Origin of the sequence: Cytobacillus stercorigallinarum (genome assembly GCF_014836495.1) — a bacterium.
Taxonomy (GTDB): Bacteria; Bacillota; Bacilli; order Bacillales; family Cytobacillaceae; genus Cytobacillus; species Cytobacillus stercorigallinarum.
The window spans coordinates 1-95,203 of sequence record NZ_JACSQT010000012.1 but is presented as its reverse complement, the minus strand read 5'-3'; the positions used below and the strand labels follow the sequence as shown (position 1 = coordinate 95,203).

General features: G+C 37.1%; 93 protein-coding genes, 1 tRNA gene and 1 other annotated feature. Of the genes, 61 read left to right on the top strand and 33 right to left on the bottom strand.

Features of this window, described 5'->3' with window-relative positions; genetic code table 11:
- The first annotated feature begins 868 nt into the window (after positions 1 to 868).
- Positions 869 to 1,567 (top strand): 3D domain-containing protein, encoded by a 699-nt coding sequence (locus H9655_RS19115; RefSeq protein WP_191816844.1) that lies wholly within the window; start codon positions 869 to 871, stop codon positions 1,565 to 1,567.
- 33 nt (positions 1,568 to 1,600) lie between these two features.
- On the opposite strand, the gene H9655_RS19110 is transcribed toward H9655_RS19115, so the two are convergent.
- Positions 1,601 to 2,395: a cobalamin-binding protein gene (locus tag H9655_RS19110; RefSeq protein WP_191816843.1), complete on the bottom strand. Its 795-nt coding sequence runs from the start codon at positions 2,393 to 2,395 to the stop codon at positions 1,601 to 1,603.
- Between the two features lie 20 nt (positions 2,396 to 2,415).
- Entirely contained in the window at positions 2,416 to 2,892 is a 477-nt protein-coding gene (locus H9655_RS19105) for a divergent PAP2 family protein (RefSeq protein WP_191816842.1), read from the bottom strand.
- A 180-nt stretch (positions 2,893 to 3,072) separates the two neighbouring features.
- Here H9655_RS19105 and H9655_RS19100 point away from each other — a divergent pair, with 180 nt between their 5' ends.
- Positions 3,073 to 4,575 carry a leucyl aminopeptidase gene (locus tag H9655_RS19100; protein WP_191816841.1) on the top strand — a complete coding sequence of 501 codons (1,503 nt, stop codon included), beginning with the start codon at positions 3,073 to 3,075 and terminating at the stop codon, positions 4,573 to 4,575.
- Positions 4,576 to 5,148: 573 nt separating this feature from the next.
- Entirely contained in the window at positions 5,149 to 6,462 is a 1,314-nt protein-coding gene (locus H9655_RS19095) for a Na+/H+ antiporter family protein (protein ID WP_191816840.1), read from the top strand.
- Positions 6,463 to 6,755: 293 nt separating this feature from the next.
- Here H9655_RS19095 and H9655_RS19090 read toward each other — a convergent pair whose 3' ends face one another.
- A complete protein-coding gene (locus H9655_RS19090; RefSeq protein ID WP_191816839.1) occupies positions 6,756 to 7,271 on the bottom strand; it encodes a MerR family transcriptional regulator in 516 nt (171 codons plus the stop codon).
- Between the two features lie 177 nt (positions 7,272 to 7,448).
- Between H9655_RS19090 and H9655_RS19085 the strand changes: the two genes are divergently transcribed.
- A complete protein-coding gene (locus H9655_RS19085; RefSeq protein ID WP_191816838.1) occupies positions 7,449 to 7,682 on the top strand; it encodes a hypothetical protein in 234 nt (77 codons plus the stop codon).
- A gap of 77 nt (positions 7,683 to 7,759) precedes the next feature.
- Here the strand turns inward: H9655_RS19085 and H9655_RS19080 are convergent, their stop codons facing one another.
- A complete protein-coding gene (locus H9655_RS19080; protein WP_191816852.1) occupies positions 7,760 to 9,145 on the bottom strand; it encodes an alanine/glycine:cation symporter family protein in 1,386 nt (461 codons plus the stop codon).
- Positions 9,146 to 9,446: 301 nt separating this feature from the next.
- On the opposite strand from H9655_RS19080, the gene H9655_RS19075 reads away from it, so the two are divergent.
- The 6 genes from H9655_RS19075 (at position 9,447) to H9655_RS19050 (ending at position 15,679) form a co-directional block, all read left to right on the top strand.
- The gene (locus H9655_RS19075; RefSeq protein ID WP_191816837.1) at positions 9,447 to 10,706 is read left to right on the top strand and encodes a PucR family transcriptional regulator; all 1,260 of its coding nucleotides are present in this window, start codon (positions 9,447 to 9,449) and stop codon (positions 10,704 to 10,706) included.
- A 175-nt stretch (positions 10,707 to 10,881) separates the two neighbouring features.
- Positions 10,882 to 12,012: an alanine dehydrogenase gene (gene ald, locus H9655_RS19070; protein ID WP_191816836.1), complete on the top strand. Its 1,131-nt coding sequence runs from the start codon at positions 10,882 to 10,884 to the stop codon at positions 12,010 to 12,012.
- A gap of 261 nt (positions 12,013 to 12,273) precedes the next feature.
- Positions 12,274 to 12,486 (top strand) — a binding site (T-box leader).
- A 55-nt stretch (positions 12,487 to 12,541) separates the two neighbouring features.
- Positions 12,542 to 13,972, top strand: coding sequence for a proline--tRNA ligase (proS, locus tag H9655_RS19065; RefSeq protein WP_191816835.1), 1,431 nt, complete (start codon positions 12,542 to 12,544; stop codon positions 13,970 to 13,972).
- Between the two features lie 80 nt (positions 13,973 to 14,052).
- The gene (locus tag H9655_RS19060) at positions 14,053 to 14,691 is read left to right on the top strand and encodes a sigma-70 family RNA polymerase sigma factor (RefSeq protein WP_191816834.1); all 639 of its coding nucleotides are present in this window, start codon (positions 14,053 to 14,055) and stop codon (positions 14,689 to 14,691) included.
- Positions 14,692 to 14,716: 25 nt separating this feature from the next.
- Positions 14,717 to 15,301, top strand: coding sequence for an ATP-dependent Clp protease proteolytic subunit (locus tag H9655_RS19055; RefSeq protein ID WP_191816833.1), 585 nt, complete (start codon positions 14,717 to 14,719; stop codon positions 15,299 to 15,301).
- Positions 15,302 to 15,394: 93 nt separating this feature from the next.
- Positions 15,395 to 15,679 (top strand): hypothetical protein, encoded by a 285-nt coding sequence (locus tag H9655_RS19050; protein ID WP_191816853.1) that lies wholly within the window; start codon positions 15,395 to 15,397, stop codon positions 15,677 to 15,679.
- Positions 15,680 to 15,826: 147 nt separating this feature from the next.
- Here H9655_RS19050 and H9655_RS19045 read toward each other — a convergent pair whose 3' ends face one another.
- A complete protein-coding gene (locus H9655_RS19045) occupies positions 15,827 to 16,222 on the bottom strand; it encodes a hypothetical protein (protein WP_191816832.1) in 396 nt (131 codons plus the stop codon).
- 125 nt (positions 16,223 to 16,347) lie between these two features.
- Between H9655_RS19045 and H9655_RS19040 the strand changes: the two genes are divergently transcribed.
- A complete protein-coding gene (locus H9655_RS19040; RefSeq protein WP_191816831.1) occupies positions 16,348 to 16,734 on the top strand; it encodes a hotdog fold thioesterase in 387 nt (128 codons plus the stop codon).
- Positions 16,735 to 17,058: 324 nt separating this feature from the next.
- Here the strand turns inward: H9655_RS19040 and mnhG are convergent, their stop codons facing one another.
- From mnhG to H9655_RS19005, 7 genes are read right to left on the bottom strand one after another with little or no spacing between them, the layout of a single operon-like run.
- Positions 17,059 to 17,460: a monovalent cation/H(+) antiporter subunit G gene (mnhG, locus tag H9655_RS19035; protein WP_191816830.1), complete on the bottom strand. Its 402-nt coding sequence runs from the start codon at positions 17,458 to 17,460 to the stop codon at positions 17,059 to 17,061.
- Positions 17,444 to 17,728 (bottom strand): Na(+)/H(+) antiporter subunit F1, encoded by a 285-nt coding sequence (locus H9655_RS19030; protein ID WP_095372062.1) that lies wholly within the window; start codon positions 17,726 to 17,728, stop codon positions 17,444 to 17,446. The genes mnhG and H9655_RS19030 overlap by 17 nt, the downstream gene beginning before the upstream one ends.
- Positions 17,725 to 18,204, bottom strand: coding sequence for a Na+/H+ antiporter subunit E (locus H9655_RS19025; protein WP_191816829.1), 480 nt, complete (start codon positions 18,202 to 18,204; stop codon positions 17,725 to 17,727). Before H9655_RS19025 ends, H9655_RS19030 begins: the two co-directional genes overlap by 4 nt.
- Positions 18,205 to 18,209: 5 nt before the next feature.
- Positions 18,210 to 19,700, bottom strand: a complete 1,491-nt coding sequence (locus H9655_RS19020) for a Na+/H+ antiporter subunit D (protein ID WP_191816828.1) — start codon at positions 19,698 to 19,700, stop codon at positions 18,210 to 18,212.
- Positions 19,693 to 20,034: a Na(+)/H(+) antiporter subunit C gene (locus H9655_RS19015; RefSeq protein ID WP_095372064.1), complete on the bottom strand. Its 342-nt coding sequence runs from the start codon at positions 20,032 to 20,034 to the stop codon at positions 19,693 to 19,695. Before H9655_RS19015 ends, H9655_RS19020 begins: the two co-directional genes overlap by 8 nt.
- The gene (locus H9655_RS19010) at positions 20,034 to 20,474 is read right to left on the bottom strand and encodes a Na(+)/H(+) antiporter subunit B (protein ID WP_191816827.1); all 441 of its coding nucleotides are present in this window, start codon (positions 20,472 to 20,474) and stop codon (positions 20,034 to 20,036) included. The genes H9655_RS19015 and H9655_RS19010 overlap by 1 nt, the downstream gene beginning before the upstream one ends.
- The gene (locus H9655_RS19005) at positions 20,446 to 22,821 is read right to left on the bottom strand and encodes a Na+/H+ antiporter subunit A (protein WP_191816826.1); all 2,376 of its coding nucleotides are present in this window, start codon (positions 22,819 to 22,821) and stop codon (positions 20,446 to 20,448) included. Before H9655_RS19005 ends, H9655_RS19010 begins: the two co-directional genes overlap by 29 nt.
- A gap of 256 nt (positions 22,822 to 23,077) precedes the next feature.
- Between H9655_RS19005 and H9655_RS19000 the strand changes: the two genes are divergently transcribed.
- The gene (locus tag H9655_RS19000; protein ID WP_191816825.1) at positions 23,078 to 23,281 is read left to right on the top strand and encodes a hypothetical protein; all 204 of its coding nucleotides are present in this window, start codon (positions 23,078 to 23,080) and stop codon (positions 23,279 to 23,281) included.
- Between the two features lie 174 nt (positions 23,282 to 23,455).
- On the opposite strand, the gene H9655_RS18995 is transcribed toward H9655_RS19000, so the two are convergent.
- Positions 23,456 to 24,796 (bottom strand): amino acid permease, encoded by a 1,341-nt coding sequence (locus tag H9655_RS18995; protein WP_191816824.1) that lies wholly within the window; start codon positions 24,794 to 24,796, stop codon positions 23,456 to 23,458.
- A 499-nt stretch (positions 24,797 to 25,295) separates the two neighbouring features.
- Between H9655_RS18995 and kapD the strand changes: the two genes are divergently transcribed.
- Positions 25,296 to 25,910, top strand: coding sequence for a 3'-5' exonuclease KapD (gene kapD / locus H9655_RS18990; RefSeq protein ID WP_191816823.1), 615 nt, complete (start codon positions 25,296 to 25,298; stop codon positions 25,908 to 25,910).
- Between the two features lie 239 nt (positions 25,911 to 26,149).
- Here kapD and H9655_RS18985 read toward each other — a convergent pair whose 3' ends face one another.
- Positions 26,150 to 26,530: a kinase-associated lipoprotein B gene (locus H9655_RS18985; protein WP_191816822.1), complete on the bottom strand. Its 381-nt coding sequence runs from the start codon at positions 26,528 to 26,530 to the stop codon at positions 26,150 to 26,152.
- Between the two features lie 147 nt (positions 26,531 to 26,677).
- Between H9655_RS18985 and H9655_RS18980 the strand changes: the two genes are divergently transcribed.
- The 4 genes from H9655_RS18980 to H9655_RS18965 all read left to right on the top strand — a co-directional run bounded on the left by H9655_RS18980 (position 26,678) and on the right by H9655_RS18965 (position 29,196).
- Positions 26,678 to 27,418, top strand: a complete 741-nt coding sequence (locus tag H9655_RS18980; RefSeq protein ID WP_191816821.1) for a peptidylprolyl isomerase — start codon at positions 26,678 to 26,680, stop codon at positions 27,416 to 27,418.
- A gap of 68 nt (positions 27,419 to 27,486) precedes the next feature.
- Positions 27,487 to 27,696 carry a hypothetical protein gene (locus tag H9655_RS18975; RefSeq protein ID WP_191816820.1) on the top strand — a complete coding sequence of 70 codons (210 nt, stop codon included), beginning with the start codon at positions 27,487 to 27,489 and terminating at the stop codon, positions 27,694 to 27,696.
- Between the two features lie 110 nt (positions 27,697 to 27,806).
- A complete protein-coding gene (locus H9655_RS18970) occupies positions 27,807 to 28,367 on the top strand; it encodes a superoxide dismutase family protein (protein ID WP_191816819.1) in 561 nt (186 codons plus the stop codon).
- Positions 28,368 to 28,626: 259 nt separating this feature from the next.
- Positions 28,627 to 29,196, top strand: coding sequence for a GNAT family N-acetyltransferase (locus tag H9655_RS18965; protein ID WP_191816818.1), 570 nt, complete (start codon positions 28,627 to 28,629; stop codon positions 29,194 to 29,196).
- Between the two features lie 38 nt (positions 29,197 to 29,234).
- Here the strand turns inward: H9655_RS18965 and H9655_RS18960 are convergent, their stop codons facing one another.
- Positions 29,235 to 30,404: a MalY/PatB family protein gene (locus tag H9655_RS18960; protein ID WP_191816817.1), complete on the bottom strand. Its 1,170-nt coding sequence runs from the start codon at positions 30,402 to 30,404 to the stop codon at positions 29,235 to 29,237.
- Between the two features lie 88 nt (positions 30,405 to 30,492).
- Here H9655_RS18960 and H9655_RS18955 point away from each other — a divergent pair, with 88 nt between their 5' ends.
- The gene (locus tag H9655_RS18955; RefSeq protein ID WP_191816816.1) at positions 30,493 to 30,756 is read left to right on the top strand and encodes a DUF1871 family protein; all 264 of its coding nucleotides are present in this window, start codon (positions 30,493 to 30,495) and stop codon (positions 30,754 to 30,756) included.
- A 25-nt stretch (positions 30,757 to 30,781) separates the two neighbouring features.
- Here the strand turns inward: H9655_RS18955 and H9655_RS18950 are convergent, their stop codons facing one another.
- Together H9655_RS18950 and H9655_RS18945 are read right to left on the bottom strand one after the other, a co-directional pair.
- Positions 30,782 to 31,606, bottom strand: a complete 825-nt coding sequence (locus H9655_RS18950; RefSeq protein ID WP_318245521.1) for an alpha/beta fold hydrolase — start codon at positions 31,604 to 31,606, stop codon at positions 30,782 to 30,784.
- Positions 31,607 to 31,799: 193 nt separating this feature from the next.
- Entirely contained in the window at positions 31,800 to 32,084 is a 285-nt protein-coding gene (locus H9655_RS18945; protein WP_191816815.1) for a helix-turn-helix domain-containing protein, read from the bottom strand.
- Between the two features lie 191 nt (positions 32,085 to 32,275).
- Here H9655_RS18945 and yugI point away from each other — a divergent pair, with 191 nt between their 5' ends.
- From yugI to H9655_RS18930, 3 genes are all read left to right on the top strand, one after another.
- The gene (yugI, locus tag H9655_RS18940; RefSeq protein ID WP_095372077.1) at positions 32,276 to 32,680 is read left to right on the top strand and encodes a S1 domain-containing post-transcriptional regulator GSP13; all 405 of its coding nucleotides are present in this window, start codon (positions 32,276 to 32,278) and stop codon (positions 32,678 to 32,680) included.
- Between the two features lie 194 nt (positions 32,681 to 32,874).
- Complete coding sequence (locus H9655_RS18935; RefSeq protein ID WP_191816814.1) at positions 32,875 to 34,038, top strand: iron-containing alcohol dehydrogenase; 1,164 nt, start codon at positions 32,875 to 32,877, stop codon at positions 34,036 to 34,038.
- A gap of 243 nt (positions 34,039 to 34,281) precedes the next feature.
- The gene (locus H9655_RS18930) at positions 34,282 to 35,631 is read left to right on the top strand and encodes a glucose-6-phosphate isomerase (RefSeq protein WP_191816813.1); all 1,350 of its coding nucleotides are present in this window, start codon (positions 34,282 to 34,284) and stop codon (positions 35,629 to 35,631) included.
- A 182-nt stretch (positions 35,632 to 35,813) separates the two neighbouring features.
- Here H9655_RS18930 and H9655_RS18925 read toward each other — a convergent pair whose 3' ends face one another.
- Positions 35,814 to 38,162, bottom strand: a complete 2,349-nt coding sequence (locus H9655_RS18925; RefSeq protein ID WP_191816812.1) for a peptidase G2 autoproteolytic cleavage domain-containing protein — start codon at positions 38,160 to 38,162, stop codon at positions 35,814 to 35,816.
- Positions 38,163 to 38,453: 291 nt separating this feature from the next.
- Between H9655_RS18925 and H9655_RS18920 the strand changes: the two genes are divergently transcribed.
- Positions 38,454 to 38,861 (top strand): YugN-like family protein, encoded by a 408-nt coding sequence (locus H9655_RS18920; protein WP_191816850.1) that lies wholly within the window; start codon positions 38,454 to 38,456, stop codon positions 38,859 to 38,861.
- Here the strand turns inward: H9655_RS18920 and H9655_RS18915 are convergent.
- Positions 38,858 to 39,877 (bottom strand): potassium channel family protein, encoded by a 1,020-nt coding sequence (locus tag H9655_RS18915; protein WP_341069826.1) that lies wholly within the window; start codon positions 39,875 to 39,877, stop codon positions 38,858 to 38,860. The genes H9655_RS18920 and H9655_RS18915 overlap by 4 nt on opposite strands.
- Positions 39,878 to 39,953: 76 nt before the next feature.
- Between H9655_RS18915 and H9655_RS18910 the strand changes: the two genes are divergently transcribed.
- The 30 genes from H9655_RS18910 to H9655_RS18765 all read left to right on the top strand — a co-directional run bounded on the left by H9655_RS18910 (position 39,954) and on the right by H9655_RS18765 (position 69,990).
- Positions 39,954 to 40,595, top strand: coding sequence for an SDR family oxidoreductase (locus H9655_RS18910; protein WP_191816810.1), 642 nt, complete (start codon positions 39,954 to 39,956; stop codon positions 40,593 to 40,595).
- A gap of 268 nt (positions 40,596 to 40,863) precedes the next feature.
- Positions 40,864 to 41,673, top strand: coding sequence for an endonuclease I family protein (locus H9655_RS18905; protein WP_191816809.1), 810 nt, complete (start codon positions 40,864 to 40,866; stop codon positions 41,671 to 41,673).
- 234 nt (positions 41,674 to 41,907) lie between these two features.
- A complete protein-coding gene (locus H9655_RS18900) occupies positions 41,908 to 43,872 on the top strand; it encodes an asparagine synthase-related protein (protein ID WP_191816808.1) in 1,965 nt (654 codons plus the stop codon).
- On the top strand, positions 43,832 to 43,957 hold the full coding sequence (locus tag H9655_RS18895) for a paeninodin family lasso peptide (protein WP_191816807.1): 126 nt from the start codon (positions 43,832 to 43,834) through the stop codon (positions 43,955 to 43,957). Before H9655_RS18900 ends, H9655_RS18895 begins: the two co-directional genes overlap by 41 nt.
- Before the next feature lie 206 nt (positions 43,958 to 44,163).
- Positions 44,164 to 45,117: an aldolase gene (locus tag H9655_RS18890; RefSeq protein WP_191816806.1), complete on the top strand. Its 954-nt coding sequence runs from the start codon at positions 44,164 to 44,166 to the stop codon at positions 45,115 to 45,117.
- Complete coding sequence (locus H9655_RS18885; RefSeq protein WP_191816805.1) at positions 45,086 to 45,385, top strand: lasso peptide biosynthesis PqqD family chaperone; 300 nt, start codon at positions 45,086 to 45,088, stop codon at positions 45,383 to 45,385. The genes H9655_RS18890 and H9655_RS18885 overlap by 32 nt, the downstream gene beginning before the upstream one ends.
- Complete coding sequence (locus H9655_RS18880; RefSeq protein ID WP_191816804.1) at positions 45,378 to 45,854, top strand: lasso peptide biosynthesis B2 protein; 477 nt, start codon at positions 45,378 to 45,380, stop codon at positions 45,852 to 45,854. The genes H9655_RS18885 and H9655_RS18880 overlap by 8 nt, the downstream gene beginning before the upstream one ends.
- On the top strand, positions 45,848 to 47,038 hold the full coding sequence (locus tag H9655_RS18875) for a nucleotidyltransferase domain-containing protein (protein ID WP_191816803.1): 1,191 nt from the start codon (positions 45,848 to 45,850) through the stop codon (positions 47,036 to 47,038). Before H9655_RS18880 ends, H9655_RS18875 begins: the two co-directional genes overlap by 7 nt.
- Before the next feature lie 100 nt (positions 47,039 to 47,138).
- Positions 47,139 to 47,888: a YveK family protein gene (locus H9655_RS18870; protein WP_191816802.1), complete on the top strand. Its 750-nt coding sequence runs from the start codon at positions 47,139 to 47,141 to the stop codon at positions 47,886 to 47,888.
- Complete coding sequence (locus H9655_RS18865) at positions 47,848 to 48,513, top strand: CpsD/CapB family tyrosine-protein kinase (RefSeq protein ID WP_225230758.1); 666 nt, start codon at positions 47,848 to 47,850, stop codon at positions 48,511 to 48,513. The genes H9655_RS18870 and H9655_RS18865 overlap by 41 nt, the downstream gene beginning before the upstream one ends.
- 226 nt (positions 48,514 to 48,739) lie before the next feature.
- A complete protein-coding gene (locus H9655_RS18860; RefSeq protein WP_318245520.1) occupies positions 48,740 to 50,566 on the top strand; it encodes a polysaccharide biosynthesis protein in 1,827 nt (608 codons plus the stop codon).
- Between the two features lie 20 nt (positions 50,567 to 50,586).
- On the top strand, positions 50,587 to 51,468 hold the full coding sequence (gene galU / locus H9655_RS18855) for a UTP--glucose-1-phosphate uridylyltransferase GalU (RefSeq protein WP_191816801.1): 882 nt from the start codon (positions 50,587 to 50,589) through the stop codon (positions 51,466 to 51,468).
- Positions 51,468 to 52,628, top strand: a complete 1,161-nt coding sequence (locus H9655_RS18850; RefSeq protein WP_191816847.1) for a glycosyltransferase family 4 protein — start codon at positions 51,468 to 51,470, stop codon at positions 52,626 to 52,628. The genes galU and H9655_RS18850 overlap by 1 nt, the downstream gene beginning before the upstream one ends.
- Positions 52,591 to 53,670, top strand: a complete 1,080-nt coding sequence (locus H9655_RS18845) for a glycosyltransferase family 2 protein (protein ID WP_191816800.1) — start codon at positions 52,591 to 52,593, stop codon at positions 53,668 to 53,670. The genes H9655_RS18850 and H9655_RS18845 overlap by 38 nt, the downstream gene beginning before the upstream one ends.
- Positions 53,667 to 54,800 (top strand): glycosyltransferase family 1 protein, encoded by a 1,134-nt coding sequence (locus tag H9655_RS18840; RefSeq protein ID WP_191816799.1) that lies wholly within the window; start codon positions 53,667 to 53,669, stop codon positions 54,798 to 54,800. Before H9655_RS18845 ends, H9655_RS18840 begins: the two co-directional genes overlap by 4 nt.
- Positions 54,797 to 55,705 carry a glycosyltransferase family 2 protein gene (locus tag H9655_RS18835; protein ID WP_191816798.1) on the top strand — a complete coding sequence of 303 codons (909 nt, stop codon included), beginning with the start codon at positions 54,797 to 54,799 and terminating at the stop codon, positions 55,703 to 55,705. The genes H9655_RS18840 and H9655_RS18835 overlap by 4 nt, the downstream gene beginning before the upstream one ends.
- Positions 55,706 to 55,707: 2 nt before the next feature.
- Positions 55,708 to 56,778, top strand: coding sequence for an EpsG family protein (locus H9655_RS18830; RefSeq protein ID WP_191816797.1), 1,071 nt, complete (start codon positions 55,708 to 55,710; stop codon positions 56,776 to 56,778).
- A 21-nt stretch (positions 56,779 to 56,799) separates the two neighbouring features.
- Positions 56,800 to 57,858 (top strand): UDP-glucose 4-epimerase GalE, encoded by a 1,059-nt coding sequence (galE, locus tag H9655_RS18825; RefSeq protein WP_191816796.1) that lies wholly within the window; start codon positions 56,800 to 56,802, stop codon positions 57,856 to 57,858.
- 35 nt (positions 57,859 to 57,893) lie between these two features.
- Entirely contained in the window at positions 57,894 to 58,496 is a 603-nt protein-coding gene (locus H9655_RS18820; RefSeq protein WP_191816795.1) for a sugar transferase, read from the top strand.
- A 5-nt stretch (positions 58,497 to 58,501) separates the two neighbouring features.
- On the top strand, positions 58,502 to 59,149 hold the full coding sequence (locus H9655_RS18815) for an acetyltransferase (RefSeq protein ID WP_191816794.1): 648 nt from the start codon (positions 58,502 to 58,504) through the stop codon (positions 59,147 to 59,149).
- Positions 59,136 to 60,317, top strand: coding sequence for a DegT/DnrJ/EryC1/StrS family aminotransferase (locus tag H9655_RS18810; protein WP_318245519.1), 1,182 nt, complete (start codon positions 59,136 to 59,138; stop codon positions 60,315 to 60,317). The genes H9655_RS18815 and H9655_RS18810 overlap by 14 nt, the downstream gene beginning before the upstream one ends.
- 10 nt (positions 60,318 to 60,327) lie before the next feature.
- On the top strand, positions 60,328 to 60,678 hold the full coding sequence (locus tag H9655_RS18805; RefSeq protein ID WP_191816792.1) for a helix-turn-helix domain-containing protein: 351 nt from the start codon (positions 60,328 to 60,330) through the stop codon (positions 60,676 to 60,678).
- Positions 60,675 to 61,415 (top strand): glycosyltransferase family 32 protein, encoded by a 741-nt coding sequence (locus H9655_RS18800; protein ID WP_191816791.1) that lies wholly within the window; start codon positions 60,675 to 60,677, stop codon positions 61,413 to 61,415. Before H9655_RS18805 ends, H9655_RS18800 begins: the two co-directional genes overlap by 4 nt.
- The gene (locus tag H9655_RS18795; protein WP_191816790.1) at positions 61,412 to 62,605 is read left to right on the top strand and encodes a glycosyltransferase; all 1,194 of its coding nucleotides are present in this window, start codon (positions 61,412 to 61,414) and stop codon (positions 62,603 to 62,605) included. The genes H9655_RS18800 and H9655_RS18795 overlap by 4 nt, the downstream gene beginning before the upstream one ends.
- 18 nt (positions 62,606 to 62,623) lie before the next feature.
- Entirely contained in the window at positions 62,624 to 63,673 is a 1,050-nt protein-coding gene (locus H9655_RS18790; RefSeq protein ID WP_191816789.1) for a glycosyltransferase family 2 protein, read from the top strand.
- Complete coding sequence (locus tag H9655_RS18785; protein WP_191816788.1) at positions 63,670 to 64,830, top strand: polysaccharide pyruvyl transferase family protein; 1,161 nt, start codon at positions 63,670 to 63,672, stop codon at positions 64,828 to 64,830. Before H9655_RS18790 ends, H9655_RS18785 begins: the two co-directional genes overlap by 4 nt.
- Positions 64,830 to 66,008 carry a glycosyltransferase gene (locus H9655_RS18780; protein WP_191816787.1) on the top strand — a complete coding sequence of 393 codons (1,179 nt, stop codon included), beginning with the start codon at positions 64,830 to 64,832 and terminating at the stop codon, positions 66,006 to 66,008. Before H9655_RS18785 ends, H9655_RS18780 begins: the two co-directional genes overlap by 1 nt.
- A 12-nt stretch (positions 66,009 to 66,020) precedes the next feature.
- Entirely contained in the window at positions 66,021 to 67,208 is a 1,188-nt protein-coding gene (locus H9655_RS18775) for a glycosyltransferase (protein WP_191816786.1), read from the top strand.
- Positions 67,209 to 67,219: 11 nt separating this feature from the next.
- Positions 67,220 to 68,407 carry a glycoside hydrolase family 88 protein gene (locus H9655_RS18770; protein WP_191816785.1) on the top strand — a complete coding sequence of 396 codons (1,188 nt, stop codon included), beginning with the start codon at positions 67,220 to 67,222 and terminating at the stop codon, positions 68,405 to 68,407.
- Positions 68,408 to 68,442: 35 nt separating this feature from the next.
- Positions 68,443 to 69,990 (top strand): lipopolysaccharide biosynthesis protein, encoded by a 1,548-nt coding sequence (locus H9655_RS18765; RefSeq protein ID WP_191816784.1) that lies wholly within the window; start codon positions 68,443 to 68,445, stop codon positions 69,988 to 69,990.
- 49 nt (positions 69,991 to 70,039) lie between these two features.
- Here H9655_RS18765 and H9655_RS18760 read toward each other — a convergent pair whose 3' ends face one another.
- Positions 70,040 to 73,432, bottom strand: a complete 3,393-nt coding sequence (locus H9655_RS18760) for a chitobiase/beta-hexosaminidase C-terminal domain-containing protein (RefSeq protein ID WP_191816783.1) — start codon at positions 73,430 to 73,432, stop codon at positions 70,040 to 70,042.
- Positions 73,433 to 73,667: 235 nt separating this feature from the next.
- Between H9655_RS18760 and H9655_RS18755 the strand changes: the two genes are divergently transcribed.
- The 5 genes from H9655_RS18755 (at position 73,668) to H9655_RS22790 (ending at position 81,858) form a co-directional block, all read left to right on the top strand.
- Entirely contained in the window at positions 73,668 to 75,443 is a 1,776-nt protein-coding gene (locus H9655_RS18755; protein ID WP_191816782.1) for an ABC transporter ATP-binding protein, read from the top strand.
- A 45-nt stretch (positions 75,444 to 75,488) separates the two neighbouring features.
- Entirely contained in the window at positions 75,489 to 75,623 is a 135-nt protein-coding gene (locus H9655_RS18750) for a paeninodin family lasso peptide (RefSeq protein ID WP_191816781.1), read from the top strand.
- Between the two features lie 103 nt (positions 75,624 to 75,726).
- Positions 75,727 to 76,347 (top strand): hypothetical protein, encoded by a 621-nt coding sequence (locus tag H9655_RS18745; protein ID WP_191816780.1) that lies wholly within the window; start codon positions 75,727 to 75,729, stop codon positions 76,345 to 76,347.
- 4 nt (positions 76,348 to 76,351) lie between these two features.
- Positions 76,352 to 76,765, top strand: a complete 414-nt coding sequence (locus H9655_RS18740) for a VanZ family protein (RefSeq protein WP_191816779.1) — start codon at positions 76,352 to 76,354, stop codon at positions 76,763 to 76,765.
- Positions 76,766 to 76,962: 197 nt separating this feature from the next.
- Positions 76,963 to 81,858, top strand: coding sequence for a beta strand repeat-containing protein (locus H9655_RS22790; protein ID WP_449757706.1), 4,896 nt, complete (start codon positions 76,963 to 76,965; stop codon positions 81,856 to 81,858).
- 32 nt (positions 81,859 to 81,890) lie between these two features.
- Here the strand turns inward: H9655_RS22790 and H9655_RS18730 are convergent, their stop codons facing one another.
- Together H9655_RS18730 and H9655_RS18725 are read right to left on the bottom strand one after the other, a co-directional pair.
- Positions 81,891 to 82,976 (bottom strand): tetratricopeptide repeat-containing glycosyltransferase family 2 protein, encoded by a 1,086-nt coding sequence (locus tag H9655_RS18730; protein ID WP_191816778.1) that lies wholly within the window; start codon positions 82,974 to 82,976, stop codon positions 81,891 to 81,893.
- A 65-nt stretch (positions 82,977 to 83,041) separates the two neighbouring features.
- Positions 83,042 to 83,332, bottom strand: coding sequence for a transposase (locus H9655_RS18725; protein ID WP_191816777.1), 291 nt, complete (start codon positions 83,330 to 83,332; stop codon positions 83,042 to 83,044).
- Positions 83,333 to 83,474: 142 nt separating this feature from the next.
- On the opposite strand from H9655_RS18725, the gene H9655_RS18720 reads away from it, so the two are divergent.
- The gene (locus H9655_RS18720; protein ID WP_191816776.1) at positions 83,475 to 83,618 is read left to right on the top strand and encodes a hypothetical protein; all 144 of its coding nucleotides are present in this window, start codon (positions 83,475 to 83,477) and stop codon (positions 83,616 to 83,618) included.
- 250 nt (positions 83,619 to 83,868) lie between these two features.
- On the opposite strand, the gene H9655_RS18715 is transcribed toward H9655_RS18720, so the two are convergent.
- Positions 83,869 to 84,444 carry a DUF6944 family repetitive protein gene (locus H9655_RS18715; RefSeq protein WP_191816845.1) on the bottom strand — a complete coding sequence of 192 codons (576 nt, stop codon included), beginning with the start codon at positions 84,442 to 84,444 and terminating at the stop codon, positions 83,869 to 83,871.
- Between the two features lie 220 nt (positions 84,445 to 84,664).
- Here H9655_RS18715 and H9655_RS18710 point away from each other — a divergent pair, with 220 nt between their 5' ends.
- The gene (locus H9655_RS18710) at positions 84,665 to 85,207 is read left to right on the top strand and encodes a PepSY domain-containing protein (protein WP_191816775.1); all 543 of its coding nucleotides are present in this window, start codon (positions 84,665 to 84,667) and stop codon (positions 85,205 to 85,207) included.
- A gap of 51 nt (positions 85,208 to 85,258) precedes the next feature.
- Here H9655_RS18710 and yidC read toward each other — a convergent pair whose 3' ends face one another.
- The 7 genes from yidC to H9655_RS18675 all read right to left on the bottom strand — a co-directional run bounded on the left by yidC (position 85,259) and on the right by H9655_RS18675 (position 90,683).
- A complete protein-coding gene (yidC, locus tag H9655_RS18705) occupies positions 85,259 to 86,020 on the bottom strand; it encodes a membrane protein insertase YidC (RefSeq protein ID WP_191816774.1) in 762 nt (253 codons plus the stop codon).
- A gap of 26 nt (positions 86,021 to 86,046) precedes the next feature.
- Positions 86,047 to 86,379: a hypothetical protein gene (locus H9655_RS18700; RefSeq protein WP_191816773.1), complete on the bottom strand. Its 333-nt coding sequence runs from the start codon at positions 86,377 to 86,379 to the stop codon at positions 86,047 to 86,049.
- 201 nt (positions 86,380 to 86,580) lie between these two features.
- Entirely contained in the window at positions 86,581 to 87,027 is a 447-nt protein-coding gene (locus H9655_RS18695) for a YrvL family regulatory protein (RefSeq protein WP_191816772.1), read from the bottom strand.
- A gap of 492 nt (positions 87,028 to 87,519) precedes the next feature.
- Positions 87,520 to 88,647 (bottom strand): Ger(x)C family spore germination protein, encoded by a 1,128-nt coding sequence (locus H9655_RS18690; protein WP_318245522.1) that lies wholly within the window; start codon positions 88,645 to 88,647, stop codon positions 87,520 to 87,522.
- A 266-nt stretch (positions 88,648 to 88,913) separates the two neighbouring features.
- On the bottom strand, positions 88,914 to 89,138 hold the full coding sequence (locus H9655_RS18685; RefSeq protein ID WP_191816770.1) for a hypothetical protein: 225 nt from the start codon (positions 89,136 to 89,138) through the stop codon (positions 88,914 to 88,916).
- Between the two features lie 178 nt (positions 89,139 to 89,316).
- Positions 89,317 to 89,841, bottom strand: a complete 525-nt coding sequence (locus H9655_RS18680) for a GNAT family N-acetyltransferase (protein WP_191816769.1) — start codon at positions 89,839 to 89,841, stop codon at positions 89,317 to 89,319.
- A gap of 308 nt (positions 89,842 to 90,149) precedes the next feature.
- On the bottom strand, positions 90,150 to 90,683 hold the full coding sequence (locus tag H9655_RS18675) for an RrF2 family transcriptional regulator (protein ID WP_191816768.1): 534 nt from the start codon (positions 90,681 to 90,683) through the stop codon (positions 90,150 to 90,152).
- Between the two features lie 193 nt (positions 90,684 to 90,876).
- On the opposite strand from H9655_RS18675, the gene H9655_RS18670 reads away from it, so the two are divergent.
- Complete coding sequence (locus H9655_RS18670) at positions 90,877 to 91,518, top strand: FMN-dependent NADH-azoreductase (RefSeq protein WP_191816767.1); 642 nt, start codon at positions 90,877 to 90,879, stop codon at positions 91,516 to 91,518.
- Positions 91,519 to 91,638: 120 nt separating this feature from the next.
- Here H9655_RS18670 and H9655_RS18665 read toward each other — a convergent pair whose 3' ends face one another.
- The 3 genes from H9655_RS18665 to H9655_RS18655 form a co-directional block, all read right to left on the bottom strand.
- A complete protein-coding gene (locus H9655_RS18665; RefSeq protein WP_191816766.1) occupies positions 91,639 to 92,139 on the bottom strand; it encodes an SRPBCC family protein in 501 nt (166 codons plus the stop codon).
- Positions 92,140 to 92,586: 447 nt separating this feature from the next.
- Positions 92,587 to 92,659 (bottom strand) — tRNA-Ala (locus H9655_RS18660).
- 62 nt (positions 92,660 to 92,721) lie between these two features.
- On the bottom strand, positions 92,722 to 93,417 hold the full coding sequence (locus H9655_RS18655) for an MgtC/SapB family protein (protein ID WP_191816765.1): 696 nt from the start codon (positions 93,415 to 93,417) through the stop codon (positions 92,722 to 92,724).
- A 126-nt stretch (positions 93,418 to 93,543) separates the two neighbouring features.
- Between H9655_RS18655 and H9655_RS18650 the strand changes: the two genes are divergently transcribed.
- Positions 93,544 to 94,419 (top strand): DMT family transporter, encoded by an 876-nt coding sequence (locus H9655_RS18650; protein WP_191816764.1) that lies wholly within the window; start codon positions 93,544 to 93,546, stop codon positions 94,417 to 94,419.
- Positions 94,420 to 95,203 lie beyond the last annotated feature (784 nt).

The following is a 95,203-nucleotide window of genomic DNA, read 5'->3' as shown; positions in this document are numbered from 1 at the left end:
TAAGGGGATAAATCATATCACTAGTTAATAGTTGAAAACAGTGGTTTAGAATTTTACACAATATTAAGGACTTGACTAAAGTTTGATTGGATTCGAGTGGAAACGAGTCAAAAAAGCATGCCCGAGGAAAAGTTTGATTGGATTCAAGCGGAAACGAGTCAAAAAAGCATGCCCGAGCAAAAATTTGATTAGATTCAAGTGGGAACAAGTCAAAAAAAGATGTCCGAGTAAAAAATTGATTGGGTTCAAGCAGAAACGAGTCAAAAAAGCATGCCCGAGTAAAAAATTGATTAGATTCAAGCAGAAACGAGTCAAAAAAGCGTGCCCGAGTAAAAATTTGATTAGATTCAAGCAGAAACGAGTCAAAAAAGCGTGTTTGAGCAAAAATTTGATTAGATTCAAGTGGGAACGAGTCAAAAAAGCGTGTCCGAGTAAAAGCTTGATTGGATTCAAGCGGAAACGAGTCAAAAAAGATGTCCGAGTAAAAATTTGATTGGATTCAAGCAGAAACGAGTCAAAAAAGCATGCCCGAGTAAAAATTTGATTGGATTCAAGCAGAAACGAGTCAAAAAAGCGTGCCCGAGTAAAAGTTTGATTGGATTCAAGCAGAAACGAGTCAAAAAAGTATGCCCCAAGCAAAAATTTAATTGAATTACTCTATATAAGAAAACAACAAATATAACCATTTGCAAGTGGTAAAACAAACGAATGTCAGCTAGAGAAGCAGAACGAATAAGAAGTTCCTCTGATCATTTCCAACTATCGTTTTTAGTAGGGGCTAAGACCGTACGTTCCTCTCTTTTCTCAAAAAAATGAATATTTCCTTGAATGAAGGGAAATGACTATTGTTGGGAGGAGTGATTAACTAATGAATGATATAAAAAAATGGGCGAAACGAATGGCCATGTCCCTTGCTTTTTCTGTCGCTTTATTATCCACATTCCAAACGATTTCAGGTGTAGAAGCAAAGCAAGTGATTGATTATATGAGTGAACAAGCGAATGAAGGAGAGGGAGCTGCTCTATCTTTCAAACATGCTTTAAAATCGATTGGACTGGCATTTAAAGATCTAAACAAGACATTGGAAGGGGAACACTTGAAATTATCAGCAAGCACAGTCGCTGAAGAACCGCCTTCTTTGAATGATTGGGATTGGTCACAATACGATACCAAAGAAGTAATCGCAACCGGATACACAGCTTATTATGAGTCGACAGGTAAAAATCCTGGACATCCTGAATTTGGTATTACATATTCTGGTGTAAAGGTGAAAAGGGATTTATATTCTACGATTGCTGCAGATTTAACTGTTTTCCCTATTGGTACGATACTGTGGATTCCTGATTATGGGTTTGGCGTAGTTGCTGACAAAGGTGGCGCTATTAAAGGAAATAAATTGGACTTATATTATGAAACAGTAGATGATGTATATAATTCTTGGGGGAAGAAAACGTTGGATGTCTATGTAATATCAATCGGTGATGGTACGTTAACTGAAGAAGATTTACAAGAGTTAAATGAAACGGAATCCCTACAAGTATTTAGACAGCAGTATACAAAAGAATAACTTAGCTAAAAAAGTAATGGGGATGAATACCCATTACTTTTTTATTGGAGAAGAAAATATATTCGGATGTAATAACTGTCCCAATTTGATTGCCCCTTCGATTAATCTTGGTGAAGGGCGACAAAACAATTCTTCTTCGAGGACATAAACAGTATTATTTTTCAATGCGTCCATATTTGACCAACCTGGACGTTTCTGTAAAATGGCTGGATTGATTTTCTCCTGCCTTACACCTACCCAGGCTAAACAGATTACATCGGGATTTTGCATAAGAATGGCGTCCCAATCTGTTTGGATATTTGCTTGTTCTTTAGATGCGAAAAGGTTTTCACCGCCAACAAGTTCACTAATTTCAGTGAGCCAGTTTGTACCACCTGGTGTAAAAACGGGCTTTGGCCACCATTCCCAATAGATAGAGAGAGGCGTGCTCACCTGTTTAGCTAGGTTCTTTAGGTTCATGACTTTTTCATGAAAGTTTGCTGCAGCTTGCATACCGACTTCTTTTTTACCTAAGGCTGTGGCTACGGTGATTAAGTCATTTTCAATATCTGTTAAGCTTTGTGGATTTAATGTTATGTAAGGAATGTTCCGTTCATCCAATGCCATAATATTCTTTTCCATTCCCGGTACACTTAATGATGCCAACACAAGGTCCGGTTTAGCTTTTTCTACAGCATTCATATCTATGGATAGGTCTGGACCGAGTTTTGGTAGAGTATTTACCGCTGCTGGCCAATCAGAGTAATCATCAACTGCAACAAGTTGATCGATTAATCCTAAGTAGGCGATAATTTCTGTATTGCTTGGGCAAAGAGAAGCGATTCGCATGATTGAAAACCTCCAATATCTTAAAATATTAATGCATATAAGAGTAATGTTAGTAAAATACCTGTTAACCCTCCGAAAAACACTTCTACTGGTTTATGGCCTAATAATTCTTTCAGTTCTTTACGTTTTACTTGGTCTGGTTTTTTGGGCCATGATTTTGCTTCATCGACAAAACGGTTAAAGTCATTGACAAGTTGATTAAGGACAATGGCTTGTTCCCCTGCTTGCCTTCGTACTCCGGTTGCATCAAACATAGTAATGATAGCAAACATGGCTGATATCGCGAAGGGAATGGAATCTAATCCAGCTTCGATGGCTACCCCTGTAGATAAAGCTGTAACGGCAGCAGAGTGTGAGCTTGGCATCCCCCCTGTACTTGTTAACAGTGACCAATCTAACTTTCTAGTAGCAAAAAAGGTAATGGGGACTTTTACAAATTGTGCAAAGAGAATGGCAGCTAATGCTGACCAAAGAGGAAAGTTCAAAAATATTTCCATTATTTAACCACCTTATCGATGTTTGTATTCTTTACTAAAAGGAAGGATTTTCTATTAGTAACAGATTAGCACAAAATATTTTGATTTGAAAATCAGATCCTCTTGAAGGTTAAAGTAAGCTAGTCGAAATAATATGAAAGATTAGATATAATGATTATATATCTTATGGAGGTGTTTAAAATGTTTACAGTCAAAAAAGAAAATCTTTATGACTCAGCCCATGAAGTTTTAATCATCGGTTTGTTCGATGAACCGAATATCATAAAAGATGGACTATCTTCTTTAGACGAAAAATTTGAAGGACAAATGACTGATTTTCTTAAGCAAGGTGATATATCAGGGAAGTTAAAATCAATAAGCAAAGTACATACATTCAATAAAATTGCTGCGAAGAGATTATTATTTGTGGGTCTAGGTAAGAAGAAGGCCTTACAATTCAATGAATTAAAAGAAGCGATAGGATTAGCCTTTAAAGAAATTCAAAAAAGTAAACTTTCGGAAGTAGCCGTTTATTTAGACACATTTACTGTTGCTGATCAGCTTGATGCGCTCGATGTTGGCCACGCCGTCAGTGAAGCATATACACTCGCTACCTATCGTTTTGAAGGATATAAACAAAAGTCAAATGAACCTGAAAAGAAGATTGATAAAATCACAGCTTATACGACTGAAAATAGAGAAGATGTACTATCTGCTTTAACAGTTGGTTATGCCTATGGTAAGGGGACAAACTCTGCAAGAACTTTAGTGAATATGCCTGGGAATATGTTAACAGCCACAACGATGGCAGAGTATGCCATGGAGCTAGCAAAGAAATATGATTTTGAAATAGAAATATTAGATAAGAAAGAAATGTTAGAGCTTGGAATGGGTGCCCTGTTAGCAGTAAACCAAGGTTCAACAGAGCCACCGAAAATGATTGTTCTAAAATATCAAGGGAAAGATCAGTGGGAAGATGTCATTAGTTTAGTCGGAAAAGGAATTACCTTCGATACTGGTGGTTACTCGATAAAGCCGAAATCAGGGATTGTTGGAATGAAAACAGATATGGGCGGAGCTGCAGCCGTTCTGGGGGCGATGGAAATCATCGGTGAGTTAAGACCAGAACAGAATGTATTAGCTGTTATTCCATCAACAGATAATATGATAAGTGGATCTGCTTTTAAACCAGATGATGTTATTACTTCGTTAAGTGGAAAAACAATAGAGATATTAAATACGGATGCAGAAGGCCGTCTCGTTTTAGCTGATGCCATTACGTACGCTAAACAGCATGGTGCTAATTATTTAGTCGATGTTGCTACTTTAACAGGAGGCGTCATTGTTGCCTTAGGAGAAGAAACAACAGGTGCGATTACTAATCATGAAACCTTCTTCGAACAAGTATTAGAAGCGTCATTCGAAGCAGGTGAAGCGATGTGGAGACTCCCATTATTTGAAAAAGATAAACAAAGAATTCGCAATAGCCCAGTGGCAGATTTAAACAATTCCCCTGGAAGAGAAGGCCATGCAATTATGGCAGGTGGTTTTATTGGAGAATTTGCTGAAGATACGCCATGGGTGCATTTAGATATAGCAGGTACATCTACAACAAATAAGCCTTATGAATTAGGTCCTGCTGGTGCCACAGGTGTAATGACGCGTACGTTAGCTCTACTTGTAGAAAGATTTGAAGTGAAATAATAAATCATTTATTAAAAGCATATTAAAAGTGATCTGACAAAAGGACCTGAGTTCGGTTTTCCACTGGGCTTAGGTCTTTTAATTTTCCCTTGTTTGAAAGATCTTATTTTACTTGCGCTTTGATTTGGTTGGTAATTTGTCTTTCATTTGAACTAAGAATTTAACTTTTTTAAGTAGGGATTCTCCATTTCCAGTTGCTTCATACATGCCTCCAATTCCTCTACAGACCCTTTTCAGTAGGCGTAGATTTCCTTGTATTCTTCGTCTCCTTATTCATAGATAATCACCCCTTTTTCCGAGAAACAAGCGCATCAAACTTCTTCAATAAAAGCAGAAGATGAAATGTTAAATATTTGCCTGTGTCAATAGAAGATGTACCCTGTTTCGTTCAAAGCTAAGTACATTCATTTTATATACTCAGGGAAATAATTTGCATAGGGTTTAATAAAAGTGTGAATTATCCCATTTTTCTCAAAAGTCCATTATTTGACGAACATGAATGAGTATGTTAATTTATTACTCTAACACTTTACTAAAATAAAGCGAAAATAAATAGAAAGAAAGGTTTTAATCATGAATGCTGTTTTACTTGCTGTATTAGTCATGTTGATACTAAGTTTATTACGTGTAAATGTCGTGTTATCCCTTATTATTGGTGCATTGGTGGGAGGTTTAACAGGTGGACTTGGTATAACAAACACAATTGAAGTCTTTACAAATGGATTAGGTGGCAGTGCAGAAGTAGCGCTTAGTTATGCTTTATTAGGAGGCTTTGCGATTGCTATCTCTCGTACAGGCCTACCGAATCTCCTTGTTGATAAAATTATTCAAAAGGTAGGGAAAGAGGGAGAGGAAAGGAAGAAAGGTTTATCTAAAACGTTAGTCATTTTATCATTATTAATGATGGCGTGTTTCTCACAAAACCTTATTCCTATTCATATTGCGTTTATTCCCATATTAGTTCCACCTTTATTAAAAGTATTGAATGAACTTAAAATAGATAGGAGATTAATTGCCTCCGTCCTTACATTTGGTTTAGTCACTCCTTATATGCTTATCCCTGCAGGATTTGGACAAATATTTCACCAAATCTTAGCAGATAATATGACAAGTAGCGGTTTAGATGTTGATATGCAACAAATACCAGTAGCTATGCTACTTCCTGCTTTAGGTATGGTTGTTGGCCTAATAATAGCCGTTTTCATATCTTATCGAAAACCGAGAGTTTATCAATCAACAGAAATCATCGAAACTGAAAGAGTATCTTATAGTAAGCGCGGTATCTTATTTGCCGTTTTAGCAATCATTATTGCGTTAGTTGTACAAATACAATTAGATTCAATGATTATGGGCGCAGTGGCCGGTATTATTACTGTCTATTTAAGTGGAACGATAAAGGGTACTGAAGCAGATAGCTTATTAACAGATGGAATGAAAATGATGGCATTTATCGGGTTTGTCATGCTCGCGGCATTTGGTTTCGGTGATGTGCTGAAAGAAACAGGGGATGTTGGAGTCCTTGTGTCGAATGTAGCTGAGATGATAGGGAATAATCAAGCCTTAGGTGCGTTATTAATGCTTTTAGTAGGTTTGTTAGTCACCATTGGTATTGGTTCATCGTTTTCAACTATTCCAATTATCACGACCATTTTTGTGCCATTATGTTTAGAACTAGGGTTTAGTCCAATGGCTACGATTGCGTTAATTGGTGCATCTGCTGCTTTAGGTGATGCTGGATCTCCTGCTTCAGACAGTACACTTGGACCGACATCAGGATTGAATGTGGATGGTCATCATAATCATATTTGGGATACATGTGTACCAACATTTATTCATTATAATATTCCTGTCATTATATTTGGCTGGATTGCTGCAATGGTATTATAAAAGAAATAAATTAGTATTATTTAAACCCAATCATATTTGATTGGGTTTATTTTTAGTGGGCTTGACCTTGGTGCAATGTATATAGGTACCGAAACACGAATAAGAATGACTATCAAAGAGCAGAATCGAGTAAAACAATAAAAATGACTAAAGTTAACATAAACATGATCTTTACCCTCAGTCACCCTCCTGTTAGTTTGTCTACGTGACCTTTAACAGGATTTTCGTTAAGTATAACCGCTATAAGTATAAAAAAATGGTTCCATCCAAATCTGAGGTGGAACCATTTTTGTTTAAAATTTAATGCCGAAAAGCATTGTAAGGATATTACGCTTTTTTATTCTTTTTTTGGGAAAGATACTAGCAGTAGAACTGTCAGAGGGAATAGGAGATACTTGCACGAAATTCTTTTTTTCTAGAATGTGTAAACGCTCATGTAAACGTTCAATTTCGGCGTGTAATTCTTCTAACTCTTGGCGGTGATGGAGCAATTGATAAGAAGTCACATCATCTGCTTTCGCATTTAAGCGTTGTTCTAACAGATCCATTCTTGCGCTTAGTTCATCATTAGATTTCTGTGGACTAGTTATAGTGGCGTGGCGAATTTTTTTGCTAGTAACTTTTACGTCTTGAAGAAGGACACCTTTATTTAATTGTTCATGAACTTTTTTTAATAATTGAATATCTTCTTCTGAATAAGCATAATGTCCTTGCTCATTTTTTGTCATATTTAAATTTAGCTGCTTTATCCATCGCTGAATCGTACTTTGGGATACACCGAGTAGTTTTGCTACAGCGCCTGTATTCAAAAGTAATCTCCTCCTTATCATTACTTTATTAAAAGCATTCGCTTAAGAAATACATTTCCCTTTACGTTTGACAAAACAAGTGTTGCTTCGTCAAAGATAGTGAATATTTTACAACTTGAGGAGTAATAAACGCTCTTAGTGGGGACAATGAAGAAAACAGATGGGGGTATAGGTGAAATGACAGAATACGAATTAGAAGACATCTTCCATAAGTCAGGGCATTACCACTTATATGAACGATTAAAGTACAAATTATGGATTGCCTATCAATGGCTAGAGGCAGATCGAAATATATTATCTGAGTTTCTAACTATATATGATTTTGACCACGATGAAGAATTATATTGTAAAGAATTCTTATTTCATTACAAAATCTTTAAAAACATAAAGAAGAAGAATGCTTTTTATTAAATGAACAAGTAAATGATAAAAAAAGCCCCCAAATTATCACATTTGTGAGGCTCCTATTTCTTATGTCATTGAGACAGTTATTTTGTTTTATAATGTTTAGTAAAGAATTCGTCTGTTTCTTGTACAACGACTTTCCTCAATAGAAGAAGACCAACTAAGTTCGGAATCATCATTAATGCGTTAGCCATATCTGCAAATGCCCAAACGGTAGCTAAGTTAACCATTGCACCAGCCGCACAAGCAATAATATAAATCGCACGGTAGCCAGCAATTCCTTTTGTACCAGCTATATATTCAAAGCATTTCTCGCCGTATACATACCAGCCGACAATTGTTGTAAATCCGAAAAAAATAACAGAGAAAGCGACGATATATTCTCCTGCTGTTCCTAATACTGAGGCAAATGCTGCACTCGTTAATGCCCCACCATCGAGATTAGGGTCATGGGTTACGCCAGAAAGTAATCCGCCTGTATAATCCCAAAAACCAGTAATGATTAATACAAGTCCAGTCATCGTACACACGATGATGGTAACAATGAAAGTCCCTTTCATGGCAACAAGTGCTTGCTTCACAGGATGGTCTGTTTTAGCATTACCTGCGATTAAAGCAGCAGTACCTAAACCAGCTTCATTAGAAAAGATACCCTTTGACACACCATTTTTAATTGCCTCTGATACGACAACCCCTACAAAACCACCGGTTGCTGCAATCGGATTAAAAGCATAATGGAAAATTAACTGAAATGACGGAATAATCATTTCATAATTGACCGCAATGATGATTAAAGCGCCACCAATATAAAGAAACGCCATAATGGGTACAAAGAAGCCAGCGACCGTACTAATTCTTTGAAGGCCTCCAAAAATAATAAGCGAAGCAAAGACAGCTAAAACGATGCCAGTAACAATACTGTTGATACCAAAAGATTCACTAGCTACTTGAGCAATCGTATTAGATTGCACACTATTTCCTATACCTAAAGCGGCAAAAGCACCAAAAATGGCAAAGGCAACGGCTAACCATTTATACTTAGATCCTAGACCTCTCTCAATATAGTACATGGGTCCACTGGAATATTCACCATTGGCATTCTTTACGCGATATTTCATTGCTAGTAAGGCTTCCGCGTATTTAGTAGCCATTCCGAAAAGCCCTACAACCCACATCCAAAAAATGGCGCCTGGTCCACCTAAGGTGATAGCTGTGGCGACACCAGCTATGTTTCCGTTACCTATCGTTGCGGCCAGTGCAGTCATTAATGCTTTGAAATTACTTACATCACCTTCATCATTTGTATTCTTAGCGTTCCCTTCCTTTGTAAATGCTAATTTAAAAGCATAAAAGAGTTTCGTAAATGTACGACCTTTAAGCATGATCGTTAGGAGTAGGCCCGTCCCAAATAGTAAGATTAAACTGGGTGTTCCCCACAAAAAGGAATTAATTTTTTCAAGTATGTTCATAATGTCCACAGATGAATCTTCCTCTCTTTAATTGTGTATCATGCTAAATATGTATCAAGAATTTTTTGGAATGTAATCGCTTTCCTAAATGGATAAACCAAAACTACTTTAATCTTGGTAAAATTCTTGAAGAGCACGGAAAATTGTAAGAATACTTATTATTGTAAAATTATACAAGGATAACTTCAATCAATTTTAAAAAAGTTTAACTATTTATAATAATTAGATAGTATAGATTGAGCTTTCGACAGCATGTAAAGGTTTAGATATAATAAAAAAAAGAGGCAGTTGGAGGTTTGAAATGGAGAGAGAAAAACAGTACGGTAAAGATCCATTTAAACGATCATTTGATAACTTAGAAACATTTGTGGATAAAATTAGAGATGTTCTTGAATGTCCTGTAACTATTGAAGATGCAAATCATCGGTTATTAGCATATAGTACGCATGATGATCAAACGGATCAGGCTAGGATTGCAACGATTATTAGCAGAAAAGTGCCCGAAAAGGTAATAAATAGTTTATGGAAGGCAGATGCTATTCCTCAATTATTAAGGAGCGCTGAACCATTAAAAATTCCAGAAATTAAAGAAATTGGGCTGGGTAATAGGGTAGCAATTTCTATCAGGCATCAAGAAGAAGTGCTTGGGTATATATGGGTGGTTGAACGAGATAAGTCCCTTACGGCCGAAGATATGTATTTATTAAAACTGGCTGCACAATCGGCAAGAATTGAATTGTTGAAGCTTTATCGTCAAAAAAAGAAAAGAGAAGAAAGCTATCAGGATTTTTTCTGGCAGTTATTAACTGGCAGATATCCCAAACATACAGAAGTAATAGAAAAGTTAGATGATTTTCATATCAAACCATCTCTCTATTCTGCTGTCATTATTTTTCGCTTTATAGACGATATAGACATGCAAACGGAACAAAGCATGATTTATCTCATTTCAACGAGCCAAAAAATCCATATGACGTTTTATGCAACGATGGGCAATGACTTTATCTTACTAGCATCTCCGCCATCTACACAGGCAAATGAAACAGATTTATCTGAGTTTATACAGTTTGTTATTAATCAAATGTATATAAGGTTTGATATTGATCATATCATCAGTGGTAGCAGCAGTTTGAAATTGACATATGACCATGTTGAAGATCGCTATTCAGAATGCTTAGAAGTACTTCGTTTAAAATCACAATATCCGCAAGAAATGCAAGAAATCTATACTTATCACCAATTGGGTGTTTTTAAATATTTGGATGCCATTCTTGAAATAAGAAGCCGTGATGCTTATGAACATCCTGTCATCCAACGTTTAATAGATTATGATCATGCTCATCGAACGGAGCTATTAATGTCTTTAGAAGCCTTTATTTTAAATGATAGCAATGTAAATGACGCTGCTAAAGTATTACATGTTCACGTTAATACATTAAATTATCGTTTGAAGAGAATTACAGAGCTCACTCATGTGAACTTTAAAAGTACACATGAGAAATTTTCCTTGTATTTAGAACTGCAAATCCGCAAATACATAGAAAAAAAGCGTCGTTTGTGAAATTGCACAAACGACGCTTTTTCATTTTTCAAATATAAACAAAGTCATTTCAACATTCTATTATTATACTGACAATAGGGAAACATAAAATTGTCATTTATTATTTGACAATTTATTCTATGCAATTTATTCATACTTAAAAATTAATATCATAAATGGAAGGGGCCAAAAGGATATGATTATCGGCGTACCTAAAGAAATTAAAAACAACGAGAACCGTGTTGCAATGACACCAGCGGGGGTAGATGCATTAGTAAAAGCTGGGCATGAAGTACTTATTGAAACGACTGCAGGACTCGGAAGTGGATTTCAAGACCAAGATTACGAGCTAACAGGTGCGAAAATCGTAGGCACGGCAAAAGAAGCATGGGCAGCGGAGATGGTAATGAAGGTAAAAGAACCGCTACCAACTGAATATGACTATTTCCGTAAAGGCCTAGTGTTGTTTACTTATTTGCATTTAGCAGCAGAACCAGAACTGGCAGATGCGCTAGTGAAAAGTGGAGTAACGGCTATTGCATATGAAACAGTTGAGGTGAACCGTACACTTCCATTACTAACACCAATGAGTGAAGTTGCTGGTAGAATGGCTACACAAGTTGGAGCGCAATTCTTACAAAAAACAAACGGCGGCCAAGGAATATTACTTGCAGGTGTGCCAGGCGTATCTCGAGGAAAAGTGACGATTATTGGTGGGGGCGTTGTGGGCATTAATGCAGCGAAAATGGCTATCGGTCTTGGTGCAGATGTAACAATCATTGATTTAAGTCCTGAAAGACTCCGTCAACTTGATGATATTTTTGGTAATAGCATTCAAACATTAATGTCTAATCCATTTAATATTGCTGAATCTGTTAAGGAAGCTGACCTTGTAATTGGTGCTGTCCTTATTCCGGGAGCAAAAGCGCCAAAATTAGTAACAGAAGAAATGATTCAAACAATGAAACCTGGCGCAGTCGTGATTGACGTTGCGGTTGACCAAGGTGGTATTCTAGAAACGGTTGATCATGTAACTACACATGATGATCCAACTTATATTAAACATGGTGTTGTTCATTATGCCGTGGCAAATATGCCAGGTGCTGTACCTAGAACATCAACAATTGCTTTAACAAATGTAACGATTCCTTATGCATTACAAATAGCAACAAAAGGGGCACATCTAGCTGTTGAGCAAAACCCAGCATTGAAATTAGGGGTAAACGTAGTAAATGGGCATGTAACGTATGAAGCAGTTGCAAGGGACCTAGGTTATGACTATGTTCAAGTCGATGCAGCATTCACAAATGAAGGCATAACAAACTAATGATACAATCTCCTACCTCATAATTGGGGTAGGTTTTTTTATTTTGATTCCTTATTTATATGGATTTCATTCAAATTAAAATGGTTCTTGTCTCATTCTGTTAATAATCATCTTATTTTTGCATCCTCATGTATACCTATTCGTCTTCTAATAAAAAATGTTCACTTAAGGTGGCTATAGAGAAGTAAAAAGCCATTAGACCAAGGATCTTTAACCAAAAGTTGACTTTTTCCATTAAACTCTATATAATCTTCAAAAAATAGTTAATCGTTGATGAGGAATAGTAAGTTTTTATCATTATTTTCAGAGAAGGTATCCGTTTGTGCTGTGAGATATCTATTAATGAAAAGCTGAACCTGCCCTCTGAGTACATATTCTCTAGAATATGCGGTTTACTTGTTGAACCGTTATCAATAAGAGTGCAAAGCCTTTGCTTTGAAATAGGGTGGTACCACCAGTCATTGGGTCCCTATTTGAAAGCAGGGCTTTTTTTGTGTCTTTGAATAAAAAAATAAAATGAGGTGTTAATATGGGTAAGCAATTTGTGAAAGAGATAACGTCAATGAATGAAGATTTTCCACAATGGTATACAGATGTTGTAAAGAAAGCTGATTTAGTGGATTATTCGAGTGTTAGAGGTTCTATGATTATTCGTCCATATGGTTATGCCCTTTGGGAGAACATTAAGTCAGCACTTGATCAAAAGATAAAAGAAACCGGGCATGAAAATGTTTATATGCCTCTATTTATTCCTGAGAGCCTTCTTCAAAAAGAGAAAGATCATATTGAAGGATTTGCCCCAGAAGTGGCTTGGGTAACTCATGGTGGGGAAGAGGAGCTTGCTGAGAGACTTTGCGTGCGTCCGACATCAGAAGTACTATTCGGTGAACATTATAAAAATATTATTCACTCTTATCGTGATTTACCAAAGCTTTATAATCAATGGTCCAATGTAGTTCGTTGGGAGAAAACAACAAGACCATTTTTACGAACGTTGGAGTTTTTATGGCAAGAAGGCCATACTTGTCATGCTACAGATGAAGAAGCGTTAGAAGAAACCGTAAAGATGCTTGATGTCTACGCAGATATATGTGAAAACTTTCTAGCTATTCCTGTTGTTAAAGGCAAAAAAACGGAGAAAGAAAAGTTTGCTGGTGCTAAATTAACTTATACAATTGAAAGCTTAATGCACGATGGTAAAGCATTACAATCAGGGACATCTCATCATTTAGGTGATGGCTTTGCGAGAGCATTTGGTATTCAGTTTACTGACAAAGATGGAAAAGAGCAGTATGTGCAGCAAACTTCCTGGGGCTTCACAACGAGAATTATCGGTGCGATGATTATGGTCCACGGTGATGACAGAGGATTAGTAATCCCGCCAAAGGCTGCCCCAAAGCAGGTGATGATTGTTCCTATTGCGCAACATAAGGAAGGCGTATTAGATTTCGCCTATGATTTAAAAGAAAAACTAAGTAAAGTGGCTCGCGTAGATATTGATGCAAGTGATAAAAAGCCAGGTTGGAAGTTTAATGAATATGAAATGAAGGGTGTACCAATTCGCTTAGAAGTAGGTCCTAAAGATATCGAAAAGGGTCAAGTCGTACTAGCTAGAAGAGATACAGGAGAGAAAATTTTTGCTCCATTAGAAAATCTAGAAGAAAAGATTGTTCAACTTTTAGAAGAAATTCAAACTTCCCTATATAATAAGGCAAAAGAACATCGCAACGATCATACATATGAAGCATATACTTATGAGGAGTTTAAGCAGATATTTAATGAAAAACAAGGGTTTGTCAAAGCGATGTGGTGTGGCAATCAAGCGTGCGAAGAGAAAATAAAAGAAGATACAAGTGTTACTTCCCGTTGCATGCCATTTGATGAAGCGGCGATTGCCAAAGCATGTGTTTGTTGTAAAGAAGAAGCAAAGCATCTTGTCTATTGGGCAAAAGCTTATTAAGAAAAAATTTTATTGACCCATATCTTTTTTTCACTTACAGCCGTTTAAGTAATAGAAAGTGTGAAGGGGTGAAACAAACAATGCATAACGAGCAGATGGCAAGGCGGTCAGCAACGTTAGATATGATTGGGAAAAAGTATTACCAAGACTTAGTAAGCTATTGCACCTTTCTTTGCCAAAATGAGTGGGATGGTGAGGATGTCGCTCAAGAAACCATCTTGAAGGCAATGAAGTATAACGAGGCTAAAATAACACGAGCTTTGTTAAAGAAAATTGCTTATCATCAATGGATCGATGTCGTTAGAAAAAAGAAAAAAGAACAATTAACAGAAGATCATGTGGATATTGAAACGAGCAATCATGATTTGACGGAAACAATTGAATTATTATTAGAGAAATTAACGGTGCAACAGGCGTTAGCTTTTTCATTAAAAGAAGCGTTTTTATTTAAGAATAGTGAAATTGCAGAAATGCTTAATATGAAAGAAGTCACTGTTAAAAGTTTATTGCATCGGGCAAGAAAACGTTTAGCAATGGATATGAAAGAATTGAATCAGCAGTGGGATGAGCCGGTAAAGAGGAGAATTTTTCAAATTTTCCATCGGGCACTTGAACAGCAAAATCCCATTGAGCTCATCAAATTACTGCCAATAATTAGCCATTATCATACCTCAAAGCAAAGCACCCCTTCCAATGCTTTCAATATGATGGCAGCATAATGCTTGCCTTTTTGGAGGTTTTATAATGAGTACGATCCCTTATGTAATTGAACAAACGGCTAAAGGTGAAAGGTCCTATGACATTTATTCAAGATTGTTGAGAGATCGGATTATTATGATTGGTGAAGAAATCAATGATCATATGGCGAATAATATTGTCGCCCAAATATTATTTTTAGCTGCAGAAGATGAGAAAAAAGATATTTCACTCTATATTAATAGTCCTGGAGGATCAACAACAGCGGGCTTTGCTATTTTAGATACCCTCGACTATGTAAAATGCGATATTCGCACAATCTGTACAGGAATGGCTGCCTCATTTGGTGCACTACTGCTTCTATCTGGTACGAAAGGAAAACGGTTTGTGCTCCCTCATAGTGAAGTAATGATTCATCAACCCTTAGGTGGCGCAAGAGGGCAAGCGACAGATATTGAAATCTCTGCAAGAAGGATATTAAAGCTAAAAGACGTAACCAATCAAATGATTGCTGAGAAAACAAATCAACCATTAGAAAAGGTGAAATTGGATACAGAACGTGATTATTTTATGAGCGCTCAAGAAGCGGTTAATTATGGGATTGCAGATGCAATTTTAACGCAAAGTGAATGATGAATAACTCATATTAAGCCCACGCTTAATTGGTGATAGATGCATATGTAATAGGGAAGGTACCCAGCTCTTAATTAAAGGAGGTAATCCCTAGTGCATTATTATTATCGACATCCTGGTGTCGCGGACGAACGCTTTTTTCCCCTTTTCGCTGCACCATTCGTGGGCGGTTTTCTTGGCGGATTAGCAGGAGGTGCTTTAGCCGCACCGTTGTTCTTTAGACCAAGACCATGTTTTGGTGGACCTTGCCCGCCGTATGGATATGGACCTGGCCCTGTTCCATATGGCAATCAAGGTTTTGGCGGCTATCCAAATGCCTATGCTGGTAACCCCAATCCTTATGGACCGTATATTAATATAAATAATGAGATTAACTAGATAAAACTAATGCCACAGATAGTGCTGTGGTATTTTTTTTTCCGCTTCATAGGCATGTGAGAGATTACTTTACGAAAATAAAAGAGCAGTCGTACAAAGACTGCTCTTGTAAAAATTCTATATTAGGTTTGAAAATAAGCCATTACCCTACATTTGCATCGTAGTCCATTTTAATTTTAATGACAAGTTCGCACTTTGATCACCCGCAGATTGAAAATTTAAAGTCAATCCATCTGGCGTATAAGTAACTTTCGGATGACTGTTAAGGTCTGCAGATTCAATGAGTTGATTAACTTTAGTTTGATTTGATTCTTGAGCAGCAGTCATAATATTATAGGAGTATTCTCTAGACTTCGCCATTTTATCAAGTAATTTACTTGCACTGTTCATCAATACTTCCATTTCTTTTGCAGATTTGATGAACTGATCCGGATTCACTGGAGGAAATGAACGTGTTTGTATTGGTGGATACGGTCGGCAATAGGTAGGATATGTATACGGATACGGGCAAATAGGAGAGGGATTAAAACATATAGGATACATCTTAGGTCTCCTTTCAACATCTCATTAGCATAAATATATGTATCGAGGGCTTATTCTATGATTAAACAGAATATTCCCATAAAATATATGTTCGGTTATAATGGTAGTTGAGAGGAGGCGTACATATGTATTCAGAAACAATGATAGAAACATTAGGTATTGAAATTACAAGTCTTGAGAAGGGGAAGGTTGTTGCTACGATGCCTGTAGACGGCAGAACAAGACAACCATTTGGTATCCTTCATGGAGGAGCTTCTGTAGCGCTTGCTGAAACTGTAGCAAGCTTAGGTGCTTATGAACTTGTTGATAAAGAAACAGAAGGCGTAGCAGGATTAGAGATTAATGCTAACCATATTAAGTCAAAGAAAGACGGCGTTGTAACAGCCATTGCAACAGTCCTACATCAAGGAAAAACAACGATGGTTTGGGAAATAAAGATCGTTGATGAACAAGAAAAATTAATATGTGCTTCAAGATGTACAATGGCTGTTTTAAAATTGAAAAAGTCTTAATAGGAATCGGGGTGGAAAGTTAATTTTTCCACCCTATTTTTTCGTGGTATTTTAGCCTAGTAGATACTGAGTCCATAAGTTTAATGTGGAAATCAACGGCTAGCATTGTATCTAGTTTAATTACCAACCTGCTACAATCCCTTGATGAAAGGTTTAACTTATTGAAAAAATGAAAGTGCCCCGAAACCTTCGACATAATGAATCCCCCAACTTAATTACATATCATTCATTTGATTAATGATGCTGTGTGAGAAACTGGTTTCATAAAATATGAAAAAACGCTACCTACATGAAGTTCATACTGCATGTGGTAGCGTTTTTTTTTTATAAATTTTTCTCTAATTTCTTTTTATATGCTTCATACTTCTTTGGTTCATTAGATTTTTTTACCTTAATGTATTCTTCGTATTCATCAACTTTACTGCCTTCCATTTTTACACCATGATGATAAGCGGCTCTTCCAAGTAAATGTCCAGCAACTGGAGCTGTTAAAAACATAAAGACGATACAGAGAAGTACTCTTGTATTAAATTCACTTTCATGAAAATAAAAGTAAAAGAATGTAGCTAATAATATACAAAGGACACCAAGTGTAGCAGCTTTTGAAGCAGCGTGGTTTCTCGTATATACATCAGGTAATCTCAACACGCCAAGCGCAGCTATTAAGTGAAAGAATGCCCCGAGAATTATAAATAGGACAATAATTATATTAGCGATCTCTATCATGATCAATGATGACTCCCTTCTCTAGATATTTGGAGAAGGCTACTGTCCCGATAAACGCTAATATGCCAAATAGCAAAATGAACTCTACATAGGCAGTTGTATCCACTTTGATACATATTAACGCGACAATACCAACAATGTTTACTCCAACTGCGTCTAAAGCAACGATACGATCCGGCAATGTTGGGCCTTTTATGATTCGGTAGACTAATGCAAGCATGGACAGAGCTAAACAAATGATTGCAATTGTAACAGCAGTTTGTATCATTTTCGGCTCACCTCCATAATTGCTTTTTCAAAGCTTGTTTGAATCGCTTCTATTTCATCCTGCACATCATTCATATCTACTGCATGAACAAAGAGAATCTTTTTATCTTCTGATATATCTACAACTAACGTACCCGGTGTTAATGTAATTAAATTAGATAAGGTAGTTATTTCCCAATCCTTCTCTAACCGTGTTGGATAAGCAAAAATCCCGGGAGTGTTGTGTAACTTAGGTGTTAAAACAATTTTAACAACAGCAATGTTGGCTAGAATTAACTCTTTTATAAAAATAAAGAGTAATTTCACGACCGCATATACACGGTATAAATAAAAACGGCTACTGAAGAAGTTTCTAAAGACAAACAGGATGAGTAGGCCGAAGAAATATCCTTTGATAAATGCCACTAGATCATACGTTGTTGTTAGAAACATCCACATAAAACCAAGACAAACATTTAATAAAATTTGAACTGCCATACTCACTACTCCTTTAGAACTGCATCGATATATATATTGGTGTTGATTAAGCTTTCAGCAGCTTGAGAGATATAAGGATAAACAAAATCTGCACCTACACCATAGCAGATAGAAAGAATGACTAAGATTACTGGCGCGATTAATAACTGCTTATAAGGAACTGACTTTTCATTTGCATATGTCTTTGGTTCGCCCCAAACGCCATTAATAAAGATTTTCATAATAGAGATGAGCACGAACAAGCTAGATGCTAATACAATTGCAGCGCCAATGAAGTATTCAGATGAAAATCCACCTTGAACGATAAGCACTTTTCCTACGAAACCACTTAATGGTGGGATACCGGATAGTGCAAGTGCTGCAAGGAAGAAGGTCCAGCTAAATCCTGGATAATTTTTAATCAATCCACCCATTTGTTTCAAGTTATTTGTCCCCGAGATGGTCGCCATTAAACCAACGAGTAGGAATAAAGCTGCTTTTATAATCATGTCATGAATGAGGTAGAATATTGATCCCGTTAAGGCATTTTCATTCATTGTACTGACACCGAATAGGATAACACCTACTGCAACAATAATATTGTATATGATAATTTTCTTAACATCCCAATAAGCCAGTGCCCCGATAATCCCAGCAATTATGGTTAATATTGCTAGAATCATGATGACTTGTTGAACATACCCGCCGTCTTCGTAAAAGAATAAAGAGTAGGTCCTGATAATGGAATAAACACCGACCTTCGTAAGAAGTGCCCCGAAAATGGCCATTACAGGTGCGGGAGGTGCATAATATGAGCCCGGGAGCCAGAAATATAGCGGGAAGATTGCACCTTTCAAACCGAATACAATGAGAAATATGATTCCGATAATGGAAATCACACCAGGTTGAGAGATACCGCTTATTTCACTAATTCTTTCGGCAATATGCGCCATATTCAATGTTCCAACAACTGAATAAAGATAACCAACAGCAATTACGAACAAACCAGATGAAATAACGTTAACGAGAATATACTTGATGGATTCTCTTAATTGAATGTTCGTTCCACCTAATAGTATGAGGGCGTAAGAAGACATTAACATGACTTCGAAAAAGACGAAAAGGTTAAAGATATCGCCTGTTGTGAAAGCACCATTCACACCTACAATGAGAAATTGTAATGCAGCATAAAAATGATGTTTTTCGCGTGCTTCGCCAATGCCCTTAAACGAATAAATGATACAAGCAAATGCGACGATACTCGTTGTTAATACAAGTAAAGCAGATAACATATCAGAGACGAGGGTAATGCCAAAAGGCGCATCCCAGTTTGATAAGTTTAATGTTTGTATGCCGTCATTTTTCACCTTATTTACTAACAAGGCAGATAGAATGACTGTTACAAACGCCGATAGACCAGAAACCCACCTTTGAGCAATAACTGACTTATTTAAGAAGATCAGAATGACGGCGGTAATTAATGGGACTAAAATTGGTAGTATTAAAAAATTAATCATTGCCATCATTTCCTCTCAATTTCTCCATATTGTCTGTTCCAAGTTCTTTATAAGAGCGATACCCTAATACGAGAAATAGAGCAGTAACCCCAAAAGCTATAACAATCGCTGTTAAAATAAGTGCTTGAGGAAGCGGGTCTGTATATGCACTTGCCTCTTCACCTACTAGAGGTGGTGCTCCTCTCTTCAAGCCGCCCATTGTTAATAAGAGAAGATGTACGCCATGACTTAATACGGTTGTCCCTAAAATGATTCGTACAACACTTCGTGAGAGCATCAAATAGGTCGCTGACATGAATAAAATGCCGGCAATAAAAATCATTAGTATTTCCATTATTCATCATCTCCTCCTATCGTTTGAATAATGGACATTGTCACACCTACAACAACAAGATATACCCCTAAATCAAACAATGTAGCTGTATGCAAGTGAAGTTCACCTAAAATAGGTACATGAATGTCTCCAAATGCATGTGTTAAAAAAGGTTTGTCGAAAATGAGTGAGCCAACACCAGTTCCGATGGCAAAAACTAAACCGACTGCAACCATATATAAAAAGTTGACTGGTAAAATATTTCTTACTGTTTGGAGGTCATAGGCCAAGAGTAAGAGCAGGATGGCTCCTGAAGTTAATAAGCCACCAACAAAGCCGCCCCCAGGTGTATAATGTCCGGCAAAAAAGATATAAATGGAGAAAATCATGATGAGAAATAATAATACTTTCGTCATCGATTGCAAGATAACATTACTTGTTTTCAATTTTCTTTCCTCCATTTCTCCTTAACTTAATCAGACCGAAAATAGCTAGTGCAGCAATACCCAGCACGGCGATTTCAAACATTGTATCAAAGCCCCTAAAGTCAACGAGAATAACATTGACCATGTTTTTACCAGCAGCTTCACTATACGTGTTTTCAATATAATATTGCGAGATCGAATCGAATAGTTTTGTACTATGCGCTGTTAAACCAACTAAAATCACGAATAAACCTACTCCGACTGAGATAACCGCATTACGGACTTTAACTGGCATCGGATCATCCGTTAGTTTTTTCGGTAAATGGTAGAAGCATAGTAAAAATAATGATACAGAAATCGTTTCAATCACTAATTGTGTCAGTGCTAAATCTGGCGCTCGAAATACAATGAATAACAAGGAAACCATATATCCTATTGTTCCAGTTAAAAGAATCGAAACGATACGAGACTTAACAAATAATAATGCGATTGATGAGACAGCAACTATCAATGTGAGTATCACTTCGTAAAACTCAATCGGTGCTAAATTATCGGTACTAAAGGTAAAGGCATTTTGTCCAAATAACGAACCAATAATAAGAACCACCATGAAGATAAACATATAACTCAAATAATGGTTAATGGATCCAGACATTACATTGCGGTTTAAGCTGTAAGAACCTTTATGCATTGAATCAAGGAGCCCATCATAAAAACGATTAAGGGCAAGCTTCTCTGGGAATATCCCATAAATTCCACGCCACTTATTTAATCCGAGATACATGAGAACCCCAACGACAATCACGCCTATTGTCATAAATAATTCTGTATTAAAGCCATGCCACATAGAAATATGAACATCAAACTCGTACATTGGCATAATGGTTTCAATAGCGGGAACTAATATCGGTTTTACGATATTAGGGAAAATGCCAATAACAATAACTAAAGATGCCAAAATAATAGGAGAAATAAGCATGCCAATTGGCGCTTCATGCGGTTTTTTCTCTAACTTTTCTGGTTGATATTTCCCTGTAAATGTTTTGAAAACAAGGATCATGCTATAAATGAACGTAAAAACACTTGCAATCCAAGCGATAACTGGAATAATAATACTCCAATCAAAGTCCATATGGAGCGCATTAATCATGCCAGTAAAGAACATCTCTTTACTCAGAAAACCGTTGAATGGTGGTAGACCGGCCATTGCAAAGGTGCCAATTATCGCAATGGTAAAGGTGATAGGCATGAGATTCATCAAACCACCAAGCTTACGGATATCCCTCGTACCTGTTTCATGATCGACGATTCCTACTACCATAAACAAACTTCCTTTAAAAGTAGCATGGTTCATCAAATGAAAAATTGCGGCAGTAGTTGCTACCATAAAGTATTCAGGATGATCGAAATGTAGGGCAGCTGCCCCAACCCCTAATAAAGACATAATTAAGCCAAGTTGGCTAACGGTCGAAAAGGCAAGGATTGATTTTAAATCCGTTTGCTTGACCGCTGAGAAAGATCCCCAGAATAATGTGAACAATCCGAAAGCAATGATGAGTCCCATCCATAATGTATGTTCTGCAAAAACCGGACTCATTCTAGCTACTAGATAAATTCCCGCTTTAACCATTGTCGCTGAGTGAAGATAAGCACTAACAGGTGTAGGTGCTTCCATCGCATCAGGTAACCAGATATGAAATGGGAATTGCGCGGATTTTGTAAATGCTCCTAATAAAATACATAAAAGAGCGGCAACAAAGAGTGGGTGATTAATGATTGTATCAGCTTGTGCGACAATCTCGGTAATGCTGAATGTGCCCGTCATATTATAAAGAAGGATGATACCACCCAACATAGCTAGTCCACCTAGAACGGTGATGATCATAGATTTTTGGGCACCATAACGCGATTTTTCCCGATTATACCAGTAGCCAATTAAGAGAAAGGATGAAAAACTAGTTAATTCCCAAAAAGCATAAAGGACAATTAAATTGTCTGATAAAACAACGCCAAGCATTGCCCCCATAAATAGCAATAAATAAACATAGAATGTATTTAATTTCTCTCTTTGTTTAGAAAGATAATAAATTGAATACAAAATAACTAATGAACCAATTCCGGTAATTAGTAAAGCGAATAATAATCCAAGTCCATCCACTTTAACTGTGAAGTCAATTCCTAAGGAAGAGATCCATGAAAACGATTCCATTGTTACTTGTTTATTTGCTGTTTTTGAAATGTAACTACTAAAGTAAGCGAACAGCAGAATAGGAAGTGGTAGTATAAACCACCCTGTATGTACTGACTTAATATGTTTATATATAAGCGGTACAAACACTGCGATAATAAATGGCGCAATAATCGCCAAGTGTAACAGTGACAAGAAATTACCCCCTTTGAAGAAAAATCATGAATTGCAAGTTAATGCACTCTAATATACTCATTCCTATTAGAACCTAACGGCTACGGTAGTAATTATAACGTAAATTGTTGTTACTTGCATTGAAGAAATCGTTTGCCAGTAGGATTCCCAATTAACTTTTTAAATAGGTAGAAACACGTATTTTTTGAGAAAAAAATTTTTGAAGGAATAAATTTTTGAATAAATATACAAACTACTTTTAGGTGGTGGTTTGTATATGTATGGAAAAATAATCATTTCTCTAGGGATTTTCTTTGCCATTTTCTTTAGTGTTTGGTTAATTGAAGCAAAAGAAATGACAAGTAAGTTTAAAACCGAACAATCTAATCGATATGAAAGTGAATGGAGTGACCTAGAAATTGAAGCAGGTGTGACTGAATTTGCACCAAGAGAATATGTTAAAATCAGAAGTGTCTCATAAAAGCTTAGCATTTGTTGAGAAAGGGTTAAAGTTACTGAAATAATAACCCAATGGATTTGCTGAAGGGAGAGGCTCTCAATTATGAGACTAATGATACTCATAAAATAAAACGAACCAATTCTATTGTGTAAAAGAATTGGTTCGTTTTTGCATGACTAAGAAGCCAATTTTTATTTATTTTTTTCGTCGAATACGATAAGCAATAAATAGAGCAATAAACCAAATAGGTGTAAGCACTAATGGTATTCGTGTGTCATCTGAAAAGAACATGATTACTAGTATAGCGGCAAAAGCTACAAGGACTACATAGTTCACAAAAGGTGTCAGTGGAGCTCTAAATGTAGATGCCTTGTGCAAGTCCGGTCGAGTTTTTGTATAACGAATATGAGAAACAAGAATGACCCCCCATACCCAGAAGAAACAGATTGTACTAATAGTTGTAACAACCGTGAATGCTTGATCAGGAATGACATAGCTTAGTAACGCACCTAATGCAACGATGATTGTAGAAACAAAAAGTGCATTACTTGGTACATGGTTTTTATTTACTTTCCCAAGTTTTTTCGGTGCATCCTCATTTTTACCTAAAGTATATAGCATTCTACTTGTTGAGAATAAACTACTATTACCTGCTGATGCTGCGGAAGTAATAACAACAAAATTAATGATACCTGCAGCAACCGGAATACCTATTAAACCAAACACAGAAACAAACGGACTACTGGAAGCAGATAGCTCTGTCCATGGTGTGATACTTAAGATTACGAATAATGCTCCAATATAGAAAATGAGAATACGCAGTGGTATTTTGTTAATGGCAGATGGAATATTCTTTTTTGGATTTTCAGTTTCTGCAGCCGTTACACCAATTAATTCAACACCTACAAATGCGAAAACAACCATTTGAAGAGCGAACAAGAAGCCGGTTATGCCGTTTGGTAACATACCACCATGTTCCCATAAATTACTTACTGAGACAGTTCCATAATCTGTTTGGAATCCTATCACTAAAAGAATGATACCAATAATGATTAAAGCGATTATGGTAATAATTTTAATTAATGCAAACCAAAATTCAATTTCTCCGAAAAGTTTTACTGTTAGTAAATTGAGCGTCAATAACAAGATTAAACAAATGATGGCTGGAATCCATTGGGGTATATCAAACCAATATTGCATGTACACGCCAACAGCAATGATATCTGCCATCCCAATCATGATCCAACAGAACCAATAAGTCCAGCCAGTCACATACCCGGCCCAAGGACCAATATAATCAATGGAAAAATCGGTAAAAGTCTGATAATCAGAGTTAGATAATAAAAGCTCACCTAATGCCCTCATGATAAAAAATACAAGTATCCCAATCATTATGTAGGCGAATAAAATAGCAGGTCCAGCCATCTGAATCGATTTACCTGCTCCTAAGAATAAGCCTGTCCCAATCGTTCCTCCAATGGCTATTAACTGAACATGTCTGTTCTTTAAATCTCTCTTTAACTCTTGCTTAGCCATACTAAACCCCTCTCTGTACAATAATGACAAATGTGTGTAATTGTTAAAAGATTGTCCATCTTTTTAACATTTGCCTGCATTTCTCGTGTTGTTAATTATTTCAATATTATAAATTTACTACTAACCTTTAATAAATACAATAAGTTGTGTATGAATTCTATTATATATTTGAGAGATCTTAAATCAAGTTGTTATAGCACACAATCATATAAAATGATACAAAGTACCTTGAGTAAATTTTACAAAAAATGTTATTTTTCCTCGACGGTAAAATTATAAAGAAATAATACAATCGGACAAAAGAAGGTACTGTAACACGCTTATTTAAACGAAACAATACATATTTTGGACAATCGCGAAATATGATTGAGTAAGTTTGAGATTAGTTATTTCAATATGAATAACTGAAAAATAAAAAAATAGCATGTTATAATAAGAATAAAGGAGTTGCACCAACAAATAGAAGCTTTTCTTATGAATATCACAAAGGGGGGCGTAAATGGTGGAAGGTATGAGGTACTTATTTATTGACTTTGAATTTACAATGCCTGAGCGGAATTGGAAAGGGTTTTATCCGGAAATCATCGAAGTCGGTTATATTTTAGTAGAGAATGGGAAAATTATTGAACAGTTTTCATCTTTTGTAAAACCGATCAAATATCCTCATTTATCTAAAAGGTGTAGCACGTTTTTGAAAATCTCTCAACAACAGGTGGATGAAGGAATAACTTTTCAACAAATGTTAGAACAGTTAAGGAAAATACAAAGTAAAAACGCTTTGCATATTGTGACATGGGGAAATATGGACATGAAGGTGCTCCGTAATAATTGCCTACATACGAAATTACCTTTCCCTTTTGATGGTAAAGAAATAGATTTATCAATGGAGTATAAAAGATTCTTCGGCAATCAGAATCAGACAGGTTTATGGAAGGCGGTGCAAGAGTATGGAAAAGAAGGCACGGGTAAGCATCATAAAGCATTGGATGATGCCCTAACGACTTATCAAATCTTTAAGCTCGTTGAAAAAGATAAGCGCTATTTAAAAAAGCCAAAGCCTGCTACTATCGGTGATGTCATAGATTTCTCGAAAGTGTTAAAACAGCATGTGTAAAGACTCAAAGTAAACTTGGGTCTTATTTTTTTGACTTTTTGCGTTTTCTATAGGTTATCAAAGAAGTGATCAAGTTGATTCTAAACAGCGAATATCAACACCATCACTAACCATATTCGGGACTAGCTCGCATTAATAATAGGGGTATTAATGACAGCAGTAAAACAGTTCAGTGTATAAAGGAAAATATAAACAAGCCCCCTGAACAATCACTATTATTCAGGGGGCATTGTAAAATATTATCTAAAATAGTCTTTTTCTAATGATGTTAAGTTCATTAAGCTTTTTTCTGCCCATGGTGTGCTTTTGCTAAGTAAGTCCGTGCGCATTTTTTCTATCGCTTCTTGAAGAGAAGCTTGATAGTCGGGAATTTCTTCCGTAAAAGGTTTCACCATTTTTAAAGGGATATTTGTTTGTTCTCTGTAGGCCAATGCTCTTCTTTCTTGAAAGAAAACACCGTCTACTTCTTTTGGATGATGTAAATCACCTTGTGTAGGGTGTTTAAGGACTGCTAAGACCCTTACTAAATAATTTTGCGGACGGATGTCTGTGATTTCTCCGATATATTTCCCGGTTTTGTATATTCCGGTAACTTTATCTCCGATCTTTAATTCACTCATTGATGTACCCCCTGACAAATGATCTTTCTTTTATTATGAAGGATAAATAAGGGAAAGACAATCTATAAAACAGATAGATAGGCTCTTTACAAAATGGTTTATTTTAAAAATAATGGTAGTACAATACATATGTTTGGGAGTGAGAAAATGAGAAAAAAATGGTTCGTTTTATTTGCCACTCTTCTTTTATTACTTGCTGGTTGTGGTGAGAATAACGATACAACTGATGCTGAAAAAGTGGACGAGTCGAAAACAGAAGAAAAAAAGCAAAAGAACACAAGTGAAACTGATGCAGTAAAGGATTTCCCGCAGCTTTCAAATGAAGTAGGGGACAATGAGCAAGTGGTTAAGATGGTAACATCATTAGGCGAAATCACGATTAAACTTTTTCCGGATATTGCACCAAAGACAGTAGAAAACTTTATCACCCATAGTAAAGAAGGCTATTATGACGGGGTTATCTTTCATCGTGTGATGGAAGAGTTTATGGTTCAAGGGGGAGACCCTGAAGGTACAGGTCTTGGTGGAGAGAGTATTTACGGGGAATTCTTTGAGGATGAGTTCTCCAATCAATTATTTAATATTCGCGGTGCATTATCGATGGCTAACAAAGGTGCTGATACAAATGGTAGCCAATTCTTTATTGTTCAGAATACAACATTAGGGGATGGCCTAGAACAACAAATGAAAGATAATGAATATCCAGCTGACATCATTGAGACTTATGTGGAAAATGGTGGGACGCCATGGCTAGATGGGCGTCATACTGTTTTTGGACAAGTGATAGATGGGATGGATATTGTTGATGAAATTGCACAAGTGGAAGTAAATGAAAACCATAAACCAGTAGAAGACGTGATTATTGAGAAAATACAAGTCATCGAATAAAGGTTGGTATAGATTACATCGACTGTTATAATAAGGATATCCAACGAAGGTAAGAAAGGAACATAGCCGTGCTTCAAACTTATGTGTTTTCTTTATTTCTTTATTTTCCTGAAGACAAGACAGAATATATTCCGGCCGTTATATGGTTAGTTGCCTTTATGATTTTAGCTGCATTGGCAATGAGATGGTTTATTCACCACTCAAAAAAAGAGAGTGAAAAAACACGCGAACTCGAAAATCAATTAAAACAAAAAAGTAAAAATTCTTCAGTTGATTGAAGGCGACTTTCATGTTTGTAAACTTTTCAACAACCACTTTGAGTAGTGGTTGTATTTTTTTTTGATTGGGAAAAGCTAAGGGCATGATTTTCTTTTTGGAGGCTTTCTTTATGAATAAGAAGATGGTTTATTTATTATTTAGTCTATCTGTTTTATTAATGGGTTGTACAGAACAGGAAGTAAAAAAAGTAGATGTAGAAATGTTTAATGCAGTTGGGGATTCTCTTGGTACAGTTAAATTAGAAGAGCAGGCCAGTGGGGTCAAGGTAGGGTTAGATTTAAAGGGTCTGCCACCAGGGGATCATGCGATTCATATCCATGAGAAAGGTGAGTGTGAGGCACCTGACTTTAAATCGGCTGGCAATCACTTTAATCCCGAAGATAAAGATCATGGTTTACTGAATCAAGATGGTCATCATGCGGGGGATTTACCTAATATTATTGTGGAAGATGATGGGAAAGTGAAGACGGATTTAGTTGCAGCTGAGGTTACAATGAAAGATGAAAAGTCGTCATTATTAACAAAAGATGGTACATCTATTGTCATTGATGAAAAAAACGATGATGGCATAACACAGCCTTCTGGCGATTCAGGAGAAAGAATTGCATGTGGAGTGATTTCAAAAGACAAAGAACCAAAGCAGAAAGAAGCACAAAATAGTAAAAGTTAATCATCATTATAGGCATGGAAGAAAGAACAGATTCTAATGGAATGGATTTGTTCTTTTTTTCATTGTTGAGAGAACGATAAAAAACTAGGCTTGTTAATCGATGGAAATGGCAGTAACCGATTAAAATGAGCCAAGTCTGTCATAAGTTATGAAATAAATTTAATGAAAATCAACTCGGAAATAAAATTAAGAATATTAAGTAAAAACCTGTATTATTTGACTGTAAATATGCTTTAATAGGTTAAAGGAGAGGAGTTTTATGAAGGTATTAGAAAATAGTGTAGTACAACTGGTTCCACTCGAAACTTGTCATATAGAAGGGATAAGTAAGGCAGCGAAAGAGGAGTCAATTTGGATACATATGTCAGTGGACTTAACTCAATATAATGACGTCGTTACATATGTTGAATCAGGTATCAAAAAGCGTGAAGAAGGAAGAGAGTTCCCTTTTGTTATTTTTAATAAAAAGGAGCAGCAAATTATTGGCTGCACCTGGTTTTTAGATGTGGATCTTACCCATAAAAAGTTAGAAATCGGATCAACATGGCTTCATCCTCAGTATTGGCGCAGTGCAATCAATACAAATTGTAAATACCTTTTATTATCTTATTGTTTTGAAGAACTGAAATTAAATCGAGTACAAATAAAAACAGGCCACGAGAACCTCCAATCACAAAGGGCAATTGAGAGAATTGGTGCGAAAAAGGAAGGGGTATTACGCAATCATATGATTCGCAGGAATGGAGAAATTCGTCACACAGTGATGTATAGTGTGACAATAGAAGATTGGATAGAAACAAAAAAGCATATAGAGAATTTATTAAAATAAAAAACATGTCGGAGATAGTTCTTCCGACATGTTTTTATTTAAGAAAAAGCTGTTTTTAAACGGTGAAGTCCTTCCATAAGTAAGTCATGAGGGCAGGCAATATTCATACGGACAAACCCTTCTCCACCTGGGCCGTATTTAGGTCCTGGCTCTAATCCAAGTTTCCCCTTCTTTACAAGCTTTTGCTGAATGTCCTCATCAGTTAAGCCGAGTTGACGACAATCTAGCCAGATTAAATACGTCCCTTCTGGTTCAATGACATTAATATCAGGCAATTCCTTTTCTATAAAACTTTTTACACTCTGGATATTTTGTTGTAAATAAGAGAGTAAAGCTTCTAACCAATCTGCTCCATAAATATAGGCAGCTTCCATACCGATCATTCCAAAAATGGATAACTGATGGAAGCCTTGTTTTGCTTGAAAATCTGCAAATTTCTTCCTTAATGTCTCATTGGGAATGATAAGGGCTGATGCTTGCAACCCAGCAATATTAAAAGTTTTCGTTGGTGCAATACATGTAATCGTCTGATCTCGCAATTCTTCACTTAAGCTGGCAATAGCCACATGTTTTTTTGGCTTATAGACTAGATCCGCATGAATTTCATCCGATAGGATTAAACAATCATAAGCGATACATAGGTCTCCGATCTGCTGTAAATCCTCTTTTGACCATACATTCCCTCCTGGATTATGAGGGTTACAGAGAATAAACATCTTCGCCCCTTTTTTAAGTTGTTGTTCAAAATCATCAAAATCAATTTTGTAATGTCCATTGACAAGCTTTAATGGAGACCGTAAAACTTTACGATGATTACTTTCAATGACATTTGTAAATGGCGGATAAACAGGGGTATGTATTAATATATTGTCCCCTTCTTCTGTATAGGTCTGTACAGCCGCTGCCAAGGAAGGAACCACACCGCTATTGTATAATATGGATTGCAGGGGAATATCCCAGCCGTGATGTGCACTTACCCAATCCTTGATTGCTTTTGGTAAGGATGGGGAAGCAAATGTATACCCATAAATTCCGTGATTTAAACGTTTTTGAAGTGCATTTGTTACCTCTTTAGGCGGTTTGAAATCCATATCTGCGACCCACATTGGTAGGACGTCTTCTTCTCCAAAAACCATTTTGGTCATTTCCCACTTCACTGATGACGTATTTTTACGATCAAAAATTTCATGAAAATATTGATTTTCCAATTCTATCCCACCATTTCTTTATTTATCGATTTCTATCTATATGATAAGATATGTAAACATAAATGAAAAATAATTAGGTGAATGTATAATGAATACACAACAAATGAATCTTTTGTTAGTAGATTGTTTAAATGATTGGGACCCGTTTCATGTCGGTACTGGCAATTACGATACGGAAATTGCGGATATCCTCCAAATGGTCCAAACTGTTGACGATACTGATGAATTAGCCCGTTATATCCAAGCAACCTATGAATTCTCTTTTGATGAAGTAATTCCTCTCGATCAATGTAAAAAATATGCAAATAAGCTCCTGGTGATAAAAAGTAATAGTTCCTGCGAGATTGAATGAAGGAATAAAAATGATCTCAATCCATTCATTCTCTTTTTTTCTGTAAGTATTGTTCGATAATTGCTACAATCTCCTCAGGTTTTTCTTCGGGAATAAGATGTCCTGCTTGTTTAAGGATATGTAATTCACTATGCGGTAGATCTCTCTGTAACCTTTGACCGATAGAGAGGGGGACTACCTTGTCCGCCTCTCCCCAAATGAGTAAACAAGGAGTGATAATTGTTTTTAATAAGTCCTCATCCAAATCTCCCTCCCGGTCACGTATCATTCTCGCTAAAGAATAGAATATATCCTTGTTTAAAAAAGGTTCTAAATAACCATTCCTCATGGCATCATCAATCATTTCTTTATCATAAACAACGTTGTTTAAGTTTTTTTCTACCCCTGATTTTTCAAGATACTTTTTTACAAAAAGAGAAAAGAAAGGGAGGCGACTTGCGTAAACATACTTTGCCGGCATTTTCGGTAGATAAGAAGAGCTGCATAATAAGACGACAGCCTCAAGCAGGTCAGGTCTTTGATGAGCAATGTTTAGGCAAATTTGTCCTCCCATTGAATGCCCGACCATCACCATTTGTTGAATAGATAATTTTTCAAGAAGTAAAATAACCGATGAAGCAATATTTTCATAAGAGTAGGTAAACTTTTTCGCTTTTCCGCTATTCCCAAATGGGGGAAGGTCAATTGTGAGTACTGTATTTTCTTTTTGTAGCAATGGTATGAGCTTGCGAAAACTAAAGCTGGAAGAAAGAAACCCATGCAATAATACAAATGATCGTTTAGGGGTTGGGTGTGGGTAATATTCATAATAAAAGTCATTTCCATTTAGAAGCATTTTTTCGTTTGGCAATGGTTGTCCTCATTTCTTTACGGTTATGTAAGGTGTTGCTCTTAAGTCATATCATTCATGGCCATTGCTTACAAGGAGAAACACTGTATTTGCGACAAAAAATAAAAATAGGCAATCCTATAACAGATTGCCTTCAACAAAGGGGGAATTCTAGAAAGACTTACAATACAAGCCTTGCCGAAAATCTATATGTTTATACGTAAGAATGGAAACTATTTTCATTAAAATCCTGTTGATGAAGCATCGTATGATGGAACTCATTCTGATTTTGAAGGTCAACTTGTTGGTTTGTAATAGTTGATACTGGGATGTCCAATATTGTACATAGCTTGAGGATTGTTAGCGTATCTGGGGTGGAACTACCTGACTCATATCTTTCGATTACTGCCCTACCTACCCGCGCTTTTTTTGCAAGTTCTAATCTTGTTAACCCATGTTGTTCACGGACTAAGCGAATATTTTCACCAATGTGATTCATTTTTATCACCCCTTCTATATTTAATTTTACCACCATTTAACTTTTTCACTCGTTAATTGTGTGAACATTTCGTTAATTAATTATGGCTATTTATTGACTATCCATTTAACTTTTGATATTAGCAATAGAGTATGATATAATTTTTTATTGCGTATATAAACGATAAAATATTAATAATTAGGAGTGTTCCCATGTCAGAGAAAATTGAAGTAGGCAGCGTGATTACTGGTAAAGTAACAGGTATTCAACCTTATGGTGCCTTTGTTGCATTAGATGAAAATACACAAGGACTTGTTCACATTTCAGAAGTTACTCATGGCTTCGTTAAAGATATTAATGAACATTTAAGTGTTGGAGATGAAGTGCAAGTAAAAGTACTTTCTATTGATGAAAATGCTGGAAAAATCGGCCTTTCTATCCGTGCAACACAAGAAGCGCCAGCTCCAACAGAAAAAGAGAAAAAACCTCGCAAACGCCCAAATAATCCTGTAGCGCAAAAAGTAGAGGATAATGGTAGCCAAGGTTTCAATACACTAAAAGATAAGTTGCAAGAGTGGATTGCACAATCTGAACGTGAAGATTTAATTAAAAAATAAGCTAGTTCAGCTTCAGGTAGAAGACACCGGGAAATTCTCGGTGTCTTTTTTGTCGAAACAAAGAATCATTTCGTTCATCGGAAGAGAGAATATAGAGAATCATTTGTTTTATTTTTTAAAATAAATAAAAAAAGATGTATTCTTTGCAATCCTTAGTAAAAAAAATGATAATAACAAAAAAGGAAGGTGATAGAATGGAGAATTTTACATTTTGGAATCCAACGAAATTGATTTTTGGTAAAGGTGAACTAAGTAAATTAAGTGAAGAGATTTCTCCTTTTGGCCGTAAGCTGTTGGTCGTTTATGGTGGCGGAAGTATTAAAAGAAACGGTCTTTACGATCAGGTGATGAAAGAGTTACAGAAAATGGATGCAGAAGTGTATGAACTAAGTGGGGTGGATCCAAATCCTCGTGTCTCTTCTGTGCGTGAAGGTGTCAATATTTGCCGCGAGAAAGAGATTGATTTCATTCTAGCTGTTGGTGGAGGAAGTGTCATCGATTGTACAAAAGCCATTGCTGGAGCAGCGAAATTTGCTGGTGATGCTTGGGAAATGGTGACGGATAAAGTAAGAGTGGAAGAAGCTATTCCATTCGGTACCGTACTTACAATAGCTGCTACCGGTTCTGAAATGAACTCAGGGGCGGTCATTACGAATTGGGAAACACATGAAAAATTGTCTTGGGGAAGCCCTGCTGTATTCCCTCAATTTTCTATTTTAGATCCAACACATACATATTCAGTACCAAGAGACCAAACAATTTATGGCATAGTTGATATGATGTCTCATGTACTTGAACATTATTTCCATTTAGAAGAAAACACGGACTTTCAAGATCGTATGTGTGAATCTCTCTTAACAACGATAATGGATACAGCCCCGAAACTAATAGATGATTTAGAAAATTATGAGCACCGTGCAACCATTTTATATAGCGGTACCATGGCATTAAACGGCATTCTCAATATGGGTTATAGAGGAGACTGGGCAACTCATAATATCGAACATGCCGTATCAGCAGTCTATGATATTCCTCATGGTGGCGGTCTGGCCATTTTATTCCCTCATTGGATGAAGCATACATTACATGCAAAGCCTGAGAGAATGAAACAATTAGCAATAAAAGTGTTTGAAGTCGATCCAACAGGCAAGACAGATGAGGAAGTCGCATTAGAAGGAATTGCCCGTTTAAGACTATTTTGGAACAGTATTGATGCGCCAGAACAATTATCAGATTATGGTATAGATGATAGTAAGCTAGAAGATATGGCAAATAAAGCCGTTTATAATGGTCCTTTTGGTCGTTTTCAAGTATTAGATAAAGAGGATGTTCTTTCAATCTATCGTTCAGCATTATAAGTAAGAAGCTCTCGTGAAGCGAGAGCTTTCTTTATAGGATCTATGGGATTGTTGAAAAAGATAAAAGAATTAATCTGTTTATAATATAATTCATGCACTAAACCTTATTTTGGAAATGATTAAACGATTAAAATGGTTGTTCAAACCGCCATTGGCAAAGACTGATTCTTGAAAAATTCCTTGTCTTTCGATAAAGTGGTAGAGGACTATTGATTCATGAATTACATAAGCGGAGGAAAAACGATGACTCATATACAGTTTGATTATACGAAAGCGTTCAGCTTTTTTGGTGAGCATGAATTATCATATTTAAAGGAAGCGGTAACAGCAGCGCATACCGCTATTAAAAGTAAAACAGGTGCAGGTCATGATTTCTTAGGATGGGTAGATTTACCGCAAAACTATGATCGCGAGGAGTTTGCAAGAATTCAACAGGCAGCAACAAAAATCAAGGAAGATTCTGATGTTCTTTTAGTAATCGGAATTGGTGGTTCTTACCTTGGCGCAAGAGCTGCCATTGAGATGTTACAACATAGTTTTTATAATGCTCTTTCTAAAGAAAAACGAAACACACCTCAAATCGTTTTTGTTGGCAATAATATTAGCTCTAGTTATATTCATGATGTCATCGATTTACTAGAGGATAAAGATTTCTCTATTAATGTGATTTCCAAATCTGGAACAACGACAGAACCAGCGATTGCCTTTCGATTATTCCGAAAAATATTAGAAGAGAAATATGGCCTAGAGGAAGCGAGAAGACGGATTTATGCTACTACTGATAAAGAAAAGGGCGCTTTAAAAACATTAGCGAATGAAGAAGGCTACGCATCATTTATCATTCCAGATGATGTTGGCGGAAGATTCTCTGTGTTAACGGCTGTAGGCTTATTACCAATTGCAGTGGCCAATATTGATATTACTCAAGTAATGGAGGGGGCTGAAGTCGCTCGTAAAGAGTTAAGTTCTGCCAACCTTGAAGAAAATATCGCTTATCAATACGCAGCTGTCAGAAATATTCTTTATAATAAAGGAAAAACAATTGAAATGCTTGTTAATTACGAGCCGGGGTTACAATATTTTTCTGAATGGTGGAAACAATTATTTGGTGAAAGTGAAGGAAAAGATCAAAAAGGTATTTATCCTTCATCTGCCAACTTTTCTACCGATCTCCATTCACTTGGGCAATATGTGCAAGAAGGTAGAAGAGATTTATTTGAAACGGTTATTAAAGTGAAGAAACCACGACATGAAGTGAAGATAGAAAAAATAGAAAATGACTTGGACGGCTTAAACTATTTAGCTGGTCAATCGGTTGATTTTGTGAATCATAAAGCATTCGAAGGGACAATGCTTGCCCATACAGATGGGAATGTACCTAACCTCATTGTAACGATTCCAGCAATGGATGCATTTACTTTTGGTTATCTTGTTTATTTCTTTGAGAAAGCTTGCGCTATTAGCGGATATCTACTTGGTGTGAATCCATTTGACCAACCTGGTGTGGAGGAATATAAAGTAAATATGTTTGCTTTGCTTGGGAAACCAGGTTTTGAAGAGAAGAAAAAAGAGCTTGAAGAACGCTTGAAATAACGAAATAAAATAAAGAATGAACTCGCACGGGGTGGCGAGTTCATTTAGTTTTGAAATGATTTCTAATGGAGATGTTGGTATCAAAGGTCTCTCCTAAGATGAACAGTTGACCTAAGAATGTGAATATCACGTTAACCATTGGTCCTTCCATCGTACTTGCCAACACCATAAAAATGATTCGCTTATTTAAACATGACTAGTATCTGATTAGAACTTATTCTATCCATCACACGATAACCAGTTTCTGAAAATGTGGCAATCCCTTCATCATTCGGTAAACAGTAACCATCAGTTGAACAACTACCATCATCAGTAACTAATAATTGACCGAGTAGACCAACGGTTACCCATTCTTCACGTCTGCTTCTTGGTATATAAGATTGTTGTGAATCGTATGCTGGGTTTAGTTTTGGTGCTTGTCGCATTAGCTTTGCGAGATTCTCATCATTTGGGTCAATTGGGATTTGTTCATATTGAATGCGGCCCCATTGATCCTTTAGATATTTATTATGCCAATGCAGTTCAGCGGCATTACCCTTAATGGCAGGAGCAGCACTTGTAATGCCCAAAATATAAGTGTCATTGCTAGTTGCTATTTTCACCTTTTTACCTTGCAATGTAGTAAATCTACCTGGTGTAATGCTGTTTCCATCAATCGTTTCAAACATTTCAGCATAGTCAGCGCCATTTTCATGAAGTGTGCCATCGATATATAAATCTCCTGTAGATCCTTGGAGTAGCGCAGCTAAACCTCTGCTGTTAGCACTTGTTCCGTTGCCGACATGCCAAGAGTAATCGTCTGTTGTTTCTCCATATAGGCCCATTATGTGCGAGCCGATGTTTGTAGCTATGTTCTGAAATCCTTCTGCATGAGAAAAGACACCTTGGGCTACATTATTTTGTCCCTCTACATGAGCAGCTTGCCCCGTCGCGTTATTATTGACACCCTCAGCATGTGAGGCATTCGCTGCAGATTGGGTATTTAATCCTTCTGCATGAGCACCTGTACCGCTTGCAGTGGTTCCGTAACCTTCAGCATGCGAACTATTACCAGAAGCAGTATTAGGTAAAGAAGCGTTACTTGCATTCACTCCACCTTCCACATGGGCTCCATAACCAGAGGCGACATTATTGAATCCTTCTGCATGTGCATAGTTCCCACTCGCGGTGGTTCCGCTTCCTTCAGCATGGGAATAATCCCCGCTTGCTAGCGTTGAATATCCTTCAGCATGGGCGCTTATCCCTTCTGTTCTTGTAAGAGATCCTTCGGTGTGCGAAGCGTATCCTGCTGCTGTCGTTTCAATTCCTTCTGCATGGGTAAAGGCATTTGAAGCAACAGTTGAACTTCCTTCTGCGTGAGAAACATAGCCGCTTGCTTGGGTAAAAAGGCCTTCCGCATGTGCAAAACTATCGGATGCTACACTGCTACCACCTTCTGCATGGGAAGTGGAGCCAGATGCAGTCGTTAAATATCCTTCTGCATGAGCGTAAGAATTATTTGCAACTGTGTTTCTTCCTTCTGTGTGAGAAACAAAGCCACTCGCTTCGGTGTCCATTCCTTCAGCATGAGCGGTTTCGCCAGAGGCGGTATTTCTTACCCCTTCCGCATGCGTGTAATCACCACTAGCAGTTGTTGTATTCCCTTCTGCATGGGCACTAAGACCACTGGCTGAGGTGAGTGTTCCTTCCGCATGTGCTTGATTGCCACTTGCAACCGTTTGGTGGCCTTCTGCATGAGCAGCATATCCAGAGGCTTCGGTTGTATTTCCCTCAGCGTGTGCTGTTTCCCCACTTGCAACAGTTTCAAACCCTTCTGTATGAGAAGCAGATCCGATAGCTCTAGTTGAGTTCCCTTCTGCATGAGAAGCATCACCAATAGTAGTTGTACTAAACCCTTCCGCATGAGAAGCAACGCCATTTGCTTGGGTAGAGCTTCCTTCTGCATGAGAAGCAACACCGAGCGCAGAAGTAGTCAATCCTTCCACGTGACTTGCACTTTCTGCAGCTTGCGTATCTATTCCCTCAGAATGACTAGCTTCCCCAGTTGATAAAGTGTTTAGGCCTTCCGCGTGAGCAGCTAATTCCATGGCAGCGGTATTAACGCCTTCCGCATGACTAGCTTTACCAGCAGAAATAGTTTTGAATCCTTCCGCATGAGCAGTATCACCCGTTGCCGAATTACTAGAACCTTCCGTATGAGAGGCAGCTCCACTAGCTGAAGTATTATACCCTTCCGCATGAGAGGACTCACCTTCAGCAGTGGTTAAACTCCCTTCCGCATGAGCAGCGTCACTAACAGCAACGGTTTGAAACCCCTCCGTATGGGCCGTTGTACCAATAGCATTAGTTTGGCTCCCTTCCGTATGAGAAGCGACTCCAGTAGCTAATGTTTCAAATCCTTCTGCATGGGAAGCATTACCATCAGCAGTCGTTGAATTCCCTTCCGCGTGAGCAGCCTCCCCGTTTGCAACTGTATTTATTCCACCTGCATCAGAACAGGCACCATTCGCATTGCGATTGCATTCTGGCATTGATAAATCACTCCTTCCATACTGGTAAAAAAATAAAAACTTTTTGGGCATATAAAAATAAAACAATTTGTATACATTTTCCCTGGGTTCTGCTATTACTTTATGAGTTAAGATCCTATCCCGATTGTGTGTTTGTCCCTTTAGGTTAGTTATTTATCTCGAATGAATAATTGGGTAATTATTTGGAGTAAATGAGATTCTCCTAAAAGAAAGAAGTGAAAAGGGCGAGTATTAGTGAGAGGGGAAATGGTAAAACTAAGCGCAAATATGATGATGAAAGGAATGAAAGCAATGAGAGAAATTCATTCTAATATCGAGGGAAAGCAATATCACTTGTTTAAACTAGAGCAATTATTAAAACCAATGGGTTATACAATCGGAGGAAATTGGGATTACGACCATGGTGCGTTTGATTACAAAATTGATACGAACAATGGGTATCATTTCTTACGTATACCCTTCAAGTCCATAGATGGTCAATTAGATACGAGCAATTGTACAGTAGAATTGGGAACACCTTACCTCTTGTCACATATTTACGAGAGCAATATTGATGAAAATAATGCCAATATCGGTAATTTCTCTGCCTCATTTAATCAATTTCAATCACCAGTTGATAAAGACGGAGAAGTTACCGAAAAATACGTAGCTATAGGTCACGAACTTGTTGGAGAATTAGAGAGGATTTTAGAATATTAATTTTTTATTGTAATAAGCAAGTCCTCTGCCTGAAGTGAAAATGGGTGAGGGGGGTGAATAATCATCTCATCTCCCCGTTTGACACCAAGAATCAATATATCTTCATTCATTAAGTTAATGCTCACATCACGAAAATTGGCCCCAATATGGTCTGTCAATACGGGCTCAATCCCTAGTCTCCTTTGATCCATTTGCCTTAGTAAACTGAGAAATGCAGTAACCATTTCCCTTGAAGTAAGACTACTAATCATGACAAAGCTTGTTAATAAGTTCGTTTGCACGATTTCATCTGCTCCTGCTCGTTTCGCATTTTTCATCTGTTCGGTAGTAAGGACTTCAACAATACAAGGCAAAGCTGGATTCAACCCTTTAATAGCAATTAAAGTCAAAATACTGTGCATATCTGCTTGATGTTCATCTTTGTTTTGATCAGCTGTAATAATCAATTGTCTAGCGTCCATCACACTTGCTTTCATGAGCACATCATCTCTTTGTGGATTCCCTTTAACGAAATGAAGGTTTTCATGGGGCAGTGGATTTTCCTCCAATGTTTCATCGATTAATGTGACGGGTACGCTATTAACATAGCTACAAATCGTTTTCAAAATTTCTCTCGAACGAGCATTCCAACCAATGACAATAATATGATCATGGTCTTTAAATTGAAAATTCCCCTGAATATAGTCATTTTGCTTAGCGACAGCGGCAGTAGACAATGCGACGAAATAAGAAGCAATAAAACCTGCTCCTGTCAAAACAAGGACAATTCCTGCTATTCTACCGACAACAGAGTGAGGAACATAGTCACCATATCCAACAGTTGATGCAGTGATGACAGCCCACCAAATACCGTCAAACCAAGTGGGAAAACTATTTGGCTCTAATAAGTGAACAAAACCGCCAAAAAGGATAATTGTCATCAGTGCCATGATGAGTATACGAAAGACCAATGGTAAGCGAGTGAAATAAGAATACAGATAATGTGGCATTTTATAAACTCCCCTAGAAAATAGTATTATTTAGTATAGGTGAAAAAACATTTTCATAAACGATTTTCACCAATAAATGAAAAGGGAAGAGAGGAGAAAAAGAATGAAAGTATTAGTAATAGGAGCGAACGGGCAAATTGGTAAACAGGTGATGAACAAATTAAGTAAATCAACCGGTGATACACCTGTAGCAATGGTAAGAAAAGCAGAACAATTAAACGATTTTAAAAACAGTGGATTGGAAGCAGTTCATGCATCATTAACTGGTACAGTGGATGAATTGGCTACGGCTATGCAAGGATGTGATGCTGTTGTCTTCACAGCAGGATCAGGAGGTCACACTGGATATGATCAAACATTGCTCATTGATTTAGACGGTGCAGGTAAAGCTATTGAAGCCGCAGAACAAGCCGGTGTTTCTAGATTTGTGATGGTTAGCGCCATACATGCGAATGACAGAGAAAAATGGACTGCAATCGAACCATATATGGCAGCTAAACATTATGCTGATAAAATGTTGATGAATAGCTCATTAGACTACACAATCGTACGTCCTGGTGGCTTATTGAATGAACCAGGCATAGGGAAAGTGCAGGCATCTGCTTCTCTCGAGAGAAATACGATTCCACGTGAAGATGTGGCTGCAACAATCGTTGAGGTCCTACATAATGATCGGACCATTCATCAATCATTTGACCTCGTTACAGGAGAGGAAACGATAGACGAGGCGCTAAAAGGGATTTAGGAAAAATACTGAGACATGGATAGGTAAATAAAATGAAACTAGAGCAAATTCTAATAGAGAATTTGCTCTAGTTTCATTTGGAAACAATACTTCATAAATTGTATGTAATTTCCACACAAGGATTTTTGTTCTTCATATAAGTATTTCATTTCTTTGATAAAAGGGACGGAAAATTTCTATTATATAAAAAGCCTACTGTTGGTGCTGTTCAAATATTTATTTTTCATAGATAATATTCTTTTAAGTACTTTATGAAGGAGAGGAAACAATGAGCATACGTTCATTTATCCCATTATTCGTTTTATTGAGTTTGTTAGTTAGTTGTTCAAAAGGAGGGGAACCCCCATTAACAGAGGGAAACGAAACAAATGAATATCAGGTTAATAGTAACTATTATAAAGAGGCAGAAGGGAAAACGGGAGATGAATTAAAAGCAGCGCTTCATGAGATTATAGATGATCATAATGAACTCACTTATCGTGAGGTATGGGAAGCGTTAATGGTGACGGATGAAGATCCCCAAAACCGAGATAATGTGATTTTATTCTATAGTGGAAGATCGCAAGACAAGGACTTAAAAGGTCCAGATGCAGATGACTGGAACCGTGAACATATTTGGGCAAAATCTCATGGTGGGTTTGATACTAATCCAGGTGTAGGAACAGACCTGCATCATTTAAGGCCGACAGATGTAAGTGTAAATGCTTCTAGAGGAAACTTAGATTTTGATAATGGTGGACAAGAGCATCAGGAAGCAAAAGGTAATTATTATGATCATGATTCTTTTGAACCTCGTGATGAAGTGAAGGGGGATCTTGCCAGAATGCTTTTTTATATGGCAGTTCGTTATGAAGGCGATGATGGTGAACTAGATTTAGAATTGAACGATCAAGTCAATAATGGGCGCACGCCTTTACATGGGAAGTTATCCGTTTTGTTAGAGTGGCATAAAGAGGATCCTGTAGATGAAAATGAACAACGTAGAAATCAATTAATTTATGAAGAATTTCAAAATAACCGCAATCCTTTCATTGATAACCCTGAATGGGCATTTGATATTTGGGGTGATAGTAAGTAGAAGAGGAATATGTAGGTCTGGTAGAACTGTAGAAACGTATACAGTTCTACCAGACTTTTTTTAACTTCACGAGAAAGATTGCAAAGCTCATTTTAGCCTTAAACAAAAATGAACTTTAATTGAAAAAAATAAGCCATTTGTATCAAAAACAATATTGACAGTTGATTTGTATGATGTTAGTTTAAGAGTACTTATATGTTCTTTATAAAGAACTAACAATCAGGGAGGTAGCGCATGACAGCCATTGCTGGGATAGGGAGCTTCAATGAGTGGGAAATTCCTGTTCATCACGGGGATAGGATGTTGCAACAGTTTCAAGGGTTCCGTTTTGATCGAGTGCAAACAAGAAGAGAGCGCCACCTATTCTTAAGTTGTTCTTTAAATTGGATTACACCACAATCAAGGGATGAGGAAATCCCCTATTACGATTGTGAAAAAGGTTTAACTATCATATGCAATAGTATTATTGATAATCGTGAAGATTTATATCAGCAATTAAATATTCGGAAGCATGAGAAATATATGATAACCGATAGTCAACTGATTTTATATGCCTATGAAAAATGGGGAGAAGACTGTCCTAAGTATTTAGTCGGTGATTTTGTATTCATGATTTGGAATGAAAAAAAGCAATCGTGGTTTGGGGCTAGAGATTTCTCAGGTACGAGAACATTATATTTTACTAAAAATGCTTTGTTCTTCTCATTCGCATCGACAATGGGTGCTTTACTGACCTTACCAGAGGTAGATGATACATATAATGAAAACTGGATCGCTGAATATCTTGCTAATCCATTAACGATAGAATCAGTAGATTTAACCTCAACGGTCTATCAATCTATCTATCAAATACCACCTTCACACTCAATCACAGTAACGAAACATAAGACGGAGTTCAAGCAATACTGTCATCTACTAGAAGAAAGAGAACCGCTTCACCTAAAGAATGATGAACAATATATTGAAGCATTTCAAGAATTATTTCAAAAAGTAGTTGATTCCAAATTAAGAACATTCAAGGCAAAAGGTGCTCATTTAAGTGGAGGTTTGGATTCAGGTACTGTCACTGCATTCGCAGCGAAATCATTACAAGGGGAACCGCTACATACATTCAGCTATATCCCTATCCCCAAGTTTGAAGATTGGACACCGAAAAGCAGACAAGCGAACGAAAGACCATGGATTGAAGAAATGCTTAAGCTGTATCCTACTCTCGTGCCGCACTTCTTCTCATTCTCTGAACGCAATGCTTATACAGAAATAGATGAGTGGTTGAATGTGATTGAATCACCTTATAAATACTTCGACAATACGTATTGGTTACGCGGAATTTACGAACAAGCATCAGCACTGGACATAGGTATTCTTCTCAATGGCCAACGAGGCAATTGGACCATTTCTTGGGGCCCAGCTCTTGATTACTATGCCAGTCTTCTTAAAAAGTATCGATTATTACATTTTTTTAAAGAGACAAATGCCTATAGTACTAATATAGGCGTGGATCGAAAAAAAGTTTGGTCGACGATTATAAATAAAAAAATAAGAGCATCCCATGTGAATCGGGGGCATCCCTTCCCACAATTTATTCATCCCGCATTTGCAAGACAAACAAAGGTATATGAAAAATTAAGAGAGTACGGTATTGACCAAGGGGGGAACGGTCTAACTAATGCGTATCAAGTGAGAGAACAGCAATTCAAAGACCTTTATTATTGGCATACAACAGGGGGATATGGCGCAAAAATGGCCTTGAAATATGGGGTAATTCCTAGAGACCCTACAGATGATTTAAGGGTGGTCCGTTTTTGTTTATCTCTTCCAGAGGACCAATTTGTAAAAAATGGATTCAATCGTGCCTTTATTCGACGAGCAACGAAAGGATATTTACCGAATCTTAATCGATTAAATGTAAAAAGCAAGGGTGTGCAAGGTGCAGATGGGTTGCTGCGATTGCAACCAAATTGGCCGTCTTTTCTAAATGAAATGGAGAAAGCATTAAACGATCAGCGCATTCAGCACTATATCGATGTGTCAGTCATCCGGCACCATCTAAAACGTATTCAGCAACCACAAGCAAATCAAGTGTTTGATGATGATTTTCGCATAGCGATGCGGACACTTATTCTCTATCGTTTTCTTATTAAAGGAGGTGAAATCAGTGACAAAAATTTGGCAAACACCCATTTTGCAAGAACTTGAAATAAAGAGAACGATGGGAGGACCAGGGTTGCAAATCCCGGATGCTGTCCAACCAGATGAAGATGAAACTATTCATTATTCGTAAGCACATTAAAGCAAACGGCCCTTGTGCCTTATGTATAAGGGCTTCTTAGAGAAGAGTCAAAAAGATGATAAGTTTAATTGATATTTCGTGCGCTAAAAATGGACGCTATTGCCCTTAGGTATTTCATTCGAAAAAATAGGCTAAAGATCTTTCTGTACGCTTATAGGCAGTGGCGTCTGGCGCTTTTCTTAGAAAGGAGGAACGTGTTGGAAAAGAAGATACACAAATATCGAGCATTCGGTTTATATGTATTAAGTGATATTCCGTTTAAAGAACTCGTTGCTACCGAAGAATCAGAGCCCTCTACTCCCTCTGAGGTAATTAGTATTAAACAAAGAGATTTATCATCTATATGGGATAGTTATGGTAAGGAAAGACAATTTAAAGTATTAACAGACCAATCTGTTCTATTCAAAGTAAATGAAACGGCAACTTTCTATATTGAGGGCGGCAGGGTCATTTATTTTGATCCCCATCCTAGTGGTTCAATAGATAAAGTCCGTTTATTTATATTAGGATCGTGTATGGGTGTTCTATTAATGCAGAGGCGGATATTACCCCTTCATGGAAGCGCAATAATGAGGGATGGCAAAGCTTATTTAATTGTCGGCGATTCAGGGGCAGGTAAGTCGACACTAGCTTCGACGCTTATTCTTAAAGGATGGTCGTTATTAAGTGATGATGTCATACCTATTCAATTAATAAACGGCATAGCCTACGTAGTACCGAGCTATCCACAACAAAAACTATGGGATGAAAGTATTAAAAAGTTAGGTTTATCCGTTACAAGTTATCACCCTCTTTTTGAGAGAGAAAATAAATATGCGATACCTGTACAGAATGTATTTACCCATCATTCGGTTCCACTTGCAGGTATTTTCGTCCTACATCAGGTGAATGAAAGACCAAAAGAAATACAATCTTTAAATGGGTTGCAAAAAATTGAAGTTTTGGATACTCATACATATCGCCCTTTTATGATTGAGCGGTTAGATCTATTAGCTTGGCATTTTGACTTATCAGTTAAGATTGCTAGTCAAATTCCCATGTACGCGATCGAACGGTCGAACTCATTTTCAGCATATGAGCTGGCTGATACGATTCATAACTTATTTGAGGAGGAACATAATGATAGCAAAGAAGCCATTGTCAATCAATGATAGTGTGAAACAAGTGAGTGGAAACATGGTAAGTGATATGAACGGTGAGAAAGTGATGCTGAATATTGAAAACGGTAAATATTATAATTTAGGTGTCATTGGTGGTGATATTTGGGGAAAGATGCAAGAAACCGTGTTGGTCTCTTCTCTCATATCGCAAATGCAAGCAGAATATGAAGTAGAGCAAATCAAATGTGAAGAAGAGGTTTTTTTCTTTCTTGAACAGCTTCTAAAAGAAGGGCTTATTGAAGTACAGCAACATGAATAGCATACTTTTTCGTAAACTTAAACATTTTCTTTCTCTTCCTTGGGAGAAAAAACGCTTATTAATAGAGGCCATGATCTACCTAGCATATGCAAGAATTTATAAGCAGTTACCATTTTCTAAAGTTTCACATCTACTAGGTAAGCATATGAAAGAGACAGAAGAAACGCAGATAATTCATAGAGAGAATGCGATTCAACAAATTTCTGAAGCAGTACATCATATGAGTCGGTATACGTTTTGGGAGAGTGAATGTTTAGTTAAGGCTGTTGCTTGTATGAAAATGCTTGAAAGAAGAGGAATAGAAAGTACTTTATACTTAGGGACTGCGAGGGATGAATGTGGTGAGTTTGTCGCTCATGCATGGTTAAGGAGTGGCACTTTCTTTCTGAGCGGGGCGCATGAAAAAGATAAGTTTACAATTGTTAGCATGTTTGCATGTATACCGAAAAAGGAGAAAGAGAGATGGTAAGAACGTCATTTTTAAACAATAAAGATTTACCATTAGAAATGCAACTGATCATATCATTGATGAAAAACGAAAAGCAACTAGTGCTTTCATTATGTAACAAAGTAGATTGGGATCAGTTCCTACTAGCGGTTAAGCATCATCGAATATTCCCGCAAATCTTCCATGCAATAAATGAACAAAGATTGGCAGATGAATTGCCAGCATATATCGTTACAAAAATAAAAAAAGATTATGAGCAGAACATCTATCGTATGCTGCATTTGACTGCGGAAATGCAAACACTCTATCGTCAGTTTCAACAAGCATCCTTACCGCTTCTTTTTCTCAAAGGTCCTATACTTGCTAAAGAGCTTTACGGTGATCTGTCTTTGCGCACATGTGCGGATATCGATTTGCTTGTGCCAATTGAGCGTATTGAACAAGCAGAACAATTAATGCTCCAACAAGGTTATGAAAAAGATGATTACATTGAATCGGTAATGGATGATTGGAAATGGCGGCATCATCACTTTACCTACTTTCATAAGCAACATCGAACGAAGGTAGAAGTTCACTGGCGCCTTCATCCTGCACCAAGCACAGAGCCCCATTTTACCGAGTTATGGGAGAGAAGGAGAGAAAGTCAGTGGAGTAGTCAAATTAGCTTTCCTTATTTAGGTGAAAAAGATTTATTCTATTTCTTAAGCACTCACGGTGCTAGACACGGGTGGTCAAGGTTAAGATGGCTGTTTGATATTCATCAGATCTTGTTACAGGGAAGTTTTGTGAATGATAAGGACTGGTCACATCATTTAACCCAGTATCAATACGAAAAAATCGCTGGGCAGGCATTATTATTATCGGCAAAACTATTTAATTCAAATATTGAATCAACATATATGGATAAGCGCGCAGCAATCAAGTTAGCAAAAGGTGCATCGTTTTATTTTCACCATTTGGTTTCGTTACATGACCATTATGTACCAAAGGAAATAGCTCATTATCATGCACAATATTTACGCAGTTTATTTACTTTGAAGCAGAAGTTCATTCATTATTTACAATGGTTCTATCCTTTGTCCGAAGATTATCAAGCTTTCCCGTTACCGAAAAGATTGTTTCCACTCTATTATGTAATAAAGCCTTTTTTGTGGTTAAACAGGAAACGGCAAATGCTGCAAAGTGCGAGAAAGAAAACATGTTGACTTGTTCTTTATAAAGAACTAAAATGAAATAAACCTAATCTAATTCTATTTTTTTACTTTTTTTGTTCTTTATAAAGAAAACACAAAAGGTGGATTACAAATGAACAGATATTTGAATGAACCTGGGGCTAAAGAAATACAATTACCTGAACTGTATAAAGTCATTAAGAAAAAGTTTTGGCTTGTGCTCCTGTTTATGTTGCTTGCTTGTGGGATTGCTTTTATTTATCACTTATTAAATAAACCAACATTACTCTATCAAAGTGATACGAATATTATTATTGGGGCAGAAGTTGGTTATCGAAATACTTTACAAGTCATCATTCGAGACACAGTTGTATTAGAAGAAGTAATTAAAGAGTTGAAATTAGAAGAAACAAGTGATCAATTAGCGAATAAGATTACTGTGGCGAGTGTTGATGATACGCAAGTGGTGAATATAACCGTAGTTGATGCCCATCCAGAAAGAGCCGCTTTAATTGCTAATACTACTGCAAAGGTATTTATTGAAAAAATCCCTACTATTATGGATTTTGATGAAGTCAGTATTTTGTCAGAGGCACGACCTAACCCGATTCCTATTAATGAAAGTAATGGGCTGAATATGATTTTGATTGCAGGGGTGTTAGGTTTAGTTGCGGGAATAGGTTTTATTTTCCTATTGGACTCATTAAATGACTCTGTAAAGTCAGAAAGCCAGCTTGAGAGATTAATCGATGTGCCAACAATTGGTACAGTTTCTATCATACATACGAAAAATTTGAGACAAAAGAAACAAAAACAAACAATGAAAGAAAGGAGGGAAACGAATGGTCAATATGGGGAAATGGAGAATCGGTACGAGCAATAAGGGACGAAACTTAGTCACTTATTTGTACCCCCATTCCATCATTTCTGAACAATTCCGCACGATAAGAACAAATATCCAATTCATTAATCGTGAGAAAAAGCATATGGTCTTGCTTATTACTTCACCAGATCGTTATGAAGGTAAGACGACAATGATAGGAAATATTGCTGTATCCATCGCGAACCAAAAAGAGAAAGTGCTCCTAATTGATGCTAATTTAAGAAATCCCGCCTTACATCAAATGTTTATGTCAGCTCAAGAGCCTGGTTTAACAGATGTATTGAAAGGAGATGCAATACAAGAAGAAGTGATCGTTTCTACGCAAATTCCTGGTCTAAAACTATTGCCGAGTGGGAAGATTCCATCCAATCCCTCAGAGCTACTTGGTTCTGATGTCATGAAGAATCTTATTGCTAAAGTTAGCCCATTATATGATGTGATTTTAATTGATTCTCCTTGTTTATTAGATGTGACTGATACAAAGGTGTTAGCGAATGTTAGTGATGGTGTGATACTCGTCGTAAAACAAGGGCAAACAAAAGCAGAACATGTTTACAATGCTAAAAAAACACTACAATATGCAAAGTCGAACATTATTGGCACCATATTGAATGGAAGCCATTAATTTTTTTATATGATTGTTCGTTATTAAGAATATTTTTAGGTGATGTCTCCTTGCCTTTATCCAAAGGAGATACTCGGTCATGCTGTGGGTTGAAAGAAACCTTAGACGCCTTGTCGTCAAGAGTGTGGTGAGAGGGGGGGTTAGATGCCCTGTTTTACATATAAAAAAGGTTGATACTTGTGATATTAGCCATATTAAATCTTCATAGCAAGGGAGGGATAATGTTGTGTCTTGCAGACTAAAGTTTATTTTTTCGCTATTGATGGATGCGGGATTACTCTTTGGTTCTTTTATATGTACCTATTTATTACTTCCAACTTCTTTTTCAAATTTACAAGCTATTATAATTTATAGTTTATCACTTCTATTTTATTATACGTTTGCCTATAAACAGAAGTTCTATGAGCAATTATGGTCCTATGCTAGTCTCCGGGAATTTTTTATTATTCTCAGGATTGTGGCAACGACAGTCTGTTTAACAATGATTACATACTTCATGTTATTTAAAGCTTTTCTTCCACAATTTACAATCATTTATGGTTTAGTGCTGCTCATTGTATTAACAAGTTCAAGATATGGTGTAAGAGTCTATCGTGAACGAATTCAGGAGCTAGCTATTAATAAGAAAAAAACATTAATTATAGGTGCTGGTTCAGCAGGCGGTATGCTTGCCAAACAATTGATGCAAGGACATGATCAATTAATTCCAGTCGGTTTTATTGATGATGATTATAGAAAACAAGGGTTGTATTTAGCAGGCTTAAAGGTTTTAGGAAAGGTTGAACAATTAAATGAGATTGTACAGGAAATGGCTATAGAGCATTTAATCATTGCTATTCCTTCACTAAAAAAAGAAGAGCTCGAAATCATTTTTCATCAATGTGCCAAAACGAATGTTAAGACACAAACATTACCCTTTATTGAAGATATTGTCATGGGAGAAGTAAAAGTGAATCATATACGAGATGTAAAGGTGGAAGATTTACTGGGGAGAGAGCCGATTCTCTTAGAGGACAACAGTATTTCCGAGTATATTGCCAACCAAACGGTACTTGTCTCTGGTGCTGGGGGTTCAATTGGTTCAGAAATTTGCCGACAGATTTTAAAATTTTCACCGAAGCGTTTAATTCTTCTCGGTCATGGAGAAAACAGCATTTATTCCATACGATTAGAACTGGAAGATATGCAAAGTGATTGCGAACTGATTCCTGTTATTGCTGATATTCAAGATAAAGCCCGCATGATTCAAATCATGAAAATATATCAACCGGCAGTCGTTTATCATGCAGCTGCCCATAAGCATGTACCATTAATGGAAGAACATCCAGAAGAAGCAGTAAAAAATAATATGATTGGTACAAGGAATATGGCTGAGGCAGCTCATCAGTCACAAGTCAATGTGTTCGTAATGGTGTCAACAGATAAAGCGGTTAATCCAACAAGTGTAATGGGGTCATCGAAGCGCCTTGCGGAAATGCTTGTTCAACAAATGAATAAAGTAAGTACAACTCGTTTTGTTGCGGTAAGGTTTGGCAATGTATTAGGTAGCAGGGGTAGTGTCATTCCTCTTTTTAAAAAGCAAATCGAAAAAGGGGGGCCAATTACTGTCACACACCCTGATATGGTGAGATATTTTATGACAATTCCCGAGGCTTCAAGGCTTGTACTACAGGCAGGTGCCTTAGCCTTAGGCGGCGAGATATTTATTTTAGATATGGGTAAGCCGGTAAGAATATATGATTTAGCAAAAAATTTAATTAAACTTTCTGGCTATACAACTCAGGAAATTAATATCAAATTCACTGGTATTCGAAAAGGGGAGAAGTTGTTTGAAGAACTATTGAATAAAGAGGAAATGGGAATTCAGCAAATTCATCCACATATTTATATTGGGAAAAGCGCCACTCTTTATATTAAAGAGATTGAAAATTTAATTGATTTATACCCTTTGATGAGTAAAGAGGAATTAAGAGAACGGTTGTTATCCCTTGCAAATCGAAGTGAAACCCCAGAGAAAAAACAGGAAGTTGCTAATATGTTATCACTATCTTAATGAAGAAGGAGTGAGTAAGTATGAAGCAAGTAAGAAAAGCAATTATTCCAGCGGCTGGCTTAGGAACTAGATTTCTCCCAGCAACAAAAGCCATGCCAAAAGAGATGCTACCACTAGTCGATAAGCCGGCAATTCAATACATTGTGGAAGAAGCAGTTGCTGCTGGTATTGAAGATATTATTATTGTTACAGGCAAAGGAAAAAGGGCAATAGAGGATCACTTTGATTATTCTTTTGAACTAGAACAAAATTTAATGAGCAAAGGTAAATTTGAATTACTATCAGAAGTGAAGAAGTCTTCTCAACTGGCCAATCTCCATTATATCAGACAAAAAGAACCGCTTGGGTTAGGGCATGCTATATGGTGTGCACGGAAGTTTATTGGTGATGAGCCGTTTGCGGTTCTGTTAGGCGACGATATTATTGAAGGATTCACGCCTTGCATAGCTCAAATGATAGATCAATACGAAGAGCATAAAGGGACAATTCTCGGCGTGAAAAAAGTAAAAGACGAAGAAGTATCAAGGTATGGCATCATTGATTTTGAAACAGTGACGGAAAGACTATATACGGTGCGCTCTTTAATTGAAAAGCCAGATCTTGATCAAGCACCATCTAACTTAGCGATCATGGGGCGATACATCTTGCCACCGAGTATTTTTGATATACTTTCATATCAAGAGCCAGGGAGGGGGAACGAAATTCAACTAACAGATGCGTTAGCCACTTTAAATCAAAGTGAGCCGATCTTCGCATTCGAATTTCAAGGAGAGCGCTATGATGTTGGTGAGAGACTTGGCTATATACAAACATCCATTGAATTTGCTTTAAAACGTGAGGATTTACAAGAGGAGCTGTTAGGGTTTCTACAAACGATAACAGAAAGATATTCAATCAAATGATGGTGAAAAAACTGCTATTAGTTGCTACAGTCGACTATCATTTCAAGGCATTTCATCTCCCTTTTATGCGCCAACTTTACGAACAAGGTTGGGAAATTCATATAGCCGCTAAAGGAGACTTAACATTACCTTTTGTATCCGAACAGCATCGCCTCCCGATTGAAAGACATCCGTTGAAAACAGCCAATCTATATGCGTACAAGCAGTTAAAAAGATTAATAGAGAGGCATCAATATGATATTGTTCATTGTCATACACCTACTGGTGGGTTACTTGGTAGATTGGCCACTTTTACTATGAAGAAGAAGCCATTACTATTTTATACTGCTCATGGATTTCACTTTTGCAAAGGTGCACCACTGCTTAATTGGTTAATCTATTATCCTATTGAAAAAATTTTGGCGCGGAAAACGGATTGTTTGATTACGATCAATCAAGAAGATTATGCCTTAGCCAATCGGGCATTGAAAGCGAGGGAAATAGCTTTTATCCATGGAGTAGGCGTGAACTTAGCACAATATCAGCCCATTGATAGGGAAATAAAGGAAATACTAAGAGAGAAGCATCTGATTGAAAAAGAGGCTTTTTTATTTTTTTATGCAGCAGAGTTTAATCGAAACAAAAATCAAAGGCTTTTACTCCAGGCGTTTAAGAAAATAGCGAAACATCAACCGTCTTGCCAATTAATATTAGCAGGGGAAGGACCGCTGTTATCAGATTGTCAAAGACTTGCTAAGGAGCTTGGAATTGATCGTCAAGTAGTATTTCTCGGGTTTACAAATGAAGTGAGGGAATGGTTGCAAATGAGTGATGTAGCTGTTGCATCTAGTTTAAGAGAAGGTCTCCCAGTAAATATTTTGGAAGCAATGGCCTGCGGTCTACCCATTGTAGCGACTATCAATCGAGGACATCATGAATTGATTAGGGACCAACAGAATGGATATCTTATAGCAGCGACTGATGTTCATCATTTCGCAGAAAAAATGGAGAGTCTTATTCTTTCTGAACAAGAGAGAGAGCGCTTCGCAAAAGCAAATAGGCAACTCGCTAGCAAGTATTCAACTGAGGTCGTCATGGAAGAATTAATGATACTATATGCTAAATACACGCAGGAGAAGAAAGATGAAAGCAATCATCAGCATTATCGTGCCTATATATAATATGGAAAAGTATGTAGAAAGATGTTTACATAGTTTGCTCACACAAACATTTAAAGGAATTGAAATTATCGCCGTTAATGATGGTTCAACCGACCGAACGGGGGACATTCTTTCAAAATATCAAGAGAAGGATAAAAGGGTAAAGGTCTTCTACCAGGAGAATAAAGGTGTATCCGAGGCCCGTAACCTTGGACTAAAGCATGTGATAGGGGAGTACATTGGTTTTGTCGATCCTGATGACTGGGTTCACCAAGAGATGTATGAGGTATTATACGGAGCACTTCAACGAGAGCAGGTAGATATTGCTATGTGTCGATATACACGAGCGTATCAACACTTTTCTAAGGAAAAATATTTTCATCACTTGAAAGAAAAACCCTATAGAGGAGAAGCCTATAAAGAACAGATTGTCAGGCGGTTAGTAGGACCAATTAAAGAAGAAGTCTCTGACCCTAGTATGCTTGATGCCATGGGAACCGTTTGGTCAAAGTTATATCGTAGAAATTTATTAACAGAACAGCCGATCCTTTTTACAGATTTGCATCATATTGGATCAAATGAGGACACCCTTTTCAATATGAAAGTGATGAGCTTAGCTGACTCTTTTGTCTATGTCGATCGTCCTTTATATCATTACTGGAAAGAAAATGAACATTCTCAAACGAGTGAATATCGATCGGATTTATTTCAGCTTTGGCAACAACTTTATGAAGAAATGAATCATTGCCTAAAGGCGTATTCATTCAGTCGTCATGCCCAAACAGCTTTAAATAATCGTATTTGCTTAAATATGATTGGGTTAGGCTTAAATATCCTTGCTTCTAAAAATCAACTGACAATGCGAGAAAAAATCAATGAAATAGATATCATTTTAAGTGCACCTATTGTTAGAGAGGCTTTTAAAGGGTTGGATATCAGTTACTTTCCATTCGTTTGGAAAGTATTTTTTGTTTGTGCCCGTTCACGTTCAGCTAGCTGTGTCTACTATATGCTTACGATGATAGATAGATTAAGAAAAAAACGCTGGGGAGGTAGGTCATGAGGGAATTAAGAGTGTTGCAAGTGGTAACGATTATGAATCGTGGTGGGTTAGAGACGATGTTAATGAATTATTATCGTCGCCTTATTCATGTTGGCATTCAATTTGACTTCATTGTCCATCGGCAGGAAGAAGGTCATTATGACAAGGAAATTAAGAGGCTAGGTGGCCGTATTTTTCATATGCCATCCATTCGCCCAGGCAATTACCAAAAATACTTTAAACAGTTGGATGCCTTTTTTGCCGAACATCCATATTACCGCATTGTACATGCTCATTTAAACGAAAATAGTAGTTTTATTATGCGTGCAGCCTATGATGCTGGTGTGCCGTGTCGGATTGCACATAGCCATTTGAGCGACTTACATATGGATTTTAAATGGCTGTTTCGCAAGTATGCGAGATTATGCATGAAGGAGTATCCTAATTATTACTTTGCATGTTCAGAACGTGCGGGGGATTGGTTATTTAAATCATCATCTAAGAGCGAGGTAACCGTTTTACCTAACGCAGTAGATGTGAGTCAATACCTTTATCATTTACCAGAGCGAAAGCGGATAAGAAGAGAATTGGGCGTGGATGATTCTTTTGTAATTGGTCATATTGGACGCTTTAATTATCAGAAAAATCATGATCTCATCATAGATATTTTCCAATCCATATGTGATAAAAAGAAGAACGCTGTTTTAATTTTAGCTGGAGATGGTGACTTAATGCCGCAAATAAAGAAAAAAGTTCAAAAGCTAGGGTTAGAACAACAAGTGAAATTTTTAGGTGTGAGAGAAGATATTCCTTCGCTTTTGCAATCTTTTGATGTTTTTTTATTCCCTTCTCATTTTGAAGGTTTGCCTGTAGTTTTAATTGAAGCCCAGGCTGCCGGTCTTAGTTGTCTTGTCTCTGATACGATAACGGCAGAAGTGGACCTGACTAACAGGGTAACATTTATGAGCTTATCTAGTAAGGCTTATGAGTGGGCAGATAAACTATTGCAGTTAGATAACCAACATAAGGATACCTCTAAGGAATTAAAAGTAGCCGGTTATGATATTGAAACAACGAGTCAGTGGTTAGCTACTTTTTATAACGAATATAATGATATTGAAAGTCATGTGAGCGGGGCGAATATAAGATGAAACCATTATTAACCATTTTTACCCCGACCTATAATCGTGCTTACACGCTACATTTAGGCTATGAAAGTTTAAAGAAACAAACATGCCAATCCTTTGTGTGGCTAATCATTGATGATGGTTCGAATGATGGAACAAGGTCAATGGTTCAAGAGTGGATAGAAGAGGGAATTATTTCTATTCGCTACCATTACCAAGAAAATTTAGGTATGCACGGCGCACATAATACAGCTTATGAGTTAATCGAAACAGAATTGAATGTATGCATCGATTCTGATGATTATATGCCTGTCGATGCGGTGGAGAAAATTATTACTTGTTGGAAGCAAAATGGAAGTGAGGACGTAGCCGGTATTGTCGGACTTGATGCCTATCAAAATGGGGATATCATCGGGACAGAGTTACCGGCCGATTTGTCTACTAGCACATTAGGAGAATTATATGGTGTTCATAAGGTGAAGGGAGATAAGAAGCTTGTCTATCGAACAGCCTTGACGAAAGCAACACCTGCCTATCCTATTTTCTCAGGAGAAAAATATTGCCCGTTAAGCTATAAGTACATTTTCATTGATCAGTTAAAGCCGTTATTACTTCTCAATGAGGTATTATGTCATGTCGAGTATTTACCAGACGGCTCTAGTTTAAATATGCTAAATCAATATTATAAAAACCCAAAAGGTTTTGCGTTCTTTCGTGAAACAGCTATGATCTATGCTCCTTCATCGAAAGAAAAGTTAAGAGAATGTATACATTATGTTTCTAGTTGTTTATTAAGTCGGAAGGACCACTTCATTCAAGCGTCACCTTTAAAGGGTATGACACTCATTGCACTACCATTTGGTTATCTACTATCAATTTATATACGTCATAAGCAACGAAAAAGGTATGTCATGGGAAGTGAGCAGTAATCATGACTGTTTTTTGGCTGTGTTTATTCGCTAGTTTTAGTGTCGCTTTATTTGCTAGATACTTTGCTAGACCTGTACTTGTAGGGAATGGAAGTCAATCCGTTTATCCTAATAGGTTATTGATTACTTTAGTTGCCTTAATACTTATTGTTGTCTCAGGGGCACGAACAAATATTGGTGATACTTTTTTTTATATGCATGCATATGAAGTCAATGATTTTAGTTGGACAACAATAGTAGAGGGAAAGGATATTGGCTTTGGGTTATTACAAATGGTACTGAAGTATTATTCAGATGACCCGCAATTATTAATTTTTGTTGTCGCGTTATTAACCAACAGTTTAATTGTCTTTGTTCTTGCTCACTATGCAAGATTATTTGAGTTGAGTATTTATATTTACATCACTGGTGGTTTATTTTTAGTAACGATGAATGGGATACGCCAATGCTTAGCAGCGGCGCTAGTATTTACTGCCACAAAGTTCCTTATAAATGGCAATTGGCCAGTTTATTTTTTATTTGTTATCCTTGCTTCTTCATTTCATCAAAGTGCCCTTATTTTACTACCTATTTACTTTTTTGTACGTTATAAGGCTTGGTCAAAAGCGACGTTGATATTACTGCTGATTGCTGTCCTTATTGTTGTCGGCTTTAATGAGTTTTCGACACTACTTTTTTCAGCAATAGAAAATACACAATATGGGCAATACGCAGAATTCCAAGAAGGCGGAGCAAATATTTTACGCGTGGCCGTGGAAGCAACCCCTTTATTCATTGCTTATCTTGGGCGAGAGAAGTTAAGACAGATTTTCCCGCAAAGTGATTTTATTGTGAATATGGCACTAGTTGGTTTAGTATTTATGATTATTTCTACACAAAATTGGATCTTTGCGCGATTTTCCATCTATTTTAGTCTTTATCAATTGATTCTTGTCGCTTGGATTGTCAAATTATTTCAACCAAAGGATCAACGCTTTATTTATTATTGTATCCTTGTGCTATATTTTTTCTATTATTTTTATGAAACAGTCATTAGTTTAAATATTCAGTACCAAAGTGATTGGTTAGGTTAACGAGAAAGAGGGGAGAAAAAAATGAGTGTTCTCGTCACCGGTGGCGCAGGGTATATTGGCAGTCACACATGTATCTCTTTATTGAACCGTGGGATGGATGTCATTGTTATTGATGACTTTTCCAACAGTAATCAAGAAGTGGTGCAGCGAATAGAGCAAATGACGAATAAAAAGGTGAAGTACTATTCGATTGATTTAAAGGAAAAAGACGCTGTTCATTCTGTCTTTGCCGATAATGAAATCGAGGCAGTGATTCATTTTGCCGGGTTTAAAGCAGTGGGTGATTCAGTTGTTAATCCACTTTCCTATTATGATAATAATCTCATTTCCACGATTTACTTATTACAAGTAATGAAACAATTTAACGTAAAAAAACTGGTGTTTAGCTCTTCAGCGACTGTTTATGGCAAACCGAAGCAGGTACCGATTGCGGAGAATGCTCATCTATCGGCAACTAATCCTTATGGCAGAACTAAGCTGATCATCGAAGAAATGTTGAGAGATATTTATGCATCTGAAAATGACTGGGCAATTACATGTTTACGTTATTTTAATCCAATCGGTGCCCACCCAAGTGGTAATTTAGGTGAAGATCCACGAGGTATACCGAATAATCTCATGCCTTATATTACCCAAGTAGCTATTGGAAAACGGGCGGTATTACAAATATTCGGCGATGGCTTTTCTACCAAAGATGGTACAGGGGTAAGAGATTATATTCATGTAATGGATTTAGCTGAGGGGCATATTTGTGCACTAGAACATTTAAAAAAGGCGACTGGTTTTAATTCTTATAATTTAGGTACAGGGAAAGGTTATAGTGTATTAGAAATTGTCCAAACTTTTGAGAGAGTCAATCATGTGAATATCCCGTATATCATTACGGATGCCCGTTTGGGTGATATCCCTATTAGTTATGCTGATCCAACAGCTGCAGAAAAGGAATTAGGTTGGAAGGCTCAAAGGGGATTAGAGGAAATGTGTATAGACGCCTGGCGTTGGCAGAAAAAAAACCCGACTGGTTATAGTGAGAAGAAAAATCCGCACTTCATGCAAAGTGGGGGTTTTTCTTTTTCTTAAGAAGATATCTGATGACGTATAAGAAGAGGAAGGAAATGAAAAGAATATTTGATTTTATCAGTGCATGTATACTGCTTATTTTATTTGCACCTGTAATGGCAATCATAAGTACCGTTTTAGCTATCAACGGATCACCCGTTTTTTTCATACAAGAGAGACCTGGGCTTAATGGATCCCCCTTTCGCTTATATAAATTTTGTACAATGACTGCGGAAAAGAATGAGCAGGGCCATCTGCTTCCAGATGAAGAAAGGTTGACCAAATTCGGCAGCAAGTTAAGGAAATATAGTTTGGATGAATTACCACAACTACTAAATGTCTTAAAAGGTGAAATGAGTTTAGTTGGACCTCGTCCGTTACTAATAGCGTATTTACCATTATATTCACCAGAACAAGCAAGAAGGCATTGTGTCAAACCTGGAATTACAGGTTGGGCACAAGTAAATGGCAGGAATGCGATTAGTTGGGAAGAAAAATTGAGAATGGATGTATGGTATGTCGATCATCAACATTTCTTACTCGACTTAAAAATTATTTTTCTTACGGTGAGTAAGGTAATTCGTTCAGAAGGAATTAATCAGCCAGGTACTGCCACAACTGAAGTGTTTAAGGGAAACCAAATAAAAATGAAAGAGTGACATAAATGGATATTGCATTAATTGGTTATGGCGGGCATAGCAAAGTGATTTTTGACATTATTACAATGCAAAAAAATAAAGTGGTAGGTATTTTTGATGATAAACATTCCTCATTAAAAATGAAAGGGGATGTGTTTTTAGCACCGATTGATTATGTGCATGATGTCCTAAAAATTAATCCTCATATTAAGTTGGTTATTTCGATAGGCAATAATAAAATACGTAAGCAAATGTTCGAAAGGCTAGCTTTACCAATAGAATACTATACCACTTGTATCCATCCTTCTGCTTGTATTAGTCCGAGCGCTATGATCGGTAAAGGAACCGTCATCATGCCACAGACGGTGATCAACGCGGATGCGGTAATTGGTCATCATACAATTATTAATACGGGAGCAGTGATTGAACATGATAATGAAATCGGTGATTATGTGCATATCTCCCCGCGCTCTACTCTAACTGGATCGGTAAAAGTTGAAGAGGGGGTGCATCTCGGTTCTGCTTCTGTTGTCATTCCAAAAGTAACATTAGGAAAGTGGTCAGTCATAGGGGCAGGCTCGACAGTGATTCATTCAATACCAGAGCGAGTGATGGCAGTTGGATTACCAGCACAAACAAAGAAAATATTGAAATGGAGTGATGACCTTGGCTGAGCGTATTTATTTATCGCCGCCCCATTTGACTGGTGAAGAAATTCATTACGTACAATCGGCGTTTACGGATAATTGGGTGGCACCCGTTGGTCCTCATATCGATTTGTTCGAACAAGAAATGTCAACACTTGTCAATGTCCGTTCTTGCTTAGCGGTTAACTCTGGTACTGCTGCCATCCACCTATCATTATTAGCACTTGGTATAGGCTCTCTAGACACTGTCTTTTGTTCAACGTTTACATTTGTAGCTACGGCTAATCCTATTCTTTATATTGGAGCTAAACCGGTATTCATTGATTCAGAACCCGAAACTTGGAATATGTCTCCTGATGCGTTAGAAAGGGCGCTAAAGGAAGCGGATGCAAATGGACATTTACCAAAAGCGGTGATTGTCGTTCATTTATATGGGCAACCTGCCAAAATGGATGAATTGATAAAAATTTGTCAACGTTATGGTGTGCCTTTAATTGAAGATGCTGCCGAATCGCTCGGCTCTACATACAAAGAGAAGCCAACCGGCACAATCGGCAGTTATGGTATTTACTCCTTTAATGGTAATAAAATCATTACTACTTCTGGAGGGGGGATGCTCGTTTCCAACCATAAAGAAGGTGTGGAATATGCCTCTTTTTTAGCCACACAGGCAAAGGATCAAGCTCTACATTACCAGCATAGTCAAATCGGTTTTAATTATCGTATGAGTAATATCGCTGCCGGTATTGGGAGAGCCCAATTGACATATCTGGATAACAGAATAGATGCACGTAGAAAAATTTACGAGCGTTATGAAAAAGGGCTTCAAGGATTGGCAGGCATTTCATTTATCCCTGAGCTCCCGGGAACCTATTCTAATAGATGGCTAACTACTATATTGATTGATAGTGAGACAATCGGCGTAACAGTCGAGGAGCTAATTTTCGCACTTAGGAATGAGAATATAGAGGCACGTCCAGTATGGAAACCATTGCATCTACAGCCGTTATTTCAGGATTATAGTTTCTATCCCCATGATGTGGAGTGCGGATCTATTTCTGAAATGATATTTGAAAAAGGAATTTGTTTACCTTCAGGATCTAACTTAACAATTGAGCAACAAAACAGAGTGATTCATTGTATTCGAAACACCATTATCTCAAATCTTCATCTGCATCCTTATTTATTAGGATAGGAGGCAGATAATGATAGGAAAAAATATTGCAAAACTACGTAAACAAAAAGGATTAACATTAACTGAACTAGCCGAACGAGCGGGCGTAGCGAAGTCATATCTTAGTAATATTGAAAGGGAGGTCCATCAAAACCCTTCTATTCAAGTCATTGAAAAAATTATTTTTGTACTCGGTGTAGAAATAGAAGAAATCATCAGAGACGTCTATATCACAGAGCAAAATAGACAATGGCAAATACTTATTAAGGAAATGCGGGAGTTAGGCATTGAAAAAGATCAGATGGAGATGGTGAGACAAAGAATCTATGATGTAAAGAATAAACAACTCAGTTTTAAGAAAAGGAAGAGAGTGCTGGAATGACGGAGAAGATACCAAGAATTATTCATTATTGTTGGTTTGGTGGCGGGGAAAAGCCAGAGTTAATGAAACGGTGTATAAGGTCCTGGGAAGAACATCTCTCTCATTATGAGCTAAAGCAATGGGATGAAAGCAATGTCGATTTAACATGTAATGCTTATGTATATGAAGCGTATCGAGCGAAAAAATATGCTTTTGTGAGTGATTATTTCAGAATGTATGCCTTGTATACAGAAGGTGGAATTTATCTTGATACAGATGTCGAGGTTTATCAATCTTTTGATCCTTTCCTTCATTATCCATCCTTTTGGGGGTTTGAAGAAGGCAATTACATTGCGACAAGTACGATTGGTGCAAGCAAAGGGCATCCGCTTATCCAGTACTTTCTAGACTCCTACCAATCTAATCATTTTATTAATGATGACGGGACTTTTAACGAATGGACAAATGTTGCCGCCATAACAGAAGAAATGAAGAAGATAGGCGTGATATGTAACGGGCAAAAACAAGTGATAGACGGTTTAGGGGTAATATTTGAGCAAGCTATTTTCTCTCCTTATGATTATATTAATTGCCGGGACCTGCAATCAGACGACACGGTAACGAGGCATCATTTTTATCAAAGTTGGTTGCCTTCTCATGTGTTGGTTAAACGATTTGTGAAAAGAAATATAGTCAAATGGATTGGCGGAGAAAAATTAGCTGATTTACGTAAGAAGTTTTCGGGAGTGAGGAAATGAGCGGGATATTCATTGCTACATACGATATGGAAATTGGGGGAGTAGAGAGAAGTTTATTACAATTACTGAAACAACTTAACTACGAAAAGTATGAGGTGGATCTATTATTATATCGTCATCAAGGCGATTTTTTTCATTTGCTTCCTAAACAAGTGCATTTATTGCCAGAGTTTTCAAGTATGGCTACTTTTCGTCAGTCCATTATTGAAACAATTCAAAAGAAACATCTCCTATTGGGAGCTGTAAGACTACTAGCCAAATGGCAAACACAATGGAAAAGTCTGCACGCGCGTGATGAAGAGTGGGGTTACTATCAGATGCAACAAATCGGGAAGTATTCATCTCCCTTTCTTCCTACAATGGATAAAACTTACGATGTGGCTATTAGTTATTTATGGCCTCACCATTTTGTAGCCAATAAAGTAAAGGCTAAGAAGAAGATTGCATGGATTCATACTGACTTTTCCTCTCTCCATATTGATACGAATGAGGATGAGAAAGTTTGGCGGTTATTTGATCATATTATCGCTGTTTCTGATGCTTGTAGAGACGCTTTTCTTACCGTTTATCCACAGTTAGCCAAAAAGGTGATGGTGATGGAAAATCTGATATCACCGAACTTTATAAAAGAATTGTCTGAGGAAGTAGTCGAAAATCCTATTCTATTAGATCAGCGTTTTACCATTGTTACAGTGGCTAGATTATCAAAAGCAAAAGGGATAGATATTGCCATACAAGCAATGAAAATAGTAAAGGAAAAAGGTTATCACAACATTGTTTGGTATGTAATTGGTTTCGGTGGAGATGAAAACGAACTGACACAACTCATTTCAGCTTGTGAATTAGAAGGTCAGTTTATATTACTTGGTAAAAAGGTCAATCCTTATCCATTTATGAAGGCGTGTGATCTTTATGTTCAACCCTCTCGTTATGAAGGGAAGGCCGTTACAGTTAGCGAAGCGCAAATATTAGCAAAGCCAGTACTGCTTATGAATTACCCTACAGCGAAAAGTCAAATTCGTGTTGGAGTGGACGGTTATATCGCTGGCAACACCCCAGAGGAATTAGCTTCAAGCATTATTCAGCTATATGAACATCCGGAAGAAAGAGAAAGGTTAAGCAAGAATTGTCACCGAACGAATTATAGTAATGAAGCAGAGCTTGAGAAGTTACAGGCTATCTGTGAATAAATAAGGGGGATAGGGCCATTGGAACAACCTAAAGTAAGTGTCGTCATCCCCGTTTATAACGCAGCCGATTATTTGGAAGAATGTATTCAGTCGTTACTTAGGCAAAGTTTACAACAATGTGAATTTATCTTTGTCAATGATGGTTCGATTGACCACAGCCAACAACTCATTGAAGCTTATCAAGAAAAAGATCATCGCATTAAACTTTTGAACCAAGAAAACCACGGGGTCAGCTATGCAAGGAATAAGGGGATTGAAATGGCTAAAGGAGAATATATTGGATTTATGGATGCTGATGATACGATAAAAGATAATACGTATCAGCACGTTTATCAGCTTGCTAATCAATTCGATAGTGAGGTCGTTATTTTTCACTTAGTAGAAGAAATCAATGGTATTCAAAGAGTGATTCGCTATCCCTTTCCAATGCAGGCGAAACTACATACAAAGGACATTCAAGAGTTTATCATTCCATACATGTTACAAAAGGAAGATTTTAATAGTGTATGTAACAAAATATATAGAAGAGAAACATTGAATAAGCATCGGCTGAAATTTCCGAAAAACGAAGTGCTTGGCGAAGATGGACAATTTAATTGGTCCTTTTTTTTATGCGCGAAGTCAGCGATTTATAGCGATTTTCCTGGTTATTTTTATCGTGAAGTAACAGGTAGTGCGACAAGAAATCTCCAAGAGAAAAATTACTTTCTTCATGCGTTACGCTCTTATCAGCGTAATATACCAGATCAGATTCAAATGAGCAGCCATCAAATCAGGACATTAAAAGCGATGAAGCTACTTCATCAAGTGTTAGCTTATATTCACATTTATATTTTGCCTACAAATGGATTAAGTAAAAAAGAAAGAAAGCAATATGTGCAAACAATGATTCATCATCCAGTTGTTCAAGAGGCTTTACGACTCTATCCGTTAGATAAGGTAAGAATGCTTGGCAGATACGACCGCTACATAATGAAGTGTATCAAGCATCAATCGCTTATCGGTTTATATAGTGCAACAGCATATAGTAGATGGCGAAATAGAAAAAAAGGGGAGGTTCATTCATGAAAATACTAATGTTTGCTCATGGAGGAAGTGAGAACCGCGGCTGTGAGGCGATTGTACGATCAACTTCAACTATGCTCAAAGAAAATGTGGAAGGTGTGACTGTGTTCCTTTCATCTTATCATCCTGAAACAGATCAACAAATACAAGAACTAGATGGAATCTTTGATGGTTCAGAAACAGTTATAAGAAAATATTCAACAGATTGGTGGAAGTCAGCCATTCGCAATAAGCTTTTTCAAGACGAAACATACGCCTGGCAAAAAACACAACAAAAAACGATTGCTCAAATTGATGTGGCTGACATTTGTCTTTCAATTGGTGGAGATAATTACTGTTATGGTGAACAGCCCGGTTGGTATGAAGTGAATAAAATGGTCAAAAAGAAAGGGAAAAAATTAGTATTATGGGGATGTTCAATCGGAGAGGAAGATATGTCTGCAAGAAAGCTGGCAGATCTCAATACATTTGACTTAATTTTGGCTAGAGAGACATATACTTACCAAATGCTAAAAAAGAAAGGCATTAAACAGGTGGCACTTTGTGGTGATCCTGCATTTACCCTAGAGAAAGAAGAGGTATCCCTGCCTTTGGGTTGGAAAGATGATGATACGATTGGATTAAATATTAGTCCACTTTTAGTTGGCAAGAATCAAGGTAGTAAACAAGCTGTATCCGATTTAATTGATTATATTTTAGCAAATACCGAATCGGTCATCGCGCTCACACCACATGTGATACAAAAGGGGAATAATGATTATGATTTATTACAAGAATACGATCAAAAATATAAAAGTTCAGGAAGAGTTATATTGCTACCACCTCATTTAAACGCACTACAGTATAAAGGGTATATCGCAAAAATGCGGTTCTTCATCGGTGCAAGAACACATGCGACGATTGCGGCCTATTCCAGTTTTGTCCCTACCATCGTATTAGGTTATAGTGTGAAGTCAAAAGGTATTGCCTATGATTTATTCAATAGTGAAAAGTTTGTTGTTTCTATTGAAGAAGTGTCAAATAGTAGTAAACTCATTCAAACTTTTGTTGAAATGGTAGATCAAGAGGCACAGCTTAAAGAGCAATTGCAAAAGGTCATCCCAATTGTTCAAAAACGGTCTTATGAAGCCGTACATTCATTAAAGGAATTGTTAATATAATGAAAAAGCGTCTATTATTTATTATCCCTAGTTTAGCAGCAGGTGGCGGCGAAAAAAGCCTGATCAATCTTCTCACGCAAATCGATTATGATCAGTATGAGGTGGATGTCTTTCTTTTTGCCCAAAAGGGTGTGTTTCTACCGTTTCTACCACCTCAAGTGTCTGTGCTCCATCACTCCATAGATTTTCAACATTTCTCTTTACCAGTGCATTCAGCAATATGGGCTCTAGCCAAGAGGCGAAGGTGGAAGCTCGTTTACAACCGTCTATTATATTTTTTAGCGAATAGAAGAATGGGAAATACAGCTCAAAAAGAACAGTATGCCTGGAAATATTTAAAACAAGCATGTCCACAACTAGCCAAAACGTACGATGCAGCGATTGGATTTTTAGAGAAATCTTCAACATATTTTTGTGTGGAGAATGTAAATGCGAAACAGAAAATTGGTTGGGTACATATTGATTACAATGAAATGGGCATGGATGCAACATACGACCATGCTTATTTTAAGGAAATGTCTACTATCGTCACAGTCTCTCATGAATGTGCGCGGGTGTTTATCGATCGCTTCCCTTCATTGGAAAATAAAGTAAAGGTGATTCATAATATTGTGTCGCCAACGATTATTTATGAAATGTCACGTCAGTCCTTACCGTTACAAACACAAATGTTTACATTACTAACCATTGGCCGTTTGCATCCGCAAAAAGGTTTAGATATGGCTATTGAAGCTTGTAGTCGTTTAGTACGTAAAGGAATGAAACTGAAATGGTACATTATTGGCGAAGGACAAGAAAGAATGAAATTGGAAAGATTGATTAAAAATCATCAACTTGAGGAACACTTTATCTTGCTTGGACAACAAGCGAATCCCTATCCTTGGCTCGATGCAGCTGATATTTATGTCCAGCCGTCTAGGTTTGAAGGGAAGGCAATTGCTATAGACGAAGCAAAAATACTGCACAAACCGATTGTCGTAACAAACTACACGACAGCAAAAGATCAAATTAATGATAGGGAAACGGGACTTATCGTAGATTTAAACGTGGATGGAATCGAGAAGGGGATTAGCTTATTAATGAAAGATGATGCATTACGAGAACAGTTAACCGTCAATTTAAGTCAACAATCTTATGGAACAGAATCTGAAATAGATAAGTTTTATCAAATCGTTTAAGGGAGTATAAGAATGAAAACAAAACTACTCTTTGTAATGAATAACCTCCAATGTGGCGGTGCAGAAAAAGCGCTTATCTCATTATTACACGCCATTGACTATAAAAAATATGCGGTGGACTTGCTATTATTTAAAAAGGAAGGCGAATTTTTGAATATCGTGCCAAATGAAGTAGCCATATTAAATGAACTAGAGGAATTTCGTTACTTTGATGGCAGATTCCTCGATAATGTGTTAAAAGCTATTTCATCCCGAAGATTCGATCTCGCCATCTCGCGTATAAAAGCAGCACGTATTTTTAGAACAGAAAAAAATGGAGCTGTTTGTGAACAAAAAGTGTGGAAATATATATCTACATGCTTATCTAATGTAAAAAAAGAATACGATGTTGCCATAGGATTCTTAGAAAAGAATCCTATTTATTTTTGTCTAGAAAAGGTAAGAGCGAAGCGGAAAATAGGGTTTGTCCATAATGATTACAAACAAATGGGTATGGATAAAACGTTGGACCTTCCATACTTTCAGCAGTTGGACAGTATTATGACAGTGTCAGAGTCCTGTGCAGAAGTATTACGTCAAGAATTTCCGGAACATCAACAGAAAATAAAAGTCATCCAAAATATTTTATCTAAATCGACTATTCACACGCTATCTATGAATGAGATGCCTTTACCATTTCAAGGATTGAAGCTTTTATCTATCGGCCGATTACATCGACAAAAAGGTTTTGACTTAGCTTTAGAAACAGCTGCCTTACTGAAGAAAAAAGGGGTGCCCTTTCTTTGGCTCATCTTGGGAGAAGGAAGCGAAAGAGAGAGTTTAATCCAGCTTTCAAGAAAGTATCAATTAGAAGAACAAGTGAAATTTATTGGTGTAAAGGAGAATCCTTATCCATATATTCGCTGGGCAGATGCATATATACAGCCTTCGCGATTTGAAGGAAAGGCAATAGCTGTTGAGGAAGCAAAAATATTGTACAAACCAGTGATCGTCACAAATTATAGCACATCAGGCGATCAAATTATTCATGGACAGACCGGTTTAATTGCAAATATGACAGCCGAGTCGCTTGCAGATTCGATTGTCCAATTATTTGCAGATGAATCTCTACAGCATCAATTAATTGAGGGACTAAGGAAAGAGAAACTTGGAACAGAAGACGAAATCATGCGTTTTTACCAATATATAAAAGTAGGGTAGGCGAATCTTTAATGATTATATGGGTATTGGCCTTTTTCACACTGATTTTGGTTGGAGCAATCGGTTTGGATTTATTTCTTATATTTAAAACTTGGTTTTCGCGGATTCATTTTGGCAAATATGAAGATGAATACGATTGGGAAAAACATATCCTCACTAAAGCCACGCGTTGGTTAAAACGAACACCGAAAGTACCTTTAACCGACCAAAAGCGATGGGTAGCTTTAGATATCATCAAAGGTCAATATACAAGAGGCGAGATTCAATATTGGCAAGAGGCAGCTCTGTTATTGGCACTACCATCACCTCAGTTTACAGTAGAGGTCCACCGTTCTATCAACAAAAAAATCACTCCCTCTGGCGATTGGGAAACATATCCACAACATATTGACGGTGCCATCTTTGCCTATGCAATGCTAAAACATAATAGGCAAAATGATGAGTGTTATAAGCAAGCAATGGATAGAATGTGGCAAGTGATTCAAGCGCATATTGGGGAGGATGGAACTGTCATATATAGAAAGTCGATGGCAGCCTATCGTTACGTCGATACGATTGGTTTTATTTGTCCTTTTTTGATTACTTACGGTGTGAAAAATAATAAGCCGGAATGCATCGACCTTGCGATTCATCAAATAGAATCTTTCTTTACTCATGGGATGAGTAGTCAGATAGCGTTACCGGCCCATGCTTATCAGATAAATTCAAAGGTAGGCACTGGACTATACGGATGGGGACGAGGGATGGCATGGTTAGCGCTGGGTGTGATTGATTCGTGGCAGGAGTTACCGAATCATCATCCTTATAAACAAGAATTAGAGAATAGGATAACACAATTGGCAAGGGTCATCTTGCGTTTCCAACAAGACTCTGGTGCCTGGAATTGGTTAATGACTAGAAAGGAAGCGAGAGCGGATTCTTCGACCACGGCGACATTAGGATATTTCTTAGCTCATGCTGCTTATATTGATGAGATTGCTGAACAATGTTGCCAAGGTAGAGATAGAGCCATTCACTATTTGATGAAGGTAACAAGGAGAACGGGAGCGATTGACTTCTCACAAGGAGACACAAAGGATATTGGCGTTTATTCCCAATTGTTTGATATCCTTCCGTTTACGCAAGGGATGACGCTAAGGTTATTGGCAGAAAAAAGAAGGTATCAGGAAGCAAAGAAAGATAGACAGGCTGTGAGCTAATGGGTGTGAACAAAGAAAAGTGAGAAGGGGACAAAATGAGATCACGCTACTCTCTAATTAATATAACAGCAGGTTTAACCAATCAATTGATTATCACCATGTTAAGCTTCTTATCAAGAACGATTTTTATCCAAACATTAGGTGTAGAATATTTAGGCATTAATGGTTTGTTTACGAATCTTTTAGCGATGCTTACACTCGCTGAAGCAGGTCTAGGTGCTAGCATTATGTACAGTTTATATAAACCTGTTGCGGACAATGATTATATGAAAATCCGCATTCTTATGAAATTTTATCGCCAAGCGTATATGGTTATTGCAGCCATTGTCTTCGTACTCGGTTTATTGCTTTTTCCGTTTCTTGATTTTTTTGTCAAAGGGGCGAATGTTGAAGATGTAGAACTCATTTACTTTATCTTTTTGCTTAATACAGTTGCTCCCTATTTTTATATTCATAAAAATTCATTTCTGAATGTCGCCCAGCGTGGTTATATTGTTACAGCTGTTTACACGGTTTCATCGATAGTAACGGCTGTAATGAAAATAGCGATTTTATCTTATACGCAAAATTATTTACTTTATTTAATAATTGATAGTGTTATTACAATTGCCAATTCCATTATCCTTGCGGTGATGGTCAATCGAATGTACCCGTATTTGCGCGAGAAGGTAGAGGGTAAATTAGATGAAATAACAAAGGGACAAATCACTACTAATGTGAAGGCAATTGTCATCCAAAACATAGGAAACTATTTATTATTCGGAACAGAGCATCTTCTGATTGCCTCTTTTGTTAGCTTAGTGGCTGTTGGGATTTATTCGAATTATAAAATGATTATTGATATTGCTCGTACGTTTATTAACCAGGTGTTTAGCAATGTGTATCATAGTGTTGGCAATCTCGTAGCTAATGAATCTATGGGGAAGATCATAGCGATTTATAAATGTTATCGTTTAGTTAATTTTTGGCTGTATTCTTCGTTAACAATTGTTTTGGCATTTACATTGGAGCCGTTTATAAACATCTGGCTCGGAAGCGATTTCTTGTTTAATCAAGAAGCGTTACTCATCATTCTATTATTGACGTTCTATGAACGTGGCATGCGAAATTCCATATCGGCAATAAAAACAACAGCAGGTTTATTTCGAGAAGATCAATATGCACCGCTAGTACAAGCAGGAATCAGCTTACTATTTGCACTTGTCCTTGTACAATTTTTAGGGATTTCAGGCATATTTTTAGGGCATTTCCTTAGTGCGCTTTTCGTTCCGTTTTGGTTTACCCCTTATGTGGTATATAAAAAATTATTTAAGCTACCAGTAAGACAATATTTTACATCTTATTTATCTCTTATGTTGATAGGATTGGTAGCTTATTTATTAACGAAAATCATTCTTATACAGTTTGCTCCTGTCAGTTTTGCTACTTTTCTTATTTACTTATTTGTCAGTTTAGTGCTGCCTAATATAATATATATACTCGTATTTTACCGTACGGAAGAATTCCAATATATTTTAAAAATGGTTTTGACTTTACTAAGACGCTTGCAAGCGAAGCGAAGAGAAAGAATGCTTTCTTCTTAAGACAGCAATTAATTTAGGTGAATATTCTTGACTAGTCCTGTACGTGATTTTAAATAGTAGTATTCTGGTAAGTGTGAACTTGGTAGTCTCCATTCTCATGTTGTTTGCCAATCGTAAACCCGGCACCATCGGTAAATATATTTCTGGCGAGAATGGAGTCTGCCTGCGTACTAAAGTCATTGGTGATTGCCCCTTTACCCATAAAAATATTATTATAAATTCTAAAGTTTTGTGTTCTTCCCCATGCTTTCATTGTGGACATAGTAAATTCGTTTTCGTAAAGAGCTAAACTGCTGCCAGCACTTAAGATAATACCTAGTGGTGAAGTAAAGTGGTTATATCTAACAACATCCAAAGCCATCGCATCCCAGCCATCTTCCCAATCAATGTCACAGCCTGGTGTCCGCCCTTTATTATTAACAAATGTATTTCCTTCAATTAACCACTCTTGACCACCACACATCGCAAGCCCGGTGCTGGTATTTTCTTCAAAATGGCAGTTCTTAATTTTGCATTGTCTAGGCATACCAATGGTACGAAGGAAAGCGACTGCGCCGTTAAAGTCAGTATCGCCATCTGCAGGGGGCTCTTCTTGATAAATGACAATTTTCACCCATTTTGCCGCTTGTGGCTTATCATAATTATAAAATTGAAGATTATAAGTTTGGGAAGAAATGAATTGATAATTTTCATCGTAAAAGTATATAGAATATAATCTCGAGCGTAAATAACGAAACCCGTGATAACCTTGAGTGTAACCGAACAAATAATAACTACCTAGTCCTGAAACATTTAAATAAGTAGATGAACGAAAACGATGGCTTTTTATTTCTGTGCGTGGGTTACCTTGATCATCTATATCTCCTGGTTCAAAATGTGACCAGCTAACAACCGTATCACTTTTCACTTCTCCAAGCTCACGATTATGAATGGTACCAGTGATGAAATTGAATCCTGGCGATTGATTAAACGTACAAGATTCAAATGAAATATTTTTACAATCATCAATGAGCACACTCAGGCAACCTTCAGTAGAGTCTTCAACAGTTGTATCATTTCTTTCACCATAAATATGGGTATTTAAGAGTTTGGTATTTTCAATACTAGTAAAGTAGAACATTCTGTAACCTGTTGTTGTTTTTGCACTTGCTTCAATTTGAATCTTACTATTACTGAAATCAATGATGATATTGGACGGAGGAAACAATGTTCTCACAGTTGGATTAACTAAATAATCGCCGTATGGAAAAATGACTTTTTTATATAGACCTAGTAAGGCATCATCAAATGCTGTTTGAATCCCGTTAGTTGTTGCGAGAGCGTTTGTTCCATCTAAATGAATGTCATATTGTTCTGCATTCACGTACAAAATGTCGTCTTCTTCAATCGGCTCTTCTGCTTTTTCAGAGACAGTCAAAGTGAAACTTGCAGAGATTGTTTTACTGCTATCATAGGCAGTTATGGTCGTTGTACCGCTCGTAAGTGCTTCGACCACTCCGTATTGCACTGTGGCGATTTGGATATTCTCACTTTCCCAGAAAACAATATTCTCGTTTAGCACATCAAAAGGTAATCCTTCTGACAAAGTAGTTGCCATCAATACAGTCGCTTCACCAACAACCATCGATTCCTTCTTCTTATTAATAACAATCTCGGTGATCGTCCGATTAGATGGCGGGGGAGAGGGGGATAATTGCACGTCTATCGGAATAGTTGCCGTAAAGCTATGTTCTTGGTAGGTTGCCATTACATTTACGGATGTTTGCCCAGCAGCTAATGCCTTTATACGGCCTCTGTTATCTACTTCTACTATTTGTTCATTGCTACTTTGAAAATCAAGAGTGAGGTCTGAAGTGAATTGACTTGGAATGGCTTCAATAAATAACCTTTGGCTTTCACCAATTGTTAACGTGATTGTTTGTGGCAAAGCAGAAATACCAATTAATTGTTCTGTTTGCTGATAATAGTCATAATTGATTCTTACTTCTTCATCCGTTAATGCCCGATTATAAATAGCGAAGGCAACAATGGTTTCAGATGCTTGATTATGCGCGACAAAATCCTTTCTTAATTGTAGTGGTGATTGAATGAGTGCATTTACGGTGCTAGCAAAATCATTAGGTACAGGTCTTGGACCATTATCATTGATCGCATCATTGATAAAAAGACTGGCAGTTTGATCGGTGTTCAATCTGAGCGTAAAGAGATTAATCGCATGTGAATCAAAAGGATTTAGCCAATCTGGATAACTTTTCTTTTGTCCTTGTTCATCTTTAAACCAATATGAATTAATGGCTCTGGTGTTTTGCTGACCTGTTGTAGTCAAATACGGAATAAATACATCTGAGCGGGCAGCTGTGAATGTCCCATCTACTGTTTTCCAGTGCGATCCATTTGTGTTGAAGCTGGCCATTTGAATGGTTAATCCATTTTCAAAAGTAAGGAGTTGATTCAGTGGGTCGGCATTTGTCGGTATTTCTACATAATCTTCGCGATTAACTAATAAGCCTTGATCTGTCACATAACCATCGCTCACACCATCGTGAGATAGACCTATTAAGGAGGCAACGACCCCATGAATCGTATCACGAATAGAATTATTCGTTTCACCAGAACGATTGGTAAAGTCATAATGAAGAATAATACCTTCCGTTTGAATGCCAATTTTTTGATATAACGCAGATTGAATTGCACTCTTGTTTCCAGAATTATCCACTGCGTAAGCCTGTACGGTTGTGGTCTCAGTAATAATAAATGGATCTCTATAAACCGTGCTTGTCGAAGTGGGTTCCTCTCCATTTAAAGTATAATAAATCGTTGCTGGTTCACTTGCAGTTATAGTAATTTCTTGTGTTTGTGAAAAAATTCCACTAGGTGTCACCGTTAAAGTAGGTGGTGTTTCGTCTAATTCTAAGGTAGTAACGGTAATACTAACCCCTGTAGAGGTTTGACCTGCTTCATTTTTTGCTTGTACGGTAAAAGTGTAAAAGGTGGATGGCGACAAGTTAGTTAAAGTAACAGAGGGATTGACGACATTCTCTCTAAATTGGTCATTTTGAGAAATGTTATAGGAGGTAATTCCATCATGATAAAGTGGTGGGTCCCATTGCAACGTAACGCTAGTAGCAGTTACATGATGAATGGTTAAGTTTTCTACATTTCCTGGTGGTGATTCAGGCTCATGTATGAGTTCGTCTTTATTTAACCACGAACTTACAAAACATCTAAAAGGGACAGATGATTGCACAGAGAGTGTATTAAATGGAGCAAAGTTACCCTCGAATGTTTCATTTGCCTTAACAGTAACCGTGATGTTGTGGATGATAAATGACAACGATGTGGTTGGATGTAAATTGGTTAACTTTATACGTATCATCGCAGTATCGTAATGCTTACTCGTTGATGCATTATTTTCGAAATAATCTTTGATAATAAATATCATTTTTCTCGCCTCCTTCTCTAGATAGGTTATCTTATGCGCGTACTGTCGCTTTTTTACTATATATTTCTGTTTAATCATCCTGTAGATTAGAAAGTCAGCATCAACCATTGTGAAGGTAATTAAACATAGTTCGTTTAACCTAAATTTTATTGACGTTTAGTGGTGAATCATGGTAAATTGATAGTAGTTCGTTATATAGAATGAAAATGTTCTTTTTGGATTAAGGAGTGGTTTCTTGAAGGATATTGTCTATTTTTTAAAACAAGTTTACCAATATGCTGGCTGGAGACTATTCGCTAGCTTAATAGCAGTTACAATTGTCAGTCTCTTAGATGGATTAGCTATCCTTTTACTGATTCCATTAATCCATTTTACGGGCATGGTCGATTTCGGCTTAGAAAACTCTTTTTTATCCGCTTATTCCTTATTCGAATATGTACCATCTAGTGTCGTACTGCCATTGATTTTACTGATTTTTGTCGTTATTGTAGCTGTTCATCATCTCATTGAAAAAGCTGTGATGATCAAGCATACGCGCATCCAAATGGGATTTTTGACACATTTACGCATGAGTATCTATCAGGACATATTGTTGAGTAATTGGTCTTTTTTTCTGAAAAAAAGCAGTTCTGATTTAATCCATACAGTGCTAACCGAGATTGCTAAAACAAGTGGTGGCACGAGATCTATTTTACAATTATGTACAAATCTGATTTTCGCTTTCGTGCAAATTGGCATGGCGTTTATTCTTTCCCCGTATATTACATGCTTTGTTCTTTTGCTCGGCCTGGTGGCCATTTATATGAACAGGAAATATCTGAAGATGACACAAGCCTTCGGTAAACAAAACTATACATTAGGTAAAAAATTCTTAGCAGGAATAACAGACCAATTAGGGGGAATCAAAGAAATTAAATCTAACCATTTAGAAGCAGCACAATTACGTTGGGCTGGTGAAATGACGCATCAAATGCAAGAAGAACAAGTGAATTATATGAATACGAGATTACGTTCGCAGTTAAATTATAAAATTTCATTAGCTGTATTTATCGCGGCCTTTGTCTATCTATCTATTCAATTATTTCAAGCACAATCAGCCACACTATTACTCATTATTGTTATATTTTCTCGCCTTTGGCCGAGAGTTGCAGGTATTCAATCCTCTTTAGAACAAATAGCAACAGCTATCCCATCTTTTAAAGCGGTAAAATTATTACAGAGTGAATGTAAACAAGCTCGGGAGGAACTTCTCTTATCAGAGGAAAAACTCACCTTAGAGGACAGTATTACCTATCAACAGGTTTCTTTTCGCTACGTCAAAGAGAAGTATGCCTTAAAGGATATTAATGTAACGATCCCATCAAAAAAGATGACAGCGATTGTCGGCAAATCAGGGGCGGGTAAAAGTACATTCGTGGATTTACTGATGGGCTTAAACCAACCACAGGAAGGCACATTGTATATTGATGGACAAAAGATTAGCAATCATTCGCTTGCCCTATTAAGACAAAGCATTGGGTATGTCTCTCAAGAGCCATTCTTATTTAACGGTACGATTAGAGAAAACTTGCTACTCCTTTGCCCGAATGCGACAGATCAAGAAATATGGCAGGCCTTGACCTTTGCTTCAGCAGCTGATTTTGTAAAAAAATTACCTGAATCTTTAGAAACTTATATTGGCGATCGAGGAATAAAGTTATCTGGTGGTGAGAAGCAGCGGCTTGTTTTAGCAAGAGTTATTTTGAAAGATCCATTAATTCTTATACTTGATGAAGCAACGAGTAGTTTAGATACGGAAAATGAAAAGAACATTCAGGAGAGTATTGAACAATTAAAAGGAAAAATGACAATCATCGTAATTGCTCATCGCCTCTCTACTATTAGAGATGCTGATCAGGTCATCGTGTTAGATGAAGGTAAAGTTGTTCAAGTCGGAGAATTTGTTCAATTATCTAAAGATAAGAACCAGTTATTTAGTCAACTGTTACAGAGGCAGGTGGAGGCAATGTGAATATTTCCTTTTCCTAAAGAAAAAATAGAAAGGATTCGTGATTGTATGAAAAAGCCGTGGGGAGAAGTAAAGCTTGAAGTATTAGATGTAAAAATGACAATGAAAGGTGGAGGACATGGGGGAGGAAAGCACCCACATGATCCTGCTGATCCAGAGCCGGAAACAGATATCTACAGTTGAAGAAATGTCCTTATGTACTTTTGTACATAAGGATTTTTTACTAGAAAAGAGATGCACGCGTTTATTTCAAGTGTGCTGAGCTTTTTATTAAGGTGGTGAGTATATGTTTAAAAAAGTAACTAGTCAGAAGGAACAAGAGGCTTTTGCTGCAACATGGGAATATTTTTGTGATAAAAATGGTTGGCATAAAGACCCTTATGCACAAGATGGCCAGAGGTATCAACTTTTGCTATCTAAAAAAGACCCGATAGTGATCGGTACGATTGAATTTATTCCTTATCATAAAGAAGCACAAGTAGAACGGTACTTCCGCTTTTCTAAAATCCCATCTGTTTTTCAACATCAGGAGAGGGTATGGGAGATAGATAAACTTTGTTTACACAAAGATTATCATAGACAAGGGTATTTCTTGCATTTTTTTGAAATCATATATGATCATGCCCTTCTTCATCAGCCGAAATATTATATAGCTATATTAGAAAAAAAGTTATATCGACTTTTAAAAATGTCTGTTGGTCGACGAGTGATACGGGTCGATAAACAAACTGTTAGATCAGAAGCAACACTTATTCCAGTTGTAATACAGATAGAACAAATAATGAAGGATGATACAATCTTACAATCTCTTGTTTTGCGTAGAAAAAAATTATTGTTGTGGAAATATTTCTTTAGAACAGGCTTAAACCGATTGAAAAATAAAGCTGTGCGTATTCATAGGGGGTAAATCATTGATATTTTGGAGATACGGAAAACAGTTGAGCTGGATGCTAATTACGATTGGTTATATGGTTTTCATTTGGCTCCAATCTGAATATTTTAACCCTCAATTAATTGAAGTATATGCTTATAACCTAGATTTTCCGATTCTATTAATGCTTGGTTTTGTTTTTGAATTATTGCATCTTATCGAGTTTGGCATTTTATTTATTTTTCTTATCCAGACGTTTAAGACGAACCCTAATGGCGAGTTTACAAAAGAGAAAATGATTATTTGTTTCATTTTGTCCTTACTTTACAGCCTGATTGATGAAATTCATCAATTGTACGTTCCTTATCGGTCTTTCTCCTTTATTGATATTTTTAAGAACTTTATCGGTATTTTCATTGTTTACTATATTGTTAAGAAAAGGTATAAGTGGTGAATGGTAGTGCCAATTCTTCTCTTAGATTAAGTCGTTTTTATTCAGTTTATTTTGTTACAATTGTCTAATTTACAGGCGAATACACAAACAGAATACTTTGTTGGGAATAGCATATAGGTAATTGAATATGAAACGAACATAAAATAAATAGATAAAAAGTTTATTTAAATCTAAGGGAGAGAGGAAAATTGAGATATGTGAGAATCATCGAGGAAATCAATCAATTGAGGCAATTGTTAAGTCGTATGTATGACCAAGGCCTATACGATGTTGAAGAAGTAGAAGAGAGGCTCACATATCTTTTTCAATTGTTGTTTCCGGAAACAATAGTTGAATGTTTAACGGAAATTCAGGAGATTCCTGATGAGTCCCTTAGACTCTTGGCCGAGATCTTACAAGATCCTATATTAGTTCCAATCTTGATAGAAATAAGTGACGGTGCAGTTGGTGAAATAAATACCCCTCATGCTTGTAATCAAAGATGTAAGTGTCGGATGTGCAGATGGTGTAGAAGAGGGATAACGGGTGCAACAGGAGTTACCGGAGTAACAGGTATGACTGGTGCAACAGGTCCAACAGGCTCCTCGGGCAGTGAGACAGGAACAACAGGAGCAACAGGAGTAACTGGACCAACGGGTATGACTGGTGCGATAGGTTTAACTGGAAGTACGGGAATCACTGGTCTAACGGGGGCCACTGGTTTAACTGGAGGCACTGGGAATACAGGTGCAACCGGGCTAACAGGGAATTGTGGACCAACTGGAAGTACTGGAGCTACTGGAGTAACAGGTATAACAGGGGCAGATGGTTTAACTGGAGCGACAGGTATCACTGGTCCTGCCGGATCAATGGGATTAACCGGTGCCACTGGCGTAACTGGTCCAATAGGAACCACCGGCGCTAATGGTTTGACAGGAGTAACGGGATTGACTGGTGCTACTGGCTTAACAGGTAGCACAGGGGTGACGGGAAGTACTGGAGAAACAGGAGTCACAGGAAGTACTGGTGTGACAGGCAACACTGGACCAATTGGAGAGACTGGAATAACAGGCTCAACCGGAAATACAGGTTTGACAGGAGCTACAGGAATCACAGGCCCAATTGGTTTAATGGGTCTTACAGGCAGTACCGGAGTCACTGGTATTACAGGTCCTACTGGGGCTACAGGTTTAACAGGTACAACAGGAGTAACTGGCTCGACCGGTTCACCAGGTTTAACCGGCGCAACAGGAACAACGGGGATCACAGGAACAACAGGAGTGACCGGTATCACAGGCAGTACTGGACCAACAGGAATCACGGGAATAACCGGAGCAATAGGGTTTACAGGAGCTACGGGTATCACGGGAACTACTGGTTCGACTGGTTCAACTGGCTCGGCGGGTCAAACAGGGGGAACAGGAGTAACTGGCATCACGGGTCCTACAGGTGCAACGGGCATAACAGGAACAATCGGCTTGACGGGAGTAACGGGTTTAACTGGAGCCACAGGAATCACAGGTATTACAGGTTCAACAGGAACAACTGGCTTGGCAGGAATCACAGGTCCAACCGGCTCAACGGGTCTAACCGGAGCAACAGGCACGACTGGACCAACGGGGACCACGGGTTCAACCGGAGTGACCGGTATAATAGGAAGTACAGGAATTACTGGTAGTACTGGAACAACCGGAATTACTGGTTCGACTGGGGTTACAGGAACCACAGGAGCTACTGGCTTGACGGGTTTAACTGGAGCCACAGGAGTCATAGGAGCAACAGGAATCACAGGAAGTACCGGAGTTACTGGTAGTACTGGACTGACAGGAATCACTGGAACTACAGGTTCAACTGGGGTTACGGGAACAACAGGACTAACGGGAGTAACGGGTTTGACTGGATCTACAGGTCTAACAGGAGCAACAGGAACAATAGGTTTGACGGGAGTCACAGGTCAAACAGGATCGACGGGGGTAACAGGTCCAACAGGAATGACAGGCACGACCGGTTCAACGGGTCTAACAGGAATTACAGGAGCAACCGGCTTGACTGGGGCTGCGGGTTTAACTGGACCACCGGGGATAACCGGTTTGACGGGAGTAACAGGTCCAACGGGCTCAACTGGTATAACCGGAGCAACAGGTACTACTGGACCAACCGGAACAACGGGAATCACGGGCACGACCGGTTCATCGGGAGTAACAGGTCTAACAGGGGCAACCGGAACAACCGGGCTAACTGGAGTAACAGGAATCACCGGAGCAATAGGTTTGACTGGGGCTACTGGGATTACAGGAACCACAGGTTCAACTGGGGTCACAGGAACAACTGGCTTGACGGGTTTAACTGGATTCACAGGAGCAACCGGTTTAACGGGAGTAACAGGTTTAGCAGGGGTGACAGGAATTACCGGAGTAACTGGTAGTACTGGACTGACAGGGGTCACAGGCCCAACCGGTTTGACGGGAGTAACAGGCATTACGGGAACTACAGGTCCAACAGGAATCACTGGCTTGACCGGTTCAACGGGCCTAACCGGAATCACTGGAGCAATAGGTTTGACAGGAGCAACTGGGATTACGGGTTCGACTGGGATTACGGGTTCAACTGGGGTTACAGGAACAACAGGACTAACGGGAATTACAGGTCTAACAGGAACAACTGGCTTGACGGGAGTAACGGGTATAACTGGATCCACCGGAGTCACAGGAGCAACCGGTCTAACAGGAATCACCGGAGCAATAGGTTCAACGGGAGTAACCGGTCTGACAGGATCGACTGGAATCACAGGTCCAACAGGCCCAACCGGTCCAACGGGAGTAACAGGGATTACTGGAACAACAGGACTAACGGGTATTACAGGTCCAACCGGCTCAACGGGTCTAACAGGAGCAATAGGCATTACAGGCCCAACCGGTTTGACAGGAGCCACGGGGATAACGGGCTCAACTGGCTTGACGGGAGCAACCGGTTTAACGGGAGTAACCGGTCTAGCGGGAGCGACTGGAATCACGGGTCCAACAGGGGCAACGGGCATAACAGGAACAACAGGAGTAACTGGTTTAACTGGTACAACGGGAATCACGGGCACGACCGGTTCAACGGGTCTAACAGGAATCACCGGAGCAATAGGTTTGACAGGAGCAACTGGGATTACGGGTTCAACAGGCTTGACTGGGGCTACAGGTTTAACTGGAACTACGGGGGTCACAGGAACAACAGGCTTGACGGGTTTAACTGGATCCACAGGAGCAACCGGTTTAACGGGAGTAACAGGTTTAGCAGGGGTAACAGGAATCACAGGAAGTACCGGAGTTACTGGTAGTACTGGACTGACAGGAGTCACGGGAACTACAGGTTCAATTGGGATTACGGGAGCCACAGGACTAACGGGAACTACAGGTCCAACAGGAATCATTGGAGCAACAGGCATTACTGGAACAACAGGACTAACGGGTTCAACCGGAGTGACCGGTATAATAGGAAGTACAGGAAGTACAGGAAGTACAGGAATTACTGGTAGTACTGGTAGTACTGGACCAACTGGAATTACAGGGATAACCGGTTTGACGGGAGTAACAGGTCTAACAGGAGTCACCGGAATAACCGGAGCTACGGGTATCACGGGAATTACAGGTCCAACGGGCTCAACTGGTATAACCGGAGCAACAGGAGTGACCGGCATCACAGGAAGTACCGGAGTTACTGGTAGTACTGGACCAATAGGAATCACCGGAATCACCGGAATTACAGGTTCAACTGGGGTTACAGGAACAACTGGCTTGACGGGTTTAACTGGATCCACAGGAGTCACAGGAACTACAGGTTCAACTGGGGTTACGGGAACAACGGGACTAACGGGTATTACAGGTCCAACAGGAACAACCGGCTTAATGGGAGTGACGGGTTTAACTGGATCTACAGGAGTCACAGGCCCAACCGGTTTGACGGGAGTAACAGGGATTACGGGAACTACAGGTCCAACAGGAATCATCGGAGCAACAGGTATTACTGGAACAACTGGAACAACGGGAATCACGGGCTCGACCGGTTCAACGGGCCTAACCGGAATAACCGGAGCAATAGGTTCAACGGGAGTAACAGGTCTAACAGGAGCAACCGGGATCACGGGTTTAACTGGATCCACAGGAGTTACAGGCCCAACCGGTTTAACGGGAGTAACAGGTCTGACAGGATCGACTGGAATCACAGGCCCAACCGGCTTGACCGGTCCGACGGGAGTAACAGGGATTACTGGAACAACAGGACTAACGGGTTTAACTGGAACTACGGGAACTACAGGTCCAACAGGAATCATCGGAGCAACAGGCATTACAGGCCCAACCGGCTTAACGGGAGTAACCGGTCTAGCAGGGGTGACTGGAATCACGGGTCCAACAGGAGCAACGGGCATAACAGGAACAACAGGAGCAACGGGTTCAACTGGGGTCACAGGGATTACTGGTTCGACGGGAGTAACCGGTCTAGCAGGAATCACCGGAGGTACTGGACTTACTGGTAGTACTGGGGCCACAGGAGTAACAGGTCCAACAGGCGCAATAGGACTAACAGGGGTCACAGGTTTAACTGGAATCACGGGAACCACAGGTGTAACTGGCCCATCAGGTATTTCAGTACCTATTGTCGGTTTTTCGGCTAGCGCAAACTTAAGTGGGGTTTCTACTTCGCAACAAATTACTAATTGGAGTGTTGCTTCACCAGGCTATAGTAGTGCAGGTTTTAATGCTACTACAGGTACTTTTACAGTACCAAATACAGGGAGATATTCGATTAAGGCAACAATTAATTATCAAACAACTGCAGCTATTACTATAGCTATCGGTGCAGGAGTTAGTCCCAATTTTAGTATTAGAAGAATATCTACTTCATCAGATTTAATTACTGGTGTATTTCCTATTCTAAATGTAAATATTGCTTTATTATTGAGTCTAAGAACTATATTGGGAGCTGGAACAATTACTCTATCAGGTGATATGAGTTTAAATACAGGTGATACATTGGGCTTATTCTATAATGCAAATGGGCTGACAATTAGCTTGAATTTGGGATCGGGGGCTTTACCGATTGTTTGGTCAATCCATCAAATTGGATAAAAAGAGCAATGTGGGGATTATCCTCACATTGCTTATTTGATGTAATATTCTTTGAAAAAAAGCTCGTTATGATTAACTCTTGAATCATTGGGTCGGAACTCTTTTGCTTTACAGTGATGGAAATAGGATTGCTTTTCATCACCATTTTGCCAATAACAATAACATAATTGAATATGTGGGTACCAGGTAGTATAAGATTCATCTTTAAAATTAAAATGAGTCGGCTCTTCGAGAGTAGTTGCTAATTGATACCAAAAAATAGCCTTATTAAAGTCGTTTTTTTCTTTATAGATATCACCAATTTTACAAGCGACTTCAGGTCTAGGTGTATCAAACTTCATCGTTAAAATGAGTGCCTCAAGCTCACTTTCTTCTATATTTAAATGTTTATAACATTCAGCTATAGATAAGCATGCCCTAATTTCATCCTCGACCCATCCCTTTTTACTCTGTAAAAATTGTGCATAATAGGCAATTGCGTTTTCGAATCTAGCATGGTCTTTTAATTCATTTGCAAAATAAAACAAATCCCTTGGTGAAAACTCCTCACCCTTTTCTAACCTTTTCTCGTATATTTTAATATTGCGATCATTTTGTTCATGATGAGTTTGTTTACTAGTTTTATTATGCTTAATGGCTATATCTGACTCAATAATATGGCCTCCGACTTCCAAGTATTCATGGACAGGTCCATGCCACTTGAAATGTCGGTCCTTTTTAACTAAACGATGTCTACGAGAACTAAAAGTTGGTTTATTTTCTTCATCAAAGGCTAAATGGTAGAGCATAGCGACAGCATCTACGTCAGAAGATAACGATCCTTTTAAGTCTTTCATTTTTTGTCGGTCATCTGGTAAAAGTATATCGTCCGCATCTAACCAGAGAATATAATCTTTTGTGGCTTGCTCAAAAGCATAATTCCTTGCAGCGGCAAAATCATCTATCCATTCAAAGTGAAAAATATGTTCAGTAAATTCTTTAGCGATCTTCTCTGTTTTATCTGTTGACCCCGTGTCTACAATAATAATTTCATCACATAAATCTGACACACTTTCTAAGCATTGAGCAAGTACTTCCTCTTCATTTCTTACAATCATACAAAGACTAATTGTGATCATTCCGTTTCACCACCAAATAAAGAATCCTTATACTATATGAATGGCGAAAGAAATGGGTTCAGACTTCATTGGTTATTCATTGAAAGTCTTAAAAATAATAAATATAGAAAGAAAACCCCTAGATATCCTCCTGTTATTAAAAATAAAGGATTAAGAAAGACGACATGGACGGTTGTCATAAATACTACATTTTCTCTAATGATTTCATAAACTGTTGTTGCTGTTATACTTTCAAAAACGATGAGGCAAATGGTAGCAATAGAAACTAGTACAATATGTGTGTGTACCCAATATTTATTCGCGAAAACCATTAAAAGGGGAATAATTATAATCATCAAAACAATGAAAAATACCATAAAAAATCCTCCCAAGAAGAGTGATAGGGTTAGTTTTTGTTATTTTTCAGGGAAAGATACATATATTTTCCGAAAAATATAAAAACGATTAAAGGAACTTAACTAGATTTGTCGAATGATAGGTGAAAAGGAGTTGAGAGTAATGAAACAAGTGAAACAACAACAGTGGATTTGCTCTAAGTGTGAGAAAGTAATAGAAGATAAGAATGAATATATCGATAATAAAGGCGTTTGTGACCCATGTTATTCTCGTAAACTGAAGATAAGGCGTGGTTTTAAGGTTTAAAAAAATAGTGAATCCCATATTTGTAATAATCAAATATGGGACATCGCTTATTTTGATTTGTGCCCGACTTTTTTAGTTAAACAAGTCATACAAATGGTCTTGCTTTTTATGATTTGTATTTCATGATAATAAACAAGTTCCTGACATTTATTGCAAAGTACAAATTCACTCATGAAATCTACACATCCTTTCTTTAAAGGTATATGTAAGAGGAGAGGTAATCATGATTACTTGTACGAAACAAATAGACTTACTCATTTAAATGAAGTGCAATCTCTTGAAGTTCTTCTTTAATTTGGCCAATAAGTGATAAAACAGCCCCAATTGCCTGTATCCAACTACCGTAAAACCCAAATTCTTCACCGGTATCATTTTCTTTGTCTCTTAATGCATCTATTCCTCCTTTTGCTTGCATACTATTGCCAATTCCTTGAAGGAAGCCACCAACGATATTTAAAGATCTGCCGGAGGGAGTTAAATCAAAAAACTCATCACATAATGCAACGAAACTTCCTAAAGCTTGGAACCAATTACCGGCGATGATTATTCTTTGATTCAAATCTTTATTCGGATCAAAAAGGATGCCAGTGATAACAAGAGAATTGCCAACAGCTTGGACTTCATCACCAATAAGTTCAAGCGAATAGGTCCCTTGTCCATCAGCGGAGAGTGCTTCGCCTGTAGCTTGAAGAATATTCCCTTGCAAACGCAAATCAATTTTAAGTTGTTGATTGATAGGGAGTTGAGGAGTACTTCCTAAAGCTGCTTCAATCGTGCCGATAGTTGACAGTACGGATCCAAAAATCTCCTTTAGATGACTATTCAGACTAATCCCCTCCCATACTCGCTTCATTATATGTAAGTGGGTAAGGAAGTGGGTTTGTACTTAAAGAGATAAAAATGGAAGGTGCATTATTTCCTGGTACATCCTCCGAATAAAGCCATCATAAAGTTAACTTTAAGTAAATCCCTTCTAAAACTTGTTTTTTTTTGAAAGAAGAGGGAATATAAAATATAAGTACATAATAGTTAAAGGAGAACGATAAATGATGAAGAAATTTTCACTTTTATTATCGATAATGACGATTTTTTGTTTGACTGCATGTGGCGACGGTGACGGTGATGGCGATTCTAACAGCAAAAACATAGATAAGCCTAATCTAGCTGAAGCAGAAATTGAAGTGAGTCTTCAAAATGCTGTAGATATTTTTCTGCGAGAATTCGAAGTGGATGATATCACAAAAGTTGAATTAGATAGTGATATGGATCAATGGAAATATGATGTGGCTGGAATTACTAATGATAAAGAATATGAACTGGTGATTGATGCCCATACAGGTGATATTTTAAATAAAAGTGAAGAGGGGATTGAAAAAGGAGAAAAAGATCAAGGTATTTCATTAAATGAGGTGATCTCACCATCAGAAGCGATTAAAATTGTTCAAGCAGAAACGAGTAATGAAATCGGTGGTTGGACATTAGAAGTAGAAAATAGAACAGAGCAGTATGAAATAGAAGTCAGAGATGGAAGTGAAGAGATCGATTATATTATTCATGCGATAAGTGGTGAGTTAGAAGGCAGAGATTAAATATAGTAAAGTCCAATGATTAACTTAATCATTGGACTTTTTTTACCTTTATTAAAGACTAGGTTGCACGACGGGTGTTTTCTTATATTTTTTCTGGATGACATATGTCTGGATAATAAGGAATACTCCACTCACTGACCAATATAAAGGCAATGCAGCTGGTGCAGATAGGGAAATGAACAAGATCATTGCCGGTGAAAGGTATCCCATAATTTTCATTGGTCCTTGTTGTTGATCCTTTGGTAATTGCATAAGGGAAACTCTGAATTGTAAATAATAAATGACCCCGGCGATAATAGCCATTGGAATATTGGCATGTCCTAGGCTAAACCATAAAAAGCCATGGGTAGCGATTTCAGGAGATGTTTTAATAGCATAATAAATAGCCATCAAGATCGGCATTTGTATCAGCAAGGGCAAACATCCCATATTCATTGGGTTGACCCCATGTTTCGCATATAAGCCAATAAGCTCTTGTTGTAATTTTTGCTTCTTAGCCTCATCTTTTGTTTTGTTAATTTTCTCTTGAATAGCCTTCATTTCAGGTTGTAACGCGTCCATTTTGACCTTCATCGATTGAGAACTTTTTACTTGTTTAACGGTTAAAGGTAGTAAGATTAACCTTAATAATATAGTCACAAGCACAATACTCCAACCATAATTTCCGTGGAATATTCCTGCAAAATAATCGATAATAGAAATCAATGGCTGCACAAAATAATGTTGAAAAAATCCTGTGTCTGTACCACCGTTTGCTTGACAGCCTGCTAATAACAATGAACTTGTAATTACTAACCATAAAATTTTCTTCAAAATTAGTTCCTCCTCTAATGATTGTTTTAATTAATCATTAGAGAAAGAAAAGCTTCGTCGCTATCGTCTGGACTTTCTTTACGACGAACAGTAAGTAAACGGTTTTGCTTACATGCCCAATTAAGCACATTAGAAAGAACAGAGGCGTATTGGTTTATTAGGTCAGCGTCTGCTTCTTGCAGTCGATAAAAAAGCATACCTGTATTTCGTTGTAAGAAATATATCGTTAAGGCGGGGAGTAGAATTGTTAAGACAATACCAGCTAAAGTTAAGTCATGTATCGTTTGATAATCAAGTTCAAAAAGACTAGCAAATATCATCCCAAAGAGAATGGTATGATTGAATGATAAATGTCTCATTAGTCTGCTCCCCTCCTGTCAAATTCTTTTACATATTTTCATTTTAATCATAGCGGAATCTGAATGAAAAGTAAATGAAGCAAGACTTACATGCTATGGACATCCTTTTTGTGTAAATAGTACAAGCATCTTTTTTCTGGAACATCCATTCTAAAAAATAGTGTTACGTTATGGGGGGGATTAATGGGTAATTGTTTTCGTCTATTTTTTTTCCTCATCCTTCTCAAAGTCTTCGCATACATACTCTATTAATGAAAAAATAAGGGCTAAAATAATCGTAGCGAACAATCCGATTTGGATGGAATGCATGACATAATCTAAAAATGAAATAATCGCCCAGTTTGTCAAAAAAGAAAACACTAAAGACGTAACCTGTTGTTGCTTCTGGGTGTATTTCTCCGAATGCTTCATCAATAAAATGAGTGCTCCTATGAAAATATCAGATACGATTCCAATGAGAAAATAAAGCAAAATAAATGAAATGAGGGATGAGAAGGATTCAAATTTGACGTTAAGTAAATGAAAGATTCCTAGGGTACTAAAAAAATAAAGAGCAAGAACGAATGATAAGACCAACAGAACAAGGATGCTTATAGCAATAGTTGCCCCAATGATGTTCCTTTTCTTTGATGATGGTTTGTCTTTCATCTCTTATCCCTCCCAAACTTCCTTAAGGTATGTAAAATACTACATTATATTGAAGTGTTTGCCAACTTAGATTAAGTACTTCTGTAGTAATCTTGTAGAATACATTGGAGAGAGCGTATCGTGGTATTTCTCTAGGGGTGATTCGCTTATTGCCATTCATGAATAACTCAATTATAACTTTAAGGGACTATATGAAAGAATAGAGGGCTCCAATTGCTGATAAGTCTCATATACCAAAGGTTAAACAATATTGGGGTTCTGTTGTTACTAAGAAGCAAAGGAAACAAATGGAACAAACAATACAAAGTTGTTATCCAGTGGGCCTTTGCTTCTTTATTCAACACTACCTACTCTTTATTTTACTTTATGCACTAGCACGCCTTTTAATTGACATTCTATGGAGGTTAAAAGTCATTTTGAGCACGAAATAAGTGTAACAACTACTCACTTTTACTTCCAATGATTAACGTATTTATGCTTCGTGTCTTTTCTTTAGTTTTTTAATACTTTATTTGGACTATGAGAATATTTAATCTCCACGTTTATATCTTCGGCAGTAATATTCTCAAACATGCCTTGAAATTTGTGTTGTTTCCAAATTTTATTATGATGCCTAAAAAGGTAATCTTCAAAAAGGTATACATCTATCCCTTTTTCTCTCCCAGATTCTAATGATAAGAAGGCTTCTTCTCTGATTTGCTCTTCAACTTTATGTTTAAGAGCATCTTGATTTACTTCTGACGCTCCCTCCCTTAAAATAATTGTGGATTTTATGTTTAACTTTAATTTAGAATGAAAGTCGTTTTTCTCCAAAGTTATTTTAGTTTTAGGATCTCTAAGTTCGACTTCAACAGGGTCGCTTTCATTTTCCATATTAACTTGTATTAAACTTCGTTCTACCTTTGCCTGCTTATTAGCTTTGATATACCCACTTAACTGAGATGAGTTTAAAACACCTATGTAGTTCCCGCCTTTGATAAAGTATCCTCCATTTAAATAGGGGACTTGAAATTTCTTTTCATTTTTTTTAACGTTATTGTCAGTTACTTCAACTCGAGGTAGTAAGATCGTCTTTGTTGCTTCTCCTAATCCAATAAGATATTTTGTTGCATCTATAGCAGGGACTTCAGAGACTTGCCTTTGTGTATCAAGAGGTTGGTTAATAATACTGCTTGTATATGGATAATAAAAAGGCATTTTCAGTGTCAATATTTTTTCCAAATCCTCATTAGTGCCATAAATCCACCCGTGGACACGTATGTTGTAATTCGAAGATAGAGAATCAGTCGTTTCCTTTAGTCTATGCTTGATTATATTTTCTGAGAAAATAAAGCTATTTATATGATCATAATTAATGTTTAATTGCATAGTTTTATAAATATTAGTTAATGCTTTATTTATTGTATTGCCTCTTCCTATCCCCAACCATACTGGTTTATCTTGATTAATAGAACTGTTCTCAGTCTTAGCTACATTTGAAAAATCTAAAAATTGAACATATACCACATACTCCTCGTCAATAAAGTCAATACCAAAACCAACGGCGTATGCTTGATATTGAATTTCTACAGGCTTTTGACATCCACTTAACAAAAGAAACATAATCATAGTAATGAAGATCCTCTTAATTTTAACTCTCCCCTTTAAGGTAAACTATCTTAACTTAGAGTGATGTTAAATGGACCTAAGTATGCATAAATGATAAAGTCATTTACATATTTCAGGCTCTTTACCTGCTATGCTTTCGTATTTCAACATATTTGAATCAAGTGTTTCGAAGTAGATGTATATTTTAATTAATCAATTAATCTGTGAACAACGGGGTAAATGACTGATTATGTATAATGTTTTTTGAAAAAACAGCCCACTAATGAGGGCTGTGAACTTCAATATAATGGTTGTTGGTTATGGCAGGATGGAAACCCCGTAATATCTTGAATCATATGAAAATCATATTGCTTTAATGCGAATTGGGATTGATATAAATATTCAATCACTAATAATTTTCTTTGAGATGTACCACAAAGTTTCCCTGATGCCCCTTGACCATTGGTGAATGAGATACCAATTGGTTGACCAATTAAATAATTAATTTTATGTTGCCATGGCATGGTGAGATCACTCCTTCAAAGCATCTTATGATTTTGAAGGGATTGGGTGCATGTATGAGCTTTATTAAAGAATTATTAGTTATTTAATTGAGATTGCCGGCGAGGGTAAAGTTTTAAAAGCTTTTTTTTGGAAGGGCTTTTTAACATAAGTCACCATTTGCACGAATAAATAAGGCAATTACTTCAAATCGGAAATTAACATGCCGTACACAATACTATCTGTCCATTCATTTTTATTCCAAAAATCTTGTATGAAATGTGCTTCCTTTCTCATACCAATTCTTTCACATAATTTTTGTGAAGCTATATTTCGTGCATCTAGATTAGCTTGTATACGATGCACTTTAAATTCATCAAATAATTTATAGACCAAACTACTTACTGCTTCTGTTGCTAAACCTCTACCAGCAACTTCATTTGAAAAACTATAACCAATCTCAACAGTGTCTTTCATATCTGTATACCATACGGATAAATCACCAACTACTTTATTCTTGTATAGAACAGCTAAACTTAACATGGATTCTTTAGTGAGTGCACAGTTTCCTAGCTTTTTATCAAACCTTTTGTTCATATCTTCTTGAGTCCACTTATTATGTAATAAGAACTTACAGGTATCATCATTATTATAAATAGCAAATACATCCTGTAAATCATTACGTTTAAAAGGTCTGATTAGTAGTCTTTCTGTTGTGATTTTCAAGTTAGTTCTTCCCCCTTGCTTTTATTCTACAACCATTTCTTATAGTATTTGACCTCCTTTTATATGTTACCTTAAATACATATTTCACCATAGTAAATGAATATGCTCTTCAACTAAATTCTCCGTTTCTTTAAGTAAACCCCTTCATAAACTTCTTAAATAAGTACATTTATTCTAGGAATGCTTCCAAGATTTTTGTATAATGATACCCTTCTAAATGATCTTCTGAATAAAATAAACAAAATATTAATTCTTATTTTAAAAAAAGATAAAAAAAGAGTAGAAATCATTCTCCTACTCTCTTTTGTCTATTTAAGACTTTTATCCTTAAAGTATTCTCGGCTATCAACACGGATTTTTTTTGGTAAAACACGATCAAGTTCTTCATCTAACCAAGCAATCGTTTTGTTTCGTAAATACTCTCTCATTTGCTGTTCGGCTTCTAACATTACTAAATTTATTGTACAAGTGGAATTACCTGGTATACAAGATGAACAGTCTCTATCTTCTTTATCCTCTTTATCCTCTTTACCTACATACATAAGGTTATTACTTAAAATGTTTTTACACTGAAAAATTGGTTTAACACCTTCAACAGCTTCTATTACATCCCAAAAGGAAATCTCTTCAGGAGCCTTAGCTAATTTATAACCTCCATTCACTCCTGGAACAGAACTCACAATTTTAGCCTTTGATAATTTACCAAATGCTTTGGAAAGATATGTCTCTGAAAGCCCTTGAAATTCTGAAAGTTCTTTTATCCCAATAACTTCATCTGATGGTACATCAATTAAGTACACTAAACTATGCAACGCATATTCAACCATAACACTATATTTCATGTAATCACCTGCTTTATTTAAAACATCTTTAATTATCTTTTTATTGTATTTGTATCTTAACATAGTTTTTTTTGTTTGACACAAGTTACTAATAGCGTTATATTGATTAACGTCGACAATATTAATCGACGATTGATATAAGAGACAATTAGTTTACCCATTAAAGAAACTTTTATTCAGGAGGAATTATCTAATGAGCAAATTACTTATTATAAATGCCCATCCAGAAGTGGAATCTACTTCGTCTGTTAGTCTTAATGTTCTTAATCACTTTAAAAATCTATATAAGGAATTACAATCAGAAGATGAGGTCATTGAACAAATTGACTTATATAGCGACGAAGTACCTATGATAAATAAGATAGTTTTAAATGCATGGGCTAAGCTTGCTAAGAATCAAGAACTTACGAATGAAGAAAAAGAAGTAACAAACCGTATGAGCGCAGTGTTACAACAATTTAAGAGTGCGAATAAGTATGTAATCGTTCTCCCATTGCATAATTTTAATGTACCAACAAAATTAAAAGACTATATGGATAATATTTTAATTGCGAAGGAGACTTTTAAATATACAGAGAATGGTTCTATTGGCTTACTTAAAGATGGAAGAAGTATGCTGGTGATACAAGGAAGTGGTGGTATTTATACTAATAATGACTGGTATACTGAAGTCGAGTACTCACACAAATATTTGAAATCTATGTTCAATTTTATTGGAATTGAAGATTATCATATGGTTAGAGCGCAAGGGACAGCTTTACTAGCCAGAGAGGCAATTTTAGAAAATGCTTATATTGAAGTCGAAAAAATTGCTTCTGAATTTGCAAAGAAATAAATAAAAAAAGCAAAGAAGAGAAACTTTTAAATTTCTCTTCTTTGCTAATTGTGATATTGAATCTGACTATTTTATACTGTGCTTCAAGCATGTTTCTTGTTAAAGTTAGCCTTATTTTTATTAAAATGATGGATATGTAATCTTTCCTGTTTCTACTAATTCCTTCAAACCTAAGAACATATAATGCCAACCTTGTTCGGTCTCTTTCTTCCAATCTTCATGTGCTTTTTGAATATCTTCAGTAGTCCAATCTTTTTCATGGATTACGTTAATTTCTTGTGTAAAAGTCATTTCACAGCCTGATTCAAGCGATTCGATTTCCACTGTAATGTCGTCTTCTAAATCACTAAATTGTGGCATTTTGAATGTGAAAACAAGTTTCGCTGGTGGTTCCACCAATTTATATTCTCCAATAGCTCGATAATCTTTCCCATTTCGATGATCCACAACTTCCCATGTTCCACCTACACGAGGATTACTCTTTGCCACTTTATTTGTATGTTCCATAGTGAACAACCATTTTTTAATCGTGTCTGCTTTAGTCCACGCGTCAAATACTTTTTCTGCTGGAACATTAAATTTGCGTTTCATATTAAGGGTTGTTATTGATGTTTTCGCCATCTGAACCATCCTCTCAACGATTGATTATTCTGTTGATTCATTCTTACGTCTTTAGTACTTGAAACGTAGTTCTTATATAACGAAAGTGGTCTTTCAAAAAAACAGTATAACCAATATTGGATAATATTACAAATTTCAATCCTTAACTATTGAAGCTACTTGCAGTTATTAGTAGTTATTAATCGAATTAGTATTAGCTGTTATATTAAAAAAATCTAGCTGGTCAGAGCATGGATTGGAATTCAGAATGGAGTGCTTGGGTATGTACTTATACAAATAATGCCGATGCTGTTGAAGGTTTTGAAGGAGGTTGGTAGTGCAATTTAGAGATAAAAAAACTTAGAAAAAATGACTTTCGGCAACAATTCGGCTACATCTATATTTTTAGTGAGTGTGGTTGCTAAGAAAAAAATAAAAGAAGCCCTGATAAATCACGGCTTCTTGGTATGGAGAATAGGGGGCTCGAACCCCTGACCTCATCGCTGCCAGCGATGCGCTCTCCCAGCTGAGCTAATCCCCCGCTAAGTATATAGAAATTATAGCGAGAGAATGAATATTTTTCAATAGTCAAAAATAAAAAAATTAGTGCAAGCTTTCTATTTCCATCGACTTTACGCCAGGTACTTGAGAAATGGTATGATAAAAATCGGTTGTTTTTTTACGATAATCAACGGCGATGGTTAAATATACTTGAGGATAACCCTCTTCCGTATCTTTAATTCTCATCCTGCGAATAGCCGCTTGTTGTTCTTTAATGGAATGAATAATGGTCGTAATCTGTTCCTTCGTTTCAACTGCCATTTTCATCGTAATCTCTTTTTCTCGGAGTTGTCTTGGGCCGATAAGTCCTAATAAGTAGGGAACAACTTCAACTGAAATAATAAGTAATACGACACCTGCAACAGCCTCCATATAATATCCAGCTCCAACAGCGATGCCAATCCCGGCAGCTCCCCAAATTAAAGCAGCCGTTGTGAGACCAGAGATACTATCATTCCCTCTCCTCAATATGACCCCTGCGCCAAGAAAGCCAATACCTGATACAATTTGAGCTGCTAAACGTAAGGGGTCCATTGTAATATTAATATCGTCATTGCCTGGAAATATGTATGCTGATTCAATTGAAACAATAGTGAGTAGGCAGCTAACGATTGAAATGACTAGGCTTGTTTTTAAACCTACTGGTTTACGTTTTAGTTCTCTTTCTAGTCCTATAACAAGACCAAGCACAGCTGAAATCCCTAATTTTATTAGAACATCCATTTCTAATCCGTTCATGTTATCGCCTGCTTTATCATTTAATAAATTTTAAATAGATTACCTTTACTATAGGTTTAAGGTGTAAAATAGTCTATACCTAAATAACAATATATAGAAACAAGGTGATTGCATGGGGATGTGAAGATGAATCCGTTTTTGGTATTGGCTATAGGCGTTGTTTCAGTTTCAACTTCGGCCATTTTTGTAAAGTTGATTTCAGCTCCCCCTGGTATTATTGCTTTTTATCGTCTCCTTTTTTCTGTCGTGCTTATGATGCCAATCTTTCTTTTAAAATATGTTCATGAGGTTCGTCATATTACAACAAAGGATTGGCTGTTTTCGATGATTGCGGGTATTTTTTTAGCTTTCCATTTTATTTTATGGTTTGAGTCTCTTCAATACACATCCGTGGCTAGCTCAACTGTGTTAGTTGCCTTACAACCGATTTTTGCATTTATAGGAACTTATCTCTTTTTTAAAGAAAAAACTTCTTGGAAAGCGATTTTGTCAGCTATCACTGCGATAGGCGGTTGTATCATTATTAGCTGGGGTGATTTTCTACTAAGTGAAAGGGCGCTTTATGGTGATTTGTTAGCACTTATCGCCTGTGGGCTAGTAACAGGGTATTTAATGTTTGGGCAGACCGTCCGCCAAAGAGTATCCCTTATTACTTATACATTTATTGTGTACAGTATTAGTACATTGACACTTTTTATTTATGTCATGCTTAATGAACAACCTTTGTATCCTTATCAAGTAAATGACTGGATATTTTTAATTCTCTTAGCACTTATTCCAACATTATTAGGCCATACATTATTTAATTGGTCTGTAAAGTATGTAAGTACTTCTGTTATTTCAATGGCGACTTTGTTTGAACCTGTGGGTGCAGCCATTTTAGCTTATTTCGTACTACAAGAAAGAATAGTTTGGACACAAATCTTTGGTGGGTTATTTGTTATAGTAGGGTTATCTTTCTTTTTAATAGATGAAAGAATAATAAGAAAGAAACGATTATAGGCGTATTAGATAATGAAGTAAAAGGTGAGCCAACAATTAGCTCACCTTTTACTTCATTATATTTTTTATATAAATAAATAGGATAATCTACTAAAAATAAATGCTGCTGTAACGGTAAAGATGAAAGTTCCTCCATATACTTTACCTGGTGAATTAGCGATGCGAATACCTTCCACATAAGCGAATGAAAATAAAAAAAGGGCCATAATTACTGATACGTATAGTGCTACATCTTCCAGCTCTATTCACACCTTTCCTATATAATAGAATGAGTTTAGTAGATTATATGACCCATTCTCAACTTTATGACTTATATCTATGTTAAGTATGAAGAGACTGAAAGATTACTTTATATAAATAAGTTGGGAGCTTAAGAAGATAAGAATAAGGAAAAGTATCTTTATATATAAGTAAAGCAAAGATGATCAATAGTTTATTGTGGTTATCAATAATTGGAAACGCTTAACTATATATAGTTACCACAATTAATAAAAATATAAAAAACTTGATTAAAACTTTAAAAATTATATTGCAAACACTTTTCAATCGTGATATAGTTATTTTTGTTCCCGATAAAAGAAAAATTTACTAATCTAATCACTTAAATTTATTTTGAAAAAATGGTTGACGTGATTGAGATGGGATGTTATGATAATAAAGTCGCTTTTGAAGCGAACGAGATTGTTCTTTGAAAACTGAACGAACATAAAACGTCAAGCGTAATTCTAAAAAAGCTGATTTATCAGCAACAAAGCACCATAGGTGCAAACGAGCTAATCAAACA

What these genes read in the sequence shown, in the direction of transcription:
- H9655_RS19115 (WP_191816844.1), top strand. Translation starts at nt 869, where the DNA reads ATGAATGATATAAAAAAATGGGCGAAACGAATGGCCATGTCCCTTGCT.
- H9655_RS19110 (WP_191816843.1), bottom strand. Translation starts at nt 2,395, where the DNA reads ATGCGAATCGCTTCTCTTTGCCCAAGCAATACAGAAATTATCGCCTAC.
- H9655_RS19105 (WP_191816842.1), bottom strand. Translation starts at nt 2,892, where the DNA reads ATGGAAATATTTTTGAACTTTCCTCTTTGGTCAGCATTAGCTGCCATT.
- H9655_RS19100 (WP_191816841.1), top strand. Translation starts at nt 3,073, where the DNA reads ATGTTTACAGTCAAAAAAGAAAATCTTTATGACTCAGCCCATGAAGTT.
- H9655_RS19095 (WP_191816840.1), top strand. Translation starts at nt 5,149, where the DNA reads ATGAATGCTGTTTTACTTGCTGTATTAGTCATGTTGATACTAAGTTTA.
- H9655_RS19085 (WP_191816838.1), top strand. Translation starts at nt 7,449, where the DNA reads ATGACAGAATACGAATTAGAAGACATCTTCCATAAGTCAGGGCATTAC.
- H9655_RS19080 (WP_191816852.1), bottom strand. Translation starts at nt 9,145, where the DNA reads ATGAACATACTTGAAAAAATTAATTCCTTTTTGTGGGGAACACCCAGT.
- H9655_RS19075 (WP_191816837.1), top strand. Translation starts at nt 9,447, where the DNA reads ATGGAGAGAGAAAAACAGTACGGTAAAGATCCATTTAAACGATCATTT.
- ald (WP_191816836.1), top strand. Translation starts at nt 10,882, where the DNA reads ATGATTATCGGCGTACCTAAAGAAATTAAAAACAACGAGAACCGTGTT.
- proS (WP_191816835.1), top strand. Translation starts at nt 12,542, where the DNA reads ATGGGTAAGCAATTTGTGAAAGAGATAACGTCAATGAATGAAGATTTT.
- H9655_RS19060 (WP_191816834.1), top strand. Translation starts at nt 14,053, where the DNA reads ATGCATAACGAGCAGATGGCAAGGCGGTCAGCAACGTTAGATATGATT.
- H9655_RS19055 (WP_191816833.1), top strand. Translation starts at nt 14,717, where the DNA reads ATGAGTACGATCCCTTATGTAATTGAACAAACGGCTAAAGGTGAAAGG.
- H9655_RS19045 (WP_191816832.1), bottom strand. Translation starts at nt 16,222, where the DNA reads ATGTATCCTATATGTTTTAATCCCTCTCCTATTTGCCCGTATCCGTAT.
- H9655_RS19040 (WP_191816831.1), top strand. Translation starts at nt 16,348, where the DNA reads ATGTATTCAGAAACAATGATAGAAACATTAGGTATTGAAATTACAAGT.
- mnhG (WP_191816830.1), bottom strand. Translation starts at nt 17,460, where the DNA reads ATGATAGAGATCGCTAATATAATTATTGTCCTATTTATAATTCTCGGG.
- H9655_RS19030 (WP_095372062.1), bottom strand. Translation starts at nt 17,728, where the DNA reads ATGATACAAACTGCTGTTACAATTGCAATCATTTGTTTAGCTCTGTCC.
- H9655_RS19025 (WP_191816829.1), bottom strand. Translation starts at nt 18,204, where the DNA reads ATGGCAGTTCAAATTTTATTAAATGTTTGTCTTGGTTTTATGTGGATG.
- H9655_RS19020 (WP_191816828.1), bottom strand. Translation starts at nt 19,700, where the DNA reads ATGATTAATTTTTTAATACTACCAATTTTAGTCCCATTAATTACCGCC.
- H9655_RS19015 (WP_095372064.1), bottom strand. Translation starts at nt 20,034, where the DNA reads ATGGAAATACTAATGATTTTTATTGCCGGCATTTTATTCATGTCAGCG.
- H9655_RS19010 (WP_191816827.1), bottom strand. Translation starts at nt 20,474, where the DNA reads ATGGAGGAAAGAAAATTGAAAACAAGTAATGTTATCTTGCAATCGATG.
- H9655_RS19000 (WP_191816825.1), top strand. Translation starts at nt 23,078, where the DNA reads ATGTATGGAAAAATAATCATTTCTCTAGGGATTTTCTTTGCCATTTTC.
- H9655_RS18995 (WP_191816824.1), bottom strand. Translation starts at nt 24,796, where the DNA reads ATGGCTAAGCAAGAGTTAAAGAGAGATTTAAAGAACAGACATGTTCAG.
- kapD (WP_191816823.1), top strand. Translation starts at nt 25,296, where the DNA reads ATGGTGGAAGGTATGAGGTACTTATTTATTGACTTTGAATTTACAATG.
- H9655_RS18985 (WP_191816822.1), bottom strand. Translation starts at nt 26,530, where the DNA reads ATGAGTGAATTAAAGATCGGAGATAAAGTTACCGGAATATACAAAACC.
- H9655_RS18980 (WP_191816821.1), top strand. Translation starts at nt 26,678, where the DNA reads ATGAGAAAAAAATGGTTCGTTTTATTTGCCACTCTTCTTTTATTACTT.
- H9655_RS18970 (WP_191816819.1), top strand. Translation starts at nt 27,807, where the DNA reads ATGAATAAGAAGATGGTTTATTTATTATTTAGTCTATCTGTTTTATTA.
- H9655_RS18965 (WP_191816818.1), top strand. Translation starts at nt 28,627, where the DNA reads ATGAAGGTATTAGAAAATAGTGTAGTACAACTGGTTCCACTCGAAACT.
- H9655_RS18955 (WP_191816816.1), top strand. Translation starts at nt 30,493, where the DNA reads ATGAATACACAACAAATGAATCTTTTGTTAGTAGATTGTTTAAATGAT.
- H9655_RS18945 (WP_191816815.1), bottom strand. Translation starts at nt 32,084, where the DNA reads ATGAATCACATTGGTGAAAATATTCGCTTAGTCCGTGAACAACATGGG.
- yugI (WP_095372077.1), top strand. Translation starts at nt 32,276, where the DNA reads ATGTCAGAGAAAATTGAAGTAGGCAGCGTGATTACTGGTAAAGTAACA.
- H9655_RS18935 (WP_191816814.1), top strand. Translation starts at nt 32,875, where the DNA reads ATGGAGAATTTTACATTTTGGAATCCAACGAAATTGATTTTTGGTAAA.
- H9655_RS18930 (WP_191816813.1), top strand. Translation starts at nt 34,282, where the DNA reads ATGACTCATATACAGTTTGATTATACGAAAGCGTTCAGCTTTTTTGGT.
- H9655_RS18925 (WP_191816812.1), bottom strand. Translation starts at nt 38,162, where the DNA reads ATGCCAGAATGCAATCGCAATGCGAATGGTGCCTGTTCTGATGCAGGT.
- H9655_RS18920 (WP_191816850.1), top strand. Translation starts at nt 38,454, where the DNA reads ATGAGAGAAATTCATTCTAATATCGAGGGAAAGCAATATCACTTGTTT.
- H9655_RS18910 (WP_191816810.1), top strand. Translation starts at nt 39,954, where the DNA reads ATGAAAGTATTAGTAATAGGAGCGAACGGGCAAATTGGTAAACAGGTG.
- H9655_RS18905 (WP_191816809.1), top strand. Translation starts at nt 40,864, where the DNA reads ATGAGCATACGTTCATTTATCCCATTATTCGTTTTATTGAGTTTGTTA.
- H9655_RS18900 (WP_191816808.1), top strand. Translation starts at nt 41,908, where the DNA reads ATGACAGCCATTGCTGGGATAGGGAGCTTCAATGAGTGGGAAATTCCT.
- H9655_RS18885 (WP_191816805.1), top strand. Translation starts at nt 45,086, where the DNA reads ATGATAGCAAAGAAGCCATTGTCAATCAATGATAGTGTGAAACAAGTG.
- H9655_RS18880 (WP_191816804.1), top strand. Translation starts at nt 45,378, where the DNA reads ATGAATAGCATACTTTTTCGTAAACTTAAACATTTTCTTTCTCTTCCT.
- H9655_RS18875 (WP_191816803.1), top strand. Translation starts at nt 45,848, where the DNA reads ATGGTAAGAACGTCATTTTTAAACAATAAAGATTTACCATTAGAAATG.
- H9655_RS18870 (WP_191816802.1), top strand. Translation starts at nt 47,139, where the DNA reads ATGAACAGATATTTGAATGAACCTGGGGCTAAAGAAATACAATTACCT.
- H9655_RS18865 (WP_225230758.1), top strand. Translation starts at nt 47,848, where the DNA reads ATGGTCAATATGGGGAAATGGAGAATCGGTACGAGCAATAAGGGACGA.
- galU (WP_191816801.1), top strand. Translation starts at nt 50,587, where the DNA reads ATGAAGCAAGTAAGAAAAGCAATTATTCCAGCGGCTGGCTTAGGAACT.
- H9655_RS18850 (WP_191816847.1), top strand. Translation starts at nt 51,468, where the DNA reads ATGGTGAAAAAACTGCTATTAGTTGCTACAGTCGACTATCATTTCAAG.
- H9655_RS18845 (WP_191816800.1), top strand. Translation starts at nt 52,591, where the DNA reads ATGAAAGCAATCATCAGCATTATCGTGCCTATATATAATATGGAAAAG.
- H9655_RS18840 (WP_191816799.1), top strand. Translation starts at nt 53,667, where the DNA reads ATGAGGGAATTAAGAGTGTTGCAAGTGGTAACGATTATGAATCGTGGT.
- H9655_RS18835 (WP_191816798.1), top strand. Translation starts at nt 54,797, where the DNA reads ATGAAACCATTATTAACCATTTTTACCCCGACCTATAATCGTGCTTAC.
- H9655_RS18830 (WP_191816797.1), top strand. Translation starts at nt 55,708, where the DNA reads ATGACTGTTTTTTGGCTGTGTTTATTCGCTAGTTTTAGTGTCGCTTTA.
- galE (WP_191816796.1), top strand. Translation starts at nt 56,800, where the DNA reads ATGAGTGTTCTCGTCACCGGTGGCGCAGGGTATATTGGCAGTCACACA.
- H9655_RS18820 (WP_191816795.1), top strand. Translation starts at nt 57,894, where the DNA reads ATGAAAAGAATATTTGATTTTATCAGTGCATGTATACTGCTTATTTTA.
- H9655_RS18815 (WP_191816794.1), top strand. Translation starts at nt 58,502, where the DNA reads ATGGATATTGCATTAATTGGTTATGGCGGGCATAGCAAAGTGATTTTT.
- H9655_RS18810 (WP_318245519.1), top strand. Translation starts at nt 59,136, where the DNA reads ATGACCTTGGCTGAGCGTATTTATTTATCGCCGCCCCATTTGACTGGT.
- H9655_RS18805 (WP_191816792.1), top strand. Translation starts at nt 60,328, where the DNA reads ATGATAGGAAAAAATATTGCAAAACTACGTAAACAAAAAGGATTAACA.
- H9655_RS18800 (WP_191816791.1), top strand. Translation starts at nt 60,675, where the DNA reads ATGACGGAGAAGATACCAAGAATTATTCATTATTGTTGGTTTGGTGGC.
- H9655_RS18795 (WP_191816790.1), top strand. Translation starts at nt 61,412, where the DNA reads ATGAGCGGGATATTCATTGCTACATACGATATGGAAATTGGGGGAGTA.
- H9655_RS18785 (WP_191816788.1), top strand. Translation starts at nt 63,670, where the DNA reads ATGAAAATACTAATGTTTGCTCATGGAGGAAGTGAGAACCGCGGCTGT.
- H9655_RS18780 (WP_191816787.1), top strand. Translation starts at nt 64,830, where the DNA reads ATGAAAAAGCGTCTATTATTTATTATCCCTAGTTTAGCAGCAGGTGGC.
- H9655_RS18775 (WP_191816786.1), top strand. Translation starts at nt 66,021, where the DNA reads ATGAAAACAAAACTACTCTTTGTAATGAATAACCTCCAATGTGGCGGT.
- H9655_RS18770 (WP_191816785.1), top strand. Translation starts at nt 67,220, where the DNA reads ATGATTATATGGGTATTGGCCTTTTTCACACTGATTTTGGTTGGAGCA.
- H9655_RS18765 (WP_191816784.1), top strand. Translation starts at nt 68,443, where the DNA reads ATGAGATCACGCTACTCTCTAATTAATATAACAGCAGGTTTAACCAAT.
- H9655_RS18760 (WP_191816783.1), bottom strand. Translation starts at nt 73,432, where the DNA reads ATGATATTTATTATCAAAGATTATTTCGAAAATAATGCATCAACGAGT.
- H9655_RS18750 (WP_191816781.1), top strand. Translation starts at nt 75,489, where the DNA reads ATGAAAAAGCCGTGGGGAGAAGTAAAGCTTGAAGTATTAGATGTAAAA.
- H9655_RS18745 (WP_191816780.1), top strand. Translation starts at nt 75,727, where the DNA reads ATGTTTAAAAAAGTAACTAGTCAGAAGGAACAAGAGGCTTTTGCTGCA.
- H9655_RS18730 (WP_191816778.1), bottom strand. Translation starts at nt 82,976, where the DNA reads ATGATCACAATTAGTCTTTGTATGATTGTAAGAAATGAAGAGGAAGTA.
- H9655_RS18725 (WP_191816777.1), bottom strand. Translation starts at nt 83,332, where the DNA reads ATGGTATTTTTCATTGTTTTGATGATTATAATTATTCCCCTTTTAATG.
- H9655_RS18720 (WP_191816776.1), top strand. Translation starts at nt 83,475, where the DNA reads ATGAAACAAGTGAAACAACAACAGTGGATTTGCTCTAAGTGTGAGAAA.
- H9655_RS18710 (WP_191816775.1), top strand. Translation starts at nt 84,665, where the DNA reads ATGATGAAGAAATTTTCACTTTTATTATCGATAATGACGATTTTTTGT.
- H9655_RS18700 (WP_191816773.1), bottom strand. Translation starts at nt 86,379, where the DNA reads ATGAGACATTTATCATTCAATCATACCATTCTCTTTGGGATGATATTT.
- H9655_RS18695 (WP_191816772.1), bottom strand. Translation starts at nt 87,027, where the DNA reads ATGAAAGACAAACCATCATCAAAGAAAAGGAACATCATTGGGGCAACT.
- H9655_RS18685 (WP_191816770.1), bottom strand. Translation starts at nt 89,138, where the DNA reads ATGCCATGGCAACATAAAATTAATTATTTAATTGGTCAACCAATTGGT.
- H9655_RS18675 (WP_191816768.1), bottom strand. Translation starts at nt 90,683, where the DNA reads ATGAAATATAGTGTTATGGTTGAATATGCGTTGCATAGTTTAGTGTAC.
- H9655_RS18670 (WP_191816767.1), top strand. Translation starts at nt 90,877, where the DNA reads ATGAGCAAATTACTTATTATAAATGCCCATCCAGAAGTGGAATCTACT.
- H9655_RS18665 (WP_191816766.1), bottom strand. Translation starts at nt 92,139, where the DNA reads ATGGCGAAAACATCAATAACAACCCTTAATATGAAACGCAAATTTAAT.
- H9655_RS18655 (WP_191816765.1), bottom strand. Translation starts at nt 93,417, where the DNA reads ATGAACGGATTAGAAATGGATGTTCTAATAAAATTAGGGATTTCAGCT.
- H9655_RS18650 (WP_191816764.1), top strand. Translation starts at nt 93,544, where the DNA reads ATGAATCCGTTTTTGGTATTGGCTATAGGCGTTGTTTCAGTTTCAACT.